The organism is Metabacillus sp. RB-C-LZQ-3-1, from assembly GCF_058315175.1.
Genome location: NZ_JBZFLI010000003.1, coordinates 1 through 115,343, shown reverse-complemented (window position 1 = coordinate 115,343; position 115,343 = coordinate 1). Strand labels below are relative to the sequence as shown.

Genomic DNA, 115,343 nt, shown 5'->3' with positions numbered 1-115,343 from the left:
ACCGGTTGTTGGATTATTAACCAGTAACTGCTGTAACTTATTTTTGTCACCATTTAATACCAGCCACTGACCACTTTCATCTGTTAGTAAAGCAGTCTCTAACGCTTTTAATCCCTTTTGTTTTGATAATGGGTACATCCCTTGCTCCGTCATCATTTCCTCTATGAACGGATCCAGTTGCATTCCTTTAGTCTGCCACGATGGCCAATTCAATGTCACAGTTCTACCGTGGCGCTGTCCTTTGTCACGTAGACTCTCTCGATAACCAACATACGCATCCAAAAATCCATTAGCATAGCCATAGTCACTCTGACCTAGATTACCGAAAATAGATGCTAAGGATGAGAATAAAACAAAGAAGTCCAACGACTCATCACGTGTTACTTCATCTAGCCACCAAGTACCATACACCTTTGCAGCAAAAACGTTTTTCATAGACTCTAATGACTTATTTATGATTAGTCCATCATGAAGCACGCCCGCTGAATGGATGATTCCATGAATGTTGCCAAATCTTTCTTTAGCTGCTGCCAAAAGTGCATTAACATCTTCTTTTTTACTTATGTCAGCTCGATGATAGATCACCTCTGACCCAAGCATTTCCCATTTATGCAAGTATGATTGTTGTTCAATGGTAATAGCAGAACGCCCGGTAAGTACTAATTTAGCTTGAAATTTCGTGACCAGGTAGTTAGCGACAGTTAAGCCTACGCCTCCAAGTCCGCCGGTAATGACATATGTCCCTTTTTTCCTAAACGACACTCCTTTTAGCTCATGTTCAGTTTGATTGATCAATTTATGAGGACGCATGACTAACGCCCTACGCTCGCCTGACTGATAGCGCACATAGTCAATATGTTTAGGCGCTTCTAATTGGGAATTAAGTGCAGCAAACTCTTGAATCCAAAGCCTCGGCTTATTTATCTGATTATCTAGCTCTATATATTTGTATTGAAATCTGGGATTCTCATGGACTAATGATTGTAACCAACTAGAAACAGCTATGTTAGCAGGATGTGCTTCCCCTTGATTCGTATCACTATAAATCAGCCGGATAGATTCTATACCTTTTTGCTTTTGCATTAATGATCGGGTTAAATGAAACAATGAGTAAATCCCATTAGTCAAAACATTCTCCAGCTGCTCATAACTACTTAGGTTTTCTTGATACGACCATTTATAGAGAATGAATTTTGGTTGAATTTCCTTCTCCATCAATGTATCAAGCAGCATCTGATATTGCTCACTATCTTCCGGGTTTAGGACGAAACGAGTGGTATCTATAACTTTGAAACTTGCTCCTGGTTGTACAAGCACGACACGACTAGAATTACCTAAGTTTTCATGCTGGCTCCGGATCCATTCACGATATAGTTGTTCATGATGATCAAAAATAATCACATCACCTAATAAACTAGTCGTCGGTTCTTTAGATTCACTGGCAAGAGGTTGAAGATCCCAGCTTGGTTGATAAAACAACGTATCCTCAGTTCGTGATTGATCAACATGTTTCCGTACCTTTAGTTGTAACATTCGTACCAGTATTTTTCCGCTTTGATCCGCAAGATATATGTTATATGCTGTTGGATCATCTTCAGGCTGTGTCACATAAGCATAGCAACTGCTTGTAACTGGATGAAAAATCTCTAAACTTTCTAGTGCAAAAGGAAGATACAAATCCCCCTCATGTTCTCCTTTTCCATATATCGTCCCAATTATTGTTTGAAGAGAACCGTCAAGGATGCTCGGATGAAGCTTAAAGTCTTCATGACTGTAAGACACTATTTCGGGAAGTTTCAACAGTGCAAGTGCTTCTCGATTACCAATATATAGTTCGTCGATCGTCTGAAAGCTCTTTCCATAGACGAGATCGTGTTTGGAAAACCATTCATATAATGATCCGCTATTCGGTATCGATTTACAGCGTGATTTAATCTCAACAGGTGAAAGAAATTCTTCCATATCCATAATCTCTCGTTCAGCAGACTGTTTTTCTAGTGAGAGCATCCCTTCAGCATGAAGGATGCTTTCTTTTTGATTATCACCACTAAAAATGTCAAAGCCAATAACACGATCTTGCTCCGGATATAAGCTGATGTGTAGGTGATTTGCTGATTCTTCTTCGGATAAAATGAATGGGTTGATCCAAGTCAAATTATTAAGTTTTACAACACTGCCTTCACTTGAAAGCTCACCAGCGGCACGGGCTAGTTCAATATAGGCGGTTGCAGGTAAAATATGAGAACCTGCTACCTGATGATCTCTCAAATAAAATTCTTCTCCAGTGAAGTGCGTACTGTATCGCTGCTCCTTTAAACTTGAAGTATTGACTTCAATCAGTGGATGCAAATATGCTTTTGCACTTTCCAACTTTATTTCATGATCTTGATGCCAGTAGCGTTCCCGGTCAAATGGATAAGCTGGCAATGAGATTAACTTATGATGAACCCCATTGAACAAGGCTTTCCATTCAATAACATCACCTTGCTTATAAAACTCTTTTAGTTTCTCAAGATGCTCAACATATTCTGTGCCGGTTATATTCTTCATTTCCGTTATTAACTTTTTTTGCCTATTTTGTTCACGGTGAATTGATAGTTTTGATTTAACCGCTTCTTCTTGTAAATCAAAGTTTTGCAGTTTGGTTTGAAGTTCATTCAAATCGCGAACTATCCATGCTGTTCTAAGTGGGAAATGCCCTCGTCTTTGGCACAATGTATAGCTGAGATCTGTCAGGTTAATATTCTCACCTTGTTCAGTCTTGTTTTGGCACCACTGTAAAAGATCCTCCACACGCTGCTTTAGTGATTTCTCTGTTTTTGCAGAAATGGGAATAAAATACCCTGCTTTCATTTCTTTTACTTGATCTTGTTCCCAGGACTCTTCACTCGGCGGTTCTTCGATAACAATATGAGCATTAGTCCCGCTAAATCCAAATGAGCTAATGGCAGCTATCCTCGGCTTATTGTCTTGATGTTCCCAGTCGCGTAACTCTTTGTTAACGAAAAAAGGACTATTAGGAAAATCAATATGTTGATTATAGGTAGTACAATTTAAAGAAGGCGGTAATTGTCGATGTTTAAATGCCATCAAAACTTTAATCACACTTGCCACACCGGCTGCAGCGGATGTATGACCAATATTCGTTTTAACAGATCCAATTGCACAAAATTGCTTTTTATCGGTAAATTGTCTAAAAGAATTTGTCAAAGCCTCAATTTCAATCGGATCGCCAAGCTTCGTTCCAGTACCATGTGCTTCCACATAGCTAATATCCTCAGGATTAATGCCTGCCTTTTGATAAACAGCTAACTCCAGCTCAGTTTGTGACAGTGTACTTGGTGCTGTAATCCCGTTCGTTTTCCCGTCTTGATTAATACCTGAACCTTTAATAACACCGTAAATACGATCTCCATCACGCTTAGCAGCCTCCAATGATTTAAGCACAACGACACCGCAGCCCTCACCAGGCACGAAACCGTTGGCACGATCATCAAACGTCTTGCATTTTCCATCACTTGAAAGCATGCCCGCATTACTGGCTGCAATATGAAAATACGGCGTATTAGAGATAAAAACACCACCTGAAAGCGCCATGTCACTATCACCATTCAGGATACTCTGACATCCTAGATGAATTGACACCAGTGATGAAGAGCAAGCTGTATTCACCGTGACACTCGGCCCTTTAAGGTTAAGAAAATAAGAGATACGAGCTGGCAGAATCGAACTTTCTGTTCCCCAAAGAGATTGAGGTTCAACCCCATTATTGAAATGCATCATATAATCAGAGTTACCTACACCTGCAAAGACCGCACATTTTTTATGACTAATTTCGTCGTTAGCATAACCGGCATCTTCTAAAGCCAACCAACTTTCTTCTAGGAAAATGCGTTGTTGCGGATCGGTCATTTCTGCTTCTTTTCCTGACATATTAAAGAAGAAAGCATCGAATTGGTCGACATCCTTTAAGAATCCACCCCATTTACTATTCGTTTTGTCCAATTTATGCGGGTCGGTATCATAAAATTCTTCAGAGCTCCAACGATCAGCCGGAACTTCGCGAATTGTACTATGACCGTTTGCAAGGTTTGACCAAAAAGTATCAACATCCGCTGCTCCTGAAACGCGACATGAAATACCGATTATAGCTATATCATCTTTATTTTCTTGTTGGCTATTTCCATTAGCTAAAATCGGTCTCTCCTCCTTATTGTTCGTAAAAAAGTTTTTGGAAGAAGAGTTTGATGTCTTTACATCGGAAGCTTCGGCCGGTTTATAGCTTGGTATTAATTCCGAAGCTAATCCTCCAGTTTCCGGTACAACAACAACCTTGCCAATATTCTCACGCTTTTCTAACCATTGATATGCGTCGTTTATCTTAGCCATATTAAAAACTTTCCCAACCGTCGCCTTTATAGCACCATCTGCTAAAACGTTTGACATAACACCAAGGTATTTTTGTATGAGCTCTGGCTGTTTAGAAACAAGACGACGCAGATCAACACTATGAAATGTTTGGTTATCAACTAAATTAGACAAGTCAAACCTCTCTGCAGACTTCAGTCCTACCATGGCTATTTCCATATAGCGTCCGCCAGGTGCTAGACTATTTAGTCCTTTTTGAATAGCATCACCAGCAAGCGTATTGATCACGACATCGACGCCTTTTCCCTCAGTAAGTTCCTGAATTTTTTCAGCGAAATCCTCTTGTCGGTAATTTATTAGATGTTTGACACCCATATTTTTCAAATAGTCAAGCTTCTCTTGAGATCCTGCCGTTGCATAGCATTCAGCACCAATTAACTGCGCCAATTGAACAGCAATAAGCCCTACACCACCTGCAGCTGTCTGAATCAGCAGCTTATCACCTTTTTGAACTTTAGCTGTTTCAAAAACGTGATACATTGTGGTGAACACAATTGGAAAAGCACATGCCTCTTCGTGAGAAACATTGGCTGGTTTTTTCACCACAAGTTGTTCAGGAATTGTCACGACACTGCTTTGTCCCCCCATGGAATCTCCCATCAAGCCAATAACTTCATCACCGGGATTTACATGTGAAACATTAGCACCTGTTTTCATAACAACACCGGAAACTTCAAAGCCTGGAGTAAATGGATAAGCCGGCATGGTTGGATACAAGCCTTTTACACACAGGAGGTCACCAAAGTTTAAAGAGAATGCTTTAACTAATATTTGTACTTCTCCTTCTTCGGGTTCTGAAGGAGAAAGTGGATGAAGTGCAATATCCTTGGTGTGACCTGGTCTTGTTAAGACAACCGATTGAAACCCTTCTCCCTGTTGCTGATTTTGCTCAAGCTTACCAATTAGTTGGTAACCATCCTGAGGGGAGATCTCTCCCCTCTCAATCATTCCAAGAATGGCCGTTAAATCGTTCGGATTAATTTTCAAAATTAATCACCTCCACAAGTTAATGACTTCATTTGTTGAAAGTTCACCTTTAGCTAATTTTTGAAGTAAATTTTCATTGTTACTTGTTACTGAATCAGATACATCTGCAGTTTCTGATTCAGCTATAGGTAACTCTTTATTAATCTCTCTGCCATGTTTTTCTTTGATATATGACGAAAGTTCTTTTACATTACTATAATCAAAGAGAACAGTTGTCCTTAGCACGATACCTAGTTTGTCATTGAGTGTGTTAATGACATTGACTCCCGAAATAGAATCAATCCCAAATGCTGAAAACGGCTTTTCAAGTTGGATGGTCTCTCCATTAACACCGAGTATTTCTTCTAAACTTTCGACAACTTTTCCGATGATATAATGATGTATTTCAATCTCACCAATCCTATCAATTTCATCCTCCTGATCGTGGATATCTGTGTTAGACGTCAAACCGATTATTGTCTGATTTTGTTCTTTTAATAGATCGCTATATTGCTCACAGATATATTCGACTAGTTCGTGAACCGTTTTGTAATCGAACAAGACCGTTGTTCTCATCACGATCCCTAACTGATCATTTAGATGGTTAATGAGGTCGACACCTGAGATTGAGTCAATTCCATAGGCTGAGAAATCTTTATCTAGTTGAATATCACTAGCGCTAATACCTAATTTTTCTTCCATACTTGCTCGGATAATTTGTTCAATGTACAGCGCTCTTTCGAATTGATCATTCTCATTCTTCTTGTCATTTACCAATTTAGATGCTAATAGGTTTAACTCCTCCACTTGATCAGATGCTACAGCTACATGTTGTGACGAATCTTCAATCATCCGAATTTCATTTATATTTTGTCTTATTAGACCATTACTCTTAGCAATCATAACGTTTTGGCCTAACCCTACCTCACCTAAAACTTGAAATTGTTCATATCCTATTTCCTTACATAAGCGTTCCCATGTAGATGGATGAATCAACGGTGAGTTTGGTAAACGGTTCTGACTGTCTTCATATAGCCACCAACCGTCTAGTAACCCAAATGTCAATGTAGCAAAATCATGTACTTGTGTTGTTTCATTAACGATTAACCAACCGTTTGTTTTAAGTAAGCTCTTTATATGGTGAAGCGTAGTTGATAAGTTACTTGTAGCATGTAGGACATTCGTTGCTAAGATGATGTCGTATTCTCCTAATGTAAATCCTTGTTCGATAACATCTTTTTCAACATCAAGTACTTTGAATTCCACGAAAGGATTATCCAGACCAAATCTGCGCTTACCATATTGAGTAAATCCAAAAGAGATATCACTATAGACGTATTCCAAGTGTTTACCATAAGAGCGAATCCCCTCAAAGACATGTGCGCTAGTCCCACCTGTTCCTGCACCAATTTCAAGAATTTTCACCTTTTGCTTACTGTTTAATTCTTTAAGCGTCTGCTGTAAATAAGTTTGAATGCTTTTGACAACTAACTGGTTATAATAGTCGGCCATCTTATTATTTCTATAAATATTTTCAACGAGTTCCATAGATGTGTTCGGGAACATAATGTCTGTTGCAGGAACACGTCCTGTTAGAATATCTGGATATCTTGTATAACATGTCCACAATAAATTAAGATGGGCTTGAATTTCAGGATACGTTGCAGCTAGTTCCTGTTTACGTCTCTCAAGTTGGCCGAGCGCTTCAATAATATCCGGTGCTGCTATTTTAGATGAAGAAATAAGGTCGTTACCTGATTTTTCAACAAAACCTAAGCGCTCCAGCATATCAATGCCCGCAGATAGCAAGCGTCGATACTTAGGAACAATTCCTAATCGTTTTTGCAGACCATCAATCGTATCTTGTTCTCCTGTTTGGGCCCATGCCCCTAATTGTTTAAAGGAATTTAATAATAGCAATCCCCCAAATGCGGCCAAATGTTCAAAGGCTTGTTTGATATGATGAGCATGACCAGGAGCCATCTTTGGCATCTCAGTTAGTTTGACTCCCCTTTTCAAATGGCTAGGTTGCTCCGGAAGCAGTATAACTGTACTCTTCGTATCAATGCCGAGTTGTTCTAATACACGCTTATCAGCTTTAAACGGGATCACTTGCTGTAAGCGATTTGACAAGACGCGAACGATCGCTTCCATTCCTTCCTCCGGTAAAATTGACTGAACTCCCTGCTGTGCTAAGCGTTTGTTATAATCCCCGGATGATACGATTCCAACAGTTCCCCAGTACCCCCAGTTAATAATACGTACAGGGTACGATTCCTTTTTCATTAAAGCTTGAGCAAATGCATCTTTAAACGTACAACCGGCAGCATAATTACTTTGTCCCGGATTACCCGAAAATGACTGAACAGAAGAGAAAAATAACATAAAGTCTAATGGTTCATTTTTCAGGACAAGGTGCAGAATGTAACTACCTTGCACTTTAGTATCCAGTGCTGCCCGTAAATCATCTTCAGTCATGTTGGCGATGATTTTATCACGTAACACAATGGCTGAATGAATTGCACCGTTTATCACGCCAAACTTCTCTTTTGCTTTATTAACGGCTTGCTGCATACTCTCAAGGTTAAGCGCGTCTGCTTGTAAATAGAGAACCTCAGAACCATTTTCTCTTATTTGATTAAGCTTCTCTTCACGCTCTTTATCTAGAGGGCTCCGTCCAATTAATACAAGATTCGCTTGAACCTGTTCAGAAATATAGCGGCTAAGCTCCATGCCAATACCGCCTGCACCACCTAGAATAAGATAACAGCCATTTCGTTTGAAAGGAGAGCTATTTGCAGGTGGAAGTTGAACAGATTCCAAGGCTTGTACATAGCGCCTACTTCGACGAATTGCAACCTCTTTTTCCTCTGTGTCAGCAGATTCTGTTGCTACAGCTCCTGCCAATTTTGAAAGAGCATTTGCTTCGTCAGGCATTATATCTCGTAAACTAAAATCTATTAGCTTCGTATTCCAGCTCGGGTATTCCTTGGCTAGAGATTTAGTAAAGCCATGTATACTAGCACTCTCTGGACGAACCTCATCTCCTGCATACACAGGGAAAATATCATTGGTTATCACTTTAAGTGTCAATGAGTGCATACCGCTTGGATGACGATTTAACTCCTTCACTAAACGGAAGAGTGAAAGAATGCCTGTTTGCTGACTTTTCTCAAGTACATGTAAATCTTCTACAGACGCATTTACTTGTACTCCTCCCATGAAGTAAATCAAATCTATTTTTTTCCACTCAGATAAGATGCGTCCAATCCCTCTATCATCAGCCGGATCAACCTCCCATACATTTGGAGAAAGCTTCTGCGTTTGTTCCCCAAATTGAATGCGATAGATCTGTGCATTTGGATGTTCTTCAACTAAAGCAGAATGTAATCCCGCTGTTTCTGCCGGGTGAATGAGAAGGACATGCTCGTCCTTTTTATTTACAGGATTTTCGCTACCTTTCTGCGGATTCTCAATCCAGCTTGGTTGATAATAAAAGTCCTGTTGAATTGCAGTTTTTTTCTTTGTCGGTACAAGTGTGACACCATGCAGTTTGATACAAACTTTCCCATTTAAATCTGTCAGAGACACATCATAGCGATAGTTACCCACATTCGTGACATACGCGTAGGACTGTGAATCTAACTTCCTGTAAAAGTCTATTTGATCAACTCCAAACGGTAATAATAACTGGTCACTTTCTAATAAACCAGAAATCGTATGCATAGCTGCATCGACCAGGCTTGGATGAAGCAGTTTGTCATTCAGCTCATGTACATAGGCCGGAGCTAGCTGCAAATAACCCAGTGCCTCTTTATCGTTACTCCAAACTGCCTCTACTGCTTGAAAATAAGGACCATAGTGCATCCCAATCGATGTTAACTGTTCATAAAGATCTTTTTTAGAAAAAGTAAGTCTACAGCGTTGTTTAATTTCCGTTACGGGTAATAATTGATGAAGCTTGGATTGCTCAGCTTTATTTAGTGGTATAAATTCTCCTCTAGCATGAACAATACTCTCATCATTTCCCTTACTTTTCACTTCATAATAATTTCTCTCATTATCTGAATGTACACTAACTTCTAACTCAACCGGCTTTTCCTTAACAGATAATGGTTTTAGCCAAAGCACATTAGATAACGTGACACCTTTGTAAAAGCCTGCACGTTGTATTCCCTCATAAGCGAGCTGCAGGAAGCCCACACCAGGGTATAGTTTTTCATCAGCTACTTGATGGTCGCGAACGATCGGGTCATTTTCAGAAACAGTTTGATGTAAAACGACATGCGGGCTATGATGAATCGTCGTTACAATGTTGCTTTCAATCTCCTGTGCATTTTGATGGATTAAAGGTGCATTTGGTATCCAACACCGTTGTAAATCAAATGGGTAAGTTGGTAACGGTAATCGCTGATATTCTTCACCAGCATATAGAGTTTCCCAAGCCAGGTTATACCCTTGTATATAGAAATCCGCTAATAAAGAGAGTTTTGCTCTGGCATCACTTTGCTGTAAAGGCTGTTTCACAAGTTGTACAAGCAACTCTTCCCCTTGTTGCTTCCTATCCTTATGGTGGTGTACAGGATTCTGCTCAAGATTATGTTGTCTGAAGTCGTTACACGTTCCATTTGAAAGCACAGCCGATAATTGTGCCTTTAGTTCCCAAAGAGTTGACGTCACAAATACAGCACGGACAGCAAAATGACTTCGGCCGATATGCAAGGTGTAGGCAAGATCTTGTATAACCAGGTCATCGTTTTCCTCTCGTTTTAAGAATTCATGGAGCTCTCGAATTTTACTTTGTAACGCCGACTCAGTTTTAGCCGAAAGAGTGATCAGATACCCGTGATTCGGCTTTGCCTTCCCTGATTTGACAGGCGGTGCTTCCTCGATCACCATATGCGCATTTGTACCACTAAATCCGAATGAGCTAATTGCCGACATACGCCGCTTTCCATTTTCATTTTGCCATTTCTTTAATGTTTTATTGACATAAAATGGTGTTTTTTCAAATGCAATGTGTTCATTTTCTTTCTCAATTAATAAGGTTGGTGCAATTTGCTTATTCTTAAGACTAAGTAAGATTTTTAACAAACCTGCAATTCCTGCTGCTGGTAAAGCGTGTCCGATGTTACTTTTTACTGATCCAATCGCACAATATTGGTTCTTTTGTGTATAGGCTTTAAAGGCATTCGTTAAAGCATCAATTTCAATTGGGTCGCCTAGCTTCGTACCTGTGCCATGAGCTTCTACATAACTAATATCAGCTGGATTGATTTGATATTTCTTATAGACTTCCAGTTCAAGGGCAGTTTGTGATGGTGCACTTGGGGCTGTAATGCCATTTGTTTTTCCGTCTTGGTTAATTCCTGAGCCCTTGATAACACCATATATATGATCGCCATCGGCTATTGCCTTCTTAATTGGCTTCAGTACAACAACACCTACACCTTCACTTGGAACAAAACCATTTGCACTATTATCAAATGCCTTGCACTGTCCTTCCGGTGACAACATGCCGGCCCGACTCGCTAAAACATGGACGCGCGGTGTATTAAGGATCGAGATACCTCCGGCTAACGCCATATCACTCGTACCTGATCTGATGCTTTCACAAGCTAAATGGACAGCTACTAAGGATGATGAGCAAGCTGTATTGATCGCTAAACTAGGGCCTTTTAAATTTAGAAAGTATGAAATACGAGCAGGCAGAATCGATTCATCATTCCCCATAAACTGGTAGGCACTAGGTGGTATGTCATGTTCTTTCATCATATCCATATAATCGCCTGAACCACATCCAACAAACACACCACACTTCTGATTCTGTAATGCCTGCTGAGAATAGCCTGCATCTTCTAATGCACGCCATGCTTCCATAAGGAAGAGACGCTGTTGCGGATCAATCATGTCGGCTTCTTTAGGTGAAATATTAAAGAATAGAGGATCAAATTGATCAATATCGGCTAATTGCCCCATCCACTTTGAATAACTCTTATCTGCTTGCCTGCGATCAGGACTATAAAAATCGTCCTCTTCCCATCTCTCGACTTGGTTTACAGTATTTTTACCATTCACAAGATTCTCCCAGAACTCATTTAGATTCTTTGCTCCAGGGAACTGTCCTGACATACCAACAATCGCAATTTCATCTAGAGCACTTGACTGATTATTTTCTGTCAGGTTTGAATTTGGATATTCAACTTGCTTATTTTGATTTATTGTTGTAAGTTGCTCAACATATTGTTCTCCTTCAATATGCAAGTCAGCATCTTCTTGCTGTATAACCTTTGATTCTATATTAGACAAAATCTGAAGTTGAACACTTGTCAGTTCATCAACAAATTCTTCTATTATATAATCAGCTAAAGCACGAATCGATACATAATTGAACAGATCTGTCGTACGCAGTGAAATAGCAAGATCAATATTAATACGATTAATAATTTCTACCGCTAATACAGAATCAACACCAAAGTCAGTAAATGCTGCATGATCATCAAACTCTTGTAAGTCTATTTGCAAAACCGCTACTAAAGCATTCGTGATGGTTTGCTCTACCTTTAAGACCAGGTCACTTGAATCAATTGAACCTTCTTTTACCTCTTCGGATTTTGCTAATTCTGTTTCTTCCCCTTTGAACGGAACTAAGGAAATATCAGCTGTTGGAACATTATTATGTTCATCCGGCAAGACTCTAACTTCGACACCAACCAATTTTGCAAAAACCTTCCCATATTCATCAACAAGGGCAATGTCAAATAGCATTGCTTGTTTCTGTTCAACATAGGCATAAACAACTGATGGCAATGTATTTAGATAGACCAGCTTCTCAACAGCAAAAGGTACAAGTGTATCCTTGTTACTGTTGTCAGGCCTTTTAATGCCTGATATTGTCTGTAAAGCACCGTCAAGTAGATTTGGCGGAAGAATAAAAGCATGCTGCTCTAATTGAACATTTTCAGGTAATTCCAGCTGGCCAAGTGCTTCTCTGTCGTTCCCCCACAGCTTTTTAATGACTTGGAAATAAGGACCATATTGTAAATTTATTGCACCAAAATGTTCATATATTTCTTTCCGTTCATACTGGTGTGTACTTGTTATCTTAACTTCTGAAGGAACAATATGGTTGAATAGATCTTTTTCTTGATTAGAGTCCATGACAATTACTTTTCCTGTCGCATGTGTAACAAATTGTTCGTTATGATTACTTTGGATATCAAAATGCCATGAATGTTCAAACTCCCTCAATATCAAACGAATCTCTAACGGTTCAAAATGGATAATGATTGGTTTCTTCCAAACAACCTCATGTAATTCATATGATTGTTTTGGATCGATTTCTTGACAAGCAGCTAATACCATTTCCAAATAGGCAGCACCCGGCAGCATCGCCTTTTCTTTTACCTGGTGATCATGAACAACCTGTAATTGTCGAGACAGCTTTTTTATGAAAACTAACCCATTCTCGCCCAAACTTAATTTTCGGTCAAGTTGATCGATTAACGGGTGAGAAATTGCATGAGTGCCATTGTTTTCTCGTGTCCCTTCAATCATTTCAATCCAGTAGCGTTCACGAGCGAATGGATAGCCAGGTAATGAAATTCTCCGCGCACCATTAGATGCATTCATTTGTGTCCAATCTATATCAACACCGTTTACCCACAAAAGAGCAAGCTTCTCTAATTTCCCTTTATGAACCCAGGTCTTAATCAGCTCTTGGCTATCCTCATCTTCGTCAAATAGCTGAATTCTTTCCTCTCCTTTTTTCACAGTTCCCTGGAGAAACTCCGGAATTTTTTGATCATTTACATACTGCTCAAGTTTTTCACGTAATTCGTCTGTACTGTTTACAATAAACGCAAGACGTTCTTCCATTGCTTCACGACCAACTTGTAATGTATGAACAATATCCATTAATAATGGCTCATTTTTTGAATGTTCAATATTAATAGTCTGATCATACTGATTAACGAGCACCTGTTTATTTATTTTCCACAAGTCATGCACTAATTCTTTTAAACTATTATTCTCATAGAATACATACGGTTGAACCTCAATTTGCAGCAATTGACTTAATGCTTGGGCTAACTGGGCAATCATCGCTTGGTCAAAGCCGTAGTCTGTCAGTTCTTCATCAAAAGCAATTTCCTGTACATCCACATTGATTACACGTGCTACTGCCTGGCGAATATCATGAATAAATGTTTGAGGCAGCGGAAAATCAACATTCTTCAGACGATTTTGTTTATTTAGAAAGTCAACCAACTTCTGAGCATAGCGCTTAAGACTTTTCTTATTTTTTGCTGACAACACGATGAGCTGCGGGTGAACTGCATTAGACTCATCACTTCTATGATTTGCTTGGGTTTCTGTCCACTCTTCTACAATTAAATGAGCATTAGAACCTCCTGCACCAAATGAACTTAAACCAGCAAGCCTTGGAGAATCTTCAGCTTTCCAATCGCTTAACTCTCTTTGTACATAAAAAGGTGAGGCAGCAAAATTAATATTTGGATTAAGGACATCGGTATGGATTGATGGAACTAATTGCTTATGTTTAAGCTGCAGCAGCAGTTTTGTTAATCCGGCAATACCTGCTGCAGATTCTAAGTGTCCAATGTTTGACTTCACAGATCCAATTGAACAAGACCCTTTTTCTTTGTTATACGGTTCAAGCGCCTTTTGTAATCCTGTGATTTCAATTGGATCGCCAAGAGCAGTTCCAGTTCCGTGAGTTTCAATATAACTGAGATGACGCGGGTCAATCGATGCTTCTTTAAACGCTTGAGCCAATAAATCTGCTTGTGCATTTGGATTCGGTACGGAGTAACCATTCGTTTTTCCACCATGATTGACGGTGCTTGATTTAATTACTCCATAAATTTGGTCGCCATCTTGGATAGCTTTACTAAGCGGTTTGAGTAATACAGCTCCAACACCTTCACCAGGCACATACCCATCTCCCCCTTCACCAAATGAACGGCATTTCCCATCAGTTGAAACGAATTTGCCTTGGCCAAGTAATAAATATTTATGAGGATGGATCGATACATTCACCCCTCCAGCAAAGGCAACTTCACTTTCGCCAAGTTGAATGCTTTTACAAGCCAAATGTATAGCTGTTAAGGAAGATGAACACATTGTATCCAATGCAATACTTGGGCCATGGAAATTAAAGAAATACGAAACACGATTTGCAATTGAAGCAAACGACGATGCGGGTATATCTTGACCTGTCATGTCCTGGTTAGCCCCAAACATCTGATAATGTGCATACATAGCCCCAACAAATACACCTACCCGGTACTTGTTTAATTGTTTTTTTGTATATCCGGCATCTTCCATCGTATGCCACACCGTCTGTAAAAACAGTCTTTCCTGAGGATCCATTTGCTTGGCTTCACGTGGAGAAATATTAAAGACTAATGGATCGAATTTATCCACATCGTCCATAAAGCCGCCCCACTTACTATAGGTTTTTCCTTTTTTCTGTTTATCGTAGTCAAAAAACTTAGTATGATCCCAACGATCAGCCGGTACTTCACTTATACAGTCTTTCCCCTCCTTTAAGTTATCCCATAGCTGGTCTATATTCTCAGCCATCGGATAGCGTCCGCTTAATCCGACAATTGCGATTTCTTCTCTGCTATATTTATGTCCCGAGTCATTCTGTTTACCATGTTCACCGATGAATCGTGAACGGTTTACCTCTTTATTCTTATACTGTTTTGTACTACTTGTCTCGAATGTATTAGTCGTCGACGGATTCCGTGAAACTGAATGGCTGAAAAGCTCCTGTACTTTTGACTGATGAGATGTCATAAAATAATCATGCAGCTCTTGGATTGTCTGGTATTCAAAAAACAACGTCTTTGATAATTCTCCAAAATCCTTCTCTAGGACACGAGTCATGTTCATCACCATTACTGAGTCAATTCCGTAATCTTCTAATTCTTCAGTTGCCGAGATCTGTGAAACAGATAATTTTGTTTCTTCTGAAAGAATCTTTTTAAGATAATTTTCAAGCGGCATCTTATATTGGTTATGATCTAAAATCGGCTTTACAGAAATGCCGGTCCCTACTTCTTGCTTTGATGAAATAAACAGTTTGTCTAACCCTGATGCATAACCTTCGACAACAATGAGTTGTGACTCAGAACTCATTAGGCCTTTTTCAAATACGGCAAGGCCATTTGGAGTACTTAAAGGTACAATTCCGGGCATTCTCTTCTCTAATAAATGTAAAACTTCAGGATTAACATGCATTCTTCCTTCACGCCACAGAGGCCAATTAATAGAAATTGTATGGGTTGGTCTATCTTCCCGTTTATGTTGATGAGCTAGTGCATCCAAAAATGCGTTTGCATATGCATAATCACTTTGACCCGGATTGCCGCGTTCTGAACTGAGTGAGGAAAAAAGGACAAAGAAATCTAATGCTTCGTAACGTGTAGCTTCATCTAACCAAATTGTCCCGTAAACCTTTGGACCAAGAACAGCATCCATATCAGCAGCGGTTTTCTTCAATACAAAGCCATCCCGTAACACGCCAGCACTGTGGATAATTCCGTTTATTCCTCCATGCCTTTCCTTAATATCTGATATTAGCTCTAAAACATCTTCACGATTCGAAACATCAGCTTGTCGATATTCTACATCTGCACCATACTGTTCAACCTCATGAAGCTGTGAACGTTTTTCAGCTGTTAGAGGCGAGCGTCCAGTAAGAATCATTCGAACCTTGCCATTCGTTTTTTCAGCTAAATACTTAGCAAATATAATTCCTAATCCTCCTGTGCCACCCGTAATTAAATAAGTGCGATTCTGCTTAATCGGTAAACGATCATTAGCTGCTGGTGAAACACCCTGATTACTTATTGTTTTTTGTATCCTTTTTACCCAACGCTTGCCTTCTGTTAGGCGAACTTCTGCTATTGTTTGATCGATACATGTTTCTTCTAGCCAATGATCAATCTTATGATTTGGATCTATGTCTGTGGCAACACTCTTACATCGAAACATAGGATTTTCCTCTGCCAATGTTTTGAGCCAGCCACTGTTTGCAGCATAAAGTGATTGTCCTTCCTGCTCATAATAGATATACGTTATATCTACTGTTTGCTTAAGTTTATGAGTCATGATTGCTTGAGCAATATAAAGCAGTGAATACACACTATAATCTAACCTTGCCTTTATTCCTTCCTTACTATAATCATCCTTAGCTTGTGACCATACATGAATGATGTTATTTGGCTTGAATCCGTTAGTAATCAAGTGATTAAACAAGTTTAAGTAATCCTTTTTAGAAGAAGGATTAACATAATATATTTCATCTCCCTGTACATCAAAGGCATTTCCTGGTTGTACGAGTCGCACCCTTGCTTCGAAAGCTTCTTTTTCCAACTTAGATTTTAATTTCTGAAATATCCTTTCATCCGGGGCAAACAGTAAGATATCACCTTTTAGTTGAATACCTGGTGAAGATACTTGAGGTTGTTCTTCCCAACTCAAATAAAAAGTACCGACTTGTGTTTCTGACTTTCTGTGAAAGGATAGGCTTTGACGTATAGTAAAATTCTCTATAATAGCTAATACCCTTCCAACTTGATCTGTAATAACAATCTTAAACTCACGTTCATGATCGTTTATGTTTTTTCCTTTCTCTTCTTTCACATGAACATAGCGTGCATCTTGAATCGAATCATAAATAACTAACGATTCCATACCATAGGGTAAATAAGTCTTGTTTCCCTTTTCTTCAAGTAGTCCCAATATGGATTGAAAAGCACCATCTAATAAACTTGGATGTAACATATAAGATTTTGCACCGTTTTGTACCTTGTCAGACAACTCTATTTCTGATAAAGCCTCGTCATTCGAAAAGCGGAGATTAATCAATGATTGAAAACTTTCACCATAATCAAAACCATTTAATTTAAAACGCTGATAACAAGCTTCTCTCTGCCACTCGGTTTGGCACCTGGAACGAATTGTTTCCAGTTCAATTGTATCTGCACCCTTGTTGTTCTCTTCATAATGGACCTCACCATGCGCATGAATGGTTCTTTCACCTCGGTGCTTTTCTGTCCATACTTCAAAAGCTGCATATGCTTGTTGCGGGTACAAGCTAATCGATACCGGCTGTAGCTCTTGATCCTGTTGCACAACAATTGGAGATTCCCAAATTACATTTTTGATTTGCTTCACAGGCTTGTTATATGAAAGCTCACCTGCAGCACGTGCCATTTCTATGTAAACAACTCCCGGTAATACTTGATTATTATGGACGTGATGGTCTGCAAGATAAAATTCTTGTCCAGTTAATGTTAACGTGAACCTTTGTTCCTCAAAAGTTGATGTATTTTGTTGCAATAAAGGATGAAGTCCTTTAACCACTTCTTTCTTAATACTATGTTTATCACCGCTAGTTGCAATCCAATAGCGTTCACGTGTAAAAGGATAAACCGGTAGTGGAACCCGCTTAGGTTGACGGGGGTCATGCAGTTTTTTCCAAGGAATTTGATCAACACCAGCTTGCCAAAATTGTGCTAATTTAGTCCAGTCACCTCTCTGAATCACTGTTTCCATAAACTGAAGCCCTGTTTCACCTTCAAGGATATGATCTAATTCACTCTGTTTTTGATTACCAAAGTACATTCCATCGATCGCTGAAGCACCTTTTACATAGAGTGTAAGCTTTTCAATTAATTCATCAAAATCACTTACAACTAGTGCCAAGCGTTCAGCTAAACCTTCACGCCCGGCTTGTAATGTATAGGCTACATCGGATAGTACAAGCTCCCTTTTTTCCCTGTTTAAGTATTCAATCAATCGATTGGCATAGTTCCTAAGACGTTCCTGATTACGAGCAGATAAAACGATCAACTGTTTACTAGAAGGAACTGGCTCCGTGTTTGTATTTACCCACTCTTGAATAATTAGATGAGCATTAGCACCACCCGCACCAAATGAACTGATACCTGCTATTCGCGGTAACTTTTTTTCAATATCTTTCTCTAAACTTACTGGTTCCTTCCAATCCCTCAGATCTCGCTGAACATAGAAGGGTGTACTAGCAAAATCAATATTCGGATTCAGTGTCTCTGCATGTAGTGAGGGTACTAACTTTTTGTGTTTCATTTGAAGTAAGATCTTTGTTAAACCTGCTATCCCTGCTGCGGATTCTAAATGACCAATATTAGATTTGATCGAACCAATCGCACACTGATTCTGCTCACGATTATTATTACCAAATGCCTTCACTAAGCCGGTGATTTCTATCGGGTCACCAAGTGCAGTGCCTGTTCCGTGTGCCTCAATATAACTAACCTCTCTTGGATCGACCTCAGCCTGGTTTAAAGCTTGTTTGATTAATTCCGCTTGCATTTGAGGATTAGGAACTGTATATCCATTCGTCTTTCCACCATGGTTTAATGAACTGCCTTTGATAACTCCGTAGATGTAGTCTCCATCTTCTTGAGCTTTGCCAAGTGGTTTAAGTAAAACCGCTCCTACTCCTTCTCCTGGTACATAGCCATCTCCGCCTTCGCCAAAACTACGGCAACGGCCATCAGTAGAAGCGAATTTCCCCTGACTTAAAAATAGATACTTACTCGGATGAATGGATACATTTACCCCTCCGGCTAATGCAACATCACTTTCCCCTTTTCGAATACTGTCACAAGCTAGGTGAATGGCTGTAAGTGAAGATGAACACATCGTATCCAAAGCCATACTCGGCCCGTGGAAATTCATGTAATAGGATACTCGATTTGCTATTGAAGCATAGGACGAACTTGGTGCCACCTGATTACCCTTTAGTCCTTCCTCCACACCCAGCATTTGGTACTGACCGTACATTACCCCAACGAACACCCCTACTTTATCCGTACCCAAGCTATATCTTGTATAGCCAGCGTCCTCTAGAGTATGCCATGCTGTTTCTAAGAAGAGTCGTTCCTGAGGATCCATCAGCTCTGCTTCTTTAGGTGATATATTAAAGAATAAAGGATCAAAGCAATCGACATCGTCCATAAATCCGCCCCATTTGGTATAGATCGAACCCTTTTTATTCTTATCTGGATCGAAACCATCACGCCAATTCCAGCGCTCCGTTGGCACTTCTCGAATACAATCCTTGCCTTGCTTTATGTTTTCCCAGAATTCAGTTAGGTCATTAGCTTGTGGATATCTTCCACTGAGCCCGACAATCGCAATGGGTTCGTATGTATCAACTTGAGTTGTTCGAGATCTTTCACGACGTTTTCTGCTACGGTTCCTTCTAGAGCGCGAGGTAGTTAATCGGCTGTTCTTATTTTTTCCAGTTGGTGTTGTTATGAACTGGTCAATATTTTGACTTTGTTTGCTTTCTAGTTTTGTTACCTTTAAAATTTTTAGCAGTTCTTCTTTATAAGTGGTAACGAAATAGTTTGCCAGTTCAGCAATCGTCTGATATTCAAAAAAGAGCGTTTTGGAAACCCTCCCAAAATCCTGTTCCAACTGGCGTGTTAATGCAACTAAAAGAACCGAATCAATCCCATAATCTTCAAGCGCTGAATGACTCTTAATTTTAGAGACTGGGACTTTTATTTCATCTGCTAGAATTTGTTTGAGGTATTCTTCTGTTTTGAGTTGCAATTCTTGATCACTTGCGCCTTGTGTACTGTCGTTTTCCTTTGTCACATGTTTCCCCGCCTTTCTACTCAATATATTTTCTCGACTGCCTGAAAGGATAACTAGCTGGGATAAGCCGCTCGTTACTGCAGTTTCAAATCCGGCCGTCCCATCTGATTTAGATAGTGGATCGAGCCCCATTACTTTCTTCATCCACTCTTGTGTACGCTTATCAACTGTCATCCCACCGTCTTGCCATAATGGCCAGTTAACGGAAACGGTAACTCCATGTCTTTCCCCAGCCTTAACTTGTTTTGTTCTTTTGGTCGCAAAAGCATCTAAATACCTGTTTGCATAAGCATAATCGACTTGCCCGGCATTACCTATCAACGAGATCAGTGAAGAAAATAGAACAAACATCTCAAGCTTTTCAGACTTTAACGCTTCATCTAACCTTTTTGTTCCATCTATTTTTGCTGTTAAAACGTCAGTGAATGCCTGTTGATTCTTCGACTGCAGAAACCCGTCGCGAAGACAACCGGCCATATGAATGACACCATGAATCCGGCCGTATCGACTTTTAATATCGTCTATTAATTTGTTACTATCTTCCTCTTTCGTAATATCAGCTTGATAATAGACAACATTTGAACCAAAACGACTTAGCTCTTCTAATTTTCCTTCCTTACCTTTACACAATGCAGACCGACCTACAAGGATGATATTAGCTTGTGTTTGATTAACAATATGTTCTGCCATCAATAGACCCAAGCCACCTGCTCCGCCTGTCAGGATATAAACACCGTTAGTTCGCCATATCGAAGACTTGCTGCCCTGATTCTTCAAGTTTTCCCACTGTTGAATACGGCGCACCTGCCTGACCTGATCTTGATAGCTTACTTCTATTACATCCTCTTCTTGAACAGATGCTTCTGCCATGATGGTATCAATTATCAAATCGAGGTTCTTATCTACAGCTACTATTTTTGCTTTTACCTGCGGCTTTTCAGCATGTAAGGAGTGGAAAAATCCAGCCATTGCTTCCTGTTCACATGTATCTCCATGATTCTCATAAACATATAGCCAATCCAAGGCTTCCATGCCATGAAAGAGCAGTGCTTTTACTAAAAAGAATGTAATATAAACATCATGGCTCTTTTCCGATTGGCGGTCCGAAATTTGAATAATCTTATCAGGACAAATGCCTTCTTTCTTCCATGAAGCTACCAATTGATGATAATCATCAGCACGATTCTGACTCACTTCATAATTATTAGATGAGTGGACTTGAAATTGATGACCAACCCTAACGTTTATGACGTGATACCCTGTATCTTTTACGTTTTGAGCATACTGATTGTCAGCACCAAATAGCACCAATGTTTGCTTCTTCACATCATTCACATGTTCCGGCAATGGTTCATTTATCAATAAAGGGCGATAATAATAGACATGCGATTGTTCAGTATGATGACTATTCATGAACGACCACCCCCCTGGCAGATCCAATGGCTTGAATCGTAAAATCACTTAACACAACAAGTAATGTTCCGCTAGAGTCATAAAGATAGACATCAAAAACCTTTTGGTTATCCTCTTCTTCAATTAGGAGGATGTGAACAAAAACACTTGTTGTAAGCGGATGTAGTTGTTCTACTTCACCTACTTCAATTGGAAGAAATAAATTGTAATTTTGTAACAATGACTCATCGATAAACCCGATTACTGTCTGTAAAGCACCATCCAGCAATATAGGATGAATAGAAAATCTCTCAAAATCTGCTAAAACTGCTTCTGGTATTTCTAAATAAGATAAAACTTCATTTTGATCTCTATTAAGATATAACCTCTCTAATGACTGAAAGTGTGGGCCATAGCGTAAACCAAGCTTTTCAAATCGTTTATAGACTTCTTCCTTATCTATTAGTTGGCTAAAATCCTCTTTCAAATCATCAAGGTTGATTATTTCATTCTCTTCATCTAGATCCTCCTTCGCGTAGAGAAGACAACCTTCACAATGAATGACTATTTGTTCCTTTTCAAGAGTATAAATTTGAAATTCTATTCTATCCTCTTGATGATAAAGTTCAATCTGAACTTCTATTGGATGATCATCGACTTTTAATGGACGCAGGAAAAAGATATCTTGTATAAAGAAAATCTTTTCTTCCCCAGCTAACTCGCCTGCTGCCTTAGCCATTTCAATAAAACAAGCACCTGGAAAGACTTTCTCACCGTTTACCACATGTCCAGTTAAAAAGTGATCATATGGATACAACACAGATGTATAACGCTGATTTGCAAATGTTGAAATATTTTGTGTTAACAATGGATGCAGTTCGCCGGGAGCAATTGAGTCTTGACTGACGTTAAACATTTTATTTACTGAATCACCCTTCTCATTGACCCAATAGCGCATCCGTTCAAATGGGTATGACGGCAGTGAAACAACATAACAATTCATAGTGTGATATAGTATGTCAAAATTGATCACTTCACCTTGAACAAAAAGACCCGCTAATTTAGTCAAATGTGACCTTACTTCCGTTCGTGAAAGTCCTTTTTCGGCCAGCTCTTTTAATAGCTGGTCACTTGAACCTATAAAATCGTTAGGAAAGTCGATAACACGAGCTTCCCGTAGAGAATCCAGTAACTCCTGCTTATCTTTAACAACCCATACCCTACGTTCCTCAAAATGACTGCGACGTGAACTTAAGGTGTAGCATATATCCAGAAGGGAGACATCCTGCCCCTCCCCCTCAAGCCAATTAGCTAAATCACTAATTTTCGTATCAAGAGCCGTTGTCGTTTTAGCTGATATAGGAACCAAATAATAGGGCATTAGTGGTCTGTCAATTGATCGATAATGGTTGATTGATTCCTCCAAAACAATATGAGCATTTGTTCCACTGAAACCAAACGAACTTGCAGCAGCACGTCTTGATTGACCGGGCTCCACTTCCCACTGACGCAGCTTGTTGTTCACAAAAAACGGACTTGTATCAAAATCGATATATTCGTTTGGTGTATTGAAATTGAGTGTGGCAGGAAGTTGTCGATATTTAAAAGCCATAAGTAGCTTTATGAGACTCGACACACCTGCTGCTGCAGCTGTATGACCAATATTTGTCTTAACCGAACCTATCCCGCAAAATTGTTTTTTATCTGTATATCGACGGAAAGTATTAGTCAGTGCATTCCATTCAATAGGGTCACCTAGTTTCGTTCCCGTTCCATGTGCTTCAATATACTGAATTGTTTCCGGGTGAATATTAAACTCATCATAGACGGCCTGTTGTACTTCTGTTTGAGCAATTGAACTTGGCGCAGTAATTCCGTTGGTTTTTCCATCTTGATTTATTTTCGATCCCTTTATAACTCCATATATTTGATCGCCATCACGCCGTGCAGCTTCAAACGGCTTAAGTACAAGTGCTCCTGCTGCTTCACCTGGAACAAATCCATCTGCATCATCGTCAAATGTCTTACACTGCCCATTAGGCGAAAGCATGCCGCCACTTGATGCCACTTTAATAAATCCCGGGGTAGTATAAATAAAAACACCACCAGCAAGAGCTAACTCACATTCGCCGGTGAGCAAACTCTGGCATGCCATATGAACCGCCACCAATGAAGATGAGCACGCTGTATCAATTGCAATAGCCGGCCCTTTTAAATTTAAGTGATAAGATATTCTTGCCGCTAAAATCGAGCTCTCGTTACCCCAGAATGATTGGGCGCGAGTCGGCATGTTAGCTTCTTGCATTTTGGCCACATAATCTCCTTTAGCAACGCCAACATAGACACCGCACCTCCTGTTTGAGATCTTTTCAGTTGCATAACCAGCATCTTCTAAGGCACGCCAGCTTTCTTCAAGAAATACTCGCTGCTGCGGATCCATTTGTTCTGCTTCATGACCGGATATATTAAAAAATAATGAATCAAACAAATCTATATCCTTCATAAACCCGCCCCAATTATTACTCGTCTTATCCCATTTCTCATGATCTGGATCAAAATGCAAAGTATTGTCCCAACGCTCTTTTGGAATATCGACAATAGAACTCTTGCCATTCACAAGATTTTCCCAATATTGTTCAACATTTTCCGCATCGGCAAAGCGGCCGGAAATTCCAATGATGGCAATATCATTTGATGACGAGGTAGAGGGTGCTTTTTCATATTTCGATTCCTGTTGCCTTGTTGGTTTCTTTTCTGCATCATCCGATTGAATCCAAGGAAACAACAGTGGTTCAACTGGCGAAACTTCCTTTTGTTTGCGTTCAGCGGAAATGTTCTCCGCATATGGGAAGTTCACAACCACCCGTCCAATCGTACTCCGATCATATTTCACTTCATAGGCCTCTTTGATTTTTGTGAAAGGTAAAATTTTTGCCACAATTGGTTTGACGATCCCCTTTTCTAAACAAGCTGCCATGATATCAAGGTAATAACATCGCATTTCAGGATGATCATTTAAAAACTTCTTTACATTAAAGCTGAACAGGGTTTGGTTATTAACCATATTGGATAGATCGAGTCTACCAGACGCCTGTAAGCCAAACACCGCAATCTCAACATAACGGCCTTCTGGAGCTAAACTATTTAGACCTTTTTGAATGCCTTCACCAGCAGTCGTATTGATGACAACATCGACACCGAGTCCACCTGTCATCTCTAATAGTCTTTGTTCCAAATCATCTTGTTGGTAATTGATAAGATTTGTAATACCAAGTCGCCGTAAATACTCCAGCTTTGAATGTGAGCCTGCTGAGGCATAGATTTCAGCGCCGATATGTTGAGCTAACTGGACAGCCACTAATCCATTGGTACCTGTTGCAGTTGGGATGAATATCTTATCTCCGGCTTTAACTTGTGCTCTCTCAAACGCCATATACATCGATAAAAAAGCTGCCGGAAAACCACATGCTTCCTCATGTGTCAGTTTGTCAGGTTTTCGTACAACCAAATTCTCATCGGTTATCACTAACGTAGCCTGCCCTCCACATTCAAGACGCATCACCCCGATAACCTCATCGCCTACCTTTACCCGTGTAACATTCTTTCCAATTCTCCTGATCACCCCGGAAACTTCAACTCCCGGAGTGAACGGATAATCAGGCATCATAGGATACAACCCTTTGATAAGCAAAAAATCGGAGAAGTTAATTGGGAATGCTTTAACAAGTATTTGAACCTCATTTGGACCTGGCTCTTGATCAAGGATCGAACGAACTTGTATATCTTGATGAGTCCCGGGCTTATTGAGTATAATCGCTTGAAACCGTTCCTCAAGCTCATTTGAAATATCTTCAGAGTCCTCTGATAGCATCTTGACTAGAAGCTTTGCACCCTCTTCTTTAGATATGGTTTGGTTTTTAATCAACTTTAAAATCTTCATCCTTATTTGCTTATCATTCACGGTTATCCTCCTATCCGATTGTTAACCTCTTCCAAATCAAGTTCTCCTGCTTCTAATTTATTCAATAAGTCCATCAATTCGTTTTCCTTATTAGATCGTTCAGAAATAATATTTTCCGGTTGTATAAGAGAAGAAATTTTCTCTCCAAATTCTTCATAAATATAGCTTGTCAGTTCTTTTACATTCGGGTAATCAAAAATCACAATGGTACGTAAAACAATTTGAAAAGCATCATTCAACCGATTGATTAATTCAACACCTACAATGGAATCGACTCCGTAACTTGAAAAGTCCTTCTTAAGACTAATGGCATTCGTTTGTTCTCCAAGCGATTCAGCAAGCTGCTGGATAATCGTGTTTTCAATATAGTCTTGAACCTCATGCCCGGACAGGGTCTGAACCGGGTGTATGATTTCGTTTTGATCCATTGTAGATCCAGTCTGAGAGACAGCAGCAAGAAAGTCAGAACCTACAGCTATTTCCTGCTCTGATATTGACTTGTTAATAGTAGTCTGAGTATGAGTCAACTCATTGGCAAAAGTTTTGTAAATAAAATCAGTTAATTCTTTGATATTAGGATAATCAAAGATTGCTATGGTACGTAAAACGATCCCAAGTGATTCATTAATTTGATTAACTAGCTCAACAGAAACAATCGAATCTACTCCATAGCTGGAGAATGATTGCTTCAAGTTGATTTCATCAGGATTCATGCCCAGCGACTCGGCTAATTGTTCAACTATTGTGTTTTGTATAAACAATTTAATAGATTGTTCATTAGCTTCAGGGCTATAAACAACTTGTTCAGGGACTCCGGATTTCGCTACAATGACATTTTGAGGCAATGGATTGTTTAAATCTTTATGGCCACTTAAAATAGCAATATCTATAAAGCTAGTCTCTCTTAGGGCTTGCTCCCACATACCTGGTGAAAGGAGTGGTGAATCTTTCATGCGGACCTCTACGTCTTCGAATAGCCACCATCCCTTTAATAAACCAAACGTAAGTGTATGGAATTCTTGTACCTCTGTCACTTCATTTAAAAGTAGCCATCCATTTGGTTTCAGCAATTGCCGAACTGTAGTAAGGGAATCTCTAATATTACTCGTTGCATGTAAAACATTGGCCGCAATAACAATATCAAACTCCTGTTTTACAAAACCTTGCTTCTCAATATCAACACTAATATCCAATGTTTTAAAAGATGCAAACCTATATTTTTCACCATACTTACGCTTGCCTAATTGCGTAAATCCAGCTGAAATATCTGTATAAACATACTCAACTTGAGATTGGTAGCCTGCGATCTCATTAAGGACACATCTACTCGTTCCACCTGTACCGGCACCAACCTCCAATATTTTCAATTTCTCACCTGGCACTAGTTGTGCTGCCTTTTCCTCTATATAAGCTCTAACAGTTTGGGCAACTAGCTGATTACAGTAATCGACATAATAACTACCTTGATAGATACTTTCCACTAGCTCTGTCGAAGAGTTCGGAAAAATAATAGTCGTTGATGGAATATCCCCCCGTAAAATCTCTATAAAGTGATTCATACACGTTTGCAGTAATCTAAAGTGAGGCGACACTTCGGGATAACGATTTACGACCTTCTTTATTCGTTCCTCTAACTGAAGCAATGTCTCTTGTACAGCTTGATTTTCAACCTGTGCTGTACTTGTGACAAAATCACCATCAAAGGTTACAAATCCTCGCTTTTCTAGCAGGCTAATAAGTGCATGGAACTGACGCCGGTTTTCTTCGGAAACAGCAAGCTTCTGTCTAAGCACCTCAATTTCATACCGCTCATCTAACTTACAAAAGACCCCTTGTGACTGAAAGAAATCTAATAACAATAATTGACTAAATCGCAACAACTCTTCAAATGCCTTTATGCTGTGCTCATTTATACCAAGTGGTGGAATATGTTGATTCAAGTTAGGATATTCTCTAATATCCAACTGTTGAGCAATTGACACTCCATCTCTAACTGGCGCCGATACTCTACCATTCATCCCCTCGATCACTCGTTTCTCCGCTTTGATAGCAAGAACCTGTTTTGAAGAGTGAGCTAAAATTCTTTCAAGTGCCTCCATTCCTTCTTTCGGTTGGATAGAATGAAAACCCTGTTTAGCAAGACGGTCCCTATAATCCTGATTTGCAACAACACCAACAGTTCCCCAGAATCCCCAATTAATAACATGAACAGGGTAGTCTTCTTGTCGATCTATAGTACGTGCATAAGCATCCATAAATGTGGAGGCTGCAGCATAATTACTTTGCCCCGGACTTCCTGTAAAGGACTGCGCAGAGGAGAAGAACAGCATGAAGTCTAAAGAATCACCACTAAATACCTTATGAAGGTGTATACTTCCCTCTACCTTTGGACGAAGAACTTGACTGAAACTTTCATTATCCATCCAATCCAAGGTACGATCTTTTAGGACAATAGCAGCGTGAATAACCCCATTTATATGACCAAATCGATTCATTGCTTCCTCTTTTGCCTTACGCAAACTCTCATAGGAAGTCGCATCAGCACGGTAATACATTACTTCCCCGCCAACCGATTCAACATGTTTTATTTGTTGCTTTTGCTTTTCAGTAAGAGCACTGCGACCGATTAGGACCAAACGTGCTTGTACCTTCTCCGCTAAATACTGACTCAAGGTAAGTCCAATTCCTCCTGACCCTCCGACAATAAAATAAACACCGCGTTTTTTAAAAGCAGTTGTTGAAACAGGGGGTATGTCTACAGGCTGTTGGTGATAGACATAACGTTTACCATTACGGATAGCAATGCATTCCCCATTTGGATGCGACGGTTCAGCAAAAATAAAAGGTAACTGAGAAAAGATCGAATCATGTAAAGTTAGATCGATACAGCTTACCTGAAGGTTTGCGTATTCTTTGGCAACAGTCATCGTAAGTCCAAACAGACTTGCAGAAAGGGGGTAATTACGCTCATCTGGATCAATAGCATGGACATCATTAGTGATGACCTTTAGGACTATCTTTTTCTGCATCCACTCTATCCGACTCATGGTTCGGATCAAATGATAAAGCCCCATCACCCCTTGTTCTTGACTTACATTTATTAACTCAAGTGCATCACCCGCTGTATTGACTTGATGGGTTTGAATACCGCCAAGGAAGTAAATAACATCCGGCCTTGGAATCAAACTCAATGAATTTTCCCAATCTATTTGTTCATCCAATTTAAGATAATGAACCAGGTCCCTCTGGTGGTGCTTAGCTATCTCTTGATCCACCCCTTTTGTATCCCTTGGAGTTACAATTAAGATGGACTGACTGTTATTTACCTCAGCTAATTGCTTCTCATATGCAGCAAGTGTTTTTTGTTTCCAACCTGTCTCATAAAAGAAGTTTTCAAGATTGATTGGTTCAGGGCTTTTCTTACGAGAAACATGGACCATAATATCCATCATCCTTACTGCAACTTGACCATGAATATCTGTAACATACACATTGAATCTGCCATTTTCTAATGCCTTAACATAAACAAAAGATTCAGCTTGCAATGGCCGCAGCCACTCTACACTGTCCACAGCAAACGGCAGTATCGTTTGCTGATTGGAGCTGTCTTGATACGTAATCTGTCCTGCAATTGTTTGCAATGCACTATCCATCAGGGTCGGCTGTAACTGATAGATTTCTAATTCTTTCACATATTCCTGTGGAAGCTGTAAACTTGCAACTGCTTCTTGTTCAGAAACCCATAGTTCCTGAATCCCTTGAAAGTAATGTCCGTACGCCAAGCCGCGCTCTTTGAACAATTGATAGATTGTCTGTTGATCATATCGAGTTGATGTCCGGTCAATGGCATCGTGTAAGGAAATTTCATCTGGTTGCGAAGAATGCAGCTCTTTATTCGTCACATAGCCTGTTGCATGAGTTATGACTTTTCCTTCATCAGGCTCACTTAGAACTTCAAATTTATAGAGGCCCGGTTCCTGCTTGGTCAATACCGTACGGATCTTTTGTTTATTATTAACGACAAGGGGTTTCAGCCAAATGACTTGTTCTAATGTCATGTGTTCCTGCGGGATAGCATTTTCAGCTGATTTCATAACGAACTCCAAATAGCCGACACCTGGTAATAATGGTCTTCCGTCAATAATATGATCATTTATAAGTTTATCTTCACGATACAAGGTTTGATTGAATTCAAACTGCTTTTGATCAGACTGCAGACGACCAAATTCTTTTTCCTTTGTTGTTTGTTGATTTTTCTTCACCTTTTTAAACCAATGACTATCTCTTGCAAAAGGATAGGTTGGAAGGGATAAGCGACGAACAGACTGCCCTTTATGGAGAAATTTCCAATCAATCTTGACACCAGACACCCATAATTGTGCAATTTTGCTCCATTTCTTTTCTTGAAGTATGGTCTGTAAGAACTGTTCACCTTCGCGCCCGTCGAGCAAAAGCCCGACATGTTTTTGATCATATTCCGAAATATTTCCTGTATAAATATCCGCTTCTTGATCTCTATTAATATAGTAAGAAAGCATCCTCATAAGCTCTTCTCTACTTGATGCGACAAAGGCAACACGCTCTTCCATCTCTTCACGCCCCACTTGTAATGTATAGGCCATGTTGCGAAGAGAAAGTCCTTGGCCTTCTTTTGCTTTCTCAGCCGGCTGTCCATTTAAAAGTTCTGCCACTTCAGAAGCCAAGTCCTCTATCGTCGGAAAATCTGTGTACCTGTTTGCAGAAAGATTAAGGTGATACTGCTGATTAATACGCCCCAGGAAAACAGATAAATTAACCAGATCAAACCCTATCTCAACAAGCGGTTCATCTGCGTGGATATCTTGATCATTAACATCGATCACATCTGCTGCCAACTGGACAAGTTCACGTTCTATCGACCTGTTCTTATTCATTGTCGATATGCCAAACATGGTGTATTCCTTTTCTTTAAGAAAATCCAGCCATTTTTGGACATAAGCCTCTAAGCGTTCATGATTTTTTGCAGAAAAGACAAACAATTGAGGGTCATCACTCTCCTGCTGTATCTCATTATGCTGATGAAATTCTTCAAGAATAACATGGGCATTTACCCCTCCAAAACCAAAGGAACTGACTCCAGCTCTTCTTGGAAGTTCACGATCCTGTTGATCGCGCAGTGCTTTCCATGGCTGTGACTCTTTAACAATATAAAACGGACTGCCATCGAGCTGGATATATGGATTTTGTTCAGTTAAGTTAATACTCGCTGGTAAGGTTTTGTATCTCATCGCCAGCAAGACTTTTAACAAGCCTGATATCCCTGCTGCAGGCTCAAGATGCCCAATATTCGTCTTAACTGAGCCAATACCGCAATATGCTTCTCCAGGAAAATGACTGCCACGGCGTTTAGCGAGTTCTTTAAATGCCTTTTTAAGACCATTGACCTCAATCGGATCACCCAAACTTGTCCCCGTTCCGTGTGTTTCCATGTAGCTAACCGTACCAGGATCAATATCCCCTTCTTCAAAAGCACTCATTATTAACGATGCTTGAGCATTTGGGTTCGGAGTTGTCAGGGTGTTAACCTTACCTCCATGGTTAACTGCTGTTCCTTTAATAACGGCATAGATCGTATCATTATCTTCAATTGCTTTACTGAGAGGTTTAAGTAAAACAGCACCTGCTCCTTCAGAACGCACATAACCATTGGCTGATTGATCAAATGTTTTACAACGTCCATCTGTGCTAAGCATTCCTGCTTTTCCAAATGAGATATAAATCGTAGGCGTAAGTATGAGGTTAACCCCGGCTACAACAGCCGCTTCACAGCTGCCGTTCCAAAGACCCTCTACCGCTTGACGAATCGCCACTAAAGAACTAGAACAAGCTGTATCAATTGGGAAGCTCGGTCCACTGAAATTTAGTAAATAGGAAATACGATTAACGAGAATGGAATGGAAATTCCCTGTCGTCGTATAAGCTTGGACATCAATTTTGTTCTCTTTCAGTAATTCCATATAATCGTTTGTGGATGCCCCTACATATAACCCTGTTTTTATCCGGGATAAGTCAGAGACTTTATAGCCAGCATCTTCAATTGTTTTCCAAACAGTTTCCAACAAGATTCTCTGTTGTGGATCCATCAACTCGGCTTCACGAGGTGAGATACCAAAGAACTTAGCATCAAACTTATCTACATTACGAATAAATCCGCCCCATTTGCTATTTGTTTTATTCTGCTCTTTAGAAGGATCACCTAGGTACTCACGCCAATCCCATCTGTCTGACGGAATTTCTGTAATACAATCAACACCTTCCACGAGGTTTCTCCAAAATTCATCCATATCATCGGATTGTGGAAAAATCCCGCCCATACCAACAATAGCGATCGGTTCTTTTGTTCTCGCTTCTTTTTTGCCGGCACTTTTAGTCGATTTATTTTCGATACTATTGAGTAGGTTTTTATCTGGTTCGCTACCAATAAATTGTTTATGAACGTCAATTGACTGACTTTCATCATCCGTGCTTGCCTGGTTATTCCCGGAATCCATGGTACTCTGTTCTTCTACTTTTTCATGTGAAGAATTCGTTTTTGTAACCTGTGAGACATAATAAGGTCTCAACTTTTCTGCATAATCTTCTACTAGAAAGTCTGCAAAGCTATCAATTGATGGGTACTCGAAGAAAACCGCAGGTGTTAACTCAGTGTCAAACTGTTTATTTAATGCATTTGTAAAATCAATAAATTTAATTGAATCGAACCCATAGTCACTTAAGTCACTTTCCGCACGTATTCGCTTGATAGGAATCTTGAGTAAATCAGATAGTATCTTGATTAAGTCTTGGATTAGTAAACGTGTCCACGCATCATCTGTTTCTATTTCACGATCATCACTAGTGACAGCCACAGCATTGATAGACTGTACTATTTGAGTTACTAGTGAATCTGATATCATTTCATCCTGTTCTGGTTTTAATGCAGCTTCTGGTAGTTGTTCAGTCTTACTTAGCACCTGATTAACTTTCTTTGGATCCCCCTCGATTAACATAAATTGACTCCCTTCATAGGTTAGCCCCTTCTCAAACATTTCCAGTCCCCACTCAGTGGACATGGCTTTCATTCCAAAACGTTGAAAAAGTAATTCCTTAGAATGCTCATCAACGTTCATACCACCGCCGAGCCACAACGGCCAGTTGATAGCAAGACTTTTACCATTGCGTCCTCCTTTGCTTTTCATTCCTTCCCGCCATTCTGCAAATAGGTCCATAAAACGATTGGCAAAAGCATAATCAAATTGTCCTAAGTTCCCAAGTACCGCAGTACTAGATGAAAACATGACGAAAAAATCTATATTTTCATTCCTTAAGGCATCATCAAGCCACAATGTACCAAATACTTTCGGAGCCAATACTTCTTGCATTTCACTCGCTTTTTTTCGTATGAAAAAGGCATCACGGATGACTCCAGCACTGTGAATAACGCCATTTATCTTACCGAATCGTTGTTTTATTGTCTCAATAAGAGAATGTACAACATGACGTTGTGATATATCCGCCTGTACATAGTGAGCACTAACCCCCATGTTGCGAAGTGCTTGTAAGGTTTCATTACGCTTTCCGTCTAACTCGGACCTTCCAGTCAACACCAGCTTGGTGTTAGGCGCTTGTCTTGCAATATACTCAGCAAAAATAACACCTAAACCACCTAAACCGCCGGTAATAAGGTATACCCCGTCCTCTCTCCATGTATACTCACTCTGCAATTCTTGTTCAATATCAAATTGTTGAAAGCGTCTAACCCATCTCAGATCATTTTGATCATAGTGAACTTCAATACCCGCCTCCGGTTCATGCTGAATCTCATTCTGTATGACAGACAACAGATTCCTTCTCTCATCAACAGAAATATTTTGATAGCAAAGCTTAGGGTTCTCTAAACATAGTGTTCGTGCTGAGCCTCCAAAGGCACCTAAAAGTGGCTCTACAGTTTCTTTTGTTTGATAAATGTGAAGAAGCTGCACCGGGCCTTTAGGTTTTTGTTTCATGAGAGCTTGGCTAAGATATAGTAAGGCATAAATACTTGACTTCAATTGGCTGGAAATGGTCAAGGCATCGAAAGATATACCAGTTTCTCCTACTAAATAGACAATATGCTTGGGCAACAAGTCTCTCTTTTCCAACTCAGTCATCAATGTATGAAAATCCTCTTTATGACCGAGATTGATCTTAAAGCTTCTCTCACCAAGTTGTACAAAGGAATCACCAGGTTGAACTAAGATGACCGGCACATCCATTTGCCACTTTCTCCAAAGATAATCGTCTCGGTCAAAGAGAATAATCGGTCCTACTGGACGTGTAATTTGTTTACGTAATGATTCTTTTTGCCATACAGGCTTAAAGGATGCACGCATCTCCTCTTTCACTGGATGGTTAGCATCTTGTTGTGATAATTCTTCTTTCATAAACTCTGCTGGTTCAACCGGTCGAGCCAAGAATCCTTTCACCTTAACAAGGACCTGCCCCTTATCGTCTGTTATATCTACGTCAAATTTAGGAACTCTAGGCTTCTTGCCATTCTTCGTTTGAGATAATTGACAAATAGAGTAGCACCGGTCTGTAAGCGGCCGGATAATCTCTATTTCATCAACTGTGTATGGAAGGTTGATCATTTCTTCGGCCCCGCGCATCTCTCCTGCTGGTGGTACTTGAAGAGCTCCATCTATTATCGAAGGATGTAAGGTAAATGAATAAAAATCGTTCATTAAATGTGGCGGTAAGTGAATTGGTGCAATCGCCTCTGAATCACCTAAATAGATTTCTTCAATCGACTGAAAACTTTCACGTAGATTAAGCTCAATCGAATGCAAGTGGCGATAACTATCAATCTTCCTTTTATACCCCTTCGTGCAACGTGACTTGATTTCATCTATGTCGCGCCATTCAACTGCCTGCTTTACTTGATCTCTTGATTCCAATTCAACCTTTCCTTGTCCATGTAAAACTTTCAGACCTTCTTCATCAAGACTATATATCTCAAATCTGAGTGATTCACGTTCATGTTCCGGTACGAGACTAACGTACAAAGTAACCGGCTCATCTTTTACATGAATGGGACTAATTAAAACAATATTACGAACTTTACGAATATTCCTCCCTGCAGAAATGAGCTCGGCTGCTGTCCTGACGATCTCCACCGATACAACTCCTGGTAGAACCCGAGATTTGCCGACATAGTGATCAGCTATAAAAAACTCATCCCCATAAATAACCGTCATAAACTTATACTCATTTAGTGTTGAGATGTTTTTACTCACCAATGGATGTAAGGGCTGTAGTTCACCACTTCTTTTTTTCGGAATCACTTGTTCTGGAACACTATCCGGAATCCAATACTTTTCACGGGCAAAAGGATAGGTCGGCAATGAAATACGACGGGGCTTATGACCTTCTTTATACATGGCCTCCCAATCTACTAGACCTCCAAGAACCCAGAAATCGGCTAACTGATTAAATTTTTGTGATTCTATTAACTCTTCGGCATATTCCTTCTGATCGCGTCCATCTAATAATTCTTGTAAATGGTTCTTCTTCCCTTTCTTCTTTTGGTTAAGCTTTTGGGCTGTTCCTCTATATACACCTTCCACATTTGCTTCTCCGTCAAGATATTTGATGAGTTTGTTACATAGATCGTCTAAACTATGAAATACAACAGCTAAACGCTCTTCCATTGCTACTCTGCCGATCTGTAACGTATAAGCTACATTTAAAGCGGATGGCTGATGGTTTGTAAGGTGACTAACTAATTCACGCGCATACACTTGCAGCTGTTCATCTGTTTGAGCAGACAGCACTGATACGTTTATACCTTGTCCATTTTTTGATTGCTGCTCAACCTGATCCGTATATTCTTCAATGACAACATGAGCATTTGACCCACCTGCACCAAATGAACTAATACCAGCTCGTCTAGGGACTACTTTTCCATCACCCATTATAGGCTGGTACCAGTCCTGAAATTTTTGTTGAACATAGAAAGGTGTTTTTTCAAATTCAATGTTTGGATTTAATTTATTCGCATGTAAAGAAGGCACTAGTTTTTTATATTTCATCTGCAGAAGAATTTTCGTGATGCCAGCTATCCCTGCAGCTGCTTCAAGATGACCAATATTGCTTTTTACAGATCCTAATGCACAATACTGATGCCCCTCTCCACTATGATCAAAAGCTTTGGTTAAGCCTGCAACCTCAATAGGATCTCCTAAAGAAGTCCCTGTCCCGTGCGCTTCTACGTAACTGATTGTACGCGGATCAATCCCCGATTCTTCTAAGGCTCCCTTAATAAGTTCTGCTTGAGCGTTCGGGTTTGGTACGGTATAACCATTTGTCCGTCCGCCATGGTTAAGCGCCGTTCCCTTAATAACACCATATATCTGATCACCATCACGAACAGCGTCAGATAACCTTTTTAATAAAACCGCACCGACACCTTCACCAGGTACAAATCCATCACCTTGTGCACCAAAACTATGGCAGCGCCCTGTTTGAGATAACATACGCATTTGCGACAACCAAACGTACTTTGAAGGGTGAAGATATAGATTTACTCCACCTACTAAAGCTGATGAACATTCTCCCCTTTTAATACTCTCACAGGCAAGATGAATTGCCGTTAAAGAGGCTGAACACGCAGTATCTACAGGCATACTTGGTCCTTGGAAGTTAAAAAGGTAGGAGACGCGATTTGCAATCGACCAAGGTAAGGATGTCGGAATGATCATCTCATCTTGTTTTTGTTTCCATAAATCAGGTCCCAAGAGTAGATAAGAAAGAGTCGTTGCTCCTACAAAAACTCCAACATTAGCACTACTTTCACCCCTGCGCATTGCACGTAATTGTTGAGGAGTGTAACCAGCATCTTCCAATGTCGCCCAAGCAGTTTCAATAAACAATCGTTCTTGAGGATCCATCGTATCAGCTTCTGTTGGAGCTATATGAAAGAACAATGGATCAAATTGATCGACATCATCTAAAAAAGCTCCCCATTTAGAGTACGACTTTCCATGTGCTGATTGGTTCGGATCAGCATCATAATAGTCCTGCCATCTCCAACGCACCGCTGGAACTTCTGTAACAGTATCTTGACCTTCACGAAGAATTTGCCAAAATTCATCTAACGTACGAGCTTTAGGATAACGTCCACTTACACCAATAATCGCAATGTCCTCATCCCTTATTTTCGGAGATGGAGAAATTGTTGCATGATTAACTTTAGCTTGATTTTCTCCATTCATCACCGAATCGGTCGAGAAAACTTTATTTGCCTCATTTTCATTCAAATCTAAAAAACCTATAAGCTCATCGGTATGATTATTCACCATATACTCTGTTAACTCTTTAACATTCTCATATTCAAACAACAGCGTCTTTGGTAACGCACCAATATCTTGTTCCATGCGATGATTGAAGTGATGAATAAGCAACGAATCGATGCCAAACTCTTCAAAACGAGTTTCTGAGTCAAGTTCATCGACATGAACCTCCAGCTCAGCAGCTAAAACATCTTTCAGATAGTTTTGCGTTTCTGCATATAAGGTGTTCATTTGTCTTTTATCCTCTTTTTCATTTTGTAAGATTTTTATGTCTTGATTTGTCTGATCTTGTGCATTACTCTTTGTTAAACCTTTATGTAATGATTCGCCTCTTTGCGGTTCTATCTCTACAGCTTTTTTAGTCGGACTCAATCTAAAGGGTTGGCGGTCAAAGGAGTATCCTGGGAGACGAGTCTTCATAAACGAGCCTTCTTGATAAAACACTTCCCAGTCAAAGTCAACTCCCTGAATCCACAACAATTTTAATGTATGTTCCCATGCCTTTTGGATTCCCTCCTGAAAATCACATACTAACGTTGCTTTCTCTGTAAGTTTAGAATTACCTTTTCCTAATACCATTAAGTGATAACCATCTATCTGAAGAACAGAATTGGTCGATAGTAATGTCTCAAACCAAGTTTGCACATCATTTATTTCATCAACTGTTTGATTCATTTCTTTTAATAAAGGCATTTTCTCGATTCGTTTTAACTTATTTTGACGGTTTTCCATGATTAATGCAGCTCTATCGTAATTTGGTGTTTCCACCATGATTAATTCAACTGCTAACTCCTGTGGTATAACATCACATTGGATCAATTCCACTACCTCTTGAAAACGAGGGTTGTTCCATAAGCTTTGTTCTGTAAGTTCCCACTTTCGATTCAGTTTATTCATGGCACACGTGACGACTATATACAAAAGCCAACGTTCTCGGCTTGTCCAAGCTTCTGCTTCAAGGAGTTCGCTTATATTATAATTAAAGACTGTTAACGCATTATTCCATTCTTGTAAATTTCGTTTAAATGTAAATTGACTAGATTCTAACTGCCTAGCTTTCTCAACTACCTCATTAAAGACGTCCTCAGGAATCTTAGTAACTTCTACTTCTTCACATAGGTTCTTAAGATAATTAGCCGTTATCCGATATGGAACTATCATCTGCTTTCTGACTGGATCAAATAATGGGATGATTGGTCGTTTTAGCTGTATTGCATGTATATTTACCTTCCCGTTTATGAGACCAAGAACTGTATCAAGTGACATCATTTCACTTAATACAAGGTTTAGATAAGCCCCCGTCTTCTCACCTAACATGATTTGCGGAGAAAAGCCAGCCCTCTTTAATGCGGTAACCATCAGGTAACCAACTAAAACTGAAAACATCTGGCTGTCTTCACTACTCCACTTTTTCCTTCTAAATGAAGCCCATAATTTTTCTCCACCTAAAGCAAGGATCTGGTGACGAATATCTTTAAGGAAAGGGCGCCATTCTTTAATATCTTCATAACCGCTGATGTCTAGATTGCCTACGTAAATTGTCCAAGGCTTATTGTTTACTGACTGGATCTCCTTCTCTGCTTTATTTAAGAAATTGAAGATCTCCTCTTTTGAATGCACCCACTGCGCTATACGAAACCCGAATTGTCCACGACTAATAAGCTGTGTTTTACATGTACTTTCTAGAGATGTCTCTTTAAAAGCTGGGGATGAAATATATTTTTTCCAGTTACAGATAATATTTTGTAAACTACTTTCATTTTTGGCAGATAGAGCAAACATTTGCGATATTTCATTTCTATTATTTTCTTCTTGAACATGTTCTGTCATAAATTCTTCAACAACAACATGAGAATTAACACCGCCAAAACCAAATGAACTCACAGAAGCACGATAAGGTTGATTTGAATCTGATTTTTTCCACTCAGACAATTGATCAGCAACCTTAAACGGGGTCCGTGTAAAATCGATAATGGGGTTCAAAGATTGAAGGTTTAATAGTTTGGGGATTTTTCGATGGCGCATCATCATGAGGACTTTTATTAATCCCGCCATTCCTGCTGCGGACTCAAGATGTCCGATGTTCGTTTTGACAGATCCAAGCTGACAAAAACCTGTCTGATCTGAATACTCTCGAACTGCCTGTGTTGCTGATTCTACTTCAATTGGATCCCCTAAGGATGTACCTGTCCCATGGGCTTCCCAGTATGTAACAGTTTCTGGATTTACCTTTGCATCTTCATAGGCTGATAGAATCACCTGTTTTTGCGCCTCTACGCGTGGTGCTGTCATTGATACTGCACGCCCTCCGTGATTCACTGCCGAACCTTTTACGATACCATAAATGTGGTTACCGTCTTTAAGTGCATCATCTAATCTTTGAAGTAACAGGACACCGATTCCATCACCTGGCACATATCCATTCGCATTTTTATCGAAAGTTTTACACTGTCCATCTGGACTTAACATTCGTGATTTTGAAAATGAAATATACTTCCATGGATGAAGATTAAGGTTAACGCCACTTGCAAAAGCATAATCACTCTCTCCATTCTCTAAAGTTGTTTTTGCCTCATGGACCGCAACTAAAGATGACGCACATGCACTGTTTACTACTGAACTAACACCACTCAGTCCAAACATATAGGAAATTCGGTTAGCTAAAATCGCATCCATATTTCCAAGGCTAGTATAGCTATCGATCTCATATTCTGGTTTAGTAACCTCTTCACGGTAATCATTTGACATGACACCTACGTGAACAGAAGTCTGTTTCTTTTGCAGCTTAGATAGAGGAACACCCGCATCTTCCATGCAAAGGTGCGTTTGCTCCATTAATAAGCGTTGTTGCGGGTCCATTTGCTTAGCTTCACGTGGAGAAACTTGAAAAAATCGATAATCAAAATGGTCAATGTTCTCGATTAGTCCACACCATTTACTAATACTCTTATTACTAGCTGTTATATCTGGTGAATAATACTTATTTAGATCCCATCTTTCTTGAGGAATTTCTTTGATGGAATTGACACCATTCTCAAGATTCAGCCAAAATTCTTCGGGATTATCGGCACCTGGGAAACGGCATGCAATCCCAATAATCGCAATATCCTTTTTCATAAATTTCTCCCTCCCTTTAAACCGTGATTTTCTCAAGGTCTTGTAACTCCCTGAGCCGCTTAGATAAGACGTCCACTGTTCCTTCCATCAATTTAATGCCTATTTCATCAACATGGCGATTACGCCAATTGTCTAACTCAGTTCCCTTAACCCATTGGTTAAACGCCCCTAAAGCAGGGCCAGTATGGATCTGGTAATCGACCTTATAGTTTCCATCACCTGTAATAGCCAAACGAGTGGAATGACCAAAATACCATCTAAATACCAGGGCCATCTTATGCTTTGGATTTTTTTCTGCCTTTTCGATTTCTTCTGTTGGATGATATGATTTCACTTCTTCATAAATTTCCTCAAAGCTGCGCTTAAAGTAACGTTTTTGTAATTGTTCCTTCGTCTTCTCATCGATCGCATCAAGTGATGGATATTGGCGATATAATTCGTACAATTTCTTTGCACGAGCTGGGAAGAAGACACCTTTCTTTAGTACTTGGACTTTTGCCCCAATCTCGAACATGTCACCTGCAGGGACCGATTCTGTATCTTGGACGTTCATTTGATTCAGTAAATCTTTCACTATATCACTTGTGCCTGCTTCTACCGTACACTGATTAATAGAACCTGTTAGGATAAAGTCCGCTCCCATAAGAAACATGGATGCTGCTGCTTCTGGCGTGCCTATCCCTCCAGCTGCCCCAACACGTACACGTTTTTTATAACCATAATGTGACATCATGTCGTCGCGCAACTTAATGATTGCTGGTAACAAGGCAAACGCCACACCATGATCTGTATGTCCACCAGAATCAGCTTCAGCACAAAGATCATCAGCCATAGGTACTTCGCGTACCAAGTCTGCCTCTTGGTATGTAAGCTTGCCTTCTTGAACCAACTTATCAATCATACGATCAGGCGCAGGGCTTAAGAATGCCTCGGCCACATCAGGACGTGAAACCTTCGCCATAATCGTATGGTTTACAGCAACTGATCCATCAAGCTTGCGCGAAAGTCCTTTCGCACGATATTTTACGAGTGCAGGCGTAATTCCCATAAAAGCAGAGGCTTCCAAATGGCGAATCCCATAACGCAAAAAGAGGTCCACCGTTTTTTCCTCTATCATGACATCTGTTGGATCATGAACAAGATTCATACCATATGGCTCACCATTTGAAAGCTGTTGCTGAATAGATTGGATATCACTTTCCAATCGGTCTAGTTTTAAACCACCTGTACCATAAAATGAAAGCATACCTGCTTTACTCATTTTGACAACCAAATCCTTTGATGCAATTCCTTTATACATGGAACCTGCAACATATGCATACTTAACGTTATACTCCTGTTTAAATACTTCATCCCCCAGGGACTCTGGAGAAATAGCAGGTGCATCCTGAAAATAAGTGTCAACATTTAACTTTTTTACTTGCGTATGATGATCATCTACAGCTTCTTCCTTATTTGAAGCAACCTTCATCAAATTCAACGGCTCTGCTTCTTCCTTAATTTTTGTTACCATTTTCGTAATAACTGAGCTGTCACCTATCTCAACGAGGTCGATTTCCCCTTGAGCTAGTAAGTACCTTACAGTATCCGTCCACTGTACTGATGTAGTGATTTGTTCGGTTAAAAGTTGCTTTGGATTAGTATCGTTTGGATACGGGCGTGCGGTTACATTGGAAATGACAGGAATCTGCAAACGATTAAATGTAAATTGCTTAATAAATTGAGAAAACTCCTCTTTCGCTTTCTCCATATAACGCGAATGGAAGGCACCGCTTACTCGAAGCACAATATACATATCAACCCCTGCTGATTCAAAGATCGATTGAGCTCGTTCTATATCTTCTCTAGGTCCTGCAATAACGATTTGAGATGGAGTATTATAGTTAGCAATATCAATAGTGTGTACATCATTTTCTAATAGGACTTTCTTAATTTTCTCTTCCGAAAATCCTACGACTGCTGCCATGCCGCTACCTGTCACCTGGCTCATTAATTCCCCACGCTTCTTTACGAGACGTAACCCTGTTTCAAAATCAAAGGCTCCGGCTGCAAATAAAGCATTGTATTCTCCTAAGCTATGTCCTGCAACAAAATCCGGCTTCCTTCCGGTTTCTTGTAACTTTTTCAAATAAGCTAAAGCATGAACGACATATAAAGCAGGTTGAGTAAACTGGGTCTGCCCCAACTTCCGCTGAGAATCTTCTACACATAACTGGCGAATTGAGTAATTAAGAATTTCATCAGCCTTCCTTGTTAATTCAGGAAATTGGTCAAACAAATCAAGACCCATCCCTTTTTTCTGTGCACCTTGTCCCGGAAATAAATATGCTAACATCCTCTTATTCTCCCCTTTTTCAGATGAGTCTACTAACTCATTTAAATGTTTTATATCTTGATTAAATGGTGTCATGATGGCATATACCTTGGAGTCAGATTGCGATGAAATAATTTGTTTAACAAAACTAGCTAATGTACCAGAAGGACCTAAGTCTATATATATCTTTGGCTCATGTTGATTCAAATTATTAATTGCCTTACGAAAATGAATCGGTTGTCGGACAACATCCCAAAAATACATTGGACTTAGCTCTTGTATCTGTTCACCTGTTACACAAGAATAATAAGGAATGCTAGGTCTATTAAATGTCAATGACTTGAGATATGCTAAATACTTATCCGCCATTGGGTTTAAATAGGACGAATGGAATGGATAATGAACAGGAACCTGTTGATACATGATGTTAAGACTTTGTAGGTAGACCTTAACACTATTTAGATTTTCCAATGTACTAGAAACGACAAAATGAGAATTAAAATTAATTGAAGCTAATTCACAAGTTTTATAGAGTTCTGCTTTATCATGAAACAAATTAGGATCATGGAATACGGCTAACATTCCTCCACGTTCACATTCAAGCTCTGTTAATCTGGACATTTCTACTAGAGTTAGTAAAGCTTCATCAATGGTTAATACATCGGCTAACACTGCTGAGGCAAATTCTCCCATACTAGACCCTATTACTCCATCAGGTTCAACGCCTTTTGCTATTAATGTTTGAGCAAGTGCATATTCAACCATGAAGATAGCCGGGTTTGTATAAAGTAAGCGATCAAATTGATTCGTAGTTTTTTTAGAAGAGTAAATTATTTTCAGAACTGATTCTCCGATTAATTTTTGGATTTTTCGATCCAGTCTTAACATGTGTTCCCGAAATAATGGGGTCTGTTCAAATAACTTTTGACCCATTCCTATGTACTGAGAACCTTGACCTGAAAACATAAAAATTTTTTTATAAGACATTTCCTTTACCTCACTGAAAAATTTATAAAATACGAATAGGTATATCTTCTTCATCCTGCTTTTCAGTGTTTTTATTTCCAAAAGCATTGAGCCTAGTTATTTGTTATTTTCGTATTAGTTTAAAACTTACATACATTACGTCAAATAGTTTTATAGAGAACTAAGATTTTTTTAATCAAAAATAGTTTTTTGATTAAAAAAATCTTTCGTTGAATCACCAATATTTCGAGAAAGACCTACATTTTTTTACAAAATTATTATTTTTTCCTAAATTATAACACTAAAAAAGGGCTAATTTTCCATATTTTTTGGAATAAATCCCATATTAGGAATTATGTACTATTTATTCCCATCCTGATTTTTTGCAAAAAATAGGATTGGAAATGTTAGATTTATTAACTAATTGAAAAGTATCTTATAGCATTTCGGAAGAATGATATTTCCTAAAAACCTTGAAATAATAGGTATTACTTCTTGCGTTATGTATTGGGTAAATAAACTTATTTCTATTTTCCAACTGAAACATTTAGATTAATTTCATTCCCCTTATCCACTTACCATCATCCCAAAATTAATTCTAATTACCTATGATATTTTTTTGTAAAACTTACTTATTTATTATTAAAAATTCATTTAACCCCATATATATTTTTGGAAGTGTTTACCAATTTATAAAAAACTAAAAAGAGTCTAACTCCTAATCAAGCTGTCTTAGAAATCACTAAAAACGAAAAGATCGTAATGATTGGATTTTCACTCTAAAATAAGATAATCTAAAATAATGCATGTAATATAAAATTGAAGGAAATGGATGGGAAACACATGATTGCAAAGACTGAAGAAGATTTTAACGGATTAAAAGAAATAGGAAAAATCGTATCCTTGATTCGAGAGGAATTAGTCCAAAAAACAGTAGCAGGTATCTCAACGAAGGAACTTGATGACATTGCAGGAAACTTATTTGAAAAGTACGGGGCAATCTCTGCTCCAAAGGGAGAATACAATTTTCCCGGATACACTTGCATTAGTATTAATGAAGAAGTGGCACATGGTATCCCGGGTAGTCGTGTGATAGAAGAAGGCGATCTTGTTAATATAGATGTCTCGGGCTCTAAAAATGGTTATTTTGCAGATACTGGAATTTCATTCGTGGTTGGCAATGGAGATCCCGTTTTAACCAAATTATGTAATACTGCTGCAGAAGCCTTTGAAGCTGGCTTAAAAAGAATAAAGCCCGGTTCTAAAAAAAGCGGACTTGGCAAAGCAGTTATTGCAACGGCAAGGAAGAATGGATTTACAGTGATCATGAACCTTACAGGACATGGAATTGGCCGAACGATTCATGAAGCTCCTCAACATATTTATAACTATCATGAGCCTTTAGATGATGAGCTCCTGAAGGAAGGGATGGTTATTGCCTTTGAACCGTTTATTTCCACTGATGAAGAGGAAGTTTTTCAATACGAAGATGATGAATGGACATTTGTGACAGAAAACAGCATTGTGGCTCAATGTGAACATACGATCATCATTACTAAAGAAGGACCGATTGTGATTACCTTATAAAAGCTTAGAAAGTACCTGCTAACGGGGCTTGGCCCCTCTGCAGGCTTTTTTAGCTTCATTTGTCCCAGTCTCCCCTTTTAATAAGGCAGAACTTCATCACTTACCATTTCCCATTCGTGAATTTCAAATGCTCGGGCCCCTTGAATAATATGGGGATCTTGTTTAGTTATTTGTTCTGCTTCTTCCAATGAGTTAACCTGATAAATGACTAATCCGCCAGTTCCGTCAGCAAATCGTCCATTGGCAAAAATTTTACCTTCTCTGCGCATTTCATTTAAATAATCAAGATGCTGTGAACGGTATTTTTGACTCTTTTCTTCATCCAACATCGGTAAAAAAACAGCAAAGTATCTCATACATTAATCCCCCTCTCCCTTACGTTACCTTTTATTACTTTTTATCTACTGTTTCATTTCATTATATATAATAAAAAATTCGAATGTAATATTCTTTAAATAAGTCTTTCACTAAAATTCACATATGAATTTTTTTATTTTAAATGATGCCCGGCATTCCAAAAAAGCTGACCTCCAGCAATATTGTGTAGGTCAGCTATCGAAACTATTCGATTACTTCCACACGTACGTTTTTACGTCCCCATTGGAGAGCGTTATTATGGTTAGGAATGAACACATCAATTTCATTTCCGTTTATACCGCCGCCTGTATCCGCTGCTATCGCGACTCCATGACCCTCTACTTTTACGATGGATCCAAGCGGTATAACACTAGGGTCGACCGCAATCACTTTCGCATCAGGGTATTTTTTTAAATCTAGACCCATCCTTGTCACACCTGAACACCCTTCACAATTTGCCGTATATGCTGTGCTTGCGACTGTCAATGTCTTACCGGCAGCTGAACCACGTTTGGCTTTACTATCCAACGCTGATCTTGTTTTCGGACCTGCAATTCCGTCAACCGCTAGCCCTTGTTGCTTTTGAAAACTCTTGACCGCGCTCACAGTGCCGTTTCCATAAATACCATCTAAACTTGAATTGTAATGACCTGTTTGCTTTAACTGATATTGAATATGTATGACTTGCTTTCCTATGTTGCCATATCGCAAGACTTTTAACGCATGGTTCGTTTGCGGTCCGGCAATACCATCGACCTTTAAGTTGCGTTTTCGCTGAAAATCTTTGACAGCTTCTACTGTGATATCCCCATAGTATCCTGTCGATGTATGGTAGGGGAATACAGCTTTTGTCATCAAATAATCCTGTAATTCGGCAACATCCGACCCTGATGAGCCATTTGTTAGTGTCCGATCTCCCATTGCTGCTTCTGTAAATGAAGGACCTGCAATCAGGATGACTCCAACAACAAAGACTAAGAACATATTTCTAAATCTTTTTAACATAAAAAAAATCCTCCCTATTTTCTTTTTCATAAAAGAATTCGAGAGGAAATGACATTATTCGTATATAAACACCATATTCACAACGTTTGTCCCTTAATAATCCATTATTTTGAAATAATACACCCTATTTGGTATGCATGAAAATGATGGTTGACTTAACAAAACCATATTCCTAATTAATATTTTAAAAATTTATTACGAAATAACTTTTACCATTAACGCCACTAGCAATTAAAAAAAGCGTCTCTATATTATTGAAACGCACAAGTTAACAACCTTACTTACAGTATTTAATATAGTTTGTTAAAATAATTGGTCCTAATTTTTCACTTTTTGTATTAGAAAGTCTAACTTGAACTTCTACATTTTTCATTTCAGCTGTAATGAAATCAAATCTCCCAGCCCAAGTTGGACTATTTTCTTCAGGAGTTGGATAAAGTCTAAAACGCCAACTTATTTCATCTGGAATAAATGCAAACCCCTCATAACTATCATAATTGCCATATGAAAATGGCACTGGCAGATGAACACCAAGGATACTTATCCTTGTTCGAGCAAAACTCTGTGGAATTAGTTGCACTTTATATATTAACGCTGTTCCCTTAGCATTTTTTAGGTTTTTATCGACAGGCTCTAAGACCATACTACAAGGCATATTAATTGCATTTGTCTGATAAGGATACGTAGCAAAAATAGAAAAAAGTAGGAATAAAGCTAAAACAAATCGTCTCATCATTCACCTCTACAATCATTTTTAGTTAGTATCCCCTAAGTACAGAAATACACAACAAACTGCAAGTAAGTTAAACTAGATATTTTTAAAGATAATGTGCAATAATATAAATGTACAATTTAAAAAAACAGCAAAATAAAATTCTTTCTCGGGATAGATCGCCATTAAGGCAGGATAAAAGATTCCACTATAATAAAGATTATTTATACTATATGAAAAAATAGGAGGAATTGTATTGAAGGTGTTTTGTGTAGTTGTCTTAATTTTTTTCTTAACAATCTTAACAAATGTATCAGTTGATCTTATTTTAGGTGATACGCTGTTCGAATCATTAAACACCTTCCTAAAAACCTTTAATATTATTGGGGCTGGAGAGTATGTCATGTTAATATTTCTAGTCTTCATTATTATTGGCAATCAAATCTTCCAGTCCTTTAAAAATAGAAATCAGAAAAAAGCTTAATTGGTTTTTTGTTTCAAACGCTTGCGAATCGTTGATACTATTAACATTAATACTGGAAAATACAAAAAAAGTGCAAAAACAAGCGGGCGTAACCCCTCTTTCCCTTCTTCCATATATCCGGAAAAATTAGTCGCTATTGTCATAGCTGAAACGATGATAATCCCTCCGACCGGCAACAAAATCTGCTGATGATTTTTCAACTTAAATAAGTCAACAATCCCAATGACAGCTCCATAAATAAAAAGCGATCCTTTAAAAAAAACAGTGATTAACATCGTAAACACGACAATCACATCAAGTCTTTGAATAAAATCAAGCAGATTCACCTTTCCGATAGTCGCTAGTGTAGGAAACGTGGTTCTTTCCATGACATCAACACCAAGAACCGCGATATTTAAACTAGCAGTCCAGCTTAAAGCAAGTCCACTTAACAATAAGGCAGACATCCAGACTTTTTTAACTGAACCAGACTTATTTAAATAAGGGAGCAGCATTGTAAAAACAACCATTTCCCCAAATGGAAAATGAGACGATTCCAAAACAGCAGTTGATAGGATCGGCTTCCATCCATTTTCAAGAAAGGGTCTTAAATTATGCAACTCAAACTCTCCAGAAACAAGGATGAGGACGTTCCCTGCTGCTCCTAACAAAAGCAAAATCACAATAAATACTTCCGCTGTTCTTGCTAACACTTCAATTCCTTGATTGAGAACATAACAAATGACGAGAACGAATGAGATTTGGATTGCTAAAAGCGGTGTTTCAGTCATGGTGGATGAAACAATTAGTTCACTAAAGTCACGAACCTGTCGAGTTGCAATTTGCAAAAAATAGAGAACATAAAATAAACCGATAATCCACCCAAAATAGTTCCCTAGTATTTTTCTTGCATAACCAGTAATAGGTAGCTTTGGATAATGACAAAATAGCCGATAGTAAATAAAAAATAAGCAGAATCCAATAGACATTCCTAATAGGATGGCAAGCCAAGCATCTTTTTTTGCTCCTATTCCATAACTAACAACCACTGCTGTCCCTAAATTAAACATAAACATCAGTGCGAATAATTGAATACCGTTAACCTTGGCTTTTTCCATCTCTAGCAATCCCTTTCTTTTCAAAATCCGTCTTATTTTATATACGATTTTACTTTCATTCCGGTCCGTCGGATCGTTGCATTCACCTCTACATTAACTTTAGACTCCGGAAATATTTCTTCTTCCCATTTATCCTTTATTTTTTTCCAATAATTTTTGTCCTCAATGTTGATATATTCCCCAAATCCAAAGACATCAGTTTTTTCCTCTTGTACTGTTTTTATTGTTGTCATAACCTCATCTTTAATTTCTTTACTCAACTGATTTTCTAATCTTTTAATCGTCTTATCCTTATCGAGCTCAATTGGACAATGTGTTTCCAACACATCCCCTTCTGCATTTATTTTAATAGTAATAACAGGCTTATCTTTTTTGACCTTAACCTTTATACCTGATTTTGCACGCCCAATATCAATTGCAACTGCATCTTTTTTTTCAGGGCAATCAAGATTCATTACTGTCTGTTCCATTTCATTATTAACCCACACCACACCACGGGCAGGATCTCCTTCCAACCATTTTTCCAATTTACCGTCTCTGATAATCGCAAGTCCTTTTATTTCTAACTTCGCGCTCTGGGAAATTTCTTGCATATTAGCTGTTTGATTCCCCTTTTCTACTTTTCCATTAATCTGGATCCCTGTAATAGCAACACTTCCTTCTGCCAATTTCATAATTGCTTGATCAGCACGGGTACTTTGAAATTCCCCCCATATTTCTTTAGAAGATTCCAAACTCCCTTCTATATTCGCTGAAGGTATAGGTCTTAATGAAGTAGAGACTTTTAAAGCATCTTCTGCTGTATGACCTTTTACGATTAAAACAGGAAAGAGTACCCGAAATTTCGGATCACGTTCAATCACATCAAAAAGCTCTTTCATTCCATCTTTGGCCAGTTCCTCACCAATTAGCATGATTTGAATATGTGGAAAAAAAAGCTCTGCTGGTGCTTCATTTGAGATTTTCCTTAATGCTTCCTTTAATGTACTGCCAGTTTCTGAAAAAGTTGTAACTGGTGAGGATTGAACGTTACCACCTTGTTGTCCACCTGAGACGATACTAGGATTAATAATTTGGACTGTTGTACGAAATCTATCTTCAGGATCGTCACCTCCCTTATCAATCCCTATGCCTGATATTATACTAAAATCTTGTAATTCATTACTGTCCCAGCATCCTGATGTGAAGAGAATAGATAAAACACATAAAAGAATCTTATATGACCTCTGTATCAATAAACTATTCATGATTATTCATTCCCTTCCCCTATTTGTCCACCTTTTTTAGTATTTATTCTATTTGTATTTTTCTGACTAACAAGGTGAGGACGTTTTCTCATAAATGGTATTGGTATGCGCAAAATCGCATCTTTTTGATCCGCAACAATAAGTGGGGCAAAGGGAGATAAATATGGGATACCAAATGATCGCAAGCCAACCGTATGACTAACTAACAATATGACTCCTAGCCCAATACCATAAAGTCCAAACGTACTAGCTAAAAGCATCATAATAAAACGGAGCAAACGAACGGCATCTGTCATGGAATAATGGGGGATTGTGAAGCTTGCAATGGCTGTTGCAGCTACCACAATAACCATTGCACTAGAAACAATTCCAGCAGAAACCGCCGCTTCACCTAATACTAATGCACCTACAATTGATACCGCCTGACCAACAGGACGAGGCATCCGGACCCCAGCTTCCCGCAGTACTTCAAATGTAAATTCCATTAATAATGCCTCTATAATGACCGGAAAAGGAATTGCTTGACGCTGAGCTGCAAGATTAATAAGTAAGGGCGTTGGAATGAGTTCTGGATGAAACGAAAGAAATGCAATGAATAAGGATGGTCCTAAAAGCGTTATTAGAAAGGAAATAATTCTTATGAACCTTAAAAACCCACTAATATTCCATCGTAAGTAATAATCTTCAGCAGTTTGAAAAAATTGATTCCACGTAGTTGGAACAATTAAAGGTATTGGTGTTCCATCTACAAAAATAGCGACCCGTCCCTCTAACAAATTTCCTGAAACAACATCAGGACGTTCAGTTACCATGATGGTTGGCCATGGTGTAAACGTATCATCTGCAATCCATTCTTCAATCGTATTTGATCCTTGTATTTCATCTACATCGATCTTGTCTAGCCGTTCTCTTACCTCATTAATAAGTTTTTCATTTGCAATTCCGTTTATATACATCACGCCTATAACGGTTTGGGTGATCTTTCCAAGCTCCTTTGTTTCTAGCCAAAGATTTGGACTTTTAATTCTCCTTCGAATCAAGGACGTATTTGTAATAAGCGACTCTGTAAAACTTTCTTTAGGTCCGCGTACCGAATTTTCTGTCGTTGGTTCTTGAATTGACCTAAGCTCTCCCCCCTGTGAAGCACATCCAAAGGCCTGATTCAATCCATTAATAAGCACAATTGTTTGACCAGTTAATAGTAAAGATAGTAGTTTCTTTAAGTCTATTGCTACCTCAACGTGGGTAGCTGTTAAAAGATGATCTTTAATATATATACCTATCTGGCTTGGAGCCCAGGCCTCCCCTTCATTTTCGACAACATTAGTATCAGCCATGAGTTTTTCAATAACTAAATTTCCCATTAGATCTTTATCCGTTAATCCATTTACATAAATGGTTGCAACTTTGTGCATGAAAGGTTTTCCCATTTCAAATTCCCGTATAATTAAATCACCGCTATGACCTAATGCTTCTTTAATATTTATAATATTATCCTCTAAAGAATGACCAAGATCTTGTTCGATCGAGGAAGAATCTATTTCATCATTAAATACCTTCTGTGTTTTCTTCTTGAACATACGGTTCCATGCATCATTCATTTCTCATTACACTCCAAGTTTTTGACTACAATGATTATTTTTTAGAGTTTCCATTTTTATATCATTCATGCATTTTCTTCCTTGCATAGTTAAAGGAAAACAGTTCAAAAGGAAAAGGCTTTGTACAAAAAGTGTAAACCAAACAGTTTTTAGAATTAGTAACTAAGAAATAGATTGAGATACCATATAAGCTTGGGGTTTTTACAAAAATGCGACGTGTGAAAGAAATAGTATTTAATACGAATCTTGTGAAACCCCTACTGTAAATATGACAAAAATAAAAGCTTCAATCCCTTACCTATAAGGAATTGAAGCTTCACACTGGTGATTCGAGAGGAATTCGAACCTCGCCCCTATCCTGTCAGGATTGGGTTAGGGATGTGGTTGTAAAATACATTAATAAACTCAATAAAATAAAGTAAGTCTATGTAATTTTTTTGTGAATTTAGGAATGTGGGATCAAAATAAACAATAAATCAAAGCTTTGTTTTGGTGCTATACATATCCTATCTATTGAATTAGGAAAAAAGAATATCTTTCTTTCCCCTAAGGAGAACCATCTTTATCTTCCCTCTGAATAAATAAATTGCTTAGTCTATCCCCTTTTTAATCATCACTTGATTAAACATCATTTGACATGAATAATATACGATATATGCTAGAAAACTACCTAAAATAAAAATAGAAACTGGAAAAGCGTACAATAGAGCACCACCTATTCCAACAATGATTAATAAAAGAATCGTTAAAATAGGATTCATGAGTGAGAAGAAAAATGCATTTCTGACAACATACTTCCAATTCAACTCAAAATGTACCATGATTGGAAAAAGGTAAATAGTTATAGAAGCAAATAAAATAAGGCCAATTATTAGCAAAATATAAAGGATAAATTGAAAGCTGGAGCTTTCTGGACTGATAATCCTGTAATCTACATATAAGAAAACTCCAAAGACTGCCCAAACGATAGATAATAAAATACTTTGTTTGAAATTATCTTTAAACTGCAAACAGAAACTCTTAAAAATCCCATTCGTTTCTTTCTGTAACTGTCTCTTACGGACAACACCGAACATTGCTGCAGTTGCTGGGAAAATTGTCATTAGGGGGATTGAGGCAATTACCCACAATACATTTAAAAGAAAGTAATCCACGATTGTATTTATTGTGTTTAATAGTCGATTATTCAAGTCATTCATCCTTTATCCCCCATAATCTTTAATGTTTATTTTCTCCAAATTGATTTTAGCATATGAATCTCTAATGTGTTTACTTTTACATCCCCACCAATTGAATACAGTTCGAGATCCTTGCTATTCTGATCTGGAAATATTAAATCTGTCATCACTAGCTCTCCATTGTTTCCAAACGCTTCAACAGATGACCAATCAACAAATAAGTGTAACTTCACTTTATTGTTATCATAAGGAGCTAAGTCTCCTTCATGCTTTCCAATAAATGATTCATTAAAATCTGATTGTCCAGAATTCGTGCGATCGATAAACAATCGTTGTTTAGTAACGTTATATCCGATGACAGTTTCCTTTTGATTTGATTTACACACTTTAAATCCAAATTCAACTGCTGTACCGATTTCAAACTCTGCAATAATTTCAAGAGTGTTACCTTTTACATTAGAAACTATATTCTCGCTAGGTACGATCGTTTGATTTGTTATTTGTATTGATTTTTCACGAATTTTTTGTAATTCTTGAACTGGCTCTTGAACTAATCGAACTCCTTCCTTCATTGTTTTTAATGAAAGGACTCTTGGAATTGTCATCGCGCTTCGCCATTCTTTAGTTGGTGTAACATTTGCATATCGCCAGTTACTCATCCAGCCAAGGTAAATTCTTCTCCCATCCTCATTTGGAATATCCGACCAGCTTACTCCAGCGTAATTATCTCTGCCTCTGTCAATCCAAAGAGTCGTTTCTGGTGTGTTGTCATTTGTAAATGTTTCCCCATCAAACTCACCAATAAAATATTGTGTTCTTGATCCTTCTTCATAACTTGGATCATCACCAATACTCAAAAACAAGACCCACTTCTTTTGATTAAAATCCCCATCTACTGGTAATTCAAACAAATCCGGACACTCCCATACTCCTTCATGTGAGCCATGACCGTCTCCAAATTCACTTGCAAAGTCCCAATCTTTAAGGTTTTTTGATGTATATAGCCTCACTGTTTGACCTGAAGCTAGGATCATCACCCATTTTTTTGTTTCTTTATGCCAGAATACTTTTGGATCTCTAAAATCCGTAATGCTTTCATCTGAAATGACAGGGTTTCCTGCATAACTCACCCATGTACGTCCATTGTCTTTACTATAAGCAATACTTTGTCTTTGTCTAGGGCGTTCAGAGTCTGGGTAGGTATCCGAATGAGTAAACATTGCTACTAAACCTGATTGACCATTAAAGAAACCGCTAGTATCATTCCAGTCAACGACTGCACTGCCAGAAAAAATCATCCCATGCTCATCTGGTTTTAATGCGATCGGCAAATGTTCCCAATGGACAAGATCTGTGCTAATAGCATGCCCCCAGTGCATTGGTCCCCATGTTGTTCCATTTGGATGATATTGATAAAACAGATGATATTCACCTTCAAAATAAACCATTCCATTAGGGTCATTCATCCAATTAGCTTCTGGTGAAAAGTGAAATTGCGGTCGATACTTTTCTGTATAATATTGTTGTTTAGTCTCCGTGTTCATAGACTTTGTACTTCCTTTCTCCCTCAACTAAAAAAATTTTATATATTAATAGTTAACATTTAGTCAGTAACATTTTTTCTACTTGTTCTTTTGATGGCATACTTGGAATCCCACCTTTTGCAATTGTCGCAAGTGCCCCTACTGCATTAGCAAAAGTTGCTACCTCAACTAATTCAGCTTGGTTTAACATATTTACATGTTTATTAGACTCAAGTATCTTAAATAAAGCACCGCCTACAAAGGCATCTCCCGCCCCAGTTGTATCCACAACTTCGACATGAAACCCTGATATTTTCCCCCTATGATTTACAGACCTGTAAAAGCAGCCTTTCGATCCTAAAGTGACAAATACAACGGAACACCCGTATTGAGCTTGAATAATTTCAGTACCTTTTTCCAAATCATCATATCCAGTCAAAAAGACGAGTTCTTCCTCTGACAGTTTGACGATATCAGCATATTTTAATCCTTTTAGAATCATTTCTTTCGCTCGGTCTAGTGAATCCCATAAAGGAATACGCAGGTTAGGATCATATGAAATCATCACATTATGTTTTTTGGCATATTCTAATGCTTTAAAAGTAGCTGTTGCAGCAGGTTCATGTGTCAACGATAATGACCCAAAATGAAAGATTTGTGAATGTTGGATCAACTCTTCGTTAATTTCCTCTTCTGTTAGCATAATATCTGCACCTGGCTTACGATAAAAATGAAAGGAACGATCGCCAGTAGAATCTAAATGAACAAAGGCTAGCGTTGTATTTACTTGATTTGAAAATAAAAGATTAGTTGTATCGATTTTATATTGTTCTAATCCAGTTTTTAGCAAATGACCGAATTGATCATCCCCCACTTTTCCGATAAACGATGTTTGAATATTAAAATTTGAGAGAGTTACTAAAACATTTGCTGGGGCTCCACCAGGATTCGTTTCGAATAACATATGTCCTTTATCTGAATATCCCGAAGGTGTAAAATCAATTAATAATTCTCCTAAAGCTGTTACTCTATTCACATCTATCACCTATTTCTACATTTTAAATAGAAAGGCCAGATAGAAAGAACATCTGGCCTTAAAGAAAGGATAAGGTAAAACTTCCAACAGTGGGGGTTTTCTTCATCCCCCACTATTGGTTAGTTGAACCAATTGGACCTTTACGGGCAAGTTATCCTCCACCTACCCTCTTTGTAAACTCAAAACTTGTGAGGGGAGTCTACTGCCCGTTAAGAGCGGGATAAATTATAACTCTTTGTTAAATCGGTCTAATCCTGATTGATAAACTTCCATTAATTCATTTAATCCCATTGTTTCTAATTGCTCGACATACTCATCCCACTCTTCTTCTATTCCACCTTCAACTAACCATTGAGCTTCCTTCTGTTTTACAAATTCTTTGATTTCTGGTTCAATCGTATTAATCTTTTCAAGCTCTTCAGCACTAAAGAAGATTTGTGGATAGTTTTCCTCAACCATATGTGGTTTGTAGTATTTTTCAAGAATTTCTAAACGTTCTTTTGCTCTTGGCTCCATTTCTACTACTGTTCCAAAATGCTCTTTTAAGACAACAAATGGTCCACCAGGTGCAACTTTTTGACGTAATTCTCCCATTGCAACACCTTCAGGTAATTCTTTGTTAACTAACTTACCATTTTCATCTTCTTCATAGATTTCACCGATTGGTCCCCAGTTAATTTGTGCAGACATTTTCGGATCATATAATTGATCAACCCATCGCATTGTAATTTCTGGATTTTCATTAGCTGACGTGATAACAAATGCATCTCTACCGTATTCAGAATAGTTCGAACGGCCCACAATGATTTTTCCGTCTTTTCCTTTTAAAGGAGGTAAAATGGCATAATCATCAACACGGTCTGTCCCAACTACTTCAGTATCCTCCCACCAAATGAAAGAACCAAGTGTTGGATCTTCTGTTTTACCTTTTGCAAATAATTGGGCTGTATCTTGAGTGACAACCTCTGGATCGATTAATCCTTCTTTTACCCATTGGTGATAGTACGCAATTGCCTCTTTATATTCAGGTTGAGTTGCTGCATAAATCACTTTTCCATCACGAACAACTCGATGATCAGCCTCAAATGGAGCATCTGGTAAACCGAATAAACCTATTAAATCTCCTTCATTTCCGCACCAACCATTAAACCAGAAGGTTAAACCGATCTCATCTTGCTTTCCATTCCCATTTGGATCTTTTTCTTTGAAAGCTTTTAATACATCATGATATTCTTCCAATGTTGTTGGCATTTCTAAACCAAGTTTATCTAGCCATGTTTGATTAATAAACATGATGTTTGGCATCCCTACTAAATCCATCTCTTCTGCTCGAGGTAAAGAGTAAATATGTCCATCTGGTGCAGTCACAATTTGTTTAAGCTCTGGTCTTTCTTCAAATAATTTCTTTAAATTAGGTGCATATTTATCTATTAAATCTTCTAAAGGTATAATCGTACCACTTTGCCCATGCTGCATTAGATCTTGATCTGTAAAGCCTGAAGCATAAAACGCATCTGGTAGATCACCACTTGCTAATAATAAATTTTTCTTTTCTTGATATCCATCGCCAGGGATATTGTTCCATTTTATACTCACATTCGTCGCTTCCTGGAGTCTGTCAAAGATGACCATTTCTGAATAATCAGGTGCTAAAGGTTGTTTCGGTGAAACAAAATTTAATGTCACTTCTTTCTCTACTATCGGCAGACCTGTTTCGTTGAATGCTGCTGCCGATTCCTTTGATTCTTTTCCTGACTCACTACTTGTACAACCTGTTAAGGCAAGTGAAGCACTTAACCCAAGTACTAGAGCCATGGACATTTTCTTTTTCTTGTTTCTTTCTATGCTTCTTTTCATTGCTCTAATCATTACTTTTTCCCCCTTAATGTTAAATAATATTAATTTTTGAGAGTATAAACCGGAATCCCCACCTCCTTTAAAGTAACCTGTTAAAATATATCAACCTTTAATTCCACCAATCATAACTCCCTTAACAAAATACTTTTGTACAAATGGATATAAAACTAAAAGTGGAATCGAAGCTACAATAATCACACCGTATTTAATAAGTTCTGAAACTCTTTGTTTTGCTGCTAGTGAATCAATATCACTCATCATTTGAGTAGAAGCTTCATTTTGAATTAAGATATTACGTAAAATCAATTGAAGAGGATATAAATCCTCATTATTTAAATAAATTAATGCATCAAAGTACGAGTTCCAGTGTCCGACTGCATAAAATAAAACCATTACAGCTACAATAGGTTTGGATAGCGGGAGGACAATCTTCCAAAAGAATTTCGCATCCGAACAACCGTCCATCTTTGCCGCTTCTAATAACTCGTTTGGTATAGATGTTTGGAAATAGGTTCTTGCAACAATCACATTCCACACTGCAACAGCCTTAGGTAAAATTAACGCCCACATCGTATTGAGTAATCCCAGATTCTTAACGACTAAATAAGTAGGAATTAACCCTCCTGAAAAGAACATCGTAAAGAGGAATAAAAACATAATTAGGTTTCTACCATATAAATCTCTACGTGATAATGCGTATGCAGCCATTAATGTACATGAAACATTCACAAGAGTTCCAACAAACGTATAGATGATCGAGTTTTTATAACCTAACCAAATCTTGCTATCACTAAAAATTCTCTGATATCCCTCAAAGGTAATATCTTTTGGCAGTAGCCATACCTTCCCCTCATAGATCAAATTAGGGTTACTAATCGACGCAATCACGATAAAGTAAAGAGGATAGACGACTAATATGACCATAATCGCGACTAGGAAAATATTAATTGAATCAAAAATTTTATCTTCTTTAGATCTTCTAGTTGTTTTATTCATTGCGAATAAACCCATAATCCCTCAACCTCCTCGTTACCATAGACCTTGACCTGATAATTTCTTAGCAAATTTGTTAACGGCCACTAATAATATTAAGTTAATAATGGCGTTGAATAACCCTACTGCTGCTGCAAAGCTATATTGAGCCTGTTGCAAACCCATCTTATAAACGTATGTCGGAATAATTTCTGCAGATGGCTGGTTTAAAGGTGTTTGCAATAAGTAAGCCTTTTCAAATCCGATATTCATAATATTACCTACCGATAAGATCAGTAATATGACTGCAGTAGGCATGATAGCTGGGATATCAACATGTAATATTCGATGCCACTTATTCGCACCATCCATTACTGCTGCTTCATGAAGCTCAGGACTAACTCCTGCAAGAGCTGCTAGATAGATGATTGCTGCCCATCCTGTTTCCTGCCAAACTCCCGATCCAATATACAATGGTTTAAACCACTCTGGTTTCGCCATAAACGAAATAGATTCTCCACCAAACATCATGATGAAATTATTAATAAGTCCATTGTTTGAGAAGAAAACATAGATCATACCGGCTAAAACGACGACTGAGATAAAATGCGGGGCATATACCACTGTTTGAACAAAACGTTTGTATTTCTCATGTCTTATTTGGTTCATCATTAATGCAAGAATAATTGGCAACGGAAATCCAATGACTAATTGTAAAACGCTAAGACCTAGTGTGTTCTTAATTAATCTCCAGAATTGAAATGAATCAAAAAATCTTTCAAAATGCTTAAAGCCAACCCACGGACTTCCCATAATACCTTTTGTTGCAATAAAATCTTTGAAAGCTATAATGACTCCATACATTGGAAAGTAGTGAAAAACGATAAAATAAATTAAAGCAGGTAATAAAAATAAATAGAGTTGGTAATTGTTCAACAGCTTTTTAAATTTAGCCTTTTTTATGTTTTGTGCAGGTTGATCTATTTTTGTTGACATCCTAACCTCTGTGTGCATATCTTCTCCTCACTTTCAAAAATATATTTAAGCTAATATGCAAGCTTCAATAACAAGTTCGTTTGATCATTTATTGACTTCAAGAGCCTCCGCTTTCAGCGAAATCTGGAAAATTAAAAAACTATCATTTTTTGATAACACGGCTAACATGGTCATTATGTCAACCGCATGACATATTATTCAGAAAAAAATTCTAAAACCTCATCATATTAACATTTTGAATCTTTCTATTCCAATATGCATAGACTTTTACCTTTACAAATATTCGCCTCAATATGTCAACCGCATGACATATTGATTTAAAAATTTTTTTCAACCTCTAAAGGTTATTGTTTCAAATCTATTAATTTCCGATATTCATGGACTTCTAACCCTTTTTTAGAAACCCCTTACAAAGAGAATTATATGCCATACGCCTTCATATGTCAACCGCATGACATATAATTCACAAAATATTTCACTTTTTACTCATTCAGCTCTATTCTTTCTATGTCGTTTCACTATCAATTAATTTAACAGGTAAAATCGTTTCTAATTGAATTTCTTCATGTTCACCTTTAATCTGTTTAATAATAATTTCTACAGCCTTTTCAGCTATTTCCTTAATGGGTTGTTCAACTGTGCTTAATTCAGGCAGCAGCCTTTTTGTTGTTTCTGTACCGTCGTATCCAACTACTTTTAGATCATGTGGAATATTAATGTTTCTTTTTCTAGCCTCTCTTAAGACCTTAGAGGCAATCAAATCATCACTTGCAAAGATAGCTTCAACTTGAGGATGGTCATCAAATATTTGTTTGACAATATTTATAACAATTTCATCTGTTGATTTAAGAGGAAATTCATATGTAAGAGGATTTAGGTTATTAGCTCTCATAACATCCTCATATGCTTTTCTTCTTAAATTTGCCGGAGTCTCTAAATAATGTGGTCCATTAATGTGGATAATTTGTTTACATCCTTTATTAATTAATAGTTGAGTCGCTAGTTTTCCACCTTCATAGTTATCACTAGATACAACTGGTGTTTTACTTGATAAATAACGATCGATACCAACTACAGGCAGCTTTGGTATTTCGTATTCTTCAATTCCTCTATTGTGAGCACCAGCTATGATTCCATCAACTTGATTCATTTGCAGCATTTTCAAATAGTTTCTTTCCTTGTCTTCACGGTTTTGACTATTACAGAGTAATACCTTATAACCCAATGAAGAACAAATATTTTCTAAATGAAAAATAAGCTGTCCATAAAATGGATTACCAGTACTTGGAAAGATAAGCCCTATTAAGTACGTTTTCTTGATGAACAGTGAACGAGCAATTTCATTAGGATAGTAATTTAATTGTTCCATCGAATCATGAACTTTTTTTCTAGTTTTTTCACTAATATATCCACGATTATTTAATACCCTAGAAACAGTTGTTGGTGAAACACCAGCAAGCTTGGCAACGTCTTCAATTTTTGGTTTCACCATCTATTTTCCCTCCTTAAATCCAATAAGAGTACTGTAATATCTATTACTTATAAAATGAAACAAAGATTATCGATCATAATTTTACCATAATTATTTATGAAAGGGGTAACAAAATTTTTACATATCGAAAATTATAAATACATAAACACCTTAATGTAAAGTACCACTTAGTAATCGCTTTCTGTTGCCCCTGTTCTTCTGAAACCAAAAAAACATACCTTTCTGATAAATCAGAAAGGTATCAACTCTACTATTTTTTAAGTTTTTAGTATTTTACTATTCCCCCACAAATAACGATCATTATGATAGAATAATGATTTAATTTTTATATGGATTAGAAGTACCTCCTTCAGGCGCTACTTCTATATGGACTGGAACATTAACGTCATCTAAATTAATATTGCCCCATCCACCTGTGTGCTTATCAACCACCTGAATATATAGTTCTTTTCCTATATATTCCGATGCATCCCAATAGACACGACGATAGGCTTCACCATTATGACCAGTAGCTTTCAATAAAATTTCCTTTGTTTTTGCATCAACAAGTGCAATGTATAAAAGCCCTTCATCTGCACCTCCTGAGGTTAAAAAGTCAATCTGACCACCTCCCCCCAAAATGAAGTTTTCAGATTTGATCACACCTGTCGCCTCATCGCCCCCATGATCTGGATGAAAGCCCCATAGGTGATAACGGCTCGGGTCTATAGATGTTGTCGCCTGTCCGAATGGACCACCCCAGCCCCAATCATTCTTATTCGTCACATGATCGTCTGTGAATGCATTTCCTTCTAATACTGTCCAGCCAGTTAAGTCACCAGATTGAAAATCATGATTTATTAATTCGCCATGTTGTATTTCTTCTTTTGGAGCTTCCTCTTCAAAATAAGCTGGTTCAAGATTGTCACTATAAGCTGAACCCATTTCATATACTTCCATAGACACAATCTTCGCTTTTCCATTTTGACTCCATAATTCAATGCCTAGAGAATCAGCTCTCGTAGGATATGCTCTGGTCGTTATACTCTTTTTCCCATTGGCATAGGCTTCAATCATCGATCGATCTAAGTAGATATGAAGCTTTAGATTTTCTCCGTCAAGAGTAAGTTGACCTTCACTACTTGTTTTGGCAATATCAGGATCTAAGCTCATTTTTGTTGCATCTACGCCAAATTTTTCAGCTGCTTCATCAAAATATAGGTTGACCTCTTCGGATGAATCGGCAGATTGACGTACATTTATCCCATACTTTTCATCTGATTTCGCTTTGATCTCAAGAACAATTTCTAACATATCACCCTTTACATCAGCTAGTTGCTTATTCGCCTTTTTAAGTGATTTATTTTTTATTTCAACTAGCTTTTCTCCTCGTAAGCTTTCTAATTCTTTAATTGGTTCAATACCAAGCTCCCCATTTTCTAATAAAGACAATTCTAAAGGTAAGCCTGCATTATGAGCCCAGCCAGCATCATAGTGCTGCTGTTCTGTTCTACGATCTTGCGCAATACTAAATAATATAGAGCGCCCGCTTTCATCGATCATTCCACTTGGGCCCGTAAAATGTACACCATAGTCAAATAATTTAGGTTCCTCATGATCCGGAATAAATTTGTTGTTTTCTTTATCCCATGAACCAATCCAATGAAATACATATTTCACATTATGTTCACTATAGCTCTTAAACCAAGGATTAATGAAAAATGCATATTTTTGTTCTCCATTTTCATCTTCTCCAAGTGGCAGCAGCACAGGCAATTCCCACACATCACCTGTCTTAGGATATTTTTTTGAATCCCCTACAAAGAATGGTCCTTTGTATTCCCAATTTTTTAAATCCTTTGATGTATAAAGTAATGCAGTACCGCCAATATTTTCTATTCCAGAACCTACAATTTGATACCATGTATCTCCATCTTTCCATACAAACGGATCACGGAATTGACCGAACATAACCTTTCCTTCCTCCGCTGGTAAATCAGGAGCTTGAACAGTAACAGGATTAGACAGCATCTTCCAATCCTTTAGCATCGGATCAGTTACATCAGTTGGTGTTGCTAGGCCAGTCATTTGATTTGGTGTTTTACTATCATCTCCAGCTGTGAAAAACAATACAGGTTCTCCATTTTTATCGAAGTGTGCAGAGCCTGACCATACACCGTCTGGTGATACCCCTGATGGAGCTAAAGCGACAGGAGCATCCTCCCAATGAACCATATCTTCACTAACTGCGTGACCCCAATGAATTTGGTGCCAATATGGTCCCTGTGGATTATGCTGATAGAAAATATGATATTTTCCGTTATACTCAAAAGGTGCATGTGGCTCATTCATCCAATGACCTGGAGAAAGAAAATGGTATTGAGGTCGATATCGATCTCCATCATATACACTTCGCTCAAAAGATAAATCAGGGCTTGGTAATTGATGATTCTCTTGATTGTCAATTATTTGATCATAGTTCTTTTTTATTTCTTCGGAAGTTAACGCTTTGTTATAGATTTTTAATTCATCTATCATTCCGTTAAACATATTAGCAGTAAATGGCCCTAATACGGCAGCTGTGTTGTGCTTTCCTATTAATAGGTCCTTGTCAGAAGCTGTTATTGTTGCATTTTTAGGTGTATTAACCTCTCCTGCTAACTCTCCGTTTAAAAAGATTTTCATTTTTTTTGCTTCCTGATCAAATGTTGCAACTATATACGACCACTTATCTTTTTCTAGTACTTTATCTTCTTCTGCCCATACCTCTTTCCATTCACCATTTAAACCAGCTTGAAATGACCATTTTCCATGTCTGCCCATCCCTAAAATATACCCTTCACCTTGAGCTTTATTATGCTGATTAACAATAGCAGATAATTGTCCAAGATCACCCCATTCATAAGAACGCGGCGCAACCCAAGCTTCAATTGTAATAGCATCACTAGGCTGTATTGATTGGGTTGCCTCCTGTTCAATATAGGTAGAATATCCATCAAAAAGAAGCCCGTTTTTTTCTACACCTTTTCTCCATAATGGATCAGAGGAAGGCTTATATTTAGCATCTGAAAAGACATATTCAACTTTTTGATTCTTACCTGTCACTTCGTCCTTTACTGAATTACCTTCACTTTGATTAAAAGCCCAATGGTGGATAATACCTCCATTTCTCACTTGAAAATCATCCACATTAATATGACCAAATCCTCCTGTATGTTGATCAACAATTTTTATAAATAGATTTTCACCTAAATATTCCTTTGCATCCCACGTAATACGCTGGTATGTTTCTGATTCAGGTCCAGTTGCCTTAAATAACTCTTTTCCATCAGAAGCACGGACCAGTGCCACATATAGATCATACTTTGTCGTTCCATCCATCTCATCTCCTCCACCTAAGAGGAAAGAAATTTCTCCATTGCCAGCTAAGTTAAATGTGTTTGACGTTAATGTTCCGGTTCTTCTATCAGCTTCTTCAGGTTGTACTCCCTGAAAGCCCCATAAATGGTAGTTTCCTTGATGCTCAAAAGGAACCGCTGTTTCCCAATAAGTTTCTTGACTTGAAACAGTGCCCTCAAATGCATCTCCAGTAGCTGTCCAGCCTGTTAAATCTCCTGTCTCAAAACCAGGATTGACTAAGGTATTTCCGATAACTTCTTCTTCATTTAATACATGAAAATCATCGACATTAATATGCCCAAATCCTCCAGAGTGGTGATCAACAACTTTAATATAAAGAGCTTCACCAAGATATTCTGATGCATCCCATTTCACTCTGCGATATTTTTCTGTATTAGCTCCAGTTGCTTTCATTAATTCTTCTCCAGTAGAAGCTCTAACAAGTGCTACATATAAATTATTAATGTCCTGTCCTCCACCGACTAAAAAATCAATCTGTCCATTTCCATCAAGAATAAAGGTGGATGATTTCATTATTCCAGCTCTTAAATCTGACTTATCATCACTCTTTGCCCCCTGAAATCCCCATACATGAAAAGTGCCTTCATGTTCAAAAGGCCCTCCCCAGAATTTAGTTACATCTGTGACAGGTGATCTAAATGCTGAGCCGGTAACAGTCCAGCCTGATAAATCTCCAGTTTCAAAATTGGGGTTTTCAATAGTATTTGGGAGGCTATTCATATCGAAATCTTCTTGATTTGTTGTAAATGTTGCCTCTTTTAAAGGGTAAAAGGATAATGAATTCAGTGTAACTTCCCCACCCTTTGAATATAACTCTACCTTTCTACTTGAATCATTTGGGAAAATTTGATTTGTAAAAACAGCCGTACCTTCCTCTGCAAAAACCTCAACAGATGAGCGGTCTACTAACAACTTAATAGTTAAAATTCCGTCCAATACATTTAAATCAGTATGTTGAATGGTAGGAAAGTTCTCATCAAAATCTGTTTCACCTGATTTTGTTCGATCTACAGAAAGTTTTTTATCCTGGATATTATAGGAGATGTTCGTTTCTTCGCTTTCCCCTTTCCTCACTAGAAACCCAAATTCAGTTGCAGTTGTGTCCGTAAGGTTGAATTCTGCCTCAATCTCAAACATTTCGGCTTCAAGATCGTTTAAGACATTATCAGTTGATATTTTTTGATTTATTATTTCCACCATATTTGCAGTATCTCTTAACTGGTTTAATTCATCTACTGGTTCTTGTTTTAATCGTATCTCTCCATCTACCTCCACTAAAGCAAGCTCTCGTGGTATTGACATAGCTCCTCTCCAAGACGAAGTAGGAATTTCCCCTGCATATTGTGCTGGATTATTCATCCATCCTAACCAAATTCTTCGACTATCATTAAGGGAGTCAACCGTATTGCTCCATGTTACTCCAGCATAAAAATCAGCTCCGTAATCTGCCCACATTAATTTATCCATCTTTTTATCTGGAGTAAATGTGCTGCCATTAAAGTCCCCTACATAATAGTGCATTCCTGTTCCACCAGTTGGTGTTGGGTTGATACTTACAGTTAAAACCCATTTTGAGCCTATTTTATTTCCGTTACCATCATATAATGGCAACTCAAACAAATCAGGACATTCCCAACTCCCAATTTCAGCTGCTTTAGGATCAGAGAATTCACCTGTTTTTTTCCATTCTAATAGATTGCTAGATGAATAGAAATCTACTCTTTTCCCACTAGTAATAACAAAGATCCATTGGTTACTTTGCTCATGCCAAAACACCTTAGGATCTCTAAATACACCTGAGCCTCCATTACTTGCTTTCATTTCATTTGGCATTGTCAGAATTGGATTTTGCTCATATGTTGTCCATGTTCGACCATTGTCAAGACTGTATGTAGCACTTACATGTTGATTATCACCACCATTTTCGCTCGTATAAAGAGCAACCATCGGAGGAATTTCGTCTGTTCCTAGACCTGATGTATTCTCCTCATCAACTACAGCACTGCCTGACCAAGCAAACCCATTTTCATCAGGATAAATCGCAATAGGATAGTGCTCCCAGTTTACTAAGTCCTTACTAATCGCATGGCCCCAATACATTGGCCCCCACACTTTATCGGTAGGGTTATGCTGATAAAACAAGTGGTATTCACCGTTATGGTAGACCATTCCATTTGGATCATTCATCCAATTTTTCACAGGAGAAAAATGAAAACCAGGTCGGTAACTTTCATCATTCACCACTGGGAGAGATGCCGCGTTTACGGTTACTAGTGATGGGATTAACAATTGAATCATTAGGATAAAAATAATCAATAAATGGATAAAAGACTTCTTAATAGTTTTATTCACACTATCACCCTTTTCTTAGAAATTTGCGGATTACTTATACTTATCATTAGAGCTTTAAAGAAAATTTGCCGATTGAGCCGGCTAAGGCGAAGCCTGATGCGTAGTTGCACTTACACTTCATATTTAAAATTGTCCACTACGTCAAACCACCTTCTAGATGCTAATTTTTCCTTTTTAACCTATAAGAGAAAATAAATTGTATAATAAAACTCTTTTCATCACCCCCTTCATGATATCGCTTACAAAATTCATCATCTTTTATTTTATAATTGCTTACTCTAACTGAAATTTAACGCTAAATCCCGTTACAGGAAGGATTATTCTTCGTCTTCTATATGTCAACCGCTTGACATACTTTCCCAAAAAAAATAAATAGTATATTAACTTCAAAAGTTACCTTTTCGAATAAACAAATTCCTAACATCAACATTTTTAAGCCCTCTAGGAAAAGTCTACAAAAAAATTATATGTCATACCCTTTAATGAGTCAACCGCTTGACATATTTTTTTCTGAAAATTACATCTATTTAAATTTAATATGACTGGTCATTCCACGTTCAAAGGAGTTTAGTCCTTACAATGGTAAAGGTTATGATGTTTCTGATTACGTACCTTGTCTTAAAAAGGATCATCAACAAAGACAAGAGATAACTAAACATCAGGAGAAAATATTCTTGAAAATGATTTTGTACTTTTTGAGACCAGGTATAGTTTTTCTCGTTCAAAAGGTTTAATGGCGTGACCTACTAAACTTTCAGAATTCCCATTACTGTACATTTCAGCTGTATCAATAACTTGTATACCTGCGTCTAATCCCGCTTTCAAAGCATTTAATTCTTGCGTATACTTTTCCTTGTCATCTCCATATTCCAAGTACCTAAACCGATTGGAAAAACTTCTCTCTCAGCAATTTTCACTTTTTGTACTTCTATCAACTCCTTCATAGTTTATATTTTTCATGAGAATGCGCTTAGAGGTTATCCCCAGTAGTTCAGAGAGTATAAATAATTTAGTAATTTAAAAACCAGTTACATAAAATTATTTATACTCCCTCGGTACAAATTTATATTTTTCCATATCAAAGATACCTTCTTCATAAAGGATGTCTTCAACAGATAGTCCTTCATTGAAATAGTAAAGATCTTCTTGCCTAATATCTTCACTGCATCCAACAGTAAATTGGGTATATGAATACTCATACCCATCCCCCATTGTTGAACCAAATGGTCCCAACTCGATGCATCTCTCTGGAATTTCTTCACGTTTTCCCTTTTCATCAACATAATAGTATAAGTCCTCAATCAAGCCCTCGCTTGGCGGCAAAGCAGTTACAGCATATCCTTTATTGTTTACGCTGAACACATCATACTTCCCTTCTGTTTCTGGCTCGGGAGCATACCCAAACTCATGCATAATTGTCACCTGTCCAACGTATCCTTTTGGTATTAAATACAGATCATTAGTCTTTTTTTCCATTTCGACTTTCCCCTGCAGCCAGAGAAGTCCCATCGGCAGCAAACCAGCCAATAGAAATGCCGCGGCATTCATTGCAGCTATTTTTCCGGAAGGCATTTCCCGATCCCATTTCCTCCACTCATCCACAATAAAGAAGATTACTGATGCCAATAGAGCAAAAAAAGCAAAACCTTCCATTATAAGATAAGTTGCTGCTCCTAAAATCGTATGTATAAATCCCGCTGCAGCAAACCTCCACTTGGCTAACCTCTTTGTAAGATATTCGGACAGCAGTGAAACCGGAACTCCATAAATCACATTTCCAAACAGGCAGTAAAGGAGAATTACCACCAGCATAAAGGAAAAGAAAACCTCTCCTTCCTGGAACAATCCTAACAGCCAAAAACCCAATGTAAAAAGTAAAGAAGCATATAATGCCGTCTTCAACTTGAAAGTTAGCACCAAATAATCACTCCCTTTTGTGAAAAACTTCACAATTATTATAGCATTAAAAGGAATTTATTCCTACAATCACTATAACAAACAAAACCTGCTCCCTGACTATATAACCAGTACGTTTTTGCATATTTCCAGTTATATTAAATTTATTGCTTAATTTGAAAGTCTTATTCCATTATAAATAAAAAAAACGACATCCTTATTCAAGAATAGCGCCCGATTGCTAAAGATCTTAAAGCAAATAATTATATCCAACTTGCAAACCAAGCTACGTAATATGCAGCTGGTAGAAATAAAAACTGAGCAAGAATTGTTCCTACTAATTTAGAGCTAATCATTGTTAATGAATAACTTTTTAAGTAAATGTAATCACACTCTTTTTTCATTACTCTATCTGCTAATACAGAGGCTTTCGGATCAATAAACAATGTTAATAAGATTGTTGCAACACCATTAATAATACCTGAAGACATTAGTGCTGCTTGAGCATAATCTTCAGGAACTAACATTGATGCATATATTGAAGAAAGTACTCCAATTGTAAATACAGCAGACACAATTATATTGGTTACAAAAAGTCGTTTCGGAATTGTTTTATATGTAATTCCTTTTAAATAAGTTATTCTAGGTAACCGAATACATTTAATGACCTTCTTAATACCATTTAGATTGGACTGACTAAGAAATAATGCAATTATTGAACCTCTTTGATTTGATAATTGCACTATTGCTCGTGAAAAGATATTGATAAAGGTCGGAAACAGTAAAATCCCTAGCATGACTCCAATAGTAGTGACACCAATTAGAATCCTATATTGTTCCTCTATAAAGTTTAATTTGTTAAGATCAGGAGCTTCTGCAATAAGCTTTGCTGTTAAAGGTTGTTGAATCATTGTAGAAAATCTAGATACAATCACCAGTGTACTAAACAAAGAGATCGCAGTAGCAATTAGCTTCACTCTTGTTCCTGAAATTCTTGTTGAATAAGCTAGTGTCTCAACCATTGTAATGATTAACACAAATAAAGATATTATGATCAATTTACTCGTCAATAACTCCATTATTAGCTCCTTTTAGATATGTGATTTGTTTTATAAAAAAACTTCCTTTGTTTAGAATTGCAGTAGTCACAGTAAAACTATTAACTCTTATCTGTATTTTTAGTTTCATTTTAACATAAATATCCAGTGGAGGAGACTGACTGCTTCTCAACAATTTTGCCCCAAACTTAAAATAAGCGCCTTTCCTTGTTCTAGAAAACTCTCACTATTTAATTGATGAACATTCCTGGGCACACGAAAAAAGCGCGAAGCTTCATGTACGCGCTTTTTAAATAGCGAATGCGTGATTGCCGACTGTCTTAATAACTTCACGAGTTAAAATCCAATCACTTGTTGCCGTTTCAGGGTTATAAAAGTAGAGTAACTCATCGTCATTTCCTTGATCCGTCAAAGCATCCTGAACAGCTTTCATCGCTTCCTTATCAGAAGGTTCATTAATTGAACCATTTAGAACAGGTTCAAATGCATTCTTTTCATAAATAACTTCCTCTATTGTATCAGGAAATTGTTTGTGTTCAACACGATTCAACACAACTGTTGCAACTGCTACTTTACCAACATATGGCTCACCTTTCGCTTCTGCGTGGACAAGACGAGCAAGCAAATTCTTTTCTTCGTTCGAGATTGTTAGAGAATTATCTTTTTTTTCGATCAAGGTCATTGGAGAATTGGCTTTTTCTTCTTCATTAAAAAAACGTAAGTCTATTAATTCAGCTTCATTCTTGTCGATACCATATTTTTTGCATAATAATTTTAAAGTGTCACTAGTCTGAATAGAATCTTCTGATTCAGCATTTATTTGAGTTGTTGGAAAGAAAGTATAAGAACCAATTACTAGTGTAATTGTGATCACTAAGGTAAATAATTTTTTCATTTTGTAAACCTCCTGTTTGTTTTTTAGAGCAAAAACAGGCCCATCTACAAGGCTAACAGGTTTACAAGGGTGTCACATTAGTGAATTATTGGCAGATTTACCATTAGTGGAGATTTATATTGGCTGCTAAACTATTGTTTAATATGATGGGTGCTATCGAAGAATTTGAACGCGATGTAATACTGATCGAACAGCTGAAGGACTTGAAAGAGCAAAGTCTAAACAAACAAGCGACACCTCAATTGGTGGTCGCTCTTTTTCGTTTAATTCGATAGCTCAATAGGTTAATGTAGAACCAATTCAATCCTTTTATTTAGCTTATTCAATTAAAGCCCCGATAGTTGAAATACAATCTTTCATAAACTAAATGAAACGGCTTTTTCCATCTTCCTCCTATAGATAGAGCTTCTTTTCTTGATCAGCTTCTGCATTTTGACCATGCTCCATAAATCATTTAAATAAAAAATCTATACATTAAAATTACCATTATTTACATGTATAACTAATCCCTAAAAATTCAAACTATGATTAAGCAAGCTTGCATAATCTAATTCTTACAAACTTTAAGGAGATGATTTAAAATGGCACGCAATAATAACAGCAATCAATTAGTTGTTCCCGGTGCTAAACAAGCTATTGAACAAATGAAGTATGAAATCGCATCAGAGTTTGGTGTTAACCTTGGTGCTGAAACAACTTCAAGAGCTAATGGATCAGTTGGTGGAGAAATTACCAAACGCCTAGTTGCCATGGCTCAACAATCAATGGGCCGTTTCTAATAATTTTTAAGTATATAGGAGAAAAAGAGGCTGGTACAGATTATAAATGTGGATAAGAAAGCTTACCTTACAGGCTGTCGATAGATCTCGATAGCCTGTAAGTATAGTATATTTTCATTTTATTCAATTTAGCTAGTCGTTTGAATCGCGACTTCATATAGGGCGTTACTGACTTTTCCAAATTCGCTTGCATGTGGGCGGTCTTCTCCATCTTCATAGCCATAATCGAACATACGATTTCGATTAAGTGTTAATTTTGTGAATGTTGGTCTTAACAGATCAAAAAGCTTAAATCTTTCTTCTAAATGTGAAAATCTCTGTTGATAAGAAAGAATTTCCTCACGAACAATACTCCAGAATCGATGTTCTGAAAATTGCTCCTTATCCTGAAGAATGTTACTTAAATAACGGAAGTGACAAATAAATAATCCTGTTAAGATAAATTGTGTTAACCCTTCAGGCGGTTCACTTCGTAATACTTTTTTCAGCTCTGGGGACAACGTCGCAAGCTCTGGAAATGGCTGATCACTAATATTCACATCATCTACAAAATCCTTCATAATTGTCCTTTCCGGCTTATAACTTTTCAAAACAAGCACCGTATTTTGACCGTGTGGTGAAAACACTGTACCATATTGATATAAGTAATGTAACAATGGAGGTAAAATGGATTTCACTAGTTCCTTCACCCATCGTTCAACTGTAAGACCTGACTTCTCTATCAATGTTGATACAAATGGTGTTCCCTCTTGATCTACGTGCAATAGTGCGGCAAGTGTAATAGCATGTTCATTTTCTTGCAACTCATTATAAATACTTTCTCTCCAAACTACCCCAAGCATTTCAAGATATTGATAAGGAGCTCCCTTTAGCTTTGAAAAAGTGCGATGGTCGACATTCATGGTTGCAACCTCTCCTAATAGACTTAATCGGCACTCTTCTTGTAAAAATGAATCATTTTTTAGTATGTTTTTCATAAATGTTGTCACTTCAGGAGCAATCACTGTTCTTTCACTTGGAAGCCCCCTGTAAACAAGTGTATTTAAAATACTCATTGGCAGCTTAACATGATACTTTTCCTTGTTTGTTTTGTTTACAAAGGTTCGAATAGACTGTTGAGGAAGATACTTGTCATTTCCTTCGCCTAGCGGAATGATCTTTTTGTTGGCAATTTCAACCGAAAACATTGATACAATCACATTGTCCCATTGCCATAGGTGTATCGGCATAAAATAATATTCCTCTGCTGGTACGCCTCTGGCCTCTAATTTCTTTGCAAACTGCTGACGTGTTTCTTGCTCAAGCTCTTGTTCTAGCAGCCTATCATAACTCAATTCTTCTACAGAATGAAATGTTCCGATCGTTTTATGAACCGCTATCCATGAAAGTTGCACCTTTTTCTGTTGTTCAGGGGCATATTTAATATAATCCTCATACCCAAAACCAATCCGACCTTTATTATAGGTAATCCAAGGATGTCCACTCATTTCTCCTTCCAAATCTGCATAATCTAATTCAACTAACTCATCAGAGGTTTTTGATTTTTCTTTTAAATGAGTGTCGGCCACTAGTGTATGCAAATATTCTTTTATTAAATGTCCAGCTGTAGATCCGCTCATCTTTCCTTCCTGTTGAATACTTAACAGAAGAGAAAGTGACATAGGTATATCTTCCTTTTCAGAAGCGATCATTTCAATGCTACTTGGTATCACATAGAAGCTATCGAATAAACGCGGCTTTGCTTCAAAACAATAAATAGTTCCTTTGTTATCTTCCCATACATAGCATTGTACTCCATCCTTTTCGCTAAGAAGTTTCGGGGTAATAATTTCTTCATACATGAATTCTTGAAGCATTTTAGCTAAAAGCTGCTGATCTACGTCTCTCCAAGCTTCTCCTGTTAACATATGTAAAGGTGTTTCACTTATTTTCACTATGTCCAACTCCTTTTTTTATTTGGTATAAAGATGCTTTATGAGTGCTTATTGAAAACAAAAATGCAAGTAGTGCGGAACAAATTAAAAGGAAACCGCTAAAAAAGAACGGACCTTCACCCCCGTCATGTTCTACCATTGTTAAAGCGGCAATGGGCGAGATAAGCAAGGCTATGTTTTGGACCGATGTTACGAGACTATAGGATAGCGGCGATTCTTTTCCCATTCTCATTTTGAAAAAAAGGACGTCAATCGCGGCCAGACTGACAAAAAAGCAGATCCCATACATAATACGAAAGAAAACAAACAGCCAAATATCCTCTACTAACACTTGTATATATAGCAATCCTCCCGTTACCGCCGTTATGCAAATGAAAATCATCTTTATATGGGATTGAAGGTAGCGTTTCGGCAATAAAAACTGCAAGATGATCGCTACAAGACTTGGCATGACATATAGCAAGCTTAGTCCTTGTTTTGAAAGGGTATAGGTACGATCAAGAAATGCCGTAAAATATGGGCGAATCGTATGGTGTCCTATAAAAAAGAGAAGGACAATGAATAAATAAATAAGAAATTCTCCTTGCCATTTCCCAGCATGAGATAGGTCTTCCTTGTTTCTGATTTTTCCTTTTGAGCTAAATGAATAACGTGTTGATAAAAGAAAATAACAAGCTGCTGCAAGGACTAGATCGATGATCGCAAATAGATAATAGCTATCCAACGGAAACGACCAATTGATAATGAAGCTTCCTATAATCCCAGCTACAATTACACTTCCATGAAATAAAAATAAGTAAGTGGTTGTTGTTTTTACTTTTTCATCCTCTTTCTTGCATGAAGCGATCATCACTGGATAGAGAATATAAATGCTGCTTTGAAAAAATAGTAAAACCAGTGAGATTACTAAAAATTCCTCGAAAGAATGGGCATTGGGAATCAGTAATTTGCAGCCCGCCATGGCCATTAAAGCACTTGTTATAAGCTTTCGGAGAGGAATCCATTCCGCTACTTTAGCCCATATAGGAGTCATCACAATACCGATCAGACGGCAACAAATAATGAATAAGCTAGTTGCTTGCACTCCGTCTACTTGAAAATAGCTAGAAAATAATTGTGGAAAAAAGGGTGATAGCAGCATTTCTGAAATGAATGTAAATAGTAAACAACAATAAACAAGCCATCTTTCAACCTTTTTCATACTCTTCTATTACATCCCAAACTGCTGGAATACACTATTTTCATAGAGTTTATATACTTCTTTACCCATGATTTCATTAATAATTGTCGCGTTTCGAAACGCCCCAAGCCCTAAATCAGGTGCACCAACACCATGTGTATGCAGCTCACCGTTTTGGATAAATACATGATTTTTGGATTCGACATTTACCTTCACTTTATAGTCCTTTAAAATAACAAGTTGTCCGAGTTCGTCTCGCTCAATTAGATGATTTACACCTTTTAAGCAGTGTGGGGTATAAGGATGGTAGCCAGTCGCAAGAATCACGATATCACTTTCGATTTGCTTCTCTTTTTGCTGTTCATGCTGATACAGAGAGAGTAGATAGTGATTGTTCCATTCCTCAATCGACAAAAGTTCAGTCAATGCTTGCAGATGAACCTTTGGCTCTTTATTTCCAACCGTTCTCTCATACAGTAAATCATAAATATCAGCTATCGTATCAAAGCTAATTCCCTTATATAACAATGCCTGATTGTTCAAAACCGTCTTCTTCTTTTCTTTAGGCAAGTGATAAAAATAACGAGTATAATCAGGTGAAAAATGTTCAAGTCCAAGCTTTGAATATTCCATTGGATAAAAGCCTTTCGATCTTGTGAACCATGATAGCTGATAATCATGATCCGGCTGTTTAGACAATAAATCATAGAATATTTCAGCTGCACTCTGCCCTGAACCAATGACAGTAACTGATTTTTTTTCTTGTATCCTTTCCCGTTTGCTCATATATTGGGAAGAATGAAAAAAATGATCACCAAGACTGGATTGAAATTTCTCAGGAACATACGGTTTTGTCCCTACTCCTATGACCACATGTTTGGTTTCGTACGTTTTTGGTTCTTCTCTATCTCCTGAAAGAACCGTTACACGATAAGTCCCTTCCTCGGTTTGCTCGATATTTTCCACCTCACAATGAAACTGCAAGTGAGGAAGCTGTTCTGCTACCCATTGACAATAATGGTTGTACTCTGTACGTGGGATATGGAATCTTTCAAAAAAGTAAAAATGGTATAGTCGTTTTTGCTCATGCAAATAGTTCAAAAAGCTAAAACGGTTCGTCGGATCTACCATCGTAACTAAATCTGCCATAAAAGGCACTTGTAGTGTTGTTCCTTCTAGTAGCATCCCCGGGTGCCATTCAAATCGCGACTTTTTATCAAAAAACAATGAACGACATTCTGTTCTTTCAAGCAACGCTGCTAAGCCGAGATTAAACGGACCTATTCCTACTCCAATGACATCTAAAATTTCTTGATTTGCCAATCTGTCCACCTTCTTTCAAACACTTTCCGTTCACAACTCATCAACAAACCTGTTTTATCAGGCAATTCGACCTCTTTAACAGCTTGAAATCCGCACTTTTTGAACACATGAATCATTTTTTCATTTCGTATATCTGGCTCTGCAATTACTTGTTTTGTGTTTGATACTTGGAATTTTTTATATAAAATCGTTAGCAACAATGGATAGATGAGACCTTTTCCAAGAAATTCCTTTTCGCCGATTAACAAATGAATTCCTTGGTCATATTCATCAAACTCATAGTACTCTCCAATGATATCGTCCTTTACCCAGTACGACTCCCAATAACTCATTGGTACACCATCAAGTTCACCAATTAAGAGTGTTTGATGATCATCCTGCATAAATTTTTCTAGATGTATCCTATAATTTTCTAATGAAATAGTAAGATTCCAAAAAGGAATTACATGCTCCTCATGCATCCAAGAATGAAGTCTATTTAAATCATCAGCAATTTTTACATGACGAAATGAGATTATCTTTTCACTAACAGCATCATATCGTTCATACGGAAATTTCTGTTCAACATAAACACTAGATTCCATGTCGTTCACCTGCCAATACCGCTAATGGGTTACTAACATGAACATAAATTGATTGAGTCTCAAGAGATCCCTCAAGCTCATCCATATCGTATACTCTCGTTAACAAATTTCCCTTACATGGCAGCTTTTCTTCATGCAACAATGAAGTTAATAAGTTCGTATCGTCACCGAACAGTTTATTTAAGTCTAGGAGCTCCTCTTTAATCATTGAGAGTAGTCGACGTTCATTAATAAGGCGATTCACACCAAAAGCATTAACTAAACCGAATAAATGATTAAAAAAGACATAGTATCGAAAACGTTCCTCTGCAATTAAGTCACTACAAATCGTGTCACTTTTTTCATTTAAAGTTGAAACAATTTGCTTTAACACCTCGGCTTTGGATTCCATAAAATAGTAGCCTTGATTATCCCGATAATAAAATAGTTCCGGATACCCCTGTTCATCAAGTTGAATAATCGAGTTCTGCTGATGGGCTTCAAGCGCAATACCATATGTATGATAAAGCCAATACATTGGTCGCAAGCTCACTTTCAAATATTCTGCAAACCACTGTTCACTTGCTTGAGCAACTGAAATTTTTTCATCGTTTGCTAGTTGATTGATTATATTGGCTAAATGGGAAGCTTCTCCTGTAATATGGTCCTGACAAAGGGCAGCAAGCAATGTTGTCCGTGACTCTTTCCCATCTTGAAAAGGATTTTCACGGATGACAACTTCAAATCCTGTTTCTTCTACAGCAAGCTTTAACGTCATGTATGCCGGATCTTCCATCACGCGGAATGAAGGATGATATTCGTTTAGCTTCTCGGAAACCTCACTTTGCAGGAGTCGACTTACTTCTACCCCGCGACTGAGTTCTTTTCGTTTATTAATACGTAAAGAATTGGTGATTCTTACCGGAATCGAAAACTTGTACATATAGCCTGCTTCCGGATGGTACACGGTCCGAACAGAAGAGGTTGGATAAAACTCTCTTCCCTGTGGACCAAGGTATGTAAGTTTGCCTAATTCTATAAGCTCACACACATCCTCTCGTCCTAATAGCTTTCGTGCTTGTAAAGGATGAATAGGGATAAGAGAAAAATGATCTTCCTGACAATACTGATCTTTAAATGCTTGTGTCACAAATGGATCTTTCTTTAATTCTTCTTTAATCAGTAAAGATGCACTTTGAGGGAGAGCTGAATCCTCATCAACAATGTCCTGTACTGCTTGAAAATAATGGAGCTGGAAAGCCCCTTTTGTCTCGGGTGAAAAAATATGTTCCTCATCTTCATCGATCCCCTGGCGACTTTTCGGGGTAGGATGTACTTGATGGCCAATTAACAAAGATTGCTCAGATTGAAGAAAGGTTTTTTCAATTTGATAGCATTCGTCTAGATCACTGCTTCTGTGCGAAATGATTCTTTTTATATTTTGATAGCTTAAGATTGTTCTGAGCATTAACTCATCAGCTTGAACGGACTGGTTGTTCGCGAGTACGAACTCTTTTTGCATAAATGCCATGAGTGTCATATAGTCAAGCTGTATCATCTCATCATTTTTTATTTGATAAAACATCCTTGGGGCAAACAGATGGCGTTCTGTTACCGATTGATACCGAACCGGAATATACAAAGTAACAGACTGCCGTTTAAATGAAATGACTAGTACCTGTTTGATGCTTTGATCTTCTATTGGGATTGAGACTTCCTCTACATGTTTCCAATCTCCTTCTCCCGTTTCTTTTACATAGCAATTGATTATATTCTGCATCGTCAGGTGATTAGCAATGAATGGAATATCCATACTGAACCGCTCCTTGCTCTTTCTCTATTTTTTCTCCAGTTTGCTTTATTCGTTCTATATGTGTCTTCATATGATCGATCGTGTTAAGAGGGTTTAACATTGTCAGCTTCAAATATACTTTTCCTGCTTGCTTTGTTTTAGCCATAATAAGCTCACCGCTTTGATAGAATATGCGTTGTAGCTTAAGATTCACTTCATCAATGTAGTGATTGTCCTCACGTTGATGTTTGGGAACATAGCGGAATAACACAGCATTAAGCTCAGGCTCATTAAGGACCTCAAAACAAGCTTCATCCTTAAGGAGCTTAGAAGTTCCCTTTGCTAGATTGATTGTATAATCGACCATCTCTCCAAACAAATCGGTTCCTATCAATTTAAACGTCATCAACAGCTTTAAGGCATCAAACCTTTTTGTTGTTTGGACGCTTTTTTCTACTAGATTCATAATTCCGTCATCGAGATCCTCTTCAGGGTTTAAATAATCAGCATGATAGGTGATTTGTTGAAAATCCTGTTTATTTTTAACGAAGAATGCACCACAGCTAATTGATTGGTAATAAAGCTTGTGAAAATCAATTGTAATAGAATCGGCTAACTGTAAATTGCGAATAATCTCGTGATAGGCATGAGAAAAGATCAAGGCACCTCCGTAGGCGGCATCAATGTGAATCCATAACTTTTCCTTATTCGCCATTTCGGCCATATCTGCTATTGGATCTACACTCCCAAAATCAGTCGTTCCGGCAGTTGCCACGACCATAAAAGGAATAAGCCCTTGTTGTCTTAGTTGATCAATTTTCACCTTCGCATCCTTTATACAAAATTGATTTTTATCGTTAGTTGACACTTTGACCACAGCATTCATTCCTAATCCAAGCTGAGCTGCTGATTTTTGCACGGTAAAATGAGCATGCTCAGAGCAAAGAATGCGTAATCTTTTTGCTTCTGACGGAAGTCCCTCCTCCTGTACTCGGACAGAAAACAAATCTTGACATACTTTATTTCGAGCTAGTAGTAAACCCATATAATTGGATTGTGTACCTCCACTTGTAAAAACGCCATCAGCTTCAGATGAATAGCCGATTTGTTTTGTAAAGAATTTTATTAATTCTGCTTCAACATAAGTAGCAGCAGGACTCTGATCCCATGAGTCCATCGATTGATTTAGCGCATTTATAATCACTTCAGCTGCAAGTGACGGGAGTAATGGCGGACAATGTAGATGTGCCATCGCAGAAGGATGAGACACCCACAAAGAATGTTTGACAATAACATTTTGTATTTCATCCATCACCATACCTGACATCTGCCCAGTTGCCGGAATGTTGAGCATTTGTTTCACAGCTACTTCAATCTCTTGACGAGAGGCTCCTATAAAGGGTTTGGTCGCTGTCTTTGTTTTATCAGAAATAATCTTGATTACTTTATCCATCAGGGTGTGATACATATTCTCACTTTTACTCCCGCCATCAAGAAACCATTGTGAAAAATCATTTTTCAATTCCATCACCTTCTATCGCAAACCAAATTGAGATTCAGCACTTACCAAAGCTTCCCGAAAACGATTTAACACTTCGTTGATTTGCTCTTTTGTAATAATTAGGGGAGGTAGCAATCGAATAACAGTACTAAATCGCCCTCCTACCTCTAAAATTAACCCCCTCTTAAAGCACTCTTGTTGTATTTTACTAGCAAGCTCCGGGTAAGCCGGATAGCTTCCGATTTGGTTAGGCTGTTTTGTTGGATTTATAATTTCAACACCGATCATAAGCCCTCTTCCTCTTACATCCCCGATAGAGGATGTTTCCTTTTGTATTGACTTTAATTGAGAGATAAAGTAAGTCCCCATTTCATGGGAATGTTCTGGTAATTGATTGTCCTTAACAAAGCGTAATGTAGCACGCCCTGCTGCCATTGCCATTTGATTCCCTCTAAATGTTCCGATGTGTGTTCCAGGCTCCCATTGATCCAGGCAGCGATCATAAATAACCACTGATAGCGGGAGACTTCCCCCTATTGCTTTTGAAAGAACTAAAACATCCGGCTCAATTCCAGCATGCTCGAAAGCAAACATTTTTCCTGTTCTACCGATACCTGTTTGTACCTCATCAATGATCAATGGAATATCTCGTTCTTTCGTAATACGGCGAATCTCTTTTAGCCACTCAATTGGTGCTGGAACAGAACCACCTTCACCCTGCACGACTTCCACAACAATACCGGCTGGCTTGACAATTCCTCCTTCAGGATCATCCAATAAGTTTTCAATGTATGTTGCACCAATATGATATCCATTTTTTCCAACACCAAAAGGACAACGGTATTCATATGGATACGGGAGAAAATGGGTATCGGGGACAAGAGCATGAATACTCTTTTTTGGACCAATCGTTCCGGAAATACTCAATGTACCGTGTGTAGAGCCGTGATACCCTCCTTGAAAAGAAAGAATCGCTCTATTACCTGTAGCTCTTTTCACTAGCTTTAAGGCTGCTTCGATCCCATCACCACCTGTTGGACCACAAAAATGAATTCTCGCCTTTTCAGCAAATGAAGCTGGTAAAGAATCGAACACCTCATCGATAAATCCCTCTTTTACTGGTGTCGTTAAATCAAGAGTATGTAATGGTACATACGAATTCATCACATCTTCTATCGCTTCTCGTACCACGGCATGATTGTGACCTAACGCCAGTGTGCCAGCCCCGGCTAAACAATCCATATATTGCTTTCCATCCATGTCTGTTATATAAATTCCTTCTGCCCTCTTAATTGCAAGAGGTAATCTTCTTGGATAAGATCTTGCATTTGATTCCCTTTGCTCTTGCTTTCTCAACAATTCTTCATTTTGTGAAACAGTACGAGCAGCAGCTTTCATATGTAACACTCCTTTTTTAAAACATGTATTTTATTTAATGTGAGATGATTCTATTCAAATGATAATGATTTTCATTATCACGTTGATGTGTTTAGATTAAATGATAATGATTATCATAGTCAACTGAAAATAGGGAAATGTGAAGGTTCTCCTACAAAAAGGATTTATTTTACAGTTAGTCTCTTCAATATAGTAGTTCTTTTATACTGAAACGTAACTGACAGGATTGCTTTTAAAAATGGAGATGGATCTAACTGAAATGAAAGAAGTATATAAGCAGAAATCTTTATGGAGGAAATATAGATCAAGAAAGCTAGTCTTAAAATGACAAAGAAAACATACTAATTATTTATTTTTCCTATCCTAACATGAATGACAAGTTAAGAGAGTAGAAGATAGAACGTCTCACCCGTGGAACTTAATCTCGTTAGTTAGCTCATTAATTAAAAAGCTTGCCTAGAACAAATTTCTCGGGCAAGGCTTTTTGGATTAATTAGTTAGTAACTATTTTTACAGGTATAGTTAGGCAATCTTTAAAACGCTCTCACTTAAGGCGTTATTCATATGATTCTTATTTAATTAGAAATAAGTTATTTTTCACTAAAAACTCTTTTTTAAAGAAAAAACATTATATCTTTAAAAATTAATATGATATTTTTCAAGTACGAAATGAGGATATTTAATATAAATTTACAAGCTCTCAGTAAGTTCATTATTGATTTGTATTTTTTCTGAACAGCGAAAAAAGGAGGAAGTGACTATGCTATAATGGTTTTGCCCGAATATTATTGACTATTGGATCCATTGATCCATGTCCGTAATATATGAAGTATTAGTATAGAATTATTGTGTTTTCATTCCTTAATTGTAGTCAACCCTACCTTAGGACGTGTTAATAATACTTATCATTAGAGTATAAAAATATTAATAAAGACCTATAAGAGAGGCTCAATTAATGTAACGTAAAATGTCGCTTAATATGTTTCAATACTCAAAAGGTTTTGCGACATACATAACAAAAAAGCTCCAATCCCTCACGCAAAAATGAATTTAAGCTCTCACTCCCTTTTAAATCAGGTAGGGGAGAAATAATCGCCTCTCGGACTGCATAAAATTTAGGAGTTAAATAACCTGATTCACTTAATGGACAATCATAATCATAGCTCGTGACAGTTGGAGAAATTTGACTAAGAACTTCCTGAACATGCGGATAGTATAGACATTGCTAGAAATGCTGTACTTAAAGCAAAGGTTGCTTTCTTTTTGAATCTCATTTGAATCCTCCCCCTCTTTTTGTTAAGCGCTTACAGATCATATTATACTTCTTGTCGTTTTTATTTAACGTGCCAAATTTGGTGCAGTTTGTGGATTTTTTTTACTTATTTCAATTTTCAGTCTTCAATGTTTTACACCGCCAAGAGCAATTCCTTAATCACTTGCTGATGCATAATGATAAATACGATTAACAAGTAGATTATGCCACCCGTTTTTTACGGAATAGCTTTTCATAGATCCTCTCTTTCGTATAAAAATCATTTCAAAATCCCTTGATTTCTGAGCAAACACTTTATTCGGGTAATTGGCCGATAATATAAAAAAAACGCAATCTTTGTTCAAGATTAGCGTCTCGATTGCCGAAAATCACTTCTCACTATCTAAGCGAACTCCGAACTAGTTTTCAAACTTCTTCATACATTCTCCAAACAAATGTGAAACATTTTTTATTTATGTTATGATTGATCCAAATAGTGGAAAGGCAGGTAATAAATTGAACCCTTTAGATATTACATTTATAATTGGAAAGTTTGTAATAAACTTTTTGGTTTTATTAGTTATTTTCTATATCTACACTTCTTATATTAAGAGAAAATATGAGAAATCCAACATTGAAGGAAAACTTGATAAAATAATAGAATTGCTTGAAAAGGATAAAAAGAATTAATCTTAAATTATCCTTTTTTCTTACTGCGATTTTTCGTTCTACTGTTTATAACAGGAGTTGTTCCACTCTCATGCCCCTGAAGAAGCGCCCCTTATTAAAAGGTCGCCCCTACTTACTTGTTAGATCAAAATGTCTATTAAACACGTATTCTTGTTCATGGATAGCCCTTGAGGGTTGAAGATCTTATATAAGAAAATGGTCATCTAAATTAAGCCCCTTATAGTACTAAAAGTGGATTGAGAAATAACGATCTCCTTCTCTTTCTCCATTTTCCCAATAATATTCCAAAAATTGATTTCCTTCTTTGTATCACTGCTGCTAATTAGAATATCAAAGAAGTTATCTATGATCTAAAAGTAATGACATGACATTGTATAAAAGTAATATTTGTTAAAAATAATTAAAAATGTAAATTTCAATAGGTAATACATCGCTGAAAAATTTACAAATTTCTAAAATTACCTGGATCAATTTTCTTATTTATTCCTTTTAAAAACCTGATATTACAACATTCGCCTCTTTAAAACAGCCTTTATGAAGAATAAATCTGTCATTAATAAAGTGTTTACATATTATCGTTATACTTTTTATGTAATACATTACAAGGAGGAGATTGAGTTGAAAAAAGCAGTAAATCCTGTTTTATTATTGGCCATTGTAACAATGTTGGTTGCTAGTGTCTTTTCAGGAACATCAAATGTGTTAGCTTCTGAAAAATCTGGACAAGCCACTAAGGTAGATTTAAAGGTAATGACTTATAATTTAAGGTATTTAAATGACAATGATCCCTCACCTCATACCTGGGCAGAAAGAATTCCTGCTATTAAAAAACTCATCCACCAGGAACAACCTGATATTTTTGGTACTCAGGAAGTTTTATATCAACAACTTAAGGATCTTGAAACTAATATAGAAAATTATGACTGGATTGGTTTAGGTCGAGAGGGCGGAAGCAAAGGCGAATACTCAGCTATTTTCTATAATGAAAATCGATATTCTCCTCTAGAGTACGATCACTTCTGGCTATCAGATACACCAGATGTGATTGGATCCAAGACATGGGGGAATAATATTCCGCGTATGGTAACGTGGGCAAAATTCCTTGATAAAAAGAGCAAGGAAAGCTTTTATGTTGTGAATACTCATTTTGACCACCAATCTGCAAATGCTAGAGAGATGAGCGCAAAATTAATAATTGAAAAAATAAAAGAATTTGATGCAGAACTTCCGATTATTTTAACAGGTGATTTTAATACAAGCCCTGATAGTGTTCCACACCAAACACTAACAAGCGAAGATGCATTTGTTGATTTATGGAATACTGCTGAGGTAAGAATCAACGAAAACCTTGGAACCTTTAATGGATTCCATGATGTGACTGGTGGCGGGCCAGAAAGACGAATTGACTGGGTTCTTGGTAAAGGAAACGTATATACACATAGAATTGAGATCTTAAATGATTATAAAAATGGCCAATTCCCTAGTGATCATTATCCAGTTATTGCAGATGTAACTTTGTCATACTAATCCCTACCAAGAGGACTCAATCCACTAAAAGGGTTGAGCCTCTTTTTCTTTTAACTATTTAACACATAAATTTCCGGGTTATGAATCTTTATAGTAGTTCGGATCATTTTCCTAATCGTGTGTGTCTGGACTACAAAAACCGATTCCCCCAAACTCGGTCAGGATGATCGGCTCGCCTTGGCAGTCAAAACCATTGGCATAAATTTTACGTTTAGCCTGCTGTGATGTAAGGATATTTTCTTTCGTTGCTAAAGACACTTTAAATGCCTCGTATTTCCTCATCTCAACCTTGTGCCATGATTATAATTATGAACGGCACAAATATCAGATTGCGTGATTTCCCAGCTATCGTTTGAAATAACAAGACGGGTCGTATCTAATGAATGGATTAAATGATACATGGCAAGCGAATGGTGCTGTTCCTGGTTATTCTCACGAACTCTTGGAATCCCCCAGCTTTCGTTTAAAGGAACCCATGCAACAATCGAAGGATGATGATTATAATCTCTTTCAATGATTTCAATCTACTCTCTTGTTAATCTAGCAACTGCAGCTTCGCTATAAGAGGCAGAAGCTGCACATTCCCCCCAGACTAGGAAAACTAATTGGTCTGCCCAAAATAAAAATCTCGGATCCTCAACTTTTTGGTGTTTTCTTCAACCATTAAAACCCATTTCCTTTGCAAGCTCGATATCTTTCTTAAAGTCCGCATCTGACGGTGCAGTTAATAATCCAAATAGAAATAAGAGCCTGATCCCAAAGAATTAGGGTCCAAGACTCTCTATCTTACATGTACTAATTATTTAAATTTCTTTAAAGGGAAAAAATATTTCTTCTAATCCTAAGCAATTGTAAAGTTAAACATCGAAGTAGCTGTTTTTGGAAGTTTATAGCTTTGTCACAGTTATTTCCTTGATCACCGTTGTTGCCTTAGTTACCGCTATTGCCTTGATTACCTCTGTTGCCTTGGTTCCCCTTGTTACCTTTATTGCCTTTATTGCCCTTGTTGCCTTGGTTACTCTTGTCGTCTTGGTCAGCCTTCCACAAATGTTCTTCTACAAAAGCGGCATATAACAGCTGCCATGTTTCCCAGTCGTGTGCAGCAGGTACCTCAAGGTAAGCGTGGTCAATTCCTCTTTCTGTTAGTGCCTTGTCCAAATTTTTTACAGGTTCAAGTCCAAAATCCCAAATGCCAGTGCCGAGCATGACGGAAGGAGTATCTAAATCTGTGTAAGTGTCAATATTGTTCAGTTCATCTCCTGTAACCGCATAACTCCAAATACCAAAATATGCAAAATCGTCTGCATGGTTGAAATACATCCGATTAGTGGTCATTCCACCCATCGACAAACCTGCGTAAGCGCGGCCTTCAGGCGTATCATATACATTATAGTTATCTTCAATATAAGGCATAATATATTTAAACTGGTCTTCTTCTATTTTTTCATAGTCCCACTCAAAGTCCTGATTATTCATGGTTACTACAACAAACGGCTCAGCAGTTCCATCTGCAATCAGATTATCTGTAATATTAGCCACTGCTCCCTCGTTCATCCAACGAAGTTCATTGCCATACTTATCGCCAGACATGCCATGGGACATATAAAGCACTTTGTATGGTTCCTCACGGTTTGGATCGTATCCGTCAGGCAGGTAAACCGCAAGCCCGCGCATATCATTAGCAGCTCCTATATAAGATACAGTTTCCACTGTTCCGATCTTATTGTCTGTGCGTGGAAGCTCTACCGATCGATCTAGAAAGTCCCCTTTTCCCATTGTTTTTGAATTATACGGAACATAGACCATGCTGGACAGGCTAGAAATATTTGTCGCAGTATTGGTTAACGTCGGATTGTTAGGGTCATCCAGTCTTGCAGTTGTACTGCCGTCCGGATTGGTGATGCGGAAATTGTAGACAAAAGCACCGCTGGAAAGAGGAACTTTTGCTCCCCACAAATGATTGCCAAGATTCTCCATGTTTACATATAATGTGGTATCACTATTACCACCAGCAGGGAACATGCCTGCTTTATAATCTTTCGGTTGATATGGGTTTGCAAAACTATCTTCAACTGTGAAATGATAGAAGGTGTCACTATATAGTTCAACCTTTGTTGCCTCTTCAGTTTCATCCTCGTAAATAAACGTTGCATAATAACCGGTCGGAGAAGTAGCATCCGACTCTACAGTTACACCGGGTTCATAACTAGCATAATCTACTCCAGATGAGTTTGAAGCTAACACAGACATGTTGTTACTAAAGATTAAACATACCATGCATACTATCATTCCTAAACATAATACTTTTTTCATTATCTTACTCCCTTCTCAGATCCTAACTGAAATCGCTTACTTTATCGTCGAAACTTAATGTTTCATGAAACTTATGTTATCAAATAGTAGAAGAGTAGATTGGTTGAAAATGTTGAATTATTTGTTGAATTTTTTGACTACTTCTTTTTATAGTTTGGGGCACATATCCTGTATTTCAAGCAAGGCATCTTTTTTAAGGTAAGTGACCGCTTCAAGTTTAGTCTGTATCAGCAATAGCTTGTTCTAATGCCTCTGCTACATTATCCATTGCTTCTTTTGAGGTAGTTTCTCCGCTTAGAGCTCCGACAACTGCGTCTTTAATATCAGAAGTTACCTTCGATATAACAACCTGATTGCCCCAATCGTTTGCTGCTGCCTCTGGTGTATTTTCTAATTCATTAGAGAAGATTTTAAACATCTCTTTACCAAACTCATAATCTAATTCATTATTATCCTTTCTTGCACTTAAGAATAGTGATTTTTGATTGAATTTTGCATTAGCATCTTTTGATGATAAATATCTAATAAATTCAGCTGTTTCATCTTCTACCCCTGTATTTCTAAAACCCATAATGTAATTTCCGCCTGGAACAGATGAACGAATTACATGTTTTGGAAGATAAGTTACACCCCACTCAAAATTTTCAATATCCTTGAAATTGCTTAATATCCAATTCCCAGATAAGTATGCAGCAGTTGTTCCTGAACGGAAAAGATAATCCGGATATTCTCCACCTAACCAAACAGATTCAGGAATGATTCCATCTTTATGTAGATTGATAAAGTAGTCTAGTGCTGCTATACCTTCCTCATTATTGATGGCTGATGCAGATAAATCTTCAGTAAAAATACTACCACCGAATTCATAAATTAGCGTTGAATATCGATGAGGTGTTGAATCAACTACTAAACCGTATTTTGCTCCTCCTTTCGCCTTTACCTCTTGAATGGCAGCAGCAAATTCATCCCATGTCCAAACCTCTTCAGGTGATTGAGGAACTGTAACTCCTGATTTTTCAAATAATGTTTTGTTATAAATCAAACCGCTTGCGGAAACATCCATTGGTGTTGCAATAATTTTGTCACCTTTTACATAGTACGGTTTAATAAAGGAAAGAAACTGTGAAGTGAATGCTTCAACTCCCCCTACATATGGAGAAAGATCCAGAGCCTGCTCTGCAAAGATTCCAGTATTCGATATTCGCGTCAAAGCAGGAGGCTGCCCACCCGCAATCATCCTTTTTAATTTTGTTTCAAGATCACTATAGGCAACTTCAATTAATTTGATTTCCACATTTTCATTTTTTTCTTGATAATCTTTTATAACTTCTCGCATGACATCACCTTCAACCCCAGCAGAAAACCAGAGAAAATCCAATGTTACTTTCTCACTAGTTGCTTCATTTTCCCACTTTTTATCGAAAGCACCTCCGGAACATGCGACTACCACAATAAATAGTAATGATGTAATCAATGTTAGGAATGAATTTTTCAATTTACATTTCATTCAAACCCTCTCCTTTTTTGAAAAGTACTTCATTCTTGAATTGATAGGTTAAAGGGTAATTGGTAATTTACCATTCCTCTTTCAAAATAAGCTTCCTGAAAAGGAAAATACATCTGAATTATTGGCATATTACACTGATATGATTAAATTATTTAATTTTCTTATAAGCTGAAGGTGTTGTTTTCATAATTTTCTTAAAGACTTGTCCAAAGTATCTCGAATCCATAAAGCCTACTTTTTTTGAAACTTCATTTGCTTTTAAATCAGTATTATCTAATAGCATTTTGGCAACATGAATCCGTCTATTTGTTAAATAAGTACTTAGATTTTCGTCCGTTTCCTTTTTAAAGGTCCGACTCAAATAGCTGACGCTTATATTTAGTTTTTCAGCAATAAATTGTGCATTTATATCCGGATTACTATATTGCTGTTCTATGATTTGTTTTGCTTGCTCTACTAAACCTAAGTGATTATTATTCATTGTTTTATAGAGATGATGTTTCATCTCTACGCAGACTTCGTACAGGAAAACACGAAGTTCATCAAATGTATGAAATTGTTCAAGCTGCTCATACCCAACTTCCAGTTCAAAATTTTTATCCCATTTTGATACAACAAGGCCAAGTTTAATGAATAACTGTAAGCAATGATTTAATATTAACGTTCTATCAAATGTATATTTAAATATCTCAAATAACTCATTAAATCTATTCAAAATCTCCTCAAGCTCCCATTCTTCAAACTTTTCCACAAAGCTCGCAGATTTTAAGGATAATTGATTATTAATCTGTCCCATTTTTTTTTCATCATAAATATGAAGTTGACCCATCCCAGTGAAATAACTCCTTGACAAAGCCTCCACAGATTGTAAGTAGGAGGAATGTAATGTATCAGTGGAAGTATAAAGACCTCCCATACCAATCGAAACTGTTAAACGATTCTCAATAGATAAACAATATAAAATACGTTCAGCTGCTTCTTTTAAACGTGCTTCTACTACTTTATTTGGTAAGGTTAGTGATAAAGAAGGCAAAATATGAAGTTGCTGATCATGCGGGATCATTCTTACTTCAATATCACTGTTTAAAAATAGCTTTTTAATAGAATCTTTTATTGCTTGAAAAGAGCCGTTATGATTTAACTCCTCATATAGTTGAAGTGTGATAACAGCACCTTTTCCATGGGTTAGTTTAATATTATCTAATCTTCTTAAATGATGAGTATGTATTTTCCCTTTGACAGTAATGTCGTATAATATTGATTGCTCAATAATCGGCTTGCTCTCTCGAAGCGTTTTTTCCAAATTCTCATAATCTTTCTCTTCATCTCTATGTTGATCAATTTTTTTTACGGCTTTTTTTATTACATAACTGACTTCATCTTTGTCTGTTGGTTTTAGTAAATAATCAAAAACACCATGTTGGAGCGCTTCCTTCGCATAACTAAATTCATCATAACCTGATAAAAGAATCATGATAGTCTTCTTTTGATGTCTATGAACGTACTCAGCCAATTCTAATCCTGTATGACCTGGCATAACAATATCCGACACGACAATATCTGGATTTAGCTCATCTATCAATTTCTTTCCTTCGAAACCATCCGAGGCAATTCCGCAAATCTCACACTTTAGCTCCGCCCAATCTATTTTTTCTGATAAGCCTTTACTTATCAATGGTTCATCATCCAAAATAAGTACTTTATACATGTTATTCCTCCTCCCTTTGCAACGGTAAAATTAACTCAAATAACGTTCCGACGTTTCTATTACTTTCAATCTTCAATCCATTATCTTCACCATATAATAATCGAATCCGGTTCTGTACATTTAATATCCCACTGCCTGTACCTTTCGTTTCAATATTTTTTTCATACTTACCTTCCAAAAGCGCTGTAACAGTACTTTCATCTACACCTGCCCCATTATCAATAACTTGTATATGCAATTTGTTATTTTTGATTGTTCCATTAATAAATATATATCCATTTCCTATTTTCTTTTCTATTCCATGAATCATTGCATTTTCAACGATGGGTTGCAGAATTAATTTGGGTACAACATATTGTTTAGCCTCTGAATCAATATGAACGGAATAGTGAATTTTATCCTGAAATCTGATACTTTGAATAGCCATATAATCATCAATATAATTCATCTCTTCTTCAAGTCTAATAAACTCACGATTATTTGTTATACTTGTTTTTAGCAATCTACTTAAAGCTGTTGTTATTTTATTCACTTTTTCAGCATCCCCATATTGAGCCATCCAATTAATTGTATCCAATGTATTATAGAGAAAGTGTGGATTAATTTGAGCCCGAAGTGCTCTGAGTTGAGCATCTTTTTCACTAAGCTCCTTCTGATAGATATCTAAGACTAAGGTATTAATTTTCCTCATCATTCTGTTAAAGCTTTCTCCTACTCTACCTAGCTCATCTATGCGGTCGATTTGAACCTGGAGGTTAAAGTTATCCCTTTCCACTTCATCCATTACGGCACTTAATTGATTTATAGGTTTGACGATATAATTGGTGCTGACCCAAATCACAAAAATACCAACTAAAATGGCTATTATCCCTATTAGAAATACCGTTTTGCCAATAAGTACAGGGCCTTCTGAAATTTCATGTAAACTAATTAGTGAAATAATCTTCCACCCTGTTAAGTCAGATAGATAATGATTCATAATCAATTTTCCCGAGTTAGGGACTTCTATGATCGGATTAGATTTAACATAGTTTTGATTTGAACTAGAAATCCATGTTGTAATCGCTTTTAATTCTTTGTCTCCAGTATTCGATAAAACAACATTGTTATATTTATCAAGGATAATAATATGTCTTTCCTCTGTTGGATCAAATTTTTGAATCCTTTCCTGTAAATATGTAGGATCCATTGACATTGTTAGATAACCAATGACATTCATTTTGTCTGATTGTATATCGTAAATCGCCCTATTAGCTGTAATTACAGATTGTTCAACTTCCCATGTAACCTTTCCATTTGGATCATATTTCTTCGAATGCATAGTATTAAAAAAACCAAAGTTTGAATGATTCACACTTCTCCTTAAATTCACCCTAATCCTTTCAGTATCATAAAGGTTGATAAGATCCACTTCATTAAACATGATTGTTTCATCTGTTACTTTCGAGGATAAGCTTTTATTCAATAAGTACTCTTGTTGAATAGTTTCATATTGCGTTTTTAAAATACTTTGAATGTCATTATTAAATGATACGCCGTCCATAACACGGTTAAAGGATTCTACCAAACTATCAACACTTTTACTTATTTGGGTGACCATGATGGTATTGTATCTGATTGCCTCCTTTACCTGAATTTGTATCGCAATCGTATAAGTTATGATTGCTGTTAATCCAATGATGAGACTTATACTTAAAGCATTCTGGATTAATAATTGAGTTTTCAAATGGCGAAATCTAGGAAATCGTATTAATTTCATATTTTTTACACCGCTTCTTCTAATCATCATTTATTTTTTAAACATAAAAGATTAATAGATTATAGTTAGATTTTTCGACATGTTAAATAAATAAACTAAAAAAAGGAGATTCAACAAAAAAACACCTAAAAAGGTCCTTTTTCGTGAATCTCCCTATCTCCGTCACATTTATTAACTTGTGATTAAATTATACTCTAAGAAAAAAAACGGCGTCAAAGCTTTTTATCAATAGTTATCCAATGACTTTGCCGTCCCATCATCATACTATTAGATTAAGCAGATTTCAAAATCTACAAATATACTATCTACTAATCCAATTTCTTTTAAATAAGAGACTACTTTCTTATGTGCGGGATGTGACCATAGTTTTTTAAAGAAGCTCGATCCTTTACAATCTGCATGACAATTTCTGGTCGATTCTTTCGGTTTGTATAGACAATATTGGATGTGGGCTCCAATCTTACTTGTTCATAATCTTTTAAAGCTTGTTCTTCATTTGGTTGTTCTATAATTGCTTGCCCTAATGCATCGGCATCAAGGATTGCTTGTGATGCACCGTTGGATCCGATTGGGTACATAGGGTGGTGTGCCGCATCTCCGGGTAAAGTAACTCTCCCAAACGTCCATTGAGGAAGAGGGTCGCGGTCTGCCAATAAAAATTCATAAACAGCTTCTGTTTTTTCTATCAACTCCGGTACGTTCATTCCAACCAAAATCCCATTTAGCAAATTCATGTACAAATTTTTCTTTATCTATTTTCTTGTTCCAGTCGGAAATAGATGGCATTTCCTCTACTGCCAGTTCCGTAATCCAATTCACAAGAGATCGTCCCTTTGCTGCTGTTTCAGGACAAACAGGGTAAGCAACAAATTTTTTATCCTGGTACCAGCATAATCATTGATTTCCCCTATCGTTACTAAGTCATATTTTCAATTATGTTTTTAAAAGGTCGTTAATACACCATTTTTCCAGTTAAACTACTACTTTTTCTTCAAAACTCTTTCCACCGTATATGGGAAAATGAGTAGGGAGTAGCGTATCATTCACATAAAATTAGTGAATGTTCTGCGAAAGATCATTTTCTGGTACCTAACCTCATCTTTTAAGCTGTTCTGGATTAATCACCATATTCAGGATAAAAGCTTTTGTTGTTGTTTTGTATTTCTTTTTGATTTTCTTTTTCTTTTTGTTTTTGTCCACGTACCGTCGTACCGTATAACGTCAAGTATCTAATTACAAAACATTTTATGAAATTTGTTCTCCACCTTGGGACACTCTTTAGAAGTAAGATTATGAAAAACGCCTTACCCCTTTTCGTTACAATGGGACGAGACGTTTCTTTGAAAATCTTTTCATCTGAGACATACAATTATGCTATTCTATTTAAAAACAACATCATTCTTCAGGCATCCATATTTTAAAATTCCCGCTCAATGCTAATAAACTAAAAAAGTACAAACAATTGTCATAATAACGGCGATTCCCAGTACGCACAGGTGTGTTCCAAAATAGTTCCACACATTTCTTTGCATTAGGACCCGTTGTAGCTAGTGATGCCATAGCATTTGAAGCTAGTAGCCCGACAGGATGAAGTGATTTTTCCTCAAAGGATTCACCTGAAATTTTGTAACGCCGATAATCTGCCGGATCTTTATCTGCAAAAAACTGCTGAATTCTTTCATTTATTTCTATCGGAGTTTGTTGATCTTTAAACCATTCATAATCCAATCCAATATTGCAAGCTACTCGGTAAGAATCACTGAAAAAATGTCCGTATCCATTTTCATTATTTGGGGTTCCATCATAATATGCATACTCTGGTGCTAAGCCTGTAACAGGATGACAGGCAATTTTTAGGTATTGTCTACTTGCAACAGCAGCCTCTTTCCAGAATTGTCTATCTTCTGGATATGCCCATAATGAAAACAACTCATAGAAATGTGGTAAATGATAGGATGGATCAGAAAATTCAACATTGGGAATAAACTTGATCAATTTATTTTCAGGGTTCCACATCGGAAAACCTTCTCCATCTTCACCTTTATGAAGACAGGTTCTCAATAAGTCCCTTGCCTGTTGTCCGTAGTGGAAGATTCCGTCGCCGTCACCCCAACGATGTGAAGCAAAAAATAAGGCTAAAGCAAAATATTCCTCTCCATCTGGTGCAGGTCCATGAGAACGCTTTGTACCATCTGTGTTACAAGACCAAGCAAAATATCCTGCATTCTCTCCTTCTGTCATATACATATTTTTATATGTCCACTTCCAAAGCCGGTCAAATATATCTTTTTGATCCATTTGAACGGCCATCATCATTCCGTATGACATTCCTTCTGTACGGACATCCAAATTTCCCGTATCAAGCATGTACCCTTCATCATTTTCAACTTGATAATAAATTTGAGTATCAGAATGCTGCTCTGAAAAAAGTTTATTCCATGTATCTTGTACTCTTTCATTAATCACTTCATCAGAATATCCATATTCTCTGAAAACATTTCTGTATGTTCTATTATAAAGTATTGCCGTGTTCACTTTTTATTTCCTCCCACCCAATGTTTGGTTATTATCCAAACAAAGTTTTTTGGGATTTTATCCCTTTATTTCAAGTATACTATCTTTTAAACTACTTATTTCATTTTCCCCTTTATAGTGAACCCAATCAAAGAATGCACATGTTCTACTTTCTTTTCCATTCCCTGTTGCATACAGACCAAGACAGACACCGGTAAATACGCCCCCAAATCCCCCATTTTCCTCTTTGGATAAGTAGGACAGCGGGGATTTCCCAAGACTCTTCCATTCTTTACCTTCTTCTGCATATTGAAAATGATAATCTTGATTATCTGATTTAATGTTTAATTGAATTGTTGAATTTTGAATAATACAACGTGTCATTTCTTCAGTATGTCCTTGAATCGTTTTTAACGCGACAACTACTTTCTCTCCATTTATTTTTTTAACAGCTATCTCATAATGTGCTTTTTCATTTAATCTAAGAGATAAGCCGGCTTCTTCACCATCATTTTTTGGATTAAACTCAAGCAATGTACTAAATTCCATTTTACTATGTTTTTGTGGTTTACAAATAAATGTGGGAACTCCTTTTTCATTACTTAAATTATCCGGTCCACCAATCAAAGCTAGCCAACCTTTTCGTTCAGATAGGGAGTAGTTTTCCTCACTTTTAGCTCTAAGATGAAACCATGTCAGATCTAGAACATCTTGTTCAAAATCATCTTTATCTATAAAACTTTCCTTAATAGTAGATTCTATAGAGAGCTTCGTTGTTTCCATAACACCTGATACAATGCCCTCATTATTATCAATCATTGGCCACCCATCTTCAGTCCAAGTTATAGGCGCTAAAAACGTTTCTCTTCCCAAAATTGTATATTTTTGATTTACAGGTCTTGTTCCTAAAAATACAGCCCACCAGTTCCCATTTTGATCTTCGACAAAATCGGCATGCCCAATGTTTTGTATTGGATGATCGTTCATTTGATTATGTGTTAAGATAGGCTTATTTAACAGTTCAAAAGGTCCATAAGGTTGGCTACTTTTAGAAATGATTGCTCTGTGATCTTCTCCAGTACCGCCACATGCACATAATAGATAATACAATCCTCTTATTTTATATAGATGAGGGGCTTCGGTCCATTGTCCTCCATCACCATGGGATATAACAACCGGGGAGGTTAAAGCCTCACCGGTACGAACGTCTATTTCATATTGAATAATATGAGACTCGTATCCAGCACCATTTTGAACGGTTACATAGACTTTTCCATCATCATCGAACATTAAAGAAGGATCAATATTTCCATATGGAATTTTAATTGGATCTGACCAAGGTCCTTTAGGATCAGTTGCTGTTACATAAAAATTTCCCGTACCTGAAACATCAGTAGAAATCATATAAAATGTTCCATCATGATATCGTAATGTAGGTGCATACAAACCGCCCGAGCTTCTACTATTTCTTAAGTTAACTTGACTATCTCTCGTTAACACACTACCAATTTGCTTCCAATTAATAAGATCTTTACTATGAAAAATTGGAATAGCAGGAAAATATTCAAAAGAGCTTGTTACTAAGTAAAAATCATCTTCTCCTACTTTCACGATACTTGGATCTGGATAAAAACCAGGTATAACCGGATTTAGATACTTCATTTCTACACTTCCCCTTCTCTAAGAACTTGTAGTAAATAGAATGATTCATCTAATCTAAAATAATCAAAATCCACAAAACCACCAGGTATTTTTGTTGCATAGTTAAATAAAGCAAAACGATATCCTACAAAATGATCTAATTTATATTTCATTTGAAGCGTATTCCCTATTGAATCCCACTTCTCCCCATCAAAACTATAGTAAAAATAAGCTTTATCAACCTGATTTCGATAATCTAAATAAATTTTAAAATACACTCTATTTTGGTTGAGGGGAATACTAGCTATTTCTTTTCCATCTCCTGAACTATTATTTACCATAACAATAAAGTAAGCATCTCCTGATTTTCGTACACCAACAAACCCATAGTCCTTTTGAAAGGCGGCAAAACCGGCAAGATCTCCATCATTCATATTGTTTATTTCCAACGCTACCTTTGCTGAACATTCCGGCCCCAATGTTCGTTGTGTAAGTGTATTCCTTGCCTCTTCTATATTTTTGCAGGTGTTTCCTGTAGTAAGTCGCAAAAAACCTGGGCGTTCTGTAAGTGACCAAAGGCGATGATCGGGATTGTGATTCCACTGCCATACTAATTTTAGAAGCTTATGATCGTCTCCTTTAGGTAAATCTTTTGAAGAAGATGTTGTCAGGTCAAATTCATCAGAATCCACCACATAATGTTTACCGTTCACTCGTCCATCTTGGCTCAGCGCTCTATTCAAACAGGTATCTTGTTCTCCGAAAATCGGCCATTCATTTTCCCACGTAACAGGGATAAGATATGGTATCCGTCCAAGTGCACCACTATCTTGAAATAACATGCCATACCATTCTCCATTTATTGTGTCGATGATCCCACCCTGAGCAATCCCTCTATTGTTAAAAGCAATTCGACCTTCATATTCTCCATCTATCTTGTCTGAACGATGAACTAGTTGAGTTCGATTTCCATTTTTGGGCCATGTAATAGTAAAGACATAGTACATTCCATTTATTTTTTGGATATGTGCTCCCTCCGCGGGTAAACCAACTTCCTCCTTTGTACTGGCAACAAAACTCGCCTGAGGGATGATTACTTTAGTAAGTCCTCCTTCTTTAATGGCTGTAGCATCAGCTGTCAGTTCGATCACTTTAATATCATGATTACCGTAAACCATATACACATGACCATCATCATCAAATAATAAAGACATATCATGATAGTATTCATCTAGTACGGAAGATGTCCATTGGCCATTTTCAATATCATTTGTTTGATAGATATAGGTTTTACCTGTTGCCAAGGAACCAAATGTTACATAAAAGGTGTCATGATGATAGCGGATACAGCTTGCCCAGGAGCCTTTTCCATATTCGTTTTTCCCGCTGCTAAGCGTTTGTTCTTCATCATCTGCCAGGATATCGTATACATAATTCACAATTTCCCAGTTTAATAGATCATAGGATTTCATAATTGGAACGCCAGGATTATAATACATAGTCGTGCTTGTCATATAGTAAACATCATTTACCCTGATCACATCTGGATCAGGGATATCTGTCCATATAATAGGATTCTTAAAAATCCGATCTTCTCGTTTACTGGGTATAGTAACATTAGAATAATTTTCTTCACACACGATAAAACATCCCCTCGAAATTCTTTTACCACTTATCTTTTAATCACTTTCCAAAAAGATTCTTTAGGTTGATGATGTTCATTAAATAATAATGGCCAATTTTTTCTTCCGCGAACAGGAAAATGGTCGAGCCATGTATAATCATCTGCTGCTCCCCAGAAGGTAACAGATGTAATGACGTCCGAATACTCTCTTAAAAGTTCAAAAAAGCTGTTGTAGCGATCGGTTTGTTTAGCCACCATTTCTTCTGTAGGGACTTTTACATCTGTTCGTTTATCATCAGAACCGAAGACAGAAACATCCATTTCTGTTATATGAATTTGTAATCCTAAAGATGCATATCGCTCTATAGCAGTTCTAATTTGGTCCAAAGTAGGACTATATATATTCCAATGAGCCTGTAAACCAATTCCGTGAATTGGTACTCCTCTTTCTACTAATCCCTTTGTCAATGAGTAAATTTTTTCTCTTTTTTCTGGATTTGACTCATTATAATCGTTATAAAACAACGATGCATTAGGGTCTGCCAAATGGGCATATTCAAAGGCTTTATCGATAAAATCTTCCCCAACAATGTCTTTCCATTTAGAATCTCTTAACAAATTAGCTCCAGAGTCGGAAACAGCTTCATTTACAACATCCCAACTATAAATTTCCCCTTTGTATCTTTCCATTACGGTAGAAATATGAGCTTTCATCCGTTCTAAAAGGGTGTTTCTATCAACAAGGCTTCCATTTTTATTCGTAAAGACCCAATCAGGAGTTTGATTATGCCAAACAAGAGTATGTCCCCTTACTTTTTTTCCAAATTCATTGGCAAACGATAGAAGCTGGTCTGCTTTATCAAACGTAAAAGTTCCCTCTTCCGGTTGCAAGCTTTCAAACTTCATTTCGTTTTCTGCCGTAAGACTATTAAAATGTTTAATAACCAAGTCTTTTTGAGAATGCAGAGTTAAGGGATTTACGGCTGCTCCAATAAGAAAATAATCTTCATATACTTTGTATAGGGATGGTACTTCTCTTTGATCTTTATGTGTTGTCATCCGTCTCTCTCCTTCAAAAATAGTAGAAAACCAATTTAATATTCTACAAACTTTATCTGATTTATTTCACTGCCCCTAATGTCATACCCTTAACAAAGTATTTTTGTAAAAACGGGTATACACAAATAATCGGAAGACTTGCTACTATGGTCATAGTAGCCTGAATAGACTTAGGGGTAACAGCTTGGACAGCACGCTCACCACTTGCTTGAGCAGTATTCCAATCTCCATTTGAAGTTGCTGTATTTTGAAGAATCTTCATTAACTCATATTGCAAGGTCGTTAAATTCTCGTTACTTGAGTTATACAAAAATACGTCAAACCATTGGTTCCATTGGCCAACAGCAACAAATAATGCTACCGTAGCTAAAACCGGTAAAGAAAGAGGCAACACAATTTGAAAGAACACTCTAAAATCCCCTGCACCGTCAATTCGCGCTTGTTCAAAGAGACTTTTAGGAAGACCTTCTATAAATGAACGCATAATGATAAGATTGAATGCACTTATTAAACCCGGTAAAATATACACCCAAAACGTTCCGATTAAATGCAAATCTCTCATTAAAAGGTAACCCGGAATTAACCCTCCATTAAAATACATCGTCATAATAAATATGATGGTTACTGACTTTTTAAAAACAAATTTTTCTTGAGCGATTGCATAGGCCACCATTGCTGTACATAATAATCCAACCCCTGTCCCAACAACTGTTCTAGCAACAGAAACCAAAATGGCCTGAATAATCGATGCTTGACTAAATACATATTCATAGTTTCGCCAAGTAAACTCTCTTGGCCATAAATAGATTCCGCCTTTCACAGAATCTGTTGCAGCATTTAAAGAAAGGGCAATTTGATTTAGAAAAGGGTACAGCATAATAACACTAAGTAAAATCATGAACATAATATTTAACGTATCAAAGACTACATCTTCTCTCGTTCTCATCAAACTATTTCTTTTTCTTGCTCTTAACATTCTTATCACCCTCCTAGTATAAACCGCCTTGACCCATTTTTTTCGAGAATGAGTTAGCTGCCATCAAGAATATCAAGCTAATAACTGTTTTAAATACTCCCGCTGCTGTTGCCAATGAAAAGTTGAACATTGAAATACCATAGTTGATGACAAATACATCAATATTCTCTGAGAACTCTATGTTTTGCCCATTACCTAATAAGTATTGGGGTTCAAATCCAGCTTCAATAATATATCCAATATTCATAATTAAAAGGATGACAATGACCTGCTTCATTCCAGGAAGGGTAATATATCTAATCCTTTGTAGACGTGAAGCTCCATCAATTTTTGCTGCTTCATATTGTTCTTGGTCAATCATTGATATGGCTGCTAAATAAATGATCGTATTCCACCCTACATTTTTCCATACCTCAGATGCTCCTAAAATTCCCCAGAAATACTCACCTTTTCCTAACCAAAGGATTTCCTTGTCAATGATATTCAGCCCCATCAGTATTTCGTTAATGATTCCATCAATAGACAATACAGAGGAAACAAGTGCAGCTGCTACAACCCAAGAAAGGAAATGAGGTAAATAGCTAATTGTTTGAACAACCCGTTTGAATTTAAGATTCGTTAATTCATTAATTAATAGAGCTAACCCAATCGCTGTAACAAAGCCTAAAACTAAATTAATCAAACTCTGGGCCAAAGTATTTCTAAGTACACCTAAGAAACGATCATCTGTAAAAAGAAAGATGAAATGTTTAAAGCCTACCCATTCTTGTTCTGTGAACGAACGAGCAGGTTTAAAATCCTGAAATGCCATTGTCCATCCCCAAACAGGGAAATATTTAAAAATAAATACCCAAACAACAAAAGGTAAAGTCATTAATAATAATGCCTTTTGACTGCGACATTTTTTTATAAATGCTTTCATGCCCTTTTCCTGGTTTAGTTGCACAATTGGAGATATATGTGCTTTCACTTTTGATTGTGTTTGCATAATTAGACCTCCACTTCCTAATTGATAACCGGACAATGAAGAAGGCTGAACTTCTATCTATAGATCATTCAGCCTTTTCATTAAGATTCTTATCTACCTGCCCATTAGCTCAGCTTCTTTTTTAACAGATGCTTCAATTACATCCTCATAAGCTTCATAAGGCAATTTTTCGAACTCTTCTTTAAATTTATTCCACTCTTTTTCAAAGGCAGCCGGATCTGCAAGTATGATATCAGGGTATGACCTTTTGATTAGATCACGGGATTGTTGATCATATAACTGTGCTTCAGAACCAGTTTCGATCACTGCATCCCAGAACGGGAACCATGGTGCCGGATCCGGCTCAGTGAATATGTCAGTAAATGTTTCAATGTTATAGGCTTCTAAGAACTCTTTGTCCACTTCATCATAAGCAAGTTGGGCAACTTCAGGTTGAACAGCTGGATCAACAGAGTTGCCGTCATCAAATGTACCGCTCATGATTGGCCAGTACCAACCTAATGCGCTAAATCCAAATTCATTTCTAAATTCTTCTTTACTCACTAAATCAATTTGTTCCTGAGTTCGATAATAACGGCCTTCTTCATTTACTTCATACGTTTCTCCCTCAATTCCCCATGTAATCAACTTTTGAGAATCAATCTTTGCCATGTGATCTAAAAACTTAATAATCCTAACCTGGTCTTCTTCAGGCGTACCTGTCGTTAGTCCCATCCCTGGAGAAGTTACATAAGATTCCGGATTTAAATATTGATCTTTGATTCCTTCCTCGAAAACAATAGGAAAGCCCATATAATCATTATAAGGATCATCATCTTGCTCAAGTGTATCTAATGCTGTACCTGATTCCCAACGCGGTCCAAACCATCCAACAACACGCCCTGAAGAAATTTTAGCCAGATATTCATCATAGTTTTGGGTAAAGGCTTCTCTATCAAATAGTCCTTTATCATTTATTTCATTTAATAATTTAAGCCATCTCTTTGTAATATCTTGATGATGATAAACAGATACTTCCAATGTTTCATCATTAACGATTATTCCTTCTTGTTCACCTGATAAAAAGGCCGGGGGGTCAAAAAGCTGTCCCACATGCCAATCGTATTGTAATAATGTATATGGAATGGTATCTGCTCCATTAGTTTTTGGGTGGGCTTTTGCATATTTTTCAACGATCTCAAAAAACTCATCTATCGTTTTTGGATGCGGATAACCTTGTTCTTTTAATGCTTCACGTTTAATCCAAAATGCACTTTGTCCAACATTTGGAGGCTTAATATATCCATTTGATACACCAGATGGAAGAATATAAATGTTTCCATCCTCTTGTTTCATTTTTTCCCATATTGGATCATACAATTTTCTAAGGTTTGGAGCATGCTCCTCAATAAGATCATTAAGTGGTACAAATCCTCCTGCATCAATGACATCATTTGTCGCGTTTTGAGCATTTAGTAGTTCCGGATATTCTCCACTAGCAATCATTGTCCCTATCTTCTGGTTACTATCTCCTACGATATGTTCAATGTCAAAGTTAACTCCGGTTGCTTCTTCAAACATCTTTCCAATTTTGGTATCAGCTGTATTAACGTCTTTACCAGTTGAAGATGCATTAAAGAATTTGTAAGTAAAAACTTCCCCTTCTTCTTGTCCAGCACTTTCTTTGTTTGTGCAAGCCGTTACGACGGACAACACTAGCATAAGACTCAAAAACAAAACTAGAGATTTCCTCTTTACCACTTTGACTCCCCCTTTTTAATGATTACTTATTGCTTCACCTCAATGTTGTAAGCACTTTCATTATAACTTAGGCACTTTTTATTAGTGACCTGACAAAGTATAGTTTTTACTTTGCAAACTTTAGTGATCTTTTGAAATGGTAGTTTTCGCCTTCGTTTTTTGGGTTAAAATTAGTTCGTTCCATTGCGCTCCAGACACTCGCTTTCTGCGGGGAGGAAGCTGAGCCTCCTCGGCTTCGCCTGTGGGGTCTCATCCTTTCCTCATTTCCCGCAGGAGTCGAGTGTCTTCCGCTCCATTCCACTATAGAGTTAAATAATAGGTTTCAAAAGTTAACAATCTCTAGTAAAACAGCCCCCTTTAATATAAAGAAAAACCAATGTACACCGAAAAAGAATTCGACACACATTGGTTTTGGTTTTTCTATTAACGACGTGAAAGAAAGGAAAAATTAATTTTTGTATTCAAAAAATGGAAATATAATTTTCACTGTTGTTCCTACACCTTTTGTGCTTATTATGTTAAATTCAAACTGATTAGAGTAATGTAATTTTAAACGATAGTAAACATTTTTTATTCCTACATGTTCACCAATGTTTGCAACCTCATTTAAGGATTGCATGACCCTTTCATATTCCTCCTCTTCCATTCCCTGACCATTATCATTTATTACACAGACTAATGTATCACCAATACGCTTGATTGAAATGGTGATCATCCCTTTTCCTTTTATCGGTTCAATACCATGGATACTAGCATTTTCAACAAATGGGATGAGTGACATGTTCGGTATAAGGCACTTTGCAGCTTCCGGGTCTATATCAATTTGGTATTGCATTTTATCATCGAATCGGTAATGTTGTATTTCTAAGAAACATTTAATTAAATAAATTTCTTCATCTACTGTAACCCAATCTTTTCCCCAAATAAATGATTTCCTTAGCATCTTAGCAATATTTTCAATAATTTTTGCTGTTTCATCTTCTTTTTTTAAAAGGCTTCTCATACGAATTGTTTCTAGAACATTAAACAAGAAATGCGGATTTATTTGACTTTGCAAGGCGCTTAGCTGTGCCTGCTTTCGTTGTAATTCTAAATCCTTTTTTTGAATATCTGCAACATACACTTCATTTATGAGTCTCTTAATTTTAGATGCCATCCTGTTAAATGCATGTGTAAGTTCACCAATTTCGTCCTGATCGTTCACTCCATCTATCAGCTCGAAGTTTTGATCTTCCACCTTCCTCATATGCCTTAAAATCCGTAAAATTCGCAAATGGAGTGAGCTTGTTATATAAATGATAAATAGGGATGGAAAAATTAAATTAATAAGTGCTAAATAAAGGATAAAATTTCGTGATTTTTTAATATCCTCAAGTAAAACATGTTCTTGGGTAACAGCTACCACTTTCCATTTATTCAAATAAGGAAGACTATATGACTCTTCGAAAATAACTTTATCATCAGGTAATGAAACTGACTTGTACGGATATTTCCTTTCAGACCATTCAATCTTTGGATTTGTCGTGTATTCGATTGTACCCTTTTCATTCAATAAATATAGTTCTCCCGGAAACGTAACATCATGAAAAATACGATACATTAATCCTGATTCAAGATTAATCTCCAGTATTTTTTGGGTAGAATTTTGTGAAACAAAATAATCCATTTCCCTTATTAAACTAAACATATCGTGTTTCCCTGAATCCCCGACGGTACGTATTAAAACTGGATAGGAGCTTCTAATTAACTCTGATTCTTTATACCACGTAGAATCCTTGACAAGTGTATCAATTTTATTGATTCCTCCTGCATAAACGACGGTATCATTATCTGTGTATAATTTAATCGAATGAACAGATGGGTAAAGTGACACTTCTTTGCTTATATCTCCAAAATAATCATGATAGGCATGGATAAAGTCTATTGTTGTCTTATATTTCGTTTCTAAAAGATTGTAGAGTTCATAGTCAGTGTATATCATAGAGGAAATTCCTACAGCATCATCTATGGCTGTTTGAAAATCATTCGCTATTTGTTTCACAGAAAGAGACATGTCATTCATTTTCTGTGTTCTAACATTATTTGTCGTAACATGATAATACGCGATATGGGTTAATGTGATTGGAATAAAAACAGTACAGATATAAATAATGAGCAGTTTATTTCTTAAACTTAGGTTATTAAACTTGTATATTCTCATGGGAACTCCATCTCGTTCATTTTCCTCTATAATTTTTTTCGATATTGAGTTGGGGTCATACCAGTGGTTTTCTCAAATTGAGTAACAAAATAATCTGAATTAGAAAACCCGACATTTTCAGCTACCTGATAAATTCGCATATCCGTTTGTCTAAGCTTTTTCTTCGCTTCACAGATACGGACTTGCAAAAGATAATCCTTAAAATACAATCCATATGTTTTTTTAAATAACTGTCCCATGTAGACTGGATTCATAAAAAATTGATTAGCTATACTCTTCAATGTAAGGTCTTCTCTGTAGTGTGTATCAACATATTTTTTTATTCTACGTATATTTAGTTTTCCAGAATCTTTATTCAATTGATTTAACAGTGTGGCTGCCTCTAATATAAAGTCCAAGAACATCTCCTTTATGATTTGCAAAGTACGAGGAAGGTTGTCCCAATTCAACATGACCTGGAGGGAAGTTAGATGTTTTTCATCCCCTTCCATCGCCTGTATCGTTTTCACCACTTCGTGAACCACCCGATTAATGGATGTCCTTACTGCATCTTTCGCGAACGCTTTTTCCTGAAATTGCTCGAACATTTTATCAATTGTTTTTTTTATGTTAGAGATTTGATTTTCTTCTATGTGCTCCATTAGTGTTTGATACAAGGCGTGATCAAGTTCTATATAATTAACGTTGGACACTTTTGTTTTGCCAAATATAATAGGATTTTCTAAATTCTCCAAATATTTAAATTGCAAAGCTTTTATCGCAGTTTCATATGTATCCTTGATATCATTAGGATCATCTACAATTTTTCCAACATAAATGGAAACATCCGTATTCAAACAGTTCATGATCTGAGTCTTTATTACTTCTGAGAAATGAAAAATATTTCCTTTAAATTGTTGTATTTCCTCGCTTTTGACAAGTATGCCGATACGATTATTGCCATGCTCACGAAACAAGGTAGTAGAATGCAGATCTTCACCATGAATCGTTCTGCTTATGATCTCACGTATCTTAGTCGCGTTTACAAACATATTATTTATCTCAATGATTATATAAGCCATTCCTGTTGTTTGGTTGATATTCAACTTTTTCATACATTCATGACGATGTTCTTCTTCTAGTTCTCCAGTTATTAATTCATTAAAAGCAGTAGTAGCAAGAATATTGTTTCTATTGCGATCTACCTGTAATTTTTTCGTATGCTTCTCCGCAACCTTTTTCAGTGTTTCTTCAATCTCATCTTTATCAACTGGTTTTAATATGAAATCATGCACACTATACTTAACAGCTCTTTGAGCATACTTAAAATCACTATACCCAGTAATAATAATAAAGTTAGGAGGAGATTTCTTTGACTCTACTATCTGCTTTATCAACTCGAGGCCGTCTAACACCGGCATCTTGATATCAGTAATGACTAGATCGGGATTATTCAACTGGATATACTCCAAGGCATCTTCTCCATTATCTGCTTCTGCACAAACTTCAAAGCCACAGCCTTCCCAATCAATGAGACTAATCAATCCTTTGCGAACAAATCGATCATCATCTACTAAGAACACTTTATAAGCCATAGCCATTTCCCTCCAATCATTTGAAGCATACAACAAATAATGCACACTATAAATATAACGCTTTCATTTTATCATTAAAAGCATTCCAGTATCACTTTGTAGACTTAGCTGATTGCTGCTTATCTTCTAATCTGCGAAATCCGATTAACGCACACCCCATTATAATTAGAGCTATTGTGCTGGTCATTATTAATGGGATCAACCCTGGTATAAAAACTAGCAGAAAATAAAGGAGGCCTAACCCTATTACGATCAGGATGGTAATGGCAGGACTAAGGATCCCGATTAAAAAAGCATGTTTAAAATAGTGATGGAGTTTTAAATCGTAATGTACGTATACTGGGATAATATATAATAAAGAAATAAAATATATTATACTTATAAAAATTAACCCTGTTTGAAACACATAATATGATGATCCGGTCATATTTTGAATAGATAAGAAATCAAGATATAGTAAATAACCGACTATTGAGTAGATTAAGCCGATCACATTAGACTTAAAAAATTCTCTCTTATAAGTTAAAGCAAACATCTTCAAAATTTGTTTTCCAGTGGTATCCTTTAGCAGTAAATGACGAATAACCGTAAACATCGCCACTGTGGCTGGGAAAACACCAAAGATAATGAGCCCGGCCAGTACACTTCCGATCCACAGCAGATTAATATAAGCCAGCCACATAATCCATTCTAACAAAAGATAAAACTTCGTTATATTGAGAACTTTCCCCATTTGTTAATGCTCCCTTCACCTTTATTATAATAGACTTTTAACTAACATACTTATATGGAAAAATAAACTATATTCAACTCACCATTACCACCCATTTTTCAATCATTAGTTCAATATTAAGAAACATGACGAGCATATAGAAAAGAAGAAGGCTGATAGCTTAGTTCAACCTTCTTACCTCATTAAATTAAACATAATGTAAAACACTTCTCTATAAATGAATTTCACATCATATTTTTGTCAGAGCAAGTATTTCAAAAACCTGTTAGAGTTGTAAGCACTTACATTATAACTTTTAACTTATTAATCAATTACCCTACAAAGTATAGATTTTACTTTGAAAAACTTAGGTCCCGCTCGAATATAATCAAAAAATCTCTATTATGAGATCTTTCTCTAAAGGAAATTCTATTATTAATTGCTCAATACCCTGAGCAAACGTTGGATTCATCTATTGAAGAAGTTCTTCGTATACTCTCCAACACAATCTTTCATATAGGATGTAAATTCTAGCGAATCAGCATTAATTCCGCTTCCATTACTCCCTTAAATAACATAACTTATTGCTTAACATATAGGGTATAAACCCCATTTCTTTCCGTAGGAAAAGAAATCATTCCGTCACCTTCATGTATCTTACTAACATTGTCACCATTTGTATCCGTTAATGCATATGGTCCTGTCCAATTTATTTTGCATTCATTTCCACTTAAAGAATGAATGACAGCTGTTTCTATTGAACCATTCTCCCAATATAAATCTACTTCAAATCCACCTCTCGCTATTATTCCCTTAACAAACCCTTTGTTCCACTTTTCAGGGATAGCAGGAAGGAACTGTAGTGTTCCAGTATGGCTTTGTAAAAGCATTTCAGCAATTCCAGCAGTACCACCAAAATTCCCGTCAATTTGAAAAGGCGGATGATTATCCAATAGGTTTGGAAGGGTAGAGTGTTTCAGCATTTCTAAAATATTTGAATAAGCAAGTTCCCCTTCACAGAGCCTTGCCCACATATTGATAATCCATGCACGACTCCACCCTGTATGCCCGCCGCCATTCGCAAGTCTTCTTTCTAAAGTAGTTTTCGCTGCCTTGGCAAGATCTGGGGTCTCCTTTACAGTAATTTGTTTCCCTGGATGCAGGGCAAATAAATGTGATATATGTCGATGGCCTGGCTCAGCCTCCTCATAATCCTCCATCCACTCTTGGATTTGCCCATACTTGCCTATTTTCGTTTCTGGTAAACGCTTTAAAACCTCAGCCAATTGTCCTCTAAATGGTACATCCTTTCCCAGAATTTCACTTGCTTCAATGGACGCAAGAAATAGTTCCCTCAGGATCTGACTGTCCATGGATGGTCCAATACACAATGTTCCATTTTCACCATTAGGAAGAATATAAGTATTTTCTGGTGAAACAGAAGGACTTGTAACAAGATATCCTTCATCAGTTTCCACTAAAAAATCCAAAAAAAATTCCACCGACTCTTTTATCGTCTCATAACTCTTTTCAAGGAAGTCATTGTCATATGTAAATTGATAATGTTCCCATAAATGGAGGCATAGCCAGGCTGCACCCATTTGCCAGTAGGTTGCCGGAGGGTAGATATCCTGTGGAGCTGTATCTCCCCAAATATCTGTATTATGATGTGCCACAAAACCTCTGCATCCATACATGACCTTTGCAGTATGTCTGCCGTTAACACGCATTCGTTCAATTAAATCAAATAATGGCTCATGACATTCTGAAAGATTACAAACTTCAGCTGGCCAATAATTCATTTGTGCATTAATATTTATCGTATATTTACTATCCCAAGGCGGCCTCATTTTGTCGTTCCATATTCCCTGCAGGTTTGCTGGAAGCGTACCAGGTCTACTACTGGAAATTAGTAAATAACGACCAAACTGAAAATATAACTCTATCAACTTATGATCTTCAAAACCGTTTTTGACCCTGTTTAGCCTTTCATCTGTTGGCAATTGGAGGATTTCTTCATTTAAATCATTATTCAAACTAATTTCCATTCGTTTAAAATAAGCTGAATAATCCTCAATATGACTTAGCTTCAATTGTTCGTAAGATTTCATCGCTGCTTGATCAATCTTTTTAAAGCATTCTTCTTCTGGATTAGCATGACGAAAGGTCGATTCAGCTGCTAATAATAATAAGACTGTATCAGCATCATTTACAATTAGGTGCTCTCCAATCGTTTCCACCGTTCCTCCCTCTGCAAAGGCAGATAAGACAACAGAAAAATCAGATCCACCGTCCCCCCCACAATTCCCTTTCATGACTATACTATTATTTCTTTTTGAAGATAAACTCTCAACATATCGATTCTGTTCTCTTGAAAGTCTAGCAGTAAATGAAATCGATTCTTTTTCACTTGATGTAACACGAATCACTGTTACTTGATCAGGGTAGCTTGAAAAAATTTCTCTTTTAAAGCTGGTTTGATTCAAAGTATAATCAACCGATACCATCGCTTTTTCTAAATCTAGCTTCCTTGTATATTCTTCCACCCTTTCATGACCAAAATGAAGAAACAAATCACCTAGAGTCATATAATGTCTTTGTGTTTCAGGTGTTCCCGATAATGCATATTTTGCTAATTTTTCAGCTTCACTTAATCTTCCTTCCTTAAGCAATGCTCTCATTTTGGGCAGGTTATCCAATGCATCCGGATTGTTTCTATCTCTGAATCCTCCATACCAGATTGATTCCTCATTTAACTGAATTTGTTCTACTGAGGTTTTACCAAATATCATTGCACCTAATCGGCCATTCCCAACAGGCAATGCCTCATTCCATGTCTTTGCAGGCTTATGAAATAAAATCATATGATTTTTCAAAACAGGTTTCCCCCTTATTATTTTAGTGAATAAAATCGAGAACAGTTTTCACCTAATATCTGACTCTCGTAACCAGAAGCGAATTGTTTCACATAATCTAATACAATTTCCATAACCGCTTCATAGGAATCACTAACGGTGCATACTGGCCAATCAGATCCTATCATGACTCTTTCCGGTCCAAATGCATGAAATACAATATCAAGATAGGCTTTAAAATCCTCTTTTCTCCAATTCTTCCAATCTGCCTCTGTTACCATTCCAGATACTTTCACATAAACATTTTTGTATTCTGCCAGTTTTGTAAGGTTTTCCTTCCAAAATGAAATCTCTTTATTTTTTATATCTGGTTTGCCAATATGATCTAAAACAAATAACTGCTCCGGAAATTTTTCTATAAGTTGGAGAGCATAAGGAATATGCTTTGGAAAAAGTAGAAGATCATACGTTAAGTTAAAATCCTTTAGCACACTGATGCCTCTTTGAAATTCTTCTCTCAGCATAAATTGATCGTCAGCTTCATCATGGATCACATGACGAACACCTTTTAAAAAAGGATTGTTCGCAAATTGCTTAAGTTGTTTTGTTATATCAGGTGAACATAGGTCCACCCATCCTACAACACCTTTGATAAAATCAAATTTTTGGGCTAATTCTAAAAGCCATTTTGTCTCTTCTAAGCTTTGTCTAGCTTGAACAACGATAGAGCCATCAAAATGAATAGATGTTAAACGCGCCTTCAAGTCTTCTGGTAAAAAGTCTCTTTTTAATTCAGACATATCATCATCGATCCAGTCAAATTCCTTTTCATTATATAGCCAAAAATGTTGATGTGCGTCAATTTTCATCAATCAAAAGATCCCTCACTTTTGCTTATTATTCATATTCAATTACTGCCTTTATTACTTTTTCCTAAGGAGCTAGCAAATGCTCGAATTCTTTCGTTATTCCATTAATGAACACCGATGTGTAATTAAGTTCTTTAAGATAATGCTTGATGATTTTATAACTTACCAATCCTCGCCTCTTCCACTAGGCCATGTCTTATTATGGATCGGTTCAAGAATAGCAAGAACCTCATTTAGAAACTCTAAATCAATCGGATTATTTGCCCATTCGATATTCTTTTTAATATTCTCTACACTTGCTGTACTTACTAAAGTTGTTGGTACTTTTCCATTCGCTACCGAGTATTGAATAGCAAGCTTTGATATGTCTTCGCCATGTTGTTTACAAAATTGAGCTGCTTTGCTACATACATCTTTTATTTCTTGTGATGCCGGATGCCATTCCGGTACCAATCGATTGCTTAGTAATCCCATCGATAGGGGGGATGCGTTCATCAAGCCGACCTGATTTTTTTCTAAAAGAGGGAGTATATCTAATAGAGAATTGTCATTCAATGTGTAATGACAGTAGGAAAGGATGACATCAAGATCGGTTTCGATAAGTATTTTTTCAAATATGGATAACGGTAAACCCGATACACCAAAAAAACGAATTTTCCCTTCTTTTTTTAGTTGTTTGAGGGCAGGGATTGACTCCTCTATGATCTGTTCATAAGAAGCAAATTCGATGTCATGCAAAAGCAAAATATCTAAATAGTCCGTCGATAACCTTTTTAGGCTTTCTTCTACACTTGACATCATTCTATTCTTTGAAAAATCAAATTCATGCTCTCCATATCTTCCTGCTTTTGTGGAAAGAATGAATTTCTCTCTCGGAATATCCTTCAGTGCTTTTCCAAGTACAGTTTCTGCCTTCGTTAACCCATAATAGGGTGAAACATCAATTAAATTCATTCCAAATTCAACCGCTGTTTGAACTGTTGCTATTCCCTCTTCCTCATCAATATTTCTAAAAACAGAACCTAAAGATGAAGCGCCATAACTAAGAACAGGAACGTCCAGCCCTGTTCTTCCAAGTTTTCTATATTTCATATGCCCCTCCCAAATAATTTAATTTTCGCATTGCGTGGACACAAGGGAAAACCAACCCTTTGTATCACACATCATAGGTCATCTTCAATTTGTACAATTCAAAATATCTTTTTTAAAACGATTATAAAAATCAAGCATAACAGGTTAGAACCGATGAAGAGACCTCCATCGGCTTTTTATTCAATTGTTCAGTTAAATAAATCGGAACTTTCTATAAACTAGAAGTGTCATAAGCTTCTTGCATAATCTCTAGATAACGTTTTAGATTTAATTGTTCAAATCCCTTCACGTATGAATCCCATTCTTTATCTAAATCTTTTGTGCCTGTTATAAACTGAAGTGAATTCTGCTCAATATAATCCACAATATTTGTCTGAATCATTGCAGCTTCATCCGCGACAGCAGGGTCAATCCAAATGGCCCAATGCGGGAAAACCTCAGAAGGCTCTTTCCCCTCATATAAATGTGTTGCTTCCTGTAATCTGCGCTCATACCCTTCTGCTGTATAAATATCAGTTGCTTGGACTAACCCATCTCTAAAGTCTCTTGGATGATAAAATTGCACCATGGATGTCCAATTATCATTACGTGGTTCTTCACCTTCTTCAAGCTGAATCTGTGCAAGTAGAGGTTCAACACTTTCCTCAATCGCTACTTCTCCTTCTTTAGGTTCTCTCCAGCTTACATCCTTTTCACCATAGAAACTGCGAATCTGTCCTTCCTCTGTAAACATATAGTCTACTAGCTTAATAGCCGCAATCTGCGCTTCCTCACTTGCCTTATTTGTTATAACAAATGCCCCTCCAGGAGTACTTGGGAAGTTATATGTTGCATATTCAGAATTTGGTCCTTTAAGTGGAGCTAGTGCATCGTAATCTTTAGAATATTCTTCATCCGTTACAAACATTCCAGGGTGCATCGCAGTTGATGCTCCAACAATTTGAATGTCGGCATTATTACCTAATTTTTGGTGCGCCTCAATATTCTGTGAAAAGGCACCCTTGTCAATTAATCCTTCTTCATATAAGGACTTTATATAGGTTAATCCTTCCTTCCATTCTTCTTTATTTGCTGCTAAATCAACCTTTCCATTTTCCAAAAGCAACCTTGATCTTGAATCATCATAAATAAAGCCATTCATTAAATAGGGAATAATAGACGATTCAATAAGGGCTGGAGAACCACTCATTGGAACTTCATCCTGTTTTCCATTTCCGTTTGGATCTTGAGTTTTAAACGCTGTTAAGACATCTTTAAATTCTTCAGTTGTCGTTGGCATATCTAAATTTAACTTTTCTAGCCAGTCCGTATTAATCCAAAGTTTGTTCCCATAAGAGCAATGGAAGCACTCATTTAAATGTGGCAATCCATAAATATTTCCGTCAGGAGCTGTTACCATTGATGCATAATAAGGGTGGTTTTCTAACACCTCTTTTATATTTGGAGCATACTCATCTATTAAATCATTTAATGGAAGTACTACACCTTGTTTTCCATAACGTAATAAATCTGTTTGAGAAAACTGATCCACCCAAGGAACTAAGAAAAAGACTTCAGGGTAATCACCACTCGCTAGCGCTATATTTCTTACTTCACTTGCAGAAGTAGCGTCATAAGTGGTTACTTGCCACTCTAAATCCATATTAAATTTCTCTTCAGCAAATTTAGTGAAGGAATTTGTTTCTAAATCTGTTTCAGCATTTTGCGGTCCAAAAACCTTAATCTTAACAGGACCATCTTGTTGAGACACTTCTGTTTTTTCATTTGAACTACAACCAACTAAAGCAAGACTTACAACAAGCAAAAATGATAAAAAGTATAGCATCGTCTTTTTCATTGTAACCTTCCCCTTTTCATTAAATTGAATGACAATATCAAAATCTGAATACATATATTTACTCCACATCCCCCCTTTCAACAATAACAATTAACAGGCATTATCCTTTAACTGAACCAATCATCATACCTTTAACAAAGTGACGCTGAACAAATGGATAAATGAGCATAACAGGTAAACTCGCAGCAACAATTAAGGAGTATTTCATTAAATCAGCTAGCTGCTGTCTTTCCATCATTTCAGATGCTTCTATCCCACCTGTGCCTGTATTCAAGATAATAATATTTCTAAGTACCAACTGGAGTGGATGCAGATCTGGATTCTTTAAATAAATCAAGGCGTCAAAGTATGCGTTCCACTGACTTACTGCATACATTAAAACAAGAACGGCTATAATGGGCTTGGCCAATGGCAGGACAACTGACCAAAGGAAACGTATATCACTACATCCATCCATTTCACTTGCTTCTACTAATTCATCAGGTATGGAAGTTTGAAAAAATGTACGTGCAATAATAACCTGCCAAACTGCAATAGCGTTAGGAATCAAGAGAGCCCATCTTGTATCTACCATTCCTAATGATTGCACAACTAGATAAGTAGGAATCAATCCGCCATAAAAGAGCATTGTAAATACGATAAAAAACATAAGAAAATTCCGACCAAAGAATGTCCTTCTCGAAAGCGGATAGGCAATCAACACCGTCAATGTCACGCTGATTAAAGTACCAAATAGAGTATAAAATAAAGAATTCATATAACCAGTTAAGATCTGGGCATTACTAAATAGGACTTCATAACCTTTAAACGACAGGTCAACCGGCCATAACCATACCTTCCCAGAAGAAACGGCTTGAGGACTGCTTATTGATGCACTAACAATATAAATAAGTGGATAAAGTACCGCCACTAATAAAATTGATAGAAAAAGGTAAACTCCTGTTAGAAAAATTCGATCAGCAACAGATTCTTTTATTTTGTTTTTACGACCAAACATTATCTTGTCCCCCTTATTACCACAAACCATTTTTGGAAATTTTCTTCGATGTTGCATTAACAACCACAAGTAAGATTAAATTAATCACTGAATTGAACAGACCTACGGCTGTTGCAAAGCTAAAGTTGGCATTTAACAAACCAATTTTATAAACATATGTTGAAATAACTTCAGATGTAGATAAATTAAGAGGATTTTGTAATAAAAAGACTTTTTCAAACCCTAGTGCCATAATGTTCCCCACACTGAGAATGAGAATAATAGTTGCAACAGGCATGATGCTCGGTATATCAATATAGATGATTTTTTGAAGTCTTGTCGCCCCATCAACCCTCGCAGCTTCATATTGGGATGGATCAACACCTGAGAGCGCTGCCAAGTAAATGATGGCTGAATAACCTGCATGCTGCCATACATCCGACCAAACATAGATGTCTCTAAACATGCTGGGCATACCAAGAAAGTCGATTGATTCAAGATTTAATAGTGAAAACAATTGGTTCACGATTCCAAGTCTAGGAGAAAACATTAATGTTAACATGGAAACAATGATAACAGTAGAAATGAAATATGGTGCATATGTAACCATTTGAACCGTCTTTTTAAATACTCCATTTCTGATTTCATTTAAACATAGAGCCAATATGATCGGGATAGGAAACCCTACTGCTAACGCATATAAACTAAGATAAAAAGTATTTTTTATTAGCACCCAAAATTGTGGATTGTTAAAAAACATTTCAAAGTGCTTAAATCCAACCCATTCACTTCCCCATATTCCTTTCACTACACTATAATCTTTAAAGGCAATTATTGAATTTAGCATTGGGATATACTTAAAAATAATAAAATATAAAACTGGCGGAATAATTAGTAGATAAAGTTGCCAATGCCTCTTTATTGACTTTTTAGCATTAGCCAAAATTGTTGACTTAACCTGTACTGCATTCGAGTTAGGTGAAGTCTTATTTGCTATCTCGACTTTCAATTCAACCACTCCAATCCTCTTTTTTGTAAACGCTGCCAAAAAATAAAAAGCTATTAAGTTGATAAGAATGTAACATGAGTGTGGTCTACTTAATAGGTACAATTGAAAAGCACTAGGACAATTAATGATTAATTGATCATCATGCACATTCAAAAACCCATTTTCAAAAAGCTATCGAAGAGATATGGCACTTTAAAATAGAAGGCTTTCTTTGCCATCTTTAAATAGTTCATGTATCCTCAAAAGTACTTTCTTTAGATTCAAAAAAACCATTTTCTAAATCAATTACCAGCACACAAAACACTTGAAAATTAGTTACAGGAAAATCTAATACCGTCAAGGTACAATTGATTTTTATCAGTACATTTTGTTTGTACTTCATACTTCTTAAGGTAAAGCAAGATTTAGATCACTTACTATACAAAGGAAATAGTGGTTCATTTACTTGACTTCATTCTCATTTCAATTTGTCCCGTGATTTCGATTAGTTCACGGTTACATGCACAAAACAACAATAACCTTGAAGCGCA

General features: G+C 37.1%; 60 protein-coding genes (1 of these 60 running past the window's edge). 6 read left to right on the top strand and 54 right to left on the bottom strand.

Going from position 1 to position 115,343, the window contains the following annotated elements; all coding sequences use genetic code 11:
- The 5 genes in view from AC4GZ8_RS06085 to fabD are tightly spaced (at most 16 nt apart) and all read right to left on the bottom strand, a layout consistent with a single transcriptional unit that may run on beyond the window.
- On the bottom strand, positions 1-5,415 hold the 5' portion of the coding sequence (locus AC4GZ8_RS06085; RefSeq protein ID WP_491080929.1) for an SDR family NAD(P)-dependent oxidoreductase. It extends 6,321 nt beyond the left edge of the window; 5,415 of the gene's 11,736 nt are visible here — the first part of the coding sequence; its start codon is at positions 5,413-5,415; its stop codon lies off the left edge, out of view.
- A gap of 6 nt (positions 5,416-5,421) precedes the next feature.
- A complete protein-coding gene (locus tag AC4GZ8_RS06080; protein ID WP_491080928.1) occupies positions 5,422-21,492 on the bottom strand; it encodes an SDR family NAD(P)-dependent oxidoreductase in 16,071 nt (5,356 codons plus the stop codon).
- Positions 21,485-25,432 carry a beta-ketoacyl synthase N-terminal-like domain-containing protein gene (locus AC4GZ8_RS06075; protein ID WP_491080927.1) on the bottom strand — a complete coding sequence of 1,316 codons (3,948 nt, stop codon included), beginning with the start codon at positions 25,430-25,432 and terminating at the stop codon, positions 21,485-21,487. Before AC4GZ8_RS06075 ends, AC4GZ8_RS06080 begins: the two co-directional genes overlap by 8 nt.
- Positions 25,433-25,434: 2 nt before the next feature.
- Complete coding sequence (locus AC4GZ8_RS06070; protein ID WP_491080926.1) at positions 25,435-39,897, bottom strand: SDR family NAD(P)-dependent oxidoreductase; 14,463 nt, start codon at positions 39,895-39,897, stop codon at positions 25,435-25,437.
- Between the two features lie 16 nt (positions 39,898-39,913).
- The gene (fabD, locus tag AC4GZ8_RS06065) at positions 39,914-43,198 is read right to left on the bottom strand and encodes an ACP S-malonyltransferase (protein ID WP_491080925.1); all 3,285 of its coding nucleotides are present in this window, start codon (positions 43,196-43,198) and stop codon (positions 39,914-39,916) included.
- Positions 43,199-44,020: 822 nt separating this feature from the next.
- On the opposite strand from fabD, the gene map reads away from it, so the two are divergent.
- Positions 44,021-44,764 carry a type I methionyl aminopeptidase gene (gene map / locus AC4GZ8_RS06060; RefSeq protein ID WP_491080924.1) on the top strand — a complete coding sequence of 248 codons (744 nt, stop codon included), beginning with the start codon at positions 44,021-44,023 and terminating at the stop codon, positions 44,762-44,764.
- A gap of 77 nt (positions 44,765-44,841) precedes the next feature.
- On the opposite strand, the gene AC4GZ8_RS06055 is transcribed toward map, so the two are convergent.
- From AC4GZ8_RS06055 to AC4GZ8_RS06045, 3 genes are all read right to left on the bottom strand, one after another.
- The gene (locus AC4GZ8_RS06055) at positions 44,842-45,120 is read right to left on the bottom strand and encodes a YciI family protein (RefSeq protein WP_491080923.1); all 279 of its coding nucleotides are present in this window, start codon (positions 45,118-45,120) and stop codon (positions 44,842-44,844) included.
- A 205-nt stretch (positions 45,121-45,325) separates the two neighbouring features.
- The gene (locus AC4GZ8_RS06050) at positions 45,326-46,126 is read right to left on the bottom strand and encodes a peptidoglycan-binding protein (protein WP_491080921.1); all 801 of its coding nucleotides are present in this window, start codon (positions 46,124-46,126) and stop codon (positions 45,326-45,328) included.
- Positions 46,127-46,403: 277 nt separating this feature from the next.
- Complete coding sequence (locus AC4GZ8_RS06045) at positions 46,404-46,859, bottom strand: YoqH family protein (protein WP_491080919.1); 456 nt, start codon at positions 46,857-46,859, stop codon at positions 46,404-46,406.
- A 241-nt stretch (positions 46,860-47,100) separates the two neighbouring features.
- On the opposite strand from AC4GZ8_RS06045, the gene AC4GZ8_RS06040 reads away from it, so the two are divergent.
- The gene (locus AC4GZ8_RS06040; protein WP_491081194.1) at positions 47,101-47,322 is read left to right on the top strand and encodes a YczF family membrane protein; all 222 of its coding nucleotides are present in this window, start codon (positions 47,101-47,103) and stop codon (positions 47,320-47,322) included.
- On the opposite strand, the gene AC4GZ8_RS06035 is transcribed toward AC4GZ8_RS06040, so the two are convergent.
- From AC4GZ8_RS06035 to AC4GZ8_RS05965, 15 genes are all read right to left on the bottom strand, one after another.
- On the bottom strand, positions 47,319-48,419 hold the full coding sequence (locus AC4GZ8_RS06035; protein WP_491080918.1) for a GerAB/ArcD/ProY family transporter: 1,101 nt from the start codon (positions 48,417-48,419) through the stop codon (positions 47,319-47,321). The genes AC4GZ8_RS06040 and AC4GZ8_RS06035 overlap by 4 nt on opposite strands.
- A gap of 32 nt (positions 48,420-48,451) precedes the next feature.
- The gene (locus AC4GZ8_RS06030; protein ID WP_491080917.1) at positions 48,452-49,666 is read right to left on the bottom strand and encodes a Ger(x)C family spore germination protein; all 1,215 of its coding nucleotides are present in this window, start codon (positions 49,664-49,666) and stop codon (positions 48,452-48,454) included.
- Positions 49,667-49,668: 2 nt separating this feature from the next.
- The gene (locus AC4GZ8_RS06025) at positions 49,669-51,267 is read right to left on the bottom strand and encodes a spore germination protein (protein ID WP_491080916.1); all 1,599 of its coding nucleotides are present in this window, start codon (positions 51,265-51,267) and stop codon (positions 49,669-49,671) included.
- A 590-nt stretch (positions 51,268-51,857) separates the two neighbouring features.
- Positions 51,858-52,466 carry a YesL family protein gene (locus AC4GZ8_RS06020; protein ID WP_491080915.1) on the bottom strand — a complete coding sequence of 203 codons (609 nt, stop codon included), beginning with the start codon at positions 52,464-52,466 and terminating at the stop codon, positions 51,858-51,860.
- Between the two features lie 26 nt (positions 52,467-52,492).
- The gene (locus AC4GZ8_RS06015) at positions 52,493-53,989 is read right to left on the bottom strand and encodes a glycoside hydrolase family 32 protein (protein ID WP_491080914.1); all 1,497 of its coding nucleotides are present in this window, start codon (positions 53,987-53,989) and stop codon (positions 52,493-52,495) included.
- Positions 53,990-54,041: 52 nt separating this feature from the next.
- Entirely contained in the window at positions 54,042-55,004 is a 963-nt protein-coding gene (locus tag AC4GZ8_RS06010; RefSeq protein ID WP_491080913.1) for a PfkB family carbohydrate kinase, read from the bottom strand.
- A 225-nt stretch (positions 55,005-55,229) separates the two neighbouring features.
- Entirely contained in the window at positions 55,230-56,873 is a 1,644-nt protein-coding gene (locus AC4GZ8_RS06005; RefSeq protein ID WP_491080912.1) for an ABC transporter substrate-binding protein, read from the bottom strand.
- Between the two features lie 90 nt (positions 56,874-56,963).
- The gene (locus AC4GZ8_RS06000) at positions 56,964-57,872 is read right to left on the bottom strand and encodes a carbohydrate ABC transporter permease (RefSeq protein ID WP_491080911.1); all 909 of its coding nucleotides are present in this window, start codon (positions 57,870-57,872) and stop codon (positions 56,964-56,966) included.
- A gap of 18 nt (positions 57,873-57,890) precedes the next feature.
- Positions 57,891-58,829: an ABC transporter permease gene (locus AC4GZ8_RS05995; RefSeq protein WP_491080910.1), complete on the bottom strand. Its 939-nt coding sequence runs from the start codon at positions 58,827-58,829 to the stop codon at positions 57,891-57,893.
- Between the two features lie 505 nt (positions 58,830-59,334).
- Positions 59,335-60,318 carry a LacI family DNA-binding transcriptional regulator gene (locus AC4GZ8_RS05990; protein WP_491081193.1) on the bottom strand — a complete coding sequence of 328 codons (984 nt, stop codon included), beginning with the start codon at positions 60,316-60,318 and terminating at the stop codon, positions 59,335-59,337.
- 321 nt (positions 60,319-60,639) lie between these two features.
- Positions 60,640-66,072 (bottom strand): GH32 C-terminal domain-containing protein, encoded by a 5,433-nt coding sequence (locus AC4GZ8_RS05985; protein ID WP_491080909.1) that lies wholly within the window; start codon positions 66,070-66,072, stop codon positions 60,640-60,642.
- Between the two features lie 651 nt (positions 66,073-66,723).
- Positions 66,724-66,945 carry an aldo/keto reductase gene (locus AC4GZ8_RS05980; RefSeq protein ID WP_491080908.1) on the bottom strand — a complete coding sequence of 74 codons (222 nt, stop codon included), beginning with the start codon at positions 66,943-66,945 and terminating at the stop codon, positions 66,724-66,726.
- Between the two features lie 165 nt (positions 66,946-67,110).
- Entirely contained in the window at positions 67,111-67,989 is an 879-nt protein-coding gene (locus AC4GZ8_RS05975; RefSeq protein WP_491080907.1) for a DUF6843 domain-containing protein, read from the bottom strand.
- 242 nt (positions 67,990-68,231) lie between these two features.
- The gene (locus tag AC4GZ8_RS05970) at positions 68,232-69,047 is read right to left on the bottom strand and encodes a lipid II flippase Amj family protein (RefSeq protein WP_491080906.1); all 816 of its coding nucleotides are present in this window, start codon (positions 69,045-69,047) and stop codon (positions 68,232-68,234) included.
- A gap of 268 nt (positions 69,048-69,315) precedes the next feature.
- A complete protein-coding gene (locus AC4GZ8_RS05965; RefSeq protein WP_491080905.1) occupies positions 69,316-69,921 on the bottom strand; it encodes a cell wall hydrolase in 606 nt (201 codons plus the stop codon).
- Positions 69,922-70,040: 119 nt separating this feature from the next.
- Here AC4GZ8_RS05965 and AC4GZ8_RS05960 point away from each other — a divergent pair, with 119 nt between their 5' ends.
- Both AC4GZ8_RS05960 and AC4GZ8_RS05955 read left to right on the top strand, forming a co-directional pair.
- Positions 70,041-70,196, top strand: a complete 156-nt coding sequence (locus AC4GZ8_RS05960) for a hypothetical protein (protein WP_491080904.1) — start codon at positions 70,041-70,043, stop codon at positions 70,194-70,196.
- Positions 70,197-70,502: 306 nt separating this feature from the next.
- Positions 70,503-70,700, top strand: a complete 198-nt coding sequence (locus tag AC4GZ8_RS05955; protein WP_299090234.1) for an alpha/beta-type small acid-soluble spore protein — start codon at positions 70,503-70,505, stop codon at positions 70,698-70,700.
- A gap of 128 nt (positions 70,701-70,828) precedes the next feature.
- On the opposite strand, the gene AC4GZ8_RS05950 is transcribed toward AC4GZ8_RS05955, so the two are convergent.
- From AC4GZ8_RS05950 to AC4GZ8_RS05915, 8 genes are all read right to left on the bottom strand, one after another.
- Complete coding sequence (locus AC4GZ8_RS05950) at positions 70,829-72,634, bottom strand: IucA/IucC family protein (RefSeq protein WP_491080903.1); 1,806 nt, start codon at positions 72,632-72,634, stop codon at positions 70,829-70,831.
- The gene (locus AC4GZ8_RS05945) at positions 72,621-73,835 is read right to left on the bottom strand and encodes an MFS transporter (protein WP_491080902.1); all 1,215 of its coding nucleotides are present in this window, start codon (positions 73,833-73,835) and stop codon (positions 72,621-72,623) included. Before AC4GZ8_RS05945 ends, AC4GZ8_RS05950 begins: the two co-directional genes overlap by 14 nt.
- A gap of 9 nt (positions 73,836-73,844) precedes the next feature.
- The gene (locus tag AC4GZ8_RS05940; protein ID WP_491080901.1) at positions 73,845-75,146 is read right to left on the bottom strand and encodes a lysine N(6)-hydroxylase/L-ornithine N(5)-oxygenase family protein; all 1,302 of its coding nucleotides are present in this window, start codon (positions 75,144-75,146) and stop codon (positions 73,845-73,847) included.
- Entirely contained in the window at positions 75,116-75,721 is a 606-nt protein-coding gene (locus AC4GZ8_RS05935; protein ID WP_491080900.1) for a GNAT family N-acetyltransferase, read from the bottom strand. Before AC4GZ8_RS05935 ends, AC4GZ8_RS05940 begins: the two co-directional genes overlap by 31 nt.
- Positions 75,711-77,513, bottom strand: a complete 1,803-nt coding sequence (locus AC4GZ8_RS05930; protein WP_491080899.1) for an IucA/IucC family protein — start codon at positions 77,511-77,513, stop codon at positions 75,711-75,713. Before AC4GZ8_RS05930 ends, AC4GZ8_RS05935 begins: the two co-directional genes overlap by 11 nt.
- The gene (locus tag AC4GZ8_RS05925; protein WP_491080898.1) at positions 77,491-79,020 is read right to left on the bottom strand and encodes a pyridoxal phosphate-dependent decarboxylase family protein; all 1,530 of its coding nucleotides are present in this window, start codon (positions 79,018-79,020) and stop codon (positions 77,491-77,493) included. Before AC4GZ8_RS05925 ends, AC4GZ8_RS05930 begins: the two co-directional genes overlap by 23 nt.
- Before the next feature lie 6 nt (positions 79,021-79,026).
- Positions 79,027-80,391: an aspartate aminotransferase family protein gene (locus AC4GZ8_RS05920; protein ID WP_491080897.1), complete on the bottom strand. Its 1,365-nt coding sequence runs from the start codon at positions 80,389-80,391 to the stop codon at positions 79,027-79,029.
- Positions 80,392-81,382: 991 nt separating this feature from the next.
- On the bottom strand, positions 81,383-81,574 hold the full coding sequence (locus tag AC4GZ8_RS05915; protein WP_491081192.1) for a beta-galactosidase: 192 nt from the start codon (positions 81,572-81,574) through the stop codon (positions 81,383-81,385).
- 549 nt (positions 81,575-82,123) lie between these two features.
- Here AC4GZ8_RS05915 and AC4GZ8_RS05910 point away from each other — a divergent pair.
- Positions 82,124-82,333, top strand: coding sequence for a DUF4083 family protein (locus AC4GZ8_RS05910; RefSeq protein ID WP_491080896.1), 210 nt, complete (start codon positions 82,124-82,126; stop codon positions 82,331-82,333).
- Between the two features lie 618 nt (positions 82,334-82,951).
- Positions 82,952-83,860 carry an endonuclease/exonuclease/phosphatase family protein gene (locus AC4GZ8_RS05905; protein ID WP_491080895.1) on the top strand — a complete coding sequence of 303 codons (909 nt, stop codon included), beginning with the start codon at positions 82,952-82,954 and terminating at the stop codon, positions 83,858-83,860.
- A 278-nt stretch (positions 83,861-84,138) separates the two neighbouring features.
- Here AC4GZ8_RS05905 and AC4GZ8_RS05900 read toward each other — a convergent pair whose 3' ends face one another.
- The 23 genes from AC4GZ8_RS05900 to AC4GZ8_RS05790 all read right to left on the bottom strand — a co-directional run bounded on the left by AC4GZ8_RS05900 (position 84,139) and on the right by AC4GZ8_RS05790 (position 114,813).
- Positions 84,139-84,345, bottom strand: a complete 207-nt coding sequence (locus AC4GZ8_RS05900; protein ID WP_491081191.1) for a hypothetical protein — start codon at positions 84,343-84,345, stop codon at positions 84,139-84,141.
- A 445-nt stretch (positions 84,346-84,790) separates the two neighbouring features.
- Entirely contained in the window at positions 84,791-86,173 is a 1,383-nt protein-coding gene (locus AC4GZ8_RS05895; protein WP_491080894.1) for an alpha/beta hydrolase-fold protein, read from the bottom strand.
- A 217-nt stretch (positions 86,174-86,390) separates the two neighbouring features.
- Positions 86,391-87,680: an ABC transporter substrate-binding protein gene (locus AC4GZ8_RS05890; protein WP_491080893.1), complete on the bottom strand. Its 1,290-nt coding sequence runs from the start codon at positions 87,678-87,680 to the stop codon at positions 86,391-86,393.
- 148 nt (positions 87,681-87,828) lie between these two features.
- Entirely contained in the window at positions 87,829-89,388 is a 1,560-nt protein-coding gene (locus tag AC4GZ8_RS05885) for a response regulator (protein WP_491080892.1), read from the bottom strand.
- A gap of 1 nt (position 89,389) precedes the next feature.
- Positions 89,390-91,147 carry a cache domain-containing sensor histidine kinase gene (locus tag AC4GZ8_RS05880; protein ID WP_491080891.1) on the bottom strand — a complete coding sequence of 586 codons (1,758 nt, stop codon included), beginning with the start codon at positions 91,145-91,147 and terminating at the stop codon, positions 89,390-89,392.
- Between the two features lie 335 nt (positions 91,148-91,482).
- Positions 91,483-91,851, bottom strand: a complete 369-nt coding sequence (locus tag AC4GZ8_RS05875) for an FAD-dependent monooxygenase (protein ID WP_491080890.1) — start codon at positions 91,849-91,851, stop codon at positions 91,483-91,485.
- Entirely contained in the window at positions 91,808-91,966 is a 159-nt protein-coding gene (locus tag AC4GZ8_RS05870; RefSeq protein ID WP_491080889.1) for a hypothetical protein, read from the bottom strand. The genes AC4GZ8_RS05875 and AC4GZ8_RS05870 overlap by 44 nt, the downstream gene beginning before the upstream one ends.
- 576 nt (positions 91,967-92,542) lie before the next feature.
- Complete coding sequence (locus tag AC4GZ8_RS05865) at positions 92,543-93,682, bottom strand: family 8 glycosyl hydrolase (RefSeq protein ID WP_491080888.1); 1,140 nt, start codon at positions 93,680-93,682, stop codon at positions 92,543-92,545.
- Positions 93,683-93,739: 57 nt separating this feature from the next.
- Positions 93,740-95,323, bottom strand: a complete 1,584-nt coding sequence (locus AC4GZ8_RS05860; RefSeq protein WP_491080887.1) for a glycoside hydrolase family 43 protein — start codon at positions 95,321-95,323, stop codon at positions 93,740-93,742.
- A gap of 2 nt (positions 95,324-95,325) precedes the next feature.
- Positions 95,326-96,942, bottom strand: a complete 1,617-nt coding sequence (locus AC4GZ8_RS05855; protein WP_491080886.1) for a glycoside hydrolase family 43 protein — start codon at positions 96,940-96,942, stop codon at positions 95,326-95,328.
- Positions 96,943-96,974: 32 nt separating this feature from the next.
- Complete coding sequence (locus AC4GZ8_RS05850; protein WP_491080885.1) at positions 96,975-97,985, bottom strand: endo-1,4-beta-xylanase; 1,011 nt, start codon at positions 97,983-97,985, stop codon at positions 96,975-96,977.
- A 61-nt stretch (positions 97,986-98,046) separates the two neighbouring features.
- Complete coding sequence (locus AC4GZ8_RS05845; RefSeq protein WP_491080884.1) at positions 98,047-98,961, bottom strand: carbohydrate ABC transporter permease; 915 nt, start codon at positions 98,959-98,961, stop codon at positions 98,047-98,049.
- A gap of 13 nt (positions 98,962-98,974) precedes the next feature.
- Positions 98,975-99,883, bottom strand: a complete 909-nt coding sequence (locus tag AC4GZ8_RS05840; protein WP_491081190.1) for an ABC transporter permease — start codon at positions 99,881-99,883, stop codon at positions 98,975-98,977.
- A gap of 159 nt (positions 99,884-100,042) precedes the next feature.
- The gene (locus tag AC4GZ8_RS05835) at positions 100,043-101,689 is read right to left on the bottom strand and encodes an extracellular solute-binding protein (protein ID WP_491080883.1); all 1,647 of its coding nucleotides are present in this window, start codon (positions 101,687-101,689) and stop codon (positions 100,043-100,045) included.
- 448 nt (positions 101,690-102,137) lie between these two features.
- The gene (locus AC4GZ8_RS05830) at positions 102,138-103,889 is read right to left on the bottom strand and encodes a sensor histidine kinase (protein WP_491080882.1); all 1,752 of its coding nucleotides are present in this window, start codon (positions 103,887-103,889) and stop codon (positions 102,138-102,140) included.
- A 26-nt stretch (positions 103,890-103,915) separates the two neighbouring features.
- Positions 103,916-105,463, bottom strand: a complete 1,548-nt coding sequence (locus AC4GZ8_RS05825; RefSeq protein WP_491080881.1) for a response regulator transcription factor — start codon at positions 105,461-105,463, stop codon at positions 103,916-103,918.
- Positions 105,464-105,554: 91 nt separating this feature from the next.
- Positions 105,555-106,196: a YesL family protein gene (locus tag AC4GZ8_RS05820; RefSeq protein WP_491080880.1), complete on the bottom strand. Its 642-nt coding sequence runs from the start codon at positions 106,194-106,196 to the stop codon at positions 105,555-105,557.
- A gap of 560 nt (positions 106,197-106,756) precedes the next feature.
- The gene (locus AC4GZ8_RS05815; protein WP_491080879.1) at positions 106,757-109,051 is read right to left on the bottom strand and encodes a glycoside hydrolase family 95 protein; all 2,295 of its coding nucleotides are present in this window, start codon (positions 109,049-109,051) and stop codon (positions 106,757-106,759) included.
- 17 nt (positions 109,052-109,068) lie between these two features.
- Positions 109,069-109,899: an amidohydrolase family protein gene (locus AC4GZ8_RS05810; RefSeq protein ID WP_491081189.1), complete on the bottom strand. Its 831-nt coding sequence runs from the start codon at positions 109,897-109,899 to the stop codon at positions 109,069-109,071.
- Between the two features lie 162 nt (positions 109,900-110,061).
- The gene (locus tag AC4GZ8_RS05805) at positions 110,062-110,991 is read right to left on the bottom strand and encodes an aldo/keto reductase (protein ID WP_491080878.1); all 930 of its coding nucleotides are present in this window, start codon (positions 110,989-110,991) and stop codon (positions 110,062-110,064) included.
- Positions 110,992-111,202: 211 nt separating this feature from the next.
- Positions 111,203-112,828: an ABC transporter substrate-binding protein gene (locus AC4GZ8_RS05800; protein WP_491081188.1), complete on the bottom strand. Its 1,626-nt coding sequence runs from the start codon at positions 112,826-112,828 to the stop codon at positions 111,203-111,205.
- 100 nt (positions 112,829-112,928) lie between these two features.
- Positions 112,929-113,825: a carbohydrate ABC transporter permease gene (locus AC4GZ8_RS05795; protein WP_491080877.1), complete on the bottom strand. Its 897-nt coding sequence runs from the start codon at positions 113,823-113,825 to the stop codon at positions 112,929-112,931.
- 16 nt (positions 113,826-113,841) lie between these two features.
- Positions 113,842-114,813 carry an ABC transporter permease gene (locus AC4GZ8_RS05790; RefSeq protein WP_491080876.1) on the bottom strand — a complete coding sequence of 324 codons (972 nt, stop codon included), beginning with the start codon at positions 114,811-114,813 and terminating at the stop codon, positions 113,842-113,844.
- Positions 114,814-115,343 lie beyond the last annotated feature (530 nt).

Bases quoted from the DNA above. Each gene is read 5' to 3' on its own strand.
- AC4GZ8_RS05955 (WP_299090234.1), top strand. From the start codon at position 70,503: ATGGCACGCAATAATAACAGCAATCAATTAGTTGTTCCCGGTGCTAAA.
- AC4GZ8_RS06025 (WP_491080916.1), bottom strand. From the start codon at position 51,267: ATGAATGATGCATGGAACCGTATGTTCAAGAAGAAAACACAGAAGGTA.
- AC4GZ8_RS05830 (WP_491080882.1), bottom strand. From the start codon at position 103,889: ATGAGAATATACAAGTTTAATAACCTAAGTTTAAGAAATAAACTGCTC.
- AC4GZ8_RS06070 (WP_491080926.1), bottom strand. From the start codon at position 39,897: ATGAAAAAGGATATTGCGATTATTGGGATTGCATGCCGTTTCCCAGGT.
- AC4GZ8_RS05945 (WP_491080902.1), bottom strand. From the start codon at position 73,835: ATGAAAAAGGTTGAAAGATGGCTTGTTTATTGTTGTTTACTATTTACA.
- AC4GZ8_RS06000 (WP_491080911.1), bottom strand. From the start codon at position 57,872: ATGGGTTTATTCGCAATGAATAAAACAACTAGAAGATCTAAAGAAGAT.
- AC4GZ8_RS05795 (WP_491080877.1), bottom strand. From the start codon at position 113,825: ATGTTTGGTCGTAAAAACAAAATAAAAGAATCTGTTGCTGATCGAATT.
- AC4GZ8_RS05965 (WP_491080905.1), bottom strand. From the start codon at position 69,921: ATGAAAAAATTATTTACCTTAGTGATCACAATTACACTAGTAATTGGT.
- AC4GZ8_RS06005 (WP_491080912.1), bottom strand. From the start codon at position 56,873: ATGATTAGAGCAATGAAAAGAAGCATAGAAAGAAACAAGAAAAAGAAA.
- AC4GZ8_RS05805 (WP_491080878.1), bottom strand. From the start codon at position 110,991: ATGAAATATAGAAAACTTGGAAGAACAGGGCTGGACGTTCCTGTTCTT.
- AC4GZ8_RS05925 (WP_491080898.1), bottom strand. From the start codon at position 79,020: ATGGAATTGAAAAATGATTTTTCACAATGGTTTCTTGATGGCGGGAGT.
- AC4GZ8_RS05875 (WP_491080890.1), bottom strand. From the start codon at position 91,851: ATGAACGTACCGGAGTTGATAGAAAAAACAGAAGCTGTTTATGAATTT.
- AC4GZ8_RS05935 (WP_491080900.1), bottom strand. From the start codon at position 75,721: ATGGAATCTAGTGTTTATGTTGAACAGAAATTTCCGTATGAACGATAT.
- AC4GZ8_RS06080 (WP_491080928.1), bottom strand. From the start codon at position 21,492: ATGAATAGTCATCATACTGAACAATCGCATGTCTATTATTATCGCCCT.
- AC4GZ8_RS06030 (WP_491080917.1), bottom strand. From the start codon at position 49,666: ATGAATAGTTTATTGATACAGAGGTCATATAAGATTCTTTTATGTGTT.
- AC4GZ8_RS06035 (WP_491080918.1), bottom strand. From the start codon at position 48,419: ATGGAAAAAGCCAAGGTTAACGGTATTCAATTATTCGCACTGATGTTT.
- AC4GZ8_RS05810 (WP_491081189.1), bottom strand. From the start codon at position 109,899: ATGAAAATTGACGCACATCAACATTTTTGGCTATATAATGAAAAGGAA.
- AC4GZ8_RS05890 (WP_491080893.1), bottom strand. From the start codon at position 87,680: ATGAAATGTAAATTGAAAAATTCATTCCTAACATTGATTACATCATTA.
- AC4GZ8_RS05885 (WP_491080892.1), bottom strand. From the start codon at position 89,388: ATGTATAAAGTACTTATTTTGGATGATGAACCATTGATAAGTAAAGGC.
- AC4GZ8_RS05820 (WP_491080880.1), bottom strand. From the start codon at position 106,196: ATGGGGAAAGTTCTCAATATAACGAAGTTTTATCTTTTGTTAGAATGG.
- AC4GZ8_RS05930 (WP_491080899.1), bottom strand. From the start codon at position 77,513: ATGGATATTCCATTCATTGCTAATCACCTGACGATGCAGAATATAATC.
- AC4GZ8_RS05970 (WP_491080906.1), bottom strand. From the start codon at position 69,047: ATGGAGTTATTGACGAGTAAATTGATCATAATATCTTTATTTGTGTTA.
- AC4GZ8_RS06015 (WP_491080914.1), bottom strand. From the start codon at position 53,989: ATGAACACGGAGACTAAACAACAATATTATACAGAAAAGTATCGACCG.
- AC4GZ8_RS05845 (WP_491080884.1), bottom strand. From the start codon at position 98,961: ATGTTAAGAGCAAGAAAAAGAAATAGTTTGATGAGAACGAGAGAAGAT.
- AC4GZ8_RS06045 (WP_491080919.1), bottom strand. From the start codon at position 46,859: ATGAGACGATTTGTTTTAGCTTTATTCCTACTTTTTTCTATTTTTGCT.
- fabD (WP_491080925.1), bottom strand. From the start codon at position 43,198: ATGTCTTATAAAAAAATTTTTATGTTTTCAGGTCAAGGTTCTCAGTAC.
- AC4GZ8_RS05860 (WP_491080887.1), bottom strand. From the start codon at position 95,323: ATGAAGTATCTAAATCCGGTTATACCTGGTTTTTATCCAGATCCAAGT.
- AC4GZ8_RS05995 (WP_491080910.1), bottom strand. From the start codon at position 58,829: ATGTCAACAAAAATAGATCAACCTGCACAAAACATAAAAAAGGCTAAA.
- AC4GZ8_RS06020 (WP_491080915.1), bottom strand. From the start codon at position 52,466: ATGAATGACTTGAATAATCGACTATTAAACACAATAAATACAATCGTG.
- AC4GZ8_RS05920 (WP_491080897.1), bottom strand. From the start codon at position 80,391: ATGAAAGCTGCTGCTCGTACTGTTTCACAAAATGAAGAATTGTTGAGA.
- AC4GZ8_RS05825 (WP_491080881.1), bottom strand. From the start codon at position 105,463: ATGGCTTATAAAGTGTTCTTAGTAGATGATGATCGATTTGTTCGCAAA.
- AC4GZ8_RS05910 (WP_491080896.1), top strand. From the start codon at position 82,124: ATGATTGATCCAAATAGTGGAAAGGCAGGTAATAAATTGAACCCTTTA.
- AC4GZ8_RS06055 (WP_491080923.1), bottom strand. From the start codon at position 45,120: ATGAGATACTTTGCTGTTTTTTTACCGATGTTGGATGAAGAAAAGAGT.
- AC4GZ8_RS06050 (WP_491080921.1), bottom strand. From the start codon at position 46,126: ATGTTAAAAAGATTTAGAAATATGTTCTTAGTCTTTGTTGTTGGAGTC.
- AC4GZ8_RS05880 (WP_491080891.1), bottom strand. From the start codon at position 91,147: ATGAAATTAATACGATTTCCTAGATTTCGCCATTTGAAAACTCAATTA.
- AC4GZ8_RS05800 (WP_491081188.1), bottom strand. From the start codon at position 112,828: ATGAAAAAGACGATGCTATACTTTTTATCATTTTTGCTTGTTGTAAGT.
- AC4GZ8_RS05850 (WP_491080885.1), bottom strand. From the start codon at position 97,985: ATGACAACACATAAAGATCAAAGAGAAGTACCATCCCTATACAAAGTA.
- AC4GZ8_RS05895 (WP_491080894.1), bottom strand. From the start codon at position 86,173: ATGAAAAAAGTATTATGTTTAGGAATGATAGTATGCATGGTATGTTTA.
- AC4GZ8_RS05840 (WP_491081190.1), bottom strand. From the start codon at position 99,883: ATGAAAGCATTTATAAAAAAATGTCGCAGTCAAAAGGCATTATTATTA.
- map (WP_491080924.1), top strand. From the start codon at position 44,021: ATGATTGCAAAGACTGAAGAAGATTTTAACGGATTAAAAGAAATAGGA.